The following is a 115343-nucleotide window of genomic DNA, read 5'->3' on the forward strand; positions in this document are numbered from 1 at the left end:
GCCATACACGCTGTACAGCAAATAGCCTATACAGACAATCCGTACACAGAAGTATATCAGTTCTTCCATAAAGAATCCTTATAGAGAAAACATTCAAGTTCATTCTTCAGCAATTCTCCGTGGCGTTTCAAGTGTTCCTCCACGATATTGCTCACATAGACTGAAACACTCATGCCGGGAGCCATAAACGGAATAAGGCGGCTTGCCTTGTTGTACAAACCGCAACGGATACGAATCTGACGTCCTTTCCCGACTGGAGCATCGTTCAGATACACACGGCTATATTCGGGAAAACAGTTCGCTATTCCTATTTTCTCATTCAACTCTCTGACCTGTCTTTTCAGTGAACAAATCTTATTGAATAGTAAATAAACGCAACATAACAGCAGACCGCAAACCAATACGGCAACAGTCAATACAATCCACATCATTTTCAGAATGTTTTTGGGGTTTTTCGGCGAAACAGCTCGCCAAGCTCTTCACTGTAAGTCTCAAGATGGTGTGCCAGCACATTATCCAAAAAAGCGGGCACACTCATGTCATCACTCAGAAGGGGAAGGATACGGGCCAGCCTGCAATACATGTCATAGCTGATATAGGTCTGCTTTCTGTGTACGGACTTCTTTCTGTCCAGAAACAGTTCCTTATACATTTCCACCTTCTCTTCCAGTCCGGGGTCAGCGCGAATCGTCTTGCGGGACTTTTCCTGTCCCTGTGTCTTTACTTCCGGCACATTTTTTTCCTTTTCTGTGACAGGAAGAACATTCTCGCCGACATCTGCTCCAGATTTACCACAGGAAATGGATTCACTGGCCATCATGTCCTTCAAGGCATCCTCATCCACCTTGAATATCTCTCTTTTCTTTGCCATAGTTCTTATCCCGGAAATATGATACGTTCCATCTCCTGGGCAAAAGCCTCAAGACGGCTGTCTTTCAGTAGTGATTCGGAAGGAGGAAGAAGGGTGCAGCGGAAATGCTGTCTGGAAGAAGGTGTCATTTCCTTGTTGAAGCGTTCAAGATCCGGAAGTACGGTTTCAAAGACCTTCAACCCCATACGGAGCACTATTGCATTATACATTACATACAGTTCTTTTGAAGTACGGCTGTCCATACGGTTCCAGAATAAACGTATGTCCTTCAGGGGAGCTTCCGGATGCTGTCCGATAAAATCCTGAACGGTCGATACAAAGGAAAGGCTGCTCTGCATGACCATACGGTCCTTTACAATGGGAGTAAAGATAAAATCCATGTTCATGACGGACTCGAATACACCACGGGAGTTCACCGTTCCGGGAAGATCGAAGAATATCAGGTCATAGTCGCCTTCCAGTTTGCCGGGAATCTCTGCGGCTGCCTCCGGCGTGGAAGTGACGATCGGATAGGCCTTACGGGAACCGTCTTCAAACTGACGGCAGAAAAGTCGCTGGTGATACTCGCTTTTCTCAAGGTTCTTCAAATCCCTTCCCCTTAGTTTTTCCAGACTGAACTGGGGATAGTCACAGTCAACAACAGCAACTTTCAGACCTTTTACATAATTAAAATAACTGGCAAGAACCGCTGTTACCGTGGACTTGCCCACACCGCCTTTCTGATTGCTGAAGGCGACAAGAATTGGACGTTTGTTCATACCTTTTGTTTTTGGGGTTAATATTCACTTTTTCTTTCACTAATCTTACAATGGCATCACGCTATTGTGATACTATTGTTGCCATGTTATTATGTCCTTATGTTATTGCAATACTATGTTGTTACGTTATTATGTCCTTACGTTATTGCAATACTATGTTGTTATGTTATTATGTCCTTATGTTATTGCAATACTATGTTGCCATGTTATTATGTCCTTATGTTATTGCAATACTATGTTGTTATGTTATTATGTCCTTATGTTATTGCAATACTATGTTGCCATGTTATTATGTCCTTATGTTATTGCAATACTATGTTGTTATGTTATTATGTCCTTATGTTATTGCAATATTGCACGCTTAAATCGCGTCAAAAATAAGGTCTTTCAAGCATACAGGTAATATGTAGCCTGCACCATGACATCAGATGTCATCAGACGTCTTTATATGTCATACAATCCACTATTTCACAACTGTTTACACGGTCATAATTTTGCAAAGTCAGAACCGATAGACGATTTGGAACATCTTCCGACGGACAGCAGCACGCCGCTCACGTCGCGCAGCAATCCGCCGGAGGTGGATTCTCTGTTCAAACGAACAGAGCAAGTTGTGTTTTTGTACGACAGAAATTATTCTGCCATACAAAAACCAACTTGCCCTCCCTAACGGTCGGGGGATTTTCCTCCAAAGTCGGAAAATCTGACGGAGAAAGCAAAACAACCCAAAAGCAGAAAAACATGGAGAAAAAACAGGCAAGAAGGACAGGCAGAAAACCGAAGACTGATCCGGCGGACTACAAGTACAATTTCCGTCTGAACGCACAGGAGAAAAGCAGATTTGAGAAACTGTTTCTGGAATCCGGAGCAAGGGACAGGACAATCTTTATCAAGAAATCAATCTTTTCAGAACAACTGAAGGTAATCAAGGTGGATAAGGTTTCCATGGACTATTACATCCGGCTCGGGGAATTTTACAGACAGTTCCAGGCAATAGGCAACAATTACAATCAGGTCGTAAGGGCCGTACAGAAAAATTTCGGGGACAAAAGGGCGATGTCCTTGCTTTACAAACTTGAAAAGGCTACCCTGGAACTGATATTGCTCAACAAGCAGATTATGGCATTAACCAAAGAATATGAAAAGGAATGGTTGCAAAGATAAGTCATGGAGCAAGCCTTTACGGAGCGCTGGTCTATAATCATGAAAAGGTATTTCAAGGGACAGCGGAAATCCTGTCCGGACACCGGATGATTTCCGACCGCCCGGGACTGCCGAGCGAGGACATGCGTCTGGCTCTCCTTTCATTTGAAAACCATCTGACGGTAAACAGGAGAACAGACAAGCCGGTCCTGCATATCGCCCTCAGTCCGGCACCGGAAGACAGGCTGGACAATGACAGGCTGGCGGAACTAGCAGAAAAATACATGCAGAAAATGGGATACGGTGACCAGCCGTTCATCGTGTACAGACATGGAGATACCTGCAACACGCACGTACATATCGTGAGTGTATGCATTGACGATGAAGGAAGGAAAATCAATGACTCCTATGAACACCGCCGTTCAATGACAGCCTGCCGGGAACTGGAACAGGAATTCGGACTGCGTAACAGTGCGGATAGGGAAAGACGGAATCCGAAAGCGGAACTGAAAAAGGTGAATGCCTCACAGGGGGATATACGCCATCAGATAGGAAACACACTGAAGGCCGTACTGGAAAGCTACCGTTTCCAGACTTTCGGAGAGTATTCCGCACTGCTTTCCACACTGAACATTGAAGCTCGACAGGTTCGGGGCGATTACATGGGAACACCCTATACGGGCATCATCTATTCGGCTACAGATGATAGTGGGAAAGTTGTCAGCCCTCCGATAAAAAGTGCAAGGTTCGGCAAGCGTTTCGGAAATACGGGACTGTCCGAACGTATGTTACGGCATACACAGGACTTCAAGGAAGGCAGATGGGCTCCTGCCATATCCGGCAAGGTCGTATGGGCCATGCGTAACGCAAAATCGGAACAGGAATTCAGGGAACTGCTGAAACAGGAGCACATTGATGTGGTATTCCGAAGGAACGATACCGGACGTATCTACGGTGTCACATTCATAGACCATGAACGGCGCGAGGTGTTCAACGGTTCACGTATGGGAAAGGAGTTTTCCGCCAACGTATTCAACGGCCTTGTCAACTGGTGGGAAGGAATACTCTGGCAGGACAGACAACAGTCAGGTCCGGAGGAACTTTGGAAACGGTACGGTCACCGTATGGAAGAAAACAGTGCGCTTGAACAGGCGGCAGGCATCTTCTCCTTTGAGGCAAATCCGGCAGTCGATTACGAGGAAGAAGCGTTCCGTCGCCGCATGAAACGGAAAAAGAAACCGCAGAAGCGCAAATCACGCGGTATCTGATCAATCAAAATGAGTCAACAACAGGGGGAACAACGGATTCCTCCACAATCATCTACATCATTATGCAACAGGAAGACGATTTGAGAGCCCTTGCCAAGATTATGGAATTCGGCAGGGCTGTCAGTATTTTTATTCTGGTAGTCCACGTTTATGTGTACTGCTATCCCAGCATGAGCGCCTGGCATCTGAATCTGGATGTCATAGACCGGATACTGATGAATTTTGACAGGACAACCGGTATATTCGGCTGTATCCTTTGGACAAAACTGATGGCAGTGCTTCTGCTGGCCATATCCTGCATGGGTACCATCGGAGTCAAAGGCGAGAAGATTACATGGCAACGTATATGGGCGGTACTTACTGCCGGGGCGGTTCTGTTTTTCATGAACTGGTGGCTGCTTGACATGCCTTTTCCGCACGAAGCTATTACTGCCTTGTATGTGGTGACTCTCGCTACCGGTTATCTATGCCTGCTCATGGCGGGACTGTGGATCAGCAGGCTTTACAGACATAACCTGATGGAGGACGTGTTCAATATGGAAAACGAATCCTTCATGCAGGAGACAAGGCTGATGGAGAATGAATACTCGGTCAATCTGCCCACCAGATTCCAGTATGGTGGCAAGCTCAACGACGGCTGGATCAACGTGGTCAATCCTTTCCGCGCGACCATCGTATTGGGGACACCGGGTTCCGGTAAATCATACGCAGTGGTGAACAACTACATCAAGCAGATGATTTCCAAGGGATTCAGTGTCTATATCTATGATTATAAATTTGATGACCTTTCCACCATTGCCTACAATACCTTATTGCACAATATGGACAAATACAAGGTTAAGCCACATTTTTACGTCATCAACTTCGATGATCCGCACCGTTCACACCGCTGCAATCCCATCAATCCGGAGTTCATGACAGACATCTCTGACGCATACGAAGCAAGCTATACTATCATGTTAAATTTGAACAAAACCTGGATTGAAAAACAGGGTGACTTCTTTGTAGAGTCTCCGATTATCCTGCTGGCAGCTATAATCTGGTATTTGAAAATATACAAAAACGGTATCTATTGCAGCTTCCCTCATGCCGTGGAACTGCTGAACAAACCTTACTCTGATTTGTTTACCATATTGACTTCCTATCCGGAACTGGAGAACTACCTTTCTCCTTTCATGGATGCATGGAAAGGTGGGGCTCAGGATCAGCTCCAGGGCCAGATAGCTTCAGCGAAAATTCCGCTTACCAGAATGATTTCTCCACAGCTGTACTGGGTCATGACAGGCAATGATTTTTCTCTGGATATCAATAATCCGAAAGAGCCTAAAATCCTTTGTGTGGGCAATAATCCGGACCGACAGAACATCTATTCCGCTGCGCTCGGACTATATAATTCCAGAATCGTCAAACTGATAAACAAGAAAGGGCAACTTAAAAGCACGGTCATTATAGATGAGCTTCCAACCATCTATTTCCGAGGACTGGACAACCTGATTGCAACGGCACGTTCCAACAAGGTGGCAGTCTGTTTGGGATTTCAGGACTTCAGCCAGCTTAATCGTGACTACGGTGAAAAGGAGAGCAAGGTGATTCAAAATACAGTCGGCAACATATTCAGTGGTCAGGTAGTCGGTGAAACGGCCAAGACACTTTCCGAACGCTTCGGTAAGATTTTACAGAAACGGCAGTCCATATCTATCAACCGTCAGGATGTCTCTACATCGATTAACACCCAACTTGATTCACTGATTCCAGCATCAAAGATTTCCAACCTATCACAGGGTACGTTTGTTGGTTCCGTGTCGGATAATTTCGGTGAGAAAATAGACCAGAAGATTTTCCATGCGGAAATTATCGTGGACCATGCCAAAGTAAGTGCGGAAGAAAAGGCTTATAAAAAAATCCCGGTTATCAACACGTTCAAGGACAGTGAAGGAAATGACATCATGCTTCAGCAGATACAGCGTAATTATGACCAGATAAAGGCGGATGCCCAGGCGATCATCAACGATGAAATGGAACGTATCAAGAGTGATCCGGAACTATGTGAACGGCTGGGAATAGAAAGTGCAGAAGATGAGAAAAGAAAAGCTGAATAGATACAGAATGACAAATAAATCCTGAATCAGTTTGATTTTCAGGGAACATTCCTTATCTTTGAACTTGAAATAGAACATAACGGCGGATTACGGGATGTTTTCCGTCAATTATATACATAAGTCGCAAGTGTCTTAAACTGAAATCTGGCAAAATTTCAAAAACGAAGACTATTGCGTGAGGCTTATGCTATACCCTATAGCGTGAGCCCATGCATGTTTTTCGTTTTGGGCTTGCCAGAGCCTCAGTTTAAAAACAGCATGGGTTTCATGCTTTTATTTTTAATAGCAGAGGTATGGCAAAAGTTCAAATTATTATGCCCGTCACATTGGACGGTTTCCTGCCGGACAAAAATGAGGAACTGATGGAATGGCTCAGGACAGACCGGAACGGATTCCCTTATTGGGAAGAGCGGGCTACATTCAACATGTATCCGCATTACGGCATGCTTGACTTGATGGATGCAAAAGAGAGACGAGACAATAATTGTACCTTTTTTATGAAAGTACAAGACGAAAAAAGTGCCGAATATGCAGGTGGAGTATTTCTCTTCCAACTCGCAGATGAACTGGTCATTTACCTGCTTCCAATATCATACAAAAATGGGAAAAACATAACCGGAAAGATTCAATTCGGACAATGGACTTTGCGTGAGTCCAAAACATTCCGAAACAATATATGTAGATTGGTATACTGCCTTAAAGAATAAAAATTACTTAAGATTAAGTTTCTTCATTTTCTTGTACAGGGCTGTACGACTGCAACCAAGTTCCGCTGCTGTCTTGCTGACATTACCATGATTTTTATCAAGCAGATTTCGTATCCTTTCCTTTTCCTGAATGATACGAATATCCGGATTGTCACTACAATCTACATTGTCCAGTCCCAAGTCACAGACATCCAATAATGCATTATCCGCAACAATTACCGCACGTTTGATCTTTGCGTTCAATTCCCGCACATTACCCGGCCAGTCATATCCCAACATACATGCTTTCGCTTCTTCGGTAAAGCCCTCATTCTTGACACGGATTCTACCGGAATGTTCTTTTCTGAAGAATTCGGCAAGCAGAAGAATATCGTCTTTGCAATCTTTTAATGGCGGTTGAACAATTTCGAGTTCTGCAAGGCGATAATACAAATCCTCACGAAAGCGACCTTCCTCCACCGCTTTTTTCATATCCTCATTGGTAGCTGAAATAATACGTACATCCGTATGTTTCACTTTATCACTTCCTACCGGATTAAACTCCTTTTCCTGAAGGACACGCAGAAGAAGAATCTGCATGGAATACGGCATATTGCCGACTTCATCCAGAAATAAAGTTCCTCCATTGGCTGTTTCAAAATGTCCTTTTCTGTCTGAAACGGCTCCTGTAAAAGCACCTTTGACCGCACCAAAAAATTCAGAAGCCTGTAAATCGTTAGGTATGCTTCCACAATTGACAGCAACGAAAGGCTTGTCACGTCTGCCACTATAACGGTGGATCATCTGGGCTATCACTTCCTTACCGCTTCCGCTCGGACCGAGTATCAGGACTGAAAGTTCCGAAGGTGCCACACGACGAGCCAGTGAAGCGGCTTTCCTTGCGCCTTCGCTGGTACGTTCTACAAAAGAACGCTCCTTACGCACTACAACCGGACTTTTCATCATACTGTGCATTAATTCAAGCAGTTGTTCCTGGTGGACAGGCTTTTCCAAATAATCCTTTGCTCCGAGCTTGATGGCACGGACAGCATCCGAAATACAGGCATAATCCGTCATGACAATAAAAGGAATTTCCATACCGGAACGCATCATCCATTCCAGAAGGCTGATACCGTCACCTTCCGGCAGGCGCACGTCTCCCAATACCAGACTGATTTCGTTTTTCTTCAGGATACTACGTGCACCGGGTTCATCTATAGCTGTCAAAACTTCGTAACCGGCTTTATGCAGCCATTTTTCAATCATGCCGCTAAGTATCATATTGTCCTCAACAATCAGTATTCTCATATTTCCTTAATTCTTTTTCTGTTTCTTCTATCAATTTCTTTACCCACTCTATAATCAGAATTGCATGTTCACAAATAAATTCATCACTACTGTCCATATCATGTAACCGCTCTTGAAAATCACGCAACAAGTATTCCTTTCCTAGCATTTCCCATACAGGTATCATTCGATGTATTGTTTTTCTCATAACTTCACGGTTATCATCTTTCAAGGCTGATTCCAGGTCCTCAAGTTCCTTTCTGGATTCATCGACAACCAAAGATAACATATGCATATTATCATCCGTACCTTCCAATAAACGGGAAAAATCAAATTCACCGGCATCTGATACTTTTGCTTGAGACATAACAGATGATAAAAAAGTCAGCAATGCATGTATATTGAACGGCTTATGAATACAACCTACGAACCCTTCTTTTTCATAAATATCAGTATTGCTGTCACCACGGGCTGTCATGACTGCTATCGGAATCGTTTTTGAATTTCCAATATCTGAATTTCGGAGCAACCTTAACAGAGCGAACCCGTCGGTGTCCGGCATTTGTACATCTGTCAGCACCATATCATAATCCGATTGCCCAAGAGCAGCCACGACTTCCTGGATATTCATACAGGTTGTGCAGGAAACTCCCTTACGCCCAAGCATGTCTTCCGCTATTTTCAACAATATAGGATCATCATCCACAACAAGCACATTCTTCGGTAGAATGGTTATCGAATCATTATCAGGCTTGTCCTCTTCCACAAGTTCATCCGTTACGGGTAAAGGGAATTCAAGCTTGAAAATGCTCCCTTTTCCCGGTGCGCTTTCCACAGCTATAATACCATTCAGGACTTTGACCAGTCCCTTGGTCAGGAAAAGCCCTAAACCGAAGCCCTCGGAATTGATATTCTGTGCGGCACGCTCAAATGGAGAAAATATTCTTTTCAACGTTTCCTCATCCATACCGATACCGGTATCCCTGATTTCAATGTGCAGTTTCCCTTCCAAATATTTTGAATAAAAGCTTATGGTTCCTGTTGGGGTAAACTTGATGGCATTGGTCAGTAAATTGGCCAGTACCTGCTCCAACTTATCTGCATCGCCCTTTACAACAAAAGATGAATTTTGATGTTCAGATTGAAGATATAAGGCCTTTGCAACAGCCTTGCGGGAGAACTCGTCTGAGATGCGTTGCAGGAAACGGTCAAGATAAAATGGTGTGTCGTTACGCAAATCACCGGCTTCATTGATCCGATAGGCATCCATCAGATCATTAACCAAATGCAGGATATGATGGCAGGAATGGCGTATATCATCCAAATATGGTTCGCGTTTCTTTTTCTCCCGTGTTTGGGAAGCCAAATCAGCACAGTTATGAATATTACCGAGCGGGCCACGTATATCATGAGAAACGGTCAGAATTATTCTTTTGCGCATTTCAAGCAAATCCTCGTTTTCCAGAACGGTTTGCTGTAGTTTGAGTTTTATCTTTTCTTCCTTACGTAAATCGGATAGAATAATGAAAAAAGAAATAATAAACAGAACGACAACAATACTTATCACAATAGCAAACAGTCGGAAAGATTTCCATCTTGTCTCCGTTATTTCCAGATACTGTTCTGTAAATGACTGCTGTATTTGGTTATCAAGAGAAGAAACAAAATCATATAACTTGTGATTTAACAGCCTGTTCTGTAAACGCATACTGTCTGCATACGCTTCCATCTGATTGTTCCTCCAATCTCTGGCAGAAGTCAATCTTTCATTGAAGTCCTGTATTTCATTTGTGATGTATGGAACTTGTACCGTCTCTTTCTTTCCAAATAACCCGGCAATTCCTTTCTTTTTCCGCGTTATTGTCTTCATCCGAACCGACTGTGTAGCTATTACAGGTAGTTCATTAGCAAGAATACTGTCGGACTTCTCCCAAGATTGAATAGCTTGCATTATTCGGAATAGGTGCATCTCTTTCGTTTCAAGCAATGCTCGTAAAGAGTCTATTTGAACCGGAAGTAAAGAATTTACGCCACTAGATTTTATTTCAATTAGAACACTATCTGTTTTAAGACGTTGATGATGGTATTTATTATAATCTGATTCATTCCATGCTATAACAGATTCACCTAAAGTTACTAACTTAGTAATATATAAATGAGCTTTATAAATATTTTTACGGGCATATTCTGTTTCATTTATGACGCCCTCAAACCTTCGAAAGCGGAAACGCTCGTTGACCATAACAACAGTCAGAAATAGAACTATAGCTGTTATGATAATATAACCCAGAAATATTTTTTTACGTAACAAACTGCTCATTCGAATGATATAATTTATCCTTTACAACATAAAAGCTTATTTCATACAACAACCAAATTAGCAATGCAACCAGCATAAGTGCGCCTATATCTGATATAGGCATTATAATGGTTGCAATAATAAGAATAGCTACTATTGTAAGTTTTATGGAACAACGTATAATATAAGATCCAATAATCCAAAGCATCTCAAGGACCAATACAGAACCAGTAATTCAAATGCTATTCCTATCATGAAATTTATCAATATGAAAGTTCCCATGCACAATTATATAGAGATATTTCATCCTCATTTGTTAATATGGTATGCTTTTAATTCTGTAATCATATTCTCATTGGTACTGGATTGATTGAAATACCTGACTTCAACGGATATGGAATCGGAAACTTTGTTTCCCCAATGCAGTTTACCAGAATATAAGACTCTACTTTTCCAATACAGTGTACCTTCGACAAAGAACTTATAGATTCCAGGTGGAAGACAATTGCCCTTATCATCCGTTCCATCCCATTGATAGGTCAGGTTTCCATTCTGTGGTGTCGCTCCCGTTATGGCATCCACCTGTGCAGAAGTCATCATTTGTGGCCTAGCCTTGCCAACCCACAGCGGAATGGCATCTTTCCGGTATTCATATCCGCCTTCCACGGTAAATGATGTGGCATAAAGGGTTCGTACCAACCTCCCAGATTCATCTTCTATCCAAATAGCATATTGGCTTGAAGCTATACCGCCACGATGAAATCTGAAAGAGATTTCCAATCGTTCTTCTCCACTGTTGACTGTCTGCGTTTCTGTCGCCTGCAAATGATGACATCCATAAAATCCGGTGCAGACCGACGCAAATGCGATTAATATCCATATTACTTGTCTCATACAACATATTCTTTAATGTTCATTATATTTTTCAAGATCATACACATTCAGCCCCAAGTCTGGATTGTACACGCGACTTACCTGTTCGCCATAATCCTCCACTACAAATTCACCTGCCCCACTCAGTGTAGCGGCAAGCAGGTGTCCTGCCAAGGCTGAACAGTCGCGGCGTCCCACAGTAATGTGCAAGTGTAGGTACACTTTTCCATCCAGCGTGGAAATATTTCCAGTAAGATTGGCTATCTCCATCTGTTCGTGAAAAGTCTTGTCCTCATACCTTTTGGTATCGGGATTAAAGAATCGGAGTGTCAGCTCATTGATTGCTCCAATGCCCGATATAACTCCCGACTCAATTTTCATTTCATGACAGAAAGATACTAAAGCTTTGACTATCTCATCGTGGTTGTTGATACTGACAACATATCTGTTGCCCATTTGTTTGTATATGTACATGGACGGCTGTTTTTGTGCGTTTGCCGAAATGAAGAATAATCCGGCAAACAGCAAGATGAATAAACTAAATCTTTTCATGGCTGCGGAAGCTTAAAACAATTGAGATGAAAGTTCCGGACGCTGGTCTTGATGCCAATAAGGGTAAGGCTTTTCCGTGCGGCTGGCGGTATCCAAACGGCTGACCTGTTCAGGTGTGAGTTTCCAGTCAACTGCACCGAGGTTCTGCCGCAGCTGTTCTTCGGAACTGGCTCCTATAACCAAGCTGCATACAGTAGGACGTTGCAGCAACCAGTTTAAGGCTATTTGCGCTACGGTTTTACCTGTCTCTGCGGAAAGTTCGTCCAGTACATCTACAATGTCATACAAGCGGTCATAAGAAACGACATTATCTCTTACGGGAGCTCCGCCACGCGCCACCCTGCCATCTTGCGGTATGGGATTGTTACGACGATAACGGCCGCCCAACCTTCCTGCTGCTAATGGGCTCCACACTATCGTACCTACTTGTTGGTCAAGAGCCAGCGGCATCAGTTCCCACTCGAAATCACGGTTTAGCAATGAATAATAAACCTGATGTGCTATATACCGAGTCCAGTTGCGGCGCTCAGATATAGAGAGTGATTTCATCAGTTGCCAACCTGAGAAGTTAGAGCAACCGATATAACGTATCTTGCCTTTCGTTACCAAATCGTCCAATGCACGCAAGGTTTCTTCCACTGGAGTATTCCGGTCAAATCCGTGAATATAATAAAGGTCAATATGGTCTGTACCGAGACGACGTAAACTCGCTTCGCAAGCCTCAATGAGATGAAAACGCGACGAACCTTCTTCGTTCCGGCTTTCCCCCATCGGAAAAGTCCCTTTGGTAGCGATGAGTAGCCTGTTCCTTTTGCCAGCAATAGCTTTGCCCAATATTTCTTCTGCAAGCCCACGGGAATATATATCGGCAGTATCGAACATATTCAATCCTGCGTCCAAGCACATATCAATCATACGCGTTGCTGTACTTACTCCGGTATGTCCCCAACCCTCGAAACCGTGAGAGCCACCGAATGTTCCCGTTCCCAATGTCAGTGTCGGAACAAATAATCCCGAACCGTTTAATTTACGATATTCCATACGATAAAAGTTTTTTGAAATTATATAAACAACATAAGTACAGACAGACTGGTAACAGCCGTTGTAAAGTTGCGAAAACCTCTTTCCGGCAATCGCTTTATCAAAATGATTCCGGCCACCCCCCCCAATAGAATAAAAGGAATGGTACAGGCATCCAATATAAGAGACTGTTTCGTGATATTGTCCCACGCCAATATCTGCACTGGAATTTTCAGATAGTTTATGACGAGAAAGAACCATGCATTTGTTCCGATGAAACTATACTTAGGCATCTTTACCGACAAAAGGTATATGGCCATTACCGGCCCTGCGGCATTTCCTATCATCGTGGTAAAACCACCCAAAAGTCCGAAAAGCGGACCATACCACCAACAAGAAGAAAGTCTGTTTTCTTTTCCGTTCCGTTCTGACCAAAACATGACAAGCATTACTATTACAAGACATCCTCCCATCAGATGCTTGAACCCGTCAGGAGGCACAATCTTATCCACCAACAAAGCCAATACAAAACCCATCAAAGCTGTTGGAAGAAGTTTGAATACATATTTCCATTCCGCAATGCGCCGATAGTAAAGTACAGCTACCAAATCAGCTGTACACAATATAGGCAAAATCAAACCTGTCGAAGGTTTTGCCCCGAATGTAAGTGCCATAAGGGGCACAGAGATTAGACTTAAACCCTGAATACCCGTTTTTGACATACCGATTATGAAAGCTGACATAAAAAGCATTCCCCAGTCCGTGGGGGTTTGAATCCATATTGATAAATCCATAAGCTACTTGTTTATAGTCCGAGAACCCGTTTTTATAGTCCGAGAACCCGTTTCAATTCTTGTCTCATCACTTCGGCATCCACATCTTCACCAGTCCAATATTTAAGGGCAATAACCGCCTGATTTACCAACATATTCATACCGGGAAGTACATGCCTACAACCTTTACTTGTCGCATCTTTTACAAAATGCGTATATGCCGGATTAGGAATGCAGTCGGCAACAATCATGTGAGATTTTAATGTGTCAACATTGATATTCAATCGTTGTTCCACGTTAGGATATAAACCAACTGATGTAGCGTTAATAACTATATCCGTATCAGCTGGGATATTGAATTTGTGATCCCATAGAATGAACGACGCTTTAGCCGGAGTCTCCCGGTTTAGCAAATCGGTCAGCACCTTTCCTGTTTCATCTATGTTCAATACCGTTATTTCGGAAGCTCCGGCCAATGCCATTTCCACACAAATAGCACGTGCCGCACCACCTGCACCGAACACCACCAGTTTCTTCCTCTCTATGGATGTTACTTCCGATATTGCCTTTACAAAACCTTTACCATCCGTATTTTCTCCTCGCGTCTTTCCGTCTTTTTCAATGATGACAGTATTGACGGCACCTATAATGCGAGCGGATTCACCTAATTCATCAAGGTATTTGATAACTTCTACCTTATTGGGAATGGAGCAGTTAAAACCTCTCCAACCCATCGCTTTAGCTCCTGCAACGGCTGCTTCCAATCTGTCTGGTCCCACCTCGCAGTTGATGTAACGATAGTGCATACTGTGATGGCGGAATGCAGCCTCCATGATTGCCACTGTCGGGTTTTCTGCAGCAGGTTTTGCAAAAGAGCCTACCAGCTCCGGAAGAAAGTCGGGAGCTGGATTGTAATTTTTCAAATCGTTGATACTCATAACAGGATAATTATAAAGTTTACTAAATTCAATTATTTCAGGCAACTTTGCCATTGTACCATCATCATTGGTAAGTTCACATAACACTGCGTAAGGCTGAAAACCAGCCAATTTCATAAGTTCTACGCTTCCTTCGGTATGCCCTCCTCGCTCTTTCACACCTCCTGGACGGGCAATTAACGGGAATACATGCCCCGGACTATGGAGTGATTGAGGCGTCGCTTTTTCTGCTATGGCGGCTTTTATAGTTTTGACACGGTCTGCGGCCGACACCCCGGTTGTTACTCCTTCAGCCGCTTCTATGGAAATAGTAAAAGCTGTTCCATAAGTGCTGGTATTATGTTCTACCATAAACGGCAGACTGAGTTCTGCAGCTTTTTCTTGTGTAAGACACAGACAGACTATACCACTGCAATGGCGTATCATACACGCCATATCTTTTTCAGAAATTGTCTGTGCGGGGAAAATGAGATCGCCTTCATTCTCTCTGTTCTCATCGTCAACCAACAACACGCCTCTACCTGCTCTAATAGCAAAAATGGCATTCTTTACTCTTGCAGCACTGTTTCCGAATGCTGCCAACAAGTTGCTATTTTCCATTGCTTTATTCCTCTTTTGATAGTTTTCTCTCACAGAATTCAATTTTTTCCTTGTTTGGACCGATTATTGTGAAAAACCGAACTCCATGCTCCCAAAATGGCAAAAATTGGACATGCTCATCCAAACATTGGTAACCGGAACTTTTCATTATTGAAAATATGGAATCGATATCTGTCACATCCAAGGCTATGTGATCTATTGCACCAGGTTTCATTACAGCCTGCTTGTTCTCATAAATCTCCATGGTTAGATTTCCCAACCGTAAAAAGCTCACGGACTCACCGTTTTGTTCATTGACAGTCTGCCATATTACTTCAAATCCAAGATCTTTATAAAAGTGTATGCTCTTTTGCATGTCATTGGTAGGAATACCGACATGTTGAATACCTGAGACTTTTGATTTTATATCCATACGTATATTTATTTAAGAATGATTTTTTTGATTATATGCAAAACACCGTCTTCATCATTTGAGGGAGCCACATAACGTGCGAAACTTTTTAATTCAATAGCAGAATTTGCCATACAGTAACTATAAGATACAGTTTGTAGCATTTCTGCATCGTTCATCTGATCGCCAAAAGCCATGCATTCTTCTGCCTTCACAGAGAGATAGTTCTGGATAAACTTCAGTGCATTGCCTTTATTTGCATCACGATGACTTATATCAAGCCAGTTCTGCCCTGATACCACTACTTTTAGAGACTCGTTGAAATGTTGCAAAACAGGATAACTGTTTGCCGAGGAGCCGTTAAAGTCATATATCGCTATTTTGAGAAACACATCATCAGTAATTTCCAATAAATCCGGTACGATTTCACACCGTTCATAATAAGTACGGGCTTGCCTTACAAATTCAATGTATTCATCTTCTATATATGCCTTATTCTTACCGCATAATACAGGATATGCCCCCTTTATATTTCTTATTTCCCGAACAACTTTACGTATCTCTTCTATGGGAATATCAACAACCAATAATTCTTTTGATTTTGAGACCACATAAGTTCCGTTTTCTGCAATAAAAATAATATCGTCCTTTACTTTACTGAAAAGTTTAAGTAAATTGTAGTATTGTCTGCCGCTTGCTGCTACAAACGTAATACCCTTATCTTTTAAATTCTCAAATACTGAAAAAAAATCAGGATGCAGCCTGCCCGTAGAATCCAAAAGAGTCCCGTCCATGTCAGATGCAATCAATTTTATAGTTTGTTTTTCCATAACTTTCTCTAATGTGTGAGTTTATATTTCAATTCTTATTGTATTACTATACAGCAAAATTACATAAGCCGAATTGGCAAGTACTTCACCTATCATTTGCCTGTTGGGATACATATCCCCTAAGACTTCTCCTATATTGACAGCTATATGGTTCATAAGCAAATTGTTATAGTTTTATATTGATGCAGCAAAATTATGGTGTTTTTTTGATATAGAATTATAGTATATTTGCGATATATTTTATTATATTTGCAAACCTAATTAAATCATACAATATGGCTATACTGGAACGAAAGATCATTCACGAAAGGACTACATTATGTAGTCGTATCGTATATCCTAATTTCGTATTACCACGACACAAACATGCCGAATATGAAATCATGCTGTTTACGCATGGAAATGGCAAGCAATTCGTGGGGGAAGGTGTTAGAAATTATAAGGAAGGAGACGTTGTTATGATAGGAAGCAATGTCCCCCATTTGCATTTATGTAATGCAAAATTAAATCCCGATGCAGGATTGGAAAAAAGTTCTGGAATCGCACTACAATTTCATCCTACAATATTTCCTTTATCTATAGATAAATTACCAGATTATCTACCTATATATGAATTATTGCAGAAAAGCCAGTATGGAATACACTTCCTTGACAAGAACTTATATGAAGAGTTGCTACAGCAGTTTGAAGAACTGGAAAAAGTCGAGCACACTGTACGATTAATCCATCTTTTTCAAATTCTGGAACGGTTATGCCAATGCAAGAAGACAAATATTCTTTCAGACATAGCATACAATAGCTCTAATCTTTTAAAGGAAACCAATGAACCTGTTAATCGTGTATATACTTATCTTTTTAACCATTTCAAAGATAAAATCTCGTTGAAAGAAATTGCAGACTACGTAAAACAAAACCCATCAGCTCTTTGTAGATATTTCAAACAACGAACGGATAAGAGCATTTTCCAATGCCTAGCCGAGATACGTATCGAACACGCCTGCAAATTATTGGCTTATTCCAATCTTACGGTTGCACAGATTGCTTATGAATCCGGATATAATTTTGTACCACATTTTATCACTCAATTTGAGAAAATAACAAAACGAACGCCCAGTGAATATCGCTTACAAATCAATGTATAAATTTAGTTGTAAAAAATAGCAGTATAATTCATTATTAAATAGTTCATTAAAACCACCTGACCTTAAGCAACATTAGTGACATTATTTAAACGAATTGTAATCTTTTCTGTGCTCCAGTTAAGTAGATATTCCACTCTTGTTTTACTCCGCAACTTGCTTTATTATCCTAATAGCTTTAACTGCCATGTGTATGTCCTGTCAAACTCTGAATCTATGAGTGAAATAATTTATAGCTTAGGTCTTCAACTTCCATGGTATATGGTAAAGTATTCAAACATTACACTTGTTATACCCTAAATGAATTCAGATTCAATTATTATAATTAACCAGTTATCCCTTCCATCAAAGATAAATCCAAATCCTGATTTGCCAGCCGCATTTATTCCTTTTTTCAGGAGAATTTTCTTTATGGCTATCGCCATGAAAATTCACCTGAAAAAGAATGCGGCGGCAAACGGATTAGAATTAAAGGAAAGATTACAGGGATTAACTGCGACCGACGTGACGCATAACCGTAAATCAAAGGCGGCTATCCTTATATTCCATATAGCCTCAAAAATACTGTGAAAATCCACCTTCCTCAATAACAAAACATAGACTACTTATCAAATCCCGAAATAAGACAGGGATTTCAGCTCCCTCTGATCTGCATAGTCCTGTGGCTTCGCTATGCTTCCTCATTACACCTCTTTTCCACTTCTTATCCCCTCTTTTCTTTTTATTTACCATTCCTCCGTATTACTATTACCGACATGACTTCTGATGACATTTGACGACATCTGACGCCATCTATTTGTAAATCAGTTATTTATTAAATTTATCGCTTTACATTTGGACTGTGAAACAAATCAAGTAGTCACTCAAAACAAAAGATTATGGCACAAGAAAACAGTCCTGACAAAGAAAAAAGGCAAGGCCGGACAAAGAAACCCGAAAAGCCTTATGTGGAACAAATTGACGAGCTTCTGCTGGTACATAACAAGAACGACCCCAAGGAGGGTTTGGGAGTGGTCAGCAAGGCGGACGAGAAAGGCAATTATCAGACGGTTGCACCGGAGGAGAAGAACGAAAACTCATTCCTGAAATTCGACAAGAATTCGAGTATTCTCGAAAACTTCATCAAGAATTTCTGGAGCCAGCTGAAGGAGCCTACGCATTTCAGGCTTATCCGCATGACCTTCAACGATTACAAGCAGAACAAACAGGCCCTCAAGGACCTGGCCGAAGGCAAGAAGACAGACGCAGTAAAGGAGTTTCTGAAACGCTATGAAATCGTACCGAAAGTAAACAATCAGAAAAACAGTCAAACAAAAGAGGAGGAAACAACAATGGCAAAGAAGCAGGAACAGACAACGCAGGCTCAGCCTGAACAGGTATCACAAGTGGAAGCTGCCGCACAGGGGCGCGAACAACAGGAACCGCAACGCCAGCAGACACCCACGTACCGCTACAACGAGAATATGATCAACTGGGAAGAACTAGGCAAGTTCGGCATATCCAAGGAAATGCTGGAGCAGTCCGGACAGCTTGACAGCATGCTGAAAGGATACAAGACCAACAGGACCATGCCGCTGACACTCAATATTCCGGGAGTATTGACAGCCAAGCTGGATGCACGCCTTTCGTTCATATCCAACGGCGGGCAGGTCATGCTGGGCATACACGGCATCAGAAAAGAACCGGAACTGGACCGTCCTTATTTCGGACATATCTTCACGGAAGAGGACAAGAAGAACCTGCGTGAAAGTGGAAACATGGGACGCGTGGCTGACCTTAACCTGCGTGGCAACACAACTGAGCCGTGTCTGATTTCCATCGACAAGAATACCAACGAACTGGTAGCCGTCCGACAGGAGCATGTCTATATCCCGAATGAAATCAAAGGGGTAACCCTGACTCCGGACGAAATTCAGAAACTGAAAAACGGAGAACAGATATTCGTAGAGGGAATGAAGTCCAATCAGGGTAAAGAGTTTAATGCCAATCTGCAATACAGTGCGGAAAGAAGAGGCATCGAATTTATCTTCCCGAAAGACCAGGCCTTCAATCAGCAGACGCTCGGTGGTGTACCGCTTTCCCCCATGCAGCTCAAAGCGCTGAACGAAGGCCACACCATCCTTGTAGAGGACATGAAACGAAAGAACGGTGAACTGTTTTCCTCCTTCGTTACCATGGATAAGGTAACAGGCGGTCTCCAATATACACGCCACAATCCGGAAACGGGAGAGATCTACATACCGAAGGAAATCTGTTCGGTACAACTCACACCGGAAGACAAGGAAGCGTTACGCAAAGGGCAGCCCATCTATCTTGAGAACATGATCAACCGTAAAGGTGAGGAATTCTCGTCATTCGTCAAGCTGGACCTGGCAAGCGGAAGACCACAGTATTCCAGAACTCCGGACGGTTTCAACGAACGACAGGCACCTACCATCCCGGCTGAGGTTTACGGACACCTGCTTTCGGCACAGGAAAGAGCAAACCTTCAGGACGGAAAGGCTATCCTCGTAACGGGTATGAAAGGTCCCAACGGCAAACCGTTCGATTCCTATCTGAAAGTAAACGCAAACACCGGACAGCTGCAATATTTCCAGGAAAATCCGGATGTGCGCCGTAATACCTCACAGCGTGCTTCACAGACTGACAATACCCAGCAACAGGAACAGAAGAAGGGAGCAAAACAGGCTGTCTGACCTGAACGGGATTCAAATCATTAAAATCATCAATTACTAAAAAAGGAAAGAACATGAACAAGACCAATCATCATATCTACAAGGCTGAACAAATCGACTGGGAAAAACTGGAATCGGTAGGTATCAGCAGATCGCAAATTGAAAAGGACGGAAACATGGACCTGCTCCTTCAGGGAGAGGAAACCAATGTCATGTCCATTAAAATCAAGACTCCTGTATTTTCACTGACCATGGATGCCACACTCAGTCTGATTGAAGACGAGAATGGAAATCCGGTCATCAGCATAAACGGTATCAACCCTTCAGGTGAATAAATAAAAATCCATAATGTATCATCTCTCTTTCCATACGGACTTACCGTATGGAAAGATATAAAAAACAGAATTTATCATGATTGCCATATTAACAGACAAACCAAGTGTAGGAAAAGAAATCGGAAGAATCATCGGTGCAACCAGAGTAAGAAACGGATATGTGGAAGGAAACGGCTACATGGTTACGTGGACTTTCGGGAACATGCTGTCACTGGCCATGCCGAAGGATTACGGAACCCAGAAGCTGGAACGGAATGATTTTCCTTTCATCCCATCCGAATTTGAGCTGATGGTACGTCATACACGCACTGAGAACGGATGGATACCGGAGATTGATGCCGTACTCCAGCTTAAAGTAATCGAGAGGGTGTTTCAGGCATGTGACACCATCATTGCGGCTACCGATGCCAGCCGTGACGGGGAAATGACATTCCGATATGTCTATCAATACCTGAACTGTACACAGCCCTGCTTCCGTCTGTGGATTTCTTCTCTTACCGACGAGTCTGTGCGTAAAGGCATGGAAAACCTGAAGCCGGACAGTTGCTACGACAGCCTGTTCCTTGCTGCCGACAGCCGCAACAAGGCGGACTGGATTCTCGGAATCAACGCCAGCTATGCCATGTGCAAGGCGACGGGCCTCGGCAACAATTCCCTCGGACGGGTACAGACACCGGTACTGGCAGCCATCAGCAGACGCTACCGTGAAAGGGAGAACCATATTTCATCGGACAGCTGGCCCATCTACATCAGCCTGCAAAAGGACGGCATCCTCTTCAAGATGCGCCGCACACAGGATCTTCCCGACAAAGAATCCGCAACAATGTTTTTTCAGGACTGCAAGCTGGCACATCAGGCACAGATTACAGGTATCAGTCACAGCGTTAAGGAAATACTTCCACCGGATCTGTTTGACCTGACACAGCTTCAGAAGGAAGCGAACATCCGCTATGGTTATACCGCATCAGAGGTGTATGACATCGCACAGTCCCTTTATGAAAAGAAACTGATTTCCTACCCAAGGACTTCCAGCCGCTATCTGACGGAGGATGTGTTTGACTCGCTTTCACCAATCATGACGCGTCTGCTATCATGGGAGCTGTTCCCTGCCGCTAAAGGAACTGGAGGTATTGACATATCCAGTTTGTCCCGCCACGTAATAAACGCAGAAAAAGCCAATGTACATCATGCCATCATCATTACAGGTATCCGTCCCGGAAATATGTCCGAAAAGGAAATGCAGGTTTACAAACTTGTAGCCGGAAGGATGCTCGAAGCATTCATGGCTCCATGCCGCATAGAAACAACAAATGTTGAAGCGGTTTGTGCGGCGCAACATTTCAAGGCCGAACAAACAAGAATCATTGAAGCCGGCTGGCATGATGTGTTTATGCGTTCCGACATGCTCCCGACATCGGGATATTCCGTCAAAGAACTCCCCGAAGTGGAGAAAGGTGATCCCCTGAATGTATGCGGATGCAACATGGTGCACAAGAAACAGCTGCCGGTAAATCCGTTCACGGATGCAGAACTGGTGGGATACATGGAACAGAACGGACTGGGCACGGTATCCTCACGTACCAATATCATCCGTACACTGGTTAACCGTAAGTATATCCGTTATTCAGGGAAATATATCGTTCCGACCCCGAAAGGCATGTTCACCTACGAAACCATCCGTGGAAAGAAAATTGCAGATACTTCACTCACCGCAGACTGGGAAAAACAGCTGGCCGGACTTGAAAGCGGAATGATAACCGGACAGGACTTTCTGAACAGGATCAGGACTCTCGCCAAGGAAATGACTGATGACATTTTCAACACCTATTCCACAAAAGAAGAATAACATCCTTATCAATATAACCATAAGAATGCAGGCCGGAAGGTCTGCATTTTTTTGTATCCGTACAGAAAAGAATCTGTTTTTCCGCTTTTAAGCGGCAAAGGTCTTGGATTGCCTGCCTTTTGCCGCAAGGCTGCCCTCAAGGGCTTGGCTGGACAGGAAAAAATCATCCTCGCTGCGCTCCGGTATTTTTTCCTGCCAGGCCTTGCGCAAAAAGGCAATCCAAGAGGCCGGAGGCCTATAAAATCGGGAAAACACATCCCGATGGGATTATTCATTCATAAAATTAAGGATTATGAAACTACAGATTATCAGAAAGATCGGCAGACATGCAACAGCGATATTCCTGATTACCGGAATATGTCTGCTGACAAGCAAAGGGATTGTCCCCACCGGGATGATTACGCTGCTGTTGCTTGCAGGAGGATTCTTCGGTTTCCTGTTCAGGATACTGGTCATTATTTTCAAGATTCTTATTCTTCTGTTCATTGTAGGATTATTTGTCGCATAACCCAAAATATAAATATACATATATGGAAACAGTTGCTATAACTTCACAAGCTCCTGTCATGCCGACTGCATGGCCACAAGGCGAACATATCAGACCGGTCAAAAGACGTCTGCCCAATACAGTTGATGAACCTAAAAACATCGGCTACTATCTGGAATCGCTACGTGATATTTCCAGCAATCCGGACAGAGAGAATATTCTGAAAGAATTCTTCAAGGAAACTTATGTATAACCATAAAATTTTTCAATTATGTTTTTTCAATCAATTTATCAGATGATTACAGCAGGTACGGATCTGAATATCAATATCCGTAAAGTGGATAACAGCCTGAGTGTGGCAGTCATGCCAAGGCGGAACAGCCTGAAAGAGGATACGCGGCAAAACATGGTGCCATTGGTCGTGAACGGAACACCGGCAGAACTGGATATGGGCTTCCTGCAGACCATACTCCAACCGATACAGAAGGTACAGGGACTGCTTGTCAATGCGGAAAATTTCGAGAAACAGGCAGAAAAGGCTACATCACAGGCCAAATCATCCAAAACTCCAACAGTACCGGCTGAATCAAAGGAAGCCAGGGAAAAACGTGAAAAGATGGAAAAGCTCCTCAAGAAGGCTGATGATGCAACTGCCGCAAAAAGGTTCTCCGAAGCAATGACATGGCTGAAACAGGCACGAGTGCTGACTCCTTCAGAAAAACAGAAGGAGATTGACGAAAAGATGCAGGAAGTACAGAAACAGGCCAGCGAAGGAAGTCTGTTCGGTATGGCAGAGGAACCGGAGCCGGTAATTCCCCAACCACAAGGCAATATGAACGGTCAGTCACAGCCCGGTATGCAAACAAGCATATTCCCAGAGCAGCAGACCCATACTATGAATCCTGAACCTGTCATGCAGTCTGCTCCACAACAGATTCCACAGGGAATGCCTCAACCGGTATATGGAATGAACGGAGCATATATCCAACCTGCTCCAAACCGCCCCGTAATGCAAGGAACAGGTATGCCACAAGGAGCTACAATGCAGCCCTATCCGCAGCAGCCGGCTTACCAGCCTGAGACGGCTCCTTATCCACAACAACAGGTACGGCAGCCGATAAACGACCATATACCGAACGGAACAGCACAGGTACAGAACGGAAACGGACGGGAATACCAAACTGCACCGGCAGCCCATGATACATTCTGCTTCGATCCGGAAGACGAGAATGACAGGGAACTTCTAAGAGAGGACCCGTATGCGGAATATCTGGATTTTCCGGCTGAGTACCGTATGAAGGACGAGGCACAGGTAGAAATGGTATACTGCTGATTATAAAAATAAATGATTTGTAAAACCAATAAACAATAAACAATATGGCACTGGAAATTAAAGGAATGAAAAGAGTATTCAAGATGAAGAAGAACAGTCAGGAAATCGTACTGGACGATCCGAACGTAAACATGTCTCCGGCTGAAGTAATGGATTTCTATTCAATGAACTATCCGGAACTGACCACCGCGACCGTACACGGACCGGAAATCGAAGACGACCGGGCAGTATATGAATTCAAGACAACCATCGGAGTGAAAGGGTAAGGACATGAAAAAAGGACAACATAAAAATAAAAAACCATGTACACAACTTACGGAACGGGCTTTGGAAAATTTAGCCAGACTTATCATATCGGAACTCGAAAATACGGACATAAGCCGGGGCATCAGGAGCAGAAAGAAAAGAAAACTCCCTCCAGCAGAAAGCCTCATGGTTTTCTGAACACGAGAATACCTTCCATCGCTCCCGACCTGTATGTGGAGAATGACAGGGATGTCACGGTAAATGTCACCACCAAAGAGAATCTTGATTTCCTGTACCGTTCAGCCATGAAGTATGCGCAGCTCCTGGATGTGGAGCTGCCATACCATCCTACAGGCAGGACTTCCATAAGAGAAAAAATATGCCTGCTATATAATGCACTGGATTCCATAGTATCTCATCATGTAAATCTGGAACTTGTCGGTGACAGGCTCCAGTTCTGTATCTATCATTTCCATGAATGGCCTGATTACACCCTGTTCCTGATACCGATAGATTTTACGGAAAGACTGAAAGGTGAAATCAAAAGGATCACACTGGAGTTCATCAGAAGGTTCATCAAGTATCACAGGATGATGGATATAACCGATACCCCTTATTTTGAGATGTCGGAAGTCTGTATCGATTATGTGGACTTTGAACAGCTCGATGAGGAAGAGAAAAAGGATTTGTACAGAAAGGAAAAGCTTTTCAGGTCATATGAGAAAGGGAAAATCCACAGGAAACTGTGCCGGATGCACTCCAGGGCTTTCTGTAGGAATCTGGAAGAGCATATCCGCAACTGTAATCCTTCCAGCGACAAAGAAAGAAGACTTATGGAACTGATTACCGAAGGGCTGTCCCTGATTGCAAAAGACAGTCCTCATATCTTGAATTATGATTATGACTATGCAAGTGAAAAGGAAAGGGATTTCGAACCGCCACCGCTCGAATATCAGATTCTGCTTACCTATTCCATTACGGATACGGTTACCAAAGACATGGAAAGCTGTTTCAGTACTGACTGTCAGGAAACATATAACCAGACTCCCGTATCATTTACCTTCATCACACCGGAAACTGAAAAACTGTTCAGACCAGAGAATTATCCGGAACGGTTCTCAAAATGGTTTGAGAAATTTGTAGAACATGTTACCTATAATTTATAAACATCATGAATGAACTGACCCAAAACATACAGAAAATGATGGTGCCGAAAGCTGCTATCATAGCCTACAAATATGAAGACAGAAGAAATTCTGACACCAGGTACTTCATAGAATTGCGTCCCATCGGGAAAAGCGGACAGATGGGGGCAGGTATCCCCGTCACATACGAATTCATGAATACCCTGCTGGAATCCTATACGGAGGAAATGAGCGGGATACCGGCAGGCAGAGTCCCCGAAAACATGCTGGCCTGCAATCCAAGAAAAGGACAGGAAGAATATATCTGGTACAATCCGCCCGGAAAAAGACAGATGTTCTTTCACAAGGATCTCAATATACAGGACGGCATGTTCAATCTGCCGGGAATTGTCTACCATGTAAAAAACGGAAGCATGGACGTATTCGCCTTCAAGGGAAAACGTCCGGTGGAGACGACTCCGCTGTTCCGTGCCCCGTTCTTCAACGTGACCGGATCAAGTGTCTGCCTTGGCAGCAGTTCTTTGGAAAAGCCACAGAACCCGACTTTCCTTTCCCTGCTGGAATACTGGGAAAAACGGTTCTGGCTAACTGAATTCTCCCATCTGGGAGGAAATGTGAATCCTACCGTTTCAAATCTTGTCATCGTTACCGAGAACATAAGAAACAATCCGTTCGACATGAACGAACTCAAGCCCATGAATAAAAAACTTAAAGACATACTTCCATGAAAAAGATACATTTTACCGACCGCTACCTGCTCAATCCGCGTCATCCGGTAACGGTATTCGTCATCGGAGCAGGAGGTACCGGCTCACAAGTGATAACCAATCTGGCACGCATGAGCATGGCACTTCAGGCATTGGGCCATCCCGGACTACATGTCACCGTATTCGATCCCGACACAGTAAGCCAGGCCAATATAGGACGCCAGCTTTTCAGTGAAACAGAACTGGGACTGAACAAAGCCGTATCACTAGTCACACGCATCAACCGTTTCTTCGGATACGCATGGACTGCCGAACCGCAATGTTTTCCTACCAGGAATTTTTCTGAAGACAGCACAGCAAATATCATCATTACCTGTACGGACAATATACGTTCACGTCTTACGCTTTGGAAGTTCCTGAAGAAAGTCCGCAAAGAAAACTTCAGTGACCATTCGGCTCCCATATACTGGATGGATTTCGGGAACAGCCAGACAAAAGGACAGGTCATCATCGGGACGGTACGTGAGAAAGTTCTCCAACCTTCTTCACAGGAATATATTCCCATGCCTAAAATGAATGTCATCACCGAGGAAGTGGACTATGCAAAAATCAAGGAAAAAGAATCAGGACCAAGCTGTTCACTGGCGGAAGCCCTGGAAAAACAGGATTTGTTCATTAACTCCACACTGGCACATATCGGATGTGACATATTATGGAGAATGTTCAAGGAAGGAAAGACACTGTATCGCGGTGCCTATGTCAATCTGGAGACATTGAAAGTGACCGCAATCCCAGTATAATGCATAAGTGACCGTATCATCTTTCCATCAGAATACGGTCACTTATTCTATTTGCTACTTATTATTTACTACGTTCTTACCTCGCTGGAGCAGGAAACTCTGTATCTCTGAGGCGAGATAGAATGATTTCCCGTTCTTTTCCACCGAGTAATATTTAATCTTGCCCTCTTGCCTGTAACGTGCCAGAGTTCTTTGTGACACACCAAGGAGTTCTGCCAGATCCACATTATCAAGCAGTCTGTCTCCATTCATACATTCTTTCAGACGGTTCATCTGGTCCAATTTCTTTTCAATGCGGGCAAATCCCTCTACCATTGTTCCTATAAGTCTTTCGAGTATCTCATTATCTATATATGACATAATTCCAATGTTATTAAGTGAATAAATCGATACTCCCGTTGTGCGCACTCTAAGAGTATGTACTTATAGTAGTGAAAATAGTATGCCTAAATCTAAGACAAAGATCAATAAGTTTGCTAATCACTGATAATCAGGTGTATAAAATTTTCTACTTAAAATTTAGTGTAAACCAAAAGTGTAAACTATGTAATAAAGAATTGGGAACCGGTTAACACAGCCACCAATAATGACATCTGATGCTACCTGACGACACCTAATGACAACATTTTGTATCATATACATATTCAAAATACATTTGTACAAACTCAACTTTTTTGGATATGGAAATCATTGGAATTGAAACAGCTACATATGAGAAGACATTAAAGGAAATAGAAAACTTCCTTGATACCATTGATAAATTGATAACAGCTTCTTCACAGAAAACAATAGGGGAATGGTTGGATAATCAAGAAGTTTGCCTGATTCTCAAAATTTCTCCCAGAACATTACAGAATCTTAGAGATACAGACCAAATCTCTTATTCTCAAATTGGGAAAAAGATTTATTATAAAAAAGAAGATATTCAGAAGTTCATTGAAAAACACAACAGAAAATTATGAGCAAAGTAATTACCCAAGATAATGAGCAAGTCATTCAGATATACAATAGGTTAAAAGATACACTAACAAGACTCGAAGATATTCTGAAGAACAACAACCCAACACTTAATGGGCATAGATATATGAATGATGCAGAATTGGCAAATTACCTTAAAGTATCAAGACGCACTTTACAAGAATATAGAAATAATGGAATCTTATCCTATTATCAGATTGGAGGTAAAATTTTATATCGGGAATCTGATATAGAAGAACTTCTTGAGAAAAACAGACAGGAAGCATTCCGTTAAACATTTCTTGGAATTTTCGTTGATTTTCAAAGCAAAAATCCGTATCTTTGCAGTACTGACAAAGAGTTGTATATCAGTGCAGAACAAAGAAGTTCAATCGAGGTGAAATAGGTGGACTAAATGATAAACAGCAAGATAAGTAACTGATTATTAGCGATAAAAAATATAAGGTTCCGCCCCCAAGCGGATCCGAACCTATTTCTATGACCTAAACAAATATCTGAAAACTACATATTTACTTTATTTTCTTCTCTTATTTCATTTAATCTAAAACTATTAATAATCAACAATTACATTCCATTCAAAACCATAATCTATGTCTTATCCGTGTCCTATGCATCCGTCTGTGATATGGACACAATTAATATTTATTTTTTATGAGACATAGTTTTTCCATCTACTTCTATCTGAAACGTAGAAAGCTTCAAAAAGACAGCAAGTCAACAATCATGCTCCGCATCATAGTCAACAACAAGGCCGCAGATGTAAGTCTGAAGACGTCCATCCTACAGGAGCATTGGGACAAACAGAACAGGCGTGTTTCCGACATGAATCCAGAAGCACACGACATCAATGCATACTTGGACAAAGTAAGTTCCACATTGCAGCATCATTACCGACAGGCCCAACTAGAAGGAAAACAGCTTACAGCAAGCATGCTGAAACAACGCTTCATGGCCACAGGATCCAACCCGCCTTCCCTTTTGGAGATATTTGACAAACAGGTGAAAGATGCGGACAGGCTGGCACATGCCGGACAAATCAGCATGTCCCATTCCAACAGACATAAACTGGTCTACAGGCGGCTTGAAGAGTTCTGCAAGAAAATGGGCAGACAAGATATGCCACTAGAACAGTTCAACCGGCAGATGATACACGAACTGGAACTTTTCTTCAGGACTGACTGCAGGCTGTCAATCAATACGACAGCCAAGATGATGAGTATGGTCAGAAAAGGAATCCTATGGGCATACCGGTGCGGAATTATTCTGACCAATCCGTTCTCGACCTACCGAATAAAGAAGGAGGAAAGCCAGAAACAATACCTGAACAGGCAGGAAATAATAAGGATAATGAACAAGCGGCTGGATATTCCCAGACTAGCTTCCATCCGTGACATATTCATCTTCAGCTGCTTCACAGGCATCGCCTACTCAGACATCTGTCGGTTAAGAAAGGATCAAATCATTTCAGATTCTGACAAAAGCATGTATATCCATCTGTACAGGACCAAGACCAACCACCCCGCATTCATCCCTCTCCTTCCCCAAGCCAAGAAAATAGCAAGTTTTTACATAAGAAAAGGCGAATCGGAATACCTATTCCCGACCATCTCGAACCAGAAAAGTAACGCTTACCTTAAAGAGCTTGCCGACATCTGCCATATCAGAAAAAGGGTGACATTTCATTGTGGAAGACATATCGATTCTTCTTATCCATTGAAAATAAGAAACTTACAAAGATTGTCGGCTTGACAGGTAACGATATGGCAACCAGCGAGCTTCTATATTCTGCAATGTTCTGCATTAATCAAAAGAACGCTTCTCTCATTTGCAAAAGTAGTGTTTTTATTCCTTATTACCAAAGTTATTCCTCTGAAAAATAGAGAAAATCGAACATCTTTTCATTATTGTACATTTGTTGCTCATCTTGCGGCTGAAAGCCCAAAACACTGCCCCTTTTAATCCCATGCCGTCCTCTATTTATATTTAAGTCTGCCTGTTGGCGGAGCGGTCTGTTGGCAGGTTTTGCCTGTATGCCTGCTTGCCGGCAGGCAGGAGTGCGGGCAGGCTTGCAGGCCAGCGTGTGTATGTTCACACGTATTTTCATTCATGCAAACTCACATTCAGTCAGGCTTGCAAGCATTCATGCGGATATAACCACTCTCTTACGCCCTCTCATCCTCTCATTCCCGTTCTTCTTTTGGGCAGTTTAGGCATCGGGAAACGATGCTTTGAAGGCCGGAATAACAGCACAAATTCCAATCCGATTGCTGGCGGATTGTTGCTTTCATGAGAAAGCAGCAAGGTGTCCTTCGAGTTACCCGAAGGCTTTTCGGTTACTGCCGAAAAGTGGCAGCAGCAAGGTATGTTTCGAGTAACTCGAAACTTTTCGGGTTACTCCCGAAAACCTTGCTGCCGGGTTGCCTCTCCGAAGTCGGGCAACCTATTCAAACCTACGGTGTGTTTGGTCTATTCCTTGTATTTTATACCGTACAATCTTATCTTGTTGTACAACGTGGTACGCCCGATGCCGAGCAATTTTGCCGCCAACGTGCAGTTGCCCTTTGCCTGTTCCAAGGCTCGGAGTATCCGCGTCTTTTCCATGTTGCTTAACGACAAAGTATCATCAGCCACCGATGGAATTTCATCAAACTCCAATGTGTCCACCATGACCGTATCACCATCAGTATGCAATACCGCCATACGCACGACCCTTTTCAGTTCCCTCACGTTGCCGCCCCATGTATAGGCGAGCAGCCGTTTCTTTGCTTCCGTGTCAAAGCCTTTCACATGCTTCTCAAATTCCTCGTTGGCGAGTTGCCGGAAGAAGTCAGCCAATGGCAGGATATCCTCACGACACTCACGTAGCGGCGGTATCTGTATGGTGTATTCTTTCAACCGTTGGTAGAGGTCCGCCCGGAAACGCTTTTCGGCGATGGCTGTCTGTAAGTCCTCGTTGGTGGCGGCAATGATGCGCACGTCCGCCGCTTTGTCCTTGGTGCTGCCCAACGGTCTGAAACGCTTGGACTCCAACGCGCGGAGCAGCATCTGCTGCACCTCCAATGACAGGTTGCCGATCTCGTCGAGGAACAACGTGCCGCCATTCGCATCTTCCCAAACGCCCTGTCTCTTGTTGTCGGCTCCGGTGAACGCCCCTTTCTCGTGTCCGAACAGTTCAGACGCGGCAAGCTCCTTTGACAGCAGGCCGCAGTCCACAGGTTTGAAAGGCTTTCCCGACCTTTTGCTCCTTGCGTGTATCTTTTCGGCGATGTGTTCCTTACCCGTGCCGCTCTCGCCCAATATCAGGACGCTCATGTTCGTGGGGGCTACCAGCCTTATCTTGTCGTATATCGTTTTGAAGGCTTCGCTTGTACGTTCTAGAATGGGCGCGTCTTGCCGTTTCATCCTTTTCTGTAAACTGCGGAGCAATGGCGGCAAGTTCATTTCCAAAAGGTCTTTGGGGATGTAGTCCTCCGCGCCCAGTTTCATAGACCTGACGGCGGTGGGCACTTCGTCATAGTCGGTTATGACGATGTAGGGATTGTGCCTGCCTTGCTTCCGCAGTTCTTCCAGCAGGGCGATGCCGTCACCGTCGGGCAGGCGCATGTCGGCAAGCACGATGTCATCCTCCTGCATCTTGGCAAACAGCTTCCGTGCGCCGTTGCAGTTGAAGGTGCTGATGCCTTGGAAGCCTTTGCTTGCCAACAGACGACACGCATAGTCGGCAAATATTGGGTTGTCCTCTATCACGATTATCCGTCCCATTGTTCCGCCTCCTTCCTTGCCAAATCAACAATCAGATTGCCTTGTGCCAATACAGCACCAACGGTTGCTTTTAATTCTTCATCCGATATATTTCCCTTATGGATGGCGTCATACAGCATTTTCAGCGGCTGTTCCGCCTTTATCAGCATCCACGAGCTTTTGAGGTGGTGTACCCAGTTATCCAACGCCTCCATGTCCTTTGCTTCCGCTGCCTTGCGTACCTCGTCCATATCGGATTGCGTCGTGGTTGCCAGCTTTTCCAATATGTTCCGCTTCTCGCTAAAGGCAAGCAGGGGCGACAGGTCTATGCGGCTTGTCTTGTTCCGCTTGACGCAACTTTCCGTAACAGCCAGCAGCTCGTCTATGGAGCAAGGTTTGGGCAGCATGGCGGCAAATCCTTTTGCTTTCAGTTCTTCTTCCTCCACATAGCCTGCTGCGGTGGCGGCGACTACGGGGATGGTTTGCGAATTGCCGATTTCCGATGTGCGCAGGAGTTCCAGCACTTCGTAGCCGTTCACTTCCAGCATTTTTAGGTCGGTCACCAGCAGGTCGTAGTCCTTCGTGCGCATCAGGTCTGTCAATTCGCCCACGCTTTGACAGGTGTCGCATTCCACGCCATTTTGTCTGTACATATCATGCAACATATTAAGCAAAACCAAGTCATTGTCTATTGCCAATATGTTGCAGCCGGAAAGCGATGCACAGTTACATTGTTTCTTTTCGCTTATTGCTGTTTCCTCCGCCTTGGGCAAGGGCAGGCTCATGGTGAAACGGCTTCCCTTACCCGGTTCACTTTCCACGTTGATGCTCCCTTTCAGCAGCTTCACCGTATCGGCTACGATGGCAAGCCCCAGCCCAAAGCCGTCTTCCGTCACGGCGTTGCCCAACCTTTCAAACGGGGTGAATACCCGTGCTTGTTGTTCTTTTGTCATGCCTGTTCCCGTGTCCGATACCGACAACGTGAATGTACCGTCCTTATAATCGGCACTCAATGCGACTGTTCCGCTTTTGGTGAACTTGATGGCATTGGATAGTAGGTTGCTGCCAATGCTAAGTATGCGGTTCTTGTCGCCGCTTACAATCTCGTCCACACGGTTCTCCACCGTGAAAGCAAGATGTTTCCCGTCCGCCAACGGCTCGAACTCCGTTTGCAGGGTTTTGGCGATGGCACATAGCTTAAACGGTTTGACGCTTGGCGTTTCCTTGCCGCTGTCCAAACGGAAATACACCAAGAGGCTGTTTATCATCCCTGCCATTCGTCCGGCGGCATCATGGATGGTCTGTGCGTGGCGCATCCGGCTGTCCGCCTCCGTGTCGTTCAGCAGCAGTTCGGCGTTGCCGCTGATGGCGGTCAATGGTGTGCGCAGTTCGTGGGTGACGTTCTGGATGAGGTTACGCCGCAGCTTGATTAGCTTCCTATTCGCTTCGTTGCTCTCCTGCAATTCGCCGATAAGTTTCTCGCGCCGCTTCCGCTCGTGGTCGTTGCGTTTCATTTCCCGGTGGATGGCGAGGTAGGACAGGAACAGCAGGATAATGGCAGCGGATATGGTGATGGTAAACAGCCGGACGGACAACGCCTGCGCTTCGGCTATCTTCTGCTCCCGATGCCCAAATGCGGTCTGTGCCTGCGTGTCAAGGTCGCTGACGAGGCGGTTCAGTTCCCGGTTCAATGCCCGGTTGCGGTTGCGCAGGCTGTCGGCGTAGGCATCCATTTCCGCCGTCTGCCGCTGTTGCAGGGCTATCAGGCTGTCGCTGAACTGGTGCAGTTCCTTGGCGGAGGGGAGCACCTGCACGGTTTTCTTGCCGCCCAACGCCCCTGCCAATCCGCTTTTCTTTTGCTTCACCGTGCGGATTCGTGTCGCCCTACGCGCCACTTCGGGCAGGTGGTTCACCAAGAGGCTGTCCGCCTCGTCCTGACGGGCAAGGATTTCCGTCAGGTGAAGCAGGTGGGCTTCCTTTTCCGCCAAGAGGGTGCGCAGGGTGTCTATCTGTGCCGGGCGCACATAGTCTCGGCATTGGGGCTTCAAAGCTTGCAGCAGACTGTCGGTGCGTAGACGAAGGGCATGATAGTAACGGTAATCCGTACCATCCCATCCGATAACACCCTCGCCCAATATGGCAAGCCGGATGATGTGGCGGTGGGCAGCATTGATGTTGCGATGCACATAACGGATATCTTCTGTTTCGGATTCTATATTTTGTATCCGTTTACGCTCGTGTACTAAAATGACGACCATGCTTATTCCAATAATAAGCATGACAATATATCCGAGAGCAACCCTGACCTGTAACTTCCTTTCAAATTTCATGATTTCCTGTTCCCTTTTGATTTGCTAACAATCAGAATACTGACTTCATACAATATCCAAATAGGCAATGCCGCCAATGAAAGGGTGAATATGTCCGATGTTGGGGTGATGATGGCGGAGATTATCAGAATAACGATGACTGAATGCTTGCGGAAACGCCTCATGAATCCGGCGGACAATATGCCAAGTTTGCCCAGCAGCCAGCACAATACGGGAAGTTCAAACACGATGCCCATTAGAATACAACACATCATCAATGTTCCCATATAGGACTGGAGCGTTATCATATTAGCGACATCGCTGCTGACCTGATAGGTCCCCAAGAAACGGAATGACAAAGGGAATATCAGGAAATAACTGAGCAATACCCCAAGAATGAACATCGCATACCCGCCGCCCACCACACGCAAGGAGTATTTCTTCTCATTTTCATACAGTGCAGGAGATATGAAATGAAACAGCAGATACAATGTATAGGGAGATGAAAGCAAAAATCCGATATAGACGGATGTTTTCATGTGGATGACAAACTGTTCCGCCAGTCCGGTATTGATTAACTGTACGGAAAAGGCCTGATTGCCTGTTCCAGTAGTCCACTCCGCAATATGGCTGAACAGGCGGTAGGTGATGAATGTGTCGCTTTTGGGGGCAAGGATGACCGAGAACATTTCCTCCTTGAACAGAAATGTCACGATGCCGCATAGCACGGTCGTAACGGCAATCTTTATCAGGGAAGCCCTCAATACATCCAAATGCTCCCAAAATGACATTTCACCGATTTGAGTGTTACCTACCGCCTGTCCCATATTTGTCATTTGACCGGACTTTCATCCCTTATGTCAAGGTCGTTTTCCACGCCTTTGACGCCTTCCTTGAAACTTCGCACTCCTTTGCCCAGCCCTTTCATCAGTTCGGGTATCTTCTTGCCCCCGAAAAACAGCAGGACTATCAGTACGATGAAGATTATTTCTTGTGTTCCTATTCCAAACATTATTTTTGATTTTAAGAGATTATTATTTTACAATATCATTAACCCAATTTTGAACGGCATTCCGGCTAACCCTGTTCAGCAGCTTGCCGTCCTGCCATTCCAAGTTGGGATATGCTTTCCTCAATTCTTTCACGCTATTGCTTATTCCACTTCCGCCAGATGTCGCAAACGGAACGAGCGTCTTGCCTTTCAGGTCGTGGCTCTCGATGAATGTGTTGATGATTCGTGGAGCCTGATCCCACCAGATGGGATAGCCGATGAAGATGACATCGTAGGTAGTGACATCCAGTTTCGTATCTTTTAATGCCGGACGTGCCTGCGGATTGTTCATTTCCACCGAACTGCGCGACTGCCTGTCGTTCCAATCCAAATCTTTGGAAGTGTAGGCCTGTTGCGGGACAATTTCGTACAAAGTTCCGCCTGTGACATCCGCAATCGTCCGGGCTGCTTTGGCGGTCGTGCCTGTAGCGGAAAAATACACGACCAATAGTTTGTTTTCGGCTTGCATACTTTTTTCTCCTTTGTTTTGGGCGTAGGCGGCAAAGCTCAGTGTCATTACCGCTGTCAATGTCAAAATAATCTTGTTCATAGACTTGTTACCTTATAATGTTACTTTGCATATTCCTCTTTGACGATGCGCAACGCCTTGATAGCGGCAGGGAAGCCGATGTAGGGCAGGCACTGGATGACGGCGGCGGTCAATGTTTCTGGCGAATTGCCTGCGTTGATGTTGCCGTGATAATGCGAATGAAGCTGGCTCTCGGCTTCCAAGGTGGTCAGTACGCAGTAGCCGAGCAACTCGCGAGTCTGCAAGTCAAGTGCGCCACGGCTGTATATCTCGCCGAAGAAATAGTCGGTCAGGAACTGCTCTACATTTTTGCCCATATCTCCGGGCATACCTGACATGACGGATGACACGCCGCCGGGATATTGCTTGTCCTGAATGGCTTTGCCCGTCTCGTGGCGTGTTTCCTCTGTCACCGTGCCTTGCTTTTCCAACGGCAGGCTGATACTCCGCTCCTTGAACACTTCGTTTACCGTGGCCACGGCGTTCAGCATCTTGGGGAAACCGATGAACGGAGCGGTGAGGTACATCACCTCGCGCAGTTCTTCGGGAGTAACACCCACATTGAGAGCAGCTCCGGCATGGGCTTTCAGTTGCGGCAGGGTCTGCATCGTGGCGAGGGTGATGCAGGTAATCATCTCACGCTGTTTCAGCGTCAGTTCGCCCGTCTGGAACACCTCTCCGAAGATGAACTTCTGGAGGATGTCCATCATTTCCGGGTCCGTGCCCTGCCCGGTAAGGGCTTCGCCACCGAACAGGGTGCGGTAATTCTGCTTGCATACTTCGATTCTATCCATATTGTCTGTTGTTTGTGCCATCGCGGACAGGCTTGCTGCAAGTGCGAAGGCTATTATACCTATTACTTTTTTCATCTGGTCCTCTGATAAAAGATTATAAACTCTTGCCTAACTGGTAGGCTTGCTGCGGATAATCCGTATTCCTGACGCTGCCTGCCGTCCACACGCCCGAAGCCACCACTTCGCCCACGCTTGTCCAACCGAGATAATCCATCAGCGTGTGGTAATGCACCAGCATCGGCTCCGCCTCTTTCCTGGCGGTGTCGGCGTAGGTCATCAGGAAGGCGGCTTTCTTCCGTGCGCCCTTTATCTGTCCGTTGATGGCATAGAAGCGGTCTATTACACGTTTCATCTGTGCCGAGATGCTGAAATAATACATCGGCGTGGCGAATACCACCATATCCGCATCTATCAGGTACGGACGGAGTTCCTGAAAGTCGTCGTTGAAAATACATGGCCCGTCCATGCCGCAACGGTTGCAGGCACGGCACGGCTCCACCTGCTTGAAAGCACAGTCGAAGCGGAACACCTCGTGCCCCTTTTCTTCTGCGCCTTTAATGAACTGTTCCGCCAGATATGCAGAATTGCCATTCTTGCGGGGACTTCCCGTCAATACTACTATCTTCATCTTGTCTGTCTTTGATTCGTTATCGTTTATGTGGTTGAAAGCCTGCACCAACCCCGTGCCGGCTACCGCCGTGCCCAACGCCGCCAGCGCAGACTTCTTCAAAAATTCGCGTCGTTCCATAGGTTTTCGGAATTACAGTCCTGTCATCTTTTCCTGGTCTTCAGGATAACGCCCTCCGACTATTTCGATGCTATCCAAACGGCGGCGGATATCCGCCAGCTCTTCGGGTGTGAACTGTATGTCAGCCCCTCCAATATTCTCTTTAATACGTTCGACACGCTTAGTTCCCGGAATTGGGACAATCCATGGCTTCTGCGCCAGCAGCCAGCCGAGGGCGATGCGGGCGGGAGTGGTCTCCTTCTGTTTTGCCAAAGCCTCCACATATTCCACTAATTCCATGTTATGCTTCAGATTGTCGCCCTGGAAGCGAGGGATGGCGGAGCGGAAGTCGGTCTGATCGAACCGGGTGTCCTTGTTGAAGCGGCCGGTCAGCATCGCCTTGCCCAACGGGCTGAATGGCACAAAACCGATGCCGAGTTCTTCCAGCGTGGGCAGCAGTTCCGCTTCGGGCTTGCGGTACCACAGGGAGTATTCGCTCTGCACGGCAGCCAGCGGACAGACGGCGTGGGCACGGCGCACCGTGGCGGGGGCGGCTTCCGACAAGCCCCAATGCAGCACCTTGCCTTCCTTTATCAGTTCGCCCACGGTCTCTGCCACCGTTTCGATGGATACGTTCGGGTCCACACGGTGCTGGTAGTAGAGGTCGATGTGGTCGGTGCGCAGGCGGCGCAACGAGCCTTCCACCGCCCGCCGGATGGTCTCCGGACGGCTGGAAAGCGATACGGGACGTGCCGAGGTGGTCAGGTCGGGCGTCTCGGACAGGTCGTAGCCGAACTTGGTGGCGATGACCACCCGGTCGCGCACGGGCTGCAACGCCTCGCCCACAAGGTCCTCGTTCTTTCCGTAGCTATATACTTCGGCAGTGTCGAAGAAAGTAACGCCCAGGTCCACCGCCCGGCGGATGGTGTCGATAGCATCCTTGCGGTCGGGATACGGGGGATAGCTCTGCGTGAAGCCCATGCAGCCGAGGCCGATGGCGGATACTTCCAGTTTGTCTTTTCCCAATGTCCTTGTCTTCATGCCTGTTCCTCCTTTCTGTATGCTTTCCCGAAGCTGGTACACTTGCCGATGGTCCCGCCAGTGCGGAGGTAGGTGTAGTTCGGCATCTCGAACAGCACGGGTTTCAGTTTCTCGTAGTCGGGTTTGCCCTTTTCGTTCAGGCAGTCCTCGTCCACATAGGTGTTCGTTATCTTGCAGATGAAGTTGTCGAAGGTGTCCGTCTCGTAGTTGTCCACCACCTCGCACTCCATCACGAGCGGACTTTCGTCGATGACGGGCGTTCCCGCCTCGCCCCGGTGCCAGGCGAATACGTCCGACTTGTCCGCCTTGGCTCCGCTGGCGCAGCCCACGTAGTCGGCACGGGAGAGCATCGCCTCGTTCACCATATTGACCGATACCCGGCCCGTCTGCCTGACGCCTTCGTTGGTGTAATGTTTCTTAAACATGCTGAGCATGATTCGGTCGTGCCCGATGATGCCCACGTGGGCCACGAGCAGCCAGTTCACTTTTCCGTTCACTTCCGTCCCTACGACCACAGCGGGCGTGGGATAGAGTGCCAATGTGTTTCCGATGTTCTTCTTCATTGTTATCTCGTTTTTAAGTTTATCATTTTCTCCTCTTCCACCCTGCCGGACAGGTCTTTCAGTATCTCAACCTCGTTGGGTTCCAATGGCAGGGACTCCTCTCCGGCAAGGAAATAACGCAAAAGTTGTCGCGGCGTGACGTTGTGGCGGTCAGCGATGAAACACACCGCCTCGTCCGCGCACAATTCTTCGGGCAATTCTGTTTTCTGTTCCATTGTTTTTCTTTTTTATCCGATGCAAAATTACGCCGAAATAAGGAAGAAGAGTGTAACCATAAGTGGGCAAACCGTACCAATTTTACGGAATCAAGGGCGGAAGTGTAAAAAACATTGTCGAGGTAATTATTAAAAGCAAAAGAATATCAGTATGATAACAGACAAAGGTAAGATATGGAAGACGAATTGAATTGGTTGATGTTGTTATACAGTTTTCGCATTTTCCCGATACTCTTTCGGAACACATCCGGTTATTTTCTTGAACAATCTGGTCATGTGTTGCGGGTACTTGAATCCTGTCTCGTAGGCTATCTCGCTGATTGTCTTGTCTGTTTCAAGAAGAAGGTCTTTTACTTTGTCAATGACTGCTTGATGGATGCATTCGATAGCGGATTTTCCCGTCTCTTTCTTTACCATGTCGCCGAAATAGTTGGCAGAGAAATGGAGTTGGTCAGCGCACCAGGCCACCGAAGGCAATCCCAACTCCTCTGGTTTGCCAGAACTGAAATAATTGTTCAGCAGTGTGTGGAAGCGGGTCAATACATCGCTGTTCAGGACGGAACGGGTGGCGAACTGGCGGTCATAGAAACGAAGGCAGTTGTTGAGCAGTACCTCAATGTTGGAAACGATGATGCTCCGGCTGTGCTTGTCAATGTCGTGCCTGAGTTCCTCTTCTATCTCTCCGAAACAGTTGAAGATGGTTTGCCGTTCGCGTTCGGACATGTGTAGGGCTTCATTCACCTCGTATGAGAAGAACGTATAGTCCTTCATCTTGTGGGCGAGCGATGTGCCCCGTATCAAATCAGGATGGAAAAACAAGCCATATCCCTGCGGATGTGGTGTATAGCCGCCGTCGTCAATTCCTATCACCTGACCGGGTGCTATAAAAACCAGCGTACCTGCCTCGTAGTCATACTTGTTGCGTCCGTAAGTCAGCGTCCCGTATATTTCCTCTTTCAGCAGAACGGCATAGAAACCTAAACGCATACGGCGGTGGGGGCACTTTCCCATTTGTGAGAAATCGGCAAAACTGACCAGCGGATGCTGCGTTTCCAACCCATGAAACCGGTTGTAATCGTCTATTGTCTTCAAGTCCAAAATATCGCTCATGATTCTTTCCTTTTAACGAGCGCAAATTTACTGAAAACTATGGATTATTATTGCAAAGCGATTGGGTATTATGTGGTAAAAGGAGTGTTTCTGTAAAACATATACTTCATTCAGTAATCCGTATAAGCATGAATCCCGGTGTTTGGCCTACTTTTGCAACCGTAATAGAACTAAAGGTAACAGGATAAATAAAATGATTATGGAAGAAAAAGTTGTAGACCTCAGAATTCCCGACCAGGAACGCGAAGCCGACGGTCAGCGCACCGCCCGCTTGGTATTCAAACTGAACCATACGATGCCCGGCACCGATGAGTACAATGCCGTGCTCCACGAACTGTTTCAGGACAACATTGGCGAAGGCAGCATGGTGATGGCGCCGCTTACACTCGTGCTTGCCAGCACCGTGAAGATTGGTAAAGGTGTGATGGTAATGAACAACAGCCTGATGATGTCAGCCGGAGGCATCACGATTGACGATGATGCCATGATAGCCGCCAATGCACAACTCATCACCAACAACCACGACCCTTACGACCGTCCCCTGCTGCTCTGCAAACCCATCCATATCTGCCGTGGCGCCTGGGTTGGAGCCGGAAGCACCATTTTGCCGGGCGTGACGGTGGGCGAATATGCCATCGTGGGAGCAGCCAGCGTCGTTACAAAGGATGTGCCGCCATACGCTGTGGTGGTAGGAAACCCTGCCAGGGTGGTCAAGTATCTGGATAAAGAGAAATTTGCAAAATAAACAAGGATAATTAATAAAGAAAGGATTTGTATGAGCTTCAAAGTATTTTTGCCTACCTTGTGGTATTTCGGACAAGGGGCGCTGAATGAATTGGGCAAACAGCAGTTGCCCGGAAAGAAAGCCTTGCTGGTTATCTCAAACGGAAAGTCCATGCGTGCCAACGGCTACTTGGAACGCACGGAAAACCAACTGAAATCGGCCGGCGCGGACTATGTGGTGTTCGACAAGATTGGCGCCAATCCGCTGAAATCGGTCATCATGGAAGGTGCAGCCACGGCACGGCAGGAACAGTGCGATTTTGTGGTTGCCTTGGGCGGAGGCAGCGTGATGGATGCGTCAAAGGCAATTGCGCTGATGGCAACCAATGAAGGTGACCTGTGGGACTATGTACAAGGCGGTACGGGCAAAGGGAAACCTATTGAAAACCATCCATTACCCATCGTAGCCATTACCACCACGGCCGGTACCGGTTCGGAAGTGGATTGCGGCGGTGTCGTCAACAATCCCGATACCAACGAAAAGATGGGCATCGTTTATCCGGTCCTCTTCCCGACACTGTCCATCGTCGACCCTGAACTGATGGCAACCGTCCCGCCTGCCTTCACGGCTTATCAGGGTTTTGACACCTTATTGCAGGCCACGGAATGCTACATCAGCCGTGGGATTAACCTGATGTGCGACATGGTGGCACGGGCTACCATTGAAAATGTAGGCAAGTACCTGGCCCGTGCCGTGAAAAACGGACGCGATATGGAAGCCCGTGAACACGTGGCCTTTGCCAACACCATGTCCGGGTATGCTATGATGATTGGCTCTTGCACCAGCGAACATGCCATGGAACATGCGATGAGCGCCTATCATCCTGCCTTGCCGCATGGTGCCGGACTGATTATGATTTCGCGCGAATATTATACCTATTTCATCAACCGCCAAGTCCGTGGCGAACGCTTCATCGAAATGGCAAAGATGCTTGGAAAAGAGGATGCCAGCGAGCCGATGGACTTCGTGAAGACGCTCGTTGACTTGCAGCGTGCCTGCGGGGTGGACGAACTGAAGATGTCCGACTATGGCATCCGTCCCGATGAGTTTGAACAGTTTGCCACGAATGCCCGCGAAACAACCGCCGGTCTTTTCACGGCAGACCCCGTGGAAATGTCACACGAGGACTGCGTGGAAATTTACCGCAAGTCTTATAGATAAGCTGTCTGCCGCATCTTGTCTGATCTTGGGACTCATGGCAATGTCACTTTTATTTTCATCTTAATTCTTGCGCAACGAATCAAAGTCCGCCCGGCTTCTCGTCCTCTTTCTTCGCCCGCGTGGAGCGTGCCTTCGAGATGGCTTTCTGCCGCTCAGCCATTGCGTTCACGTGGTCGATGAAGGTGGCGTATGCCGTGTCGCCGTTTATCATCGCAAGGGCATTGACCGTATCAATGAGCGAGCGGTAGGCGGCTTCGGCGGCGGTGCGGGTTTCCTTCACGATGCCCACCTGACGGGCAGCGTCTGCCTCGGTGCGCTCGGCGGCAGCGGCAAGGAAGGCTTCCTCCTTCGCCTTCAAGTCGGCAATCCATACATCGAGGGCAAGGGCGGTTCGCTTGCTTGCGTCCAATGCTTCGAGGTCTTGCAGGAGGTTGTGCAGCACGCCGCTTTCCTCCGTCTGCGCCAGCTTCGTGGGGTCGCCGTACTTGTCGAAGAGCGATTTCGCCTCGGTGGCGTATGTGGCGATTTCCGCATCGGGATGGGCGCACATCGCCGCCGTGTAGTTGTTCGCCCCGCGCCAAGAAGCGTCGCGCGCATCGTCGGTCGCGGTCGCCGTGGCGGTGGCAGGATTGACGGCGGAGGCTTTCAGCGCATCGTCGAAGGCATCTACAGCGGTGGTGAACTCGCTGACCTTTGTTTCCAATACGGAATCCGTAGCGGACATCGTGCTCAGTCCGCCCGGACGTTCTTCTTCGCTACCGATAGGCAGGTTCGCCGTTTCGGTCTCGACTTGTTTCAGATAGCCGAAGCATTCCTCCGTGCGGAGACGGGCAATATTCAATGTTGATAGTTGTTTCATACGCTTCAATTTTAAGGGTGATACAAAAATTTTCGTTGACAAATATAGTCTTTTTTATTCGTCGGGACAAATTATATACGGAAAACCAGTCGGCAGTGCCAATCCTGCCGGATTCGTGCCATCGACTGAGTCGACGATGCTTCTCCTGCAGGATTTGTGCTGTCGACTGAGTCGACAGTGCTTCTCCTGTAGGATTTGTGCCGTCGACTGAATCGACAGGGCTTCTCCTGCAGGATTTGTGCCGTCGACTGAATCGGCGGCGGTTATCCGGCAGGATTCAAGTATTTGACCATGACGTAATCGCTTTCATTCTCTTGGGCAATGGAGAAACCTAATGTCTGATACCATCGGAAAGTTCTATTTTGTTTGCTGACAGAAAGTGAAACGCCACAACAACCCGTTTCTTTCAACATTTTCTGAATGTATAGCATCAGTTGTGTGCCGATGCCTTGACCTCTGTATTCGGGATAAAGCGAAATCGATAACTCGGGAAGTTCCTCACTGACGAAGCCATAGGAGCGGACAAACCGAACCCACACGGCTCCAATTATCAAGTTATCAATGATTGCGACCGCACACAAATCACCTTTCCGACTCCCGAAATTGTCGATATATTTCCAAAGTGGAGGTTGCTGGAGAATAGTTCTCGGAATCGGTTGGGAAGTATCAGATTGATAAATAGCTTCGTATAAGAAATCCAATAAAAGAATTGTTTCTTCCGGACGGATAGGACGAATAATCAAGTTGTTCATATAGCTTGAGTTGTTTTTTGCGAAGATATAGAAATTTAGGGAGTGGGGCAAGCGTTTCCTTCCCGTTTTTCTCGCCCGTCTCCCCCAAAAACGTTATATTTGTATCGGTCAAATAGAAAGAACGATGAGCAAGATATTGAAGGTAAGGAACGTGAATGATTACAGCCGCTACGTCGGATGCGCGGAGCAGCACCCGCTGGTCAGCGTCATCGACTATGCCGAGGTGTCGCCCATACGCCACAGCCTGAACAATTACAGCGTGTACGGGCTGTTCCTCAGGGACGATGCCGGCGTGGACCTCGATTATGGCTGCGGCAAGTACGACTACAACAAGGGGACGCTGCTCTGCGTGGCTCCCGGGCAGGTGGGCGGCAAGGAGGACAACGGCGAGCGGGTGGCGATTGCGGGCTGGGCGCTCCTGTTCCATCCCGACCTGCTGCACGGCTTCCCGCTCGAAAGGCGCATCCGGGAGTATTCCTTCTTCGACTACCGCATCAACGAGGCCCTGCACATGACCGACGAGGAGCACGACCTCCTTGTCTCGCTGATGCGCCAGATACGGGAGGAACTTGCGGGGAAGCCCGACGGGCTGCAACAGGCCATCCTCGTGAGCTACATCGAGCTGGCGCTCAACTTCTGCCAGCGGTTCTACAACCGCCAGTTCGTCACCCGAAAGATTGAGAACTCCGACATCCTCGTCCGCTTCAACAGCCTGCTGCACGACTATTTCGAGGACAAGCTCCAACTGACGCTCGGCCTGCCCACCGTGCAGTATTGCGCCGACCGGCTCTGCATGTCTGCCAACTACTTCGGCGACGTCATCAAGAAGACGACCGGCGACACGGCGAGCAACCATATCCGTCGCTTCGTCATCCGGCTTGCCAAGAACGGGCTGGCGGCAGGCGAGACCGTCTCGCAGGTGTCCGACCGCCTCGGCTTCGAATACACCCAGCATTTCAGCCGGATGTTCAAGAAGCAGGAGGGCATCACGCCGTCGGAATACTGTCAGGGGCTGCGGAATTAATGAAAATCCCGCAACGCGGGGGATATCGCTGCGGGATTATTCTCTATTTTTTGTTTTCGTTGTCCACATCTATCGCTTTTTGTAATTATCATTTATTTCTTGCCTTGTCGTCGCCGCCGACAGCGCTTGCTAAAAAATATAAGCCCTGTCGGAGGGCGACGACGGGGCTTGCGGAAAAATATAAGCGTTGTCGTCAGCGACGAAAGGGCTCGCGAAAAAATATAAGTGCCGTCGTCGGGTGCGGACGGTGCTTGCAGAAGATTTTTAGCCTCGGCGACCGTGGCTATCTCAGTGCCGGACTTAGGGTATCTCAGTGCCGGACAGAGGTTCTCGCAAGCACCGCCGACAGGAATTTCAGTCTGCCGGGATGAACTGACTCAGATGCGCCTCCTGCTCTTCCAGATTCAGCGTGAAATAGCGTTGGTTCTTGTCCAGCTTTCCAATCTCCGCCATTTCTTCACTTGTCAAGGCAAAGTCGAAGATGTCGATGTTCTCCGCCAGATGCTTCGGGTTCATGGTCTTCGGAAATACGATGTTCCCTTCCTGAATGTGCCAGCGCAGGATAATCTGGGCATTGGTCTTGCCGTATTTCTGCGCCAGACGGCCGAAAAGCGGCTCGTTCAACAGCCCTGCATCGCCGTGCCCCAGCGGATACCAGCTTTCGATGACCGTCCCGTAAGGGGCGATGTGTTGCTTCAATGCCTTCTGCTGGTAGTAGGGATGGCATTCCACTTGTAGGACGGCGGGCTTCGTCTGAGCCGCTTCCAGCACCTCTTCCAATCGGGATGACTCGAAGTTGCTCAATCCGATGCTGCGCACCTTTCCGGCTGCAACGGCTCTCTCCATGTCGCGCCATGCGCCGAGGTAGTCGCCGAACTGCTGGTGGAGCAGGAGCAGGTCGATGTAATCAGTATCCAAACGGGAAAGCATCTTGTCGATGCCTGCCATGGTCTTGCCCTCGCCATACTCGCTGGGCCAGAGCTTGCTGGTTATCCACAGTTCTTCGCGGGGAAGGCCGCTCTTGCTGACTGCTTGTCCCACGCCCCGCTCGTTCCCGTAAGCGTGAGCCGTGTCAATGTGGCGATAGCCTAAGCGGATGGCATCGAGGCAGACCTTTCGCGTAGCCTCATCGCCCGTTATCAGAAATACGCCAAGCCCGAATTGGGGCATCCGGCAACCGTTGTTCAATGTAATGGATGTCTGTTTCATAATCTTTCTCATTTATTATTCCTTCTTTTCGGTTTATCCTTGTTTCTGCTACCCGTTTGGGGGTACGGTGCAAAGTTACGTTGCCTTTGCGTCCCTTGTGTTTCACAAAAGGTGTCTAATCTTTCACTAAAAGCACAAATCGTTTTGTATCCTCCGGGTAATGCCGTAATTTTGCGACATGGCAAAGGATAAAGAACTGAAAATAGTATATTCCACGCAGTTCCAGCAGATAGGTTCGGTGAGGCAGAAGGACTGGTGCATCCATCTGGTGTGCCTGCAAGGGGAAGGCTTCTTTACTTACGGCGGCCGTCCGTTTCACGTGAAGAAGTATGACGCTGTTGTCATCAATGCGCCCCGGCAGGTGAATGTAGTCGGTCAGAGTGAAGATTTGCAAGTGGAAGTTTTGGCAGCTCCGCTTGATTTCCTCTCCAACCAGCTTCCTGCAAATAATTACGGCATAGGAGGGGGCATCAGCCTGTACGACAACCCCATCATCTCATTGTCGGAAGAAGATGCGGGGAAATTGGTGCGCGACATACACAATATCCGCGACCGCATTGCCGATACCGGCCATTTGTTTTACCGCGAACTGATAGGCGGGCTTGCGCTTTCTCTGATTTATGACCTGTTTTATTTTCATGCCAAGAGCCGTGCGCCGGTATTCGCCACGGACAGGAGCATGTATGTCGTAAAGGAACTGATGGCGTTGCTGGAAAGCGGACGCAGCAAGAAATATCGGGAAGTCGCTTATTATGCGGAACAACTGAATGTAACCGTCAAATACCTGTCCAATACCGTCAAACGACAGACGGGCAAAAGCGTTACTTGCTACATCGACCGTTACACCGTCCCGATGATAAAGGAATACCTTGAAAATTCAACACTTTCCATTGTGCAGATAGCGGAGGAGATGAACTTCACGACGCTTTCTTATTTCAGCCGTTATGTGACCAAACATCTGGGCATGTCGCCAAAGGCTTACAGGGAATCATTGATGCCCAATAAATAATTGACTAACGGGAGGATACTTTTCTGCCAAACAATTTTTGTTTGGTAGAAAGTTAAAAAATCTAATAAGTGAGGAAAAATATGGAATTTTTTATCAAATGTAAAATGGAATATGCTGGGGAAACACTACTTTTGCACATATATTTTACATATTATCAAAAAATAAGAAAGCCGTATGAACTGGATTATTCTGATTGTTGCCGGATTCTTTGAATCCGGCTTTGCTTTTTGTTTGGGGAAGATGAAAGAAGTGTCAGGCACCGAATGGTATCTTTGGGGTGCCGGGTTCCTTGCCAGCCTTACACTTAGCATGACGCTGCTTGCCAAGGCAGTACAGACATTACCTATCGGTACCGCCTATCCCGTATGGACGGGCATCGGGGCGGTAGGAACGGTAGTATTAGGCATTGTGTTTTTCCACGAGCCTGCATCGTTCCTCCGATTGTTCTTCATCAGCACGCTGATAGCTTCGATTGTGGGATTGAAAATGGTGTCACATTAAACCTTGCGCGTATGGATTGGATAACATTGATTGTTGCCGGATTGTTTGAAACGGCTTTTGCGTTCAGCCTCGGCAAAATGAAAGGAAAGAAAGGCAAAGCATATCACCTATGGATTACGGGCTTTATAGGATGCCTTATAATCAGCATGTGGCTGCTTGCCCTTGCCGTACAGACGTTGCCTATCGGTACCGCCTATCCGGTTTGGACAGGTATAGGAGCGGTGGGGACGGTATTGCTTGGAATCGTATGCTTCCACGAACGGGCTTCTTTTGCCCGCATCTTCTTTATGGCTACACTGATTGGGTCTATTATTGGTTTGAAAATGGTTTAATAACAAAAGAATATGTTTAGAGAAATGCGCCGTAAGCGGCAATTGTTGCCAACAGAAGAAAGCGTTGCCATTCTTGAACGGATGACAAACGGGACGTTGGCTCTTCATGGGGATGACGGCTATCCGTATGCCGTCCCTGTCAGTTATGTATATGCCGATGGCAAAATTTACTTCCACAGTGCCATGCAAGGGCACAAAGTGGATGCCATCCTGCGGAATGACAAGGTCTCGTTCTGCGTAGTGGAGCAGGATGAGGTCAAGCCGGCCGAGTTTACCACCTATTTCCGGAGCGTGATAGTCTTTGGCAAGGCCCGCATACTGACCGACGAGAACGAAAAACGAAATGCCTTAAACCTGCTGGCCGACAAGTATTCGCATGGCGAAGCGGGCATGGAGGCTGAAATGGCCAAAGGGTTCAATCATTTGCTGATGATAGAAATCACAGTAGAGCAGATGACCGGAAAAGAAGCCATCGAACTGACAAGGGGAAGAAACGGATGTTCTTGACAAAGAATGGTTGACTGACGGAGAAAAAGCTGTCTCGGCGGACGCGAAACAGCTTTTCTACTTTGTTTATGGTTATTCATATTTGTCTTGTATGAAGTGGGTGCGTACCCTTGCTTCATATTCAGGTTTCTTTATTCCGTTCTGCTTGCCACTTTCAATGCACTTCAACAGCCAAGCCATATTTTGTCCCAATGTACGCATGGTTTGCAGTCCTTCTTTATCCTTGCGTACATCATCCGGAGTAAATCCGTGAACCGAGTTCCAGTACTGTGAAGCAACAATCGGCATATTGCAGATGGTGAAATATTGGTTCAGTTGCTCGAATGTAGCGGAAGCTCCTCCACGGCGGCATGAAACCACAGCCGCACCGACTTTTCCTGCCATCCGGGATTCGGCGGCATAGAACAACCGGTTTAGAAAAGACACAAGCTGACCTGCCGGTGCACTGTAATAGACGGGTGAACCGATAACGATGCCATCAAACTCGTCCAACCGTTCTTGTATGTCTTTCACCAAGTCCTCCCGGAAGCAATGTCCCGTCTTCATGCAGCTTCCGCAGGCAATGCAGCCTGCTATCGGTTTCTTGCCCAGATAGAGTAGTTCCGTTTGGATGCCGTTTGCCTGCAAGGTCATCTCCAATTCATGCAAAGCGGTATAAGTGCAGCCCTCTTTATTGGGGCTGCCGTTGATAAGCAATACTTTCATAGGACTTAAAATTTATGCGCCAGTTCCGCCGCCTGCCTGCAACCGTTTGTCTTGTCAATGTCGCCCGTTTCCAACACGCCGGGGACAAGCACTTCTCCTACGATGTCCCATTTCAGCAGGGCCGCCGACCGTTCGACAGGGATGCGTACTCCGTCCATAACGGTGGGGTCTTGTTCTTCGCAACAGGTTATCAGGCCACATTTCTTGCCGGATATGTCTTTGCCGGCCACACAGAATGAATAAATGCGGTCTATCACTCCTTTTATCTGTGCCGGGATGGAATACCAATAGACAGGCATAGTGAACACCACGGCATCGGCTTCCAGAATTACGGGTGCAATCAGGTTGAAGTCATCGTCAAAAGAACATGCTTTACCGGTCTTGAAGCAAGTTTGGCAAGCATGGCAACCGCCTATCTTCATGAATGCGGCATCAAACCGTTTGACCGTATGCCCGCACCGTTCGGCTTCCCGGATAAACGCATCCGTCATGGCAAAACTGTTGCCATGCTTGCGCGGGCTTCCGGTAACAACCACTATCTTCATTTCCTTTCCTCCTTATTTTTGTATCGTGTCCGAGTTCTGGTTATAGGCTTTTGCCACACATTTCCATTCGCCGTTCATCTTCATCAGCAGGAGGTAATCGGTGAAATCGATGCGGCCGCCCCATTTCTCTTCCAGCACACGGACTACGGCAAGAGTTTCCTCCACATCCACCACGTCTATCCGTGCCTTGAAGTCATTGCCCGCACCTACCGTATCCACATTCCTGTAAAACTGCTCGATGCTGCCATGTTCCAGTTGCCCGTCCAGGTAGCCGAACAGCACAGCCTCGTCGATGAACAGTTCCTTTGCATACCGGCTGTTGCCTTCCGCTACGCTTTTCACAAACTTCATGGCAGCTTCTTCCACCGCCTTGTATTCTTCAATGCTTGCTCTCATAATAATTTGTTGTTTAATGTGTTATTAATCGATGCAAAGGTACCGGATAGTTACCATACGCACAAGTACCGAAAAATTATTCATATACTGAAAAATTATTCGGTATATCCCGGTTTAGAGCAATTATCCCTATCTTTGTGCCAGTAAGAATCTGACAACGAAAAGCCTATGTACGAAAGAAAGATACCCGTCGATTTGGATTGCCCCTTGCGGCTTACCATGAGTCTGATGGGCTCGAAATGGAAGTCTTGCATCTTGGATGAGTTACGCCACAAACCGTTACGTCCGAGCGAACTCCATAAGATATTTCCCGAAGCCACACCGCGTGTGCTTGACCTCCAACTGAAAGAACTGGTGGAAGACGGGTTGGTGTCCAAGACCATTTATCCCGAGCTGCCGCCCCGTTCCGAATATGCCATCACCCCTTTGGGAATGACGTTAATCCCCATTATCGATGCCATGATAGAGTGGGGCAACAGGAATGTGGAGCTGTTTGAGAAGAAATACGGGAAACGGGAATGACAGTCGGTTGCTTTTCTTCTGTCTTATTAGGATGACGACCGGCCTTTTCAAGAAGCAGGAAGACATCAACGCCGTTGGAATCCGTCGGGAAGATGCGGGGATGATGTCCGCCTGTTAGGCACAATCCAATCCCCAAAAATATCTCGGACGGGACTTCCGGAAGATTTTTAGCACCGTCCGAGGGCTTCCACAGGGCTAAAACTACAGAATAAGTGCTGTCCGAGCCTCCGACAGTGCTTCTTTTCTTCAAGAACCATTGTCCGACCCCTCGGATAATGCTTATCCGCCAGAATAAGTGCTATCCGAGCCTCGGACGGTGCTTATTCCAGCGGATTGGCGTTGTCGGCGATATTGGCTGCAAATGTTAATAAAGATGAGTCCGGAACTGATGTATGATGAAGTCCGGGGTGATGGTACATCACATCCGGGTTGATGTAGGCTCACTTCCGGGGTCATCTTTCATCGGTAGCGTTTCCATCAAACAGCCGCTCCGCATTCTCCCATAAAAACATTTCCTCATATCCGGCAAGTTCCTCGTCCGCATCCAGCGTCTGTTTCAGCCTTTGCAGGTTGGCTTTCAGCACGGCATCAGGCAGGTAGGGATAGTCCGAACCGTAAAGGATGTGGCCGGGCGTGGTGATGGTGAGCAGCGACCGCAAGACTTCGAGGGTGGGACTGCCCGCCAAGTCGAAGTAGAGGCGCGAAAGGTTGCCTTCCCAATCTATCGGCTGCATGTAGCCTTGCTTCACCATGGCAGGGAGGATAGACTTCATGCGCGGCAACGCCAACGGCAGGAACGAACCGCAATGGGGCACGACCACTTTCAGGTTCGGGTAGCGCACAAGCACGTTCCTTGCCAGCATATTCACCACGGCGCGGGTGGTCTCCGCCGGATATTCGTACATCGCCAGCGGTGTGGTGGCGATGATTTCTTCAGGATAAGGCGTGGGGCGGTGTGGATGGATGATGATGACGGCGTGACGCTCGTTCAGCACTTTCATCAAAGGGTCGAGTTCTTCGTCGCCCAGGTATTGCCCCCGGCTGTTGGTCGCCAGCTTCACACCGTCCGCGCCCAAGGTGTCGAGCGCATAGATGGCTTCACGAATGGCGGCATCCACATCGGGCAATGGCAGGGCGGCGCAGAACCTGAACCGATCAGGATATTGCCGCTTCACCTCCGCTGAAACCTCATTCACCCGGCGGATGCACCGGGCACTTTCCTCTGCATCACCGTAATACGGCTGCGGGGCAGGCATGGTCAGCACGGCGGTACGGATGCCTGCACTGTCCATAAAGGCAATGTGCCGCTCCGCACTCCATGCGGGCAACGGGAATGTCTCTTCCAACTCCGCCCCGTGCGCTTTCAGCACTTCCATGTATTCGGGGATGATGATGTGGGTATGGACATCGAGCGTCTGTCCGCTAAGGGAAACGGAGCTGAGAGACATTCCTGCGAGCAACAAAGTGAGCAATCTCATTTCTCCAACCGATTATATTCTTCATCAGTCACAGGTTCCAGCCATTCGTTGGAAGAGTTTTCTCCCGGCACTTCAAAGGCAAGATGCGCGAACCAGCTGTCCGCTGCTGCCCCATGCCAGTGCTTCACATTGGCAGGTATGTGGATGACATCGCCCGGAAGCATCTGTACCGCAGGCTTGCCTTCCTCCTGATACCAGCCCTTGCCGGCCACGCAGACAAGCATCTGCCCGCCGCCTTTCGTGGCGTGGTGGATATGCCAGTTGTTGCGGCAGCCCGGCTCGAACGTCACATTGCTGAACGGTATCTGCTCTTTGGATATCGGAGCCAGATAGCTGTTGCCGATGAAATACTGTGCATATGCAGAGTTAGGTTCTCCGATCGGGAATATCATTTCCTTCAGAAATGCCTCCCTGCCGTCCGCTACGGCGTTTCCTGTAACTTTTTCTTGTGCCATAATTCCTTGAATATTAATCATTGTTGTTATCAATAATAAAAACGTTATCTTTTTCATAAATCAAAAGTGTTAAATGTGTCTATTATTCCAGTGACAGGGTCACGGAGATTTTCCCGGTACCGCCGAGCAAGTCCAGCATTTCCTTGCGGGTCGAAACCCCGTCAACCTTGCCGACGCGCGTGAAGTTCCATGAATTGGTGTCGTAATAAATGACGAGGTTATTCCCCAAATAGAGGATGATGTCGCCCGGTCCGGTCGTGGTCTGACGGTCATTGCGCGGCAGGTTGATGCCGAGTGAACCTACCTTTTCCATATCGCCGTAGTCGTTCATTTCCACGATGATGTTTCCTTTGGCAAGACGCTCTTTCAGTGCCTGTGCGGAAGAATTGTCCTCCAATGTGGCGGTAAATGTCCGTCCGCCTTCCACGGTCAGTTTGATAGTGTTGCTTTCCATATTCGTCTTATTTTGATTGTCTGTCGTTTTTGACTGCGCCTGAGCTGCCGGAGTAAGGACCGACAGCATCAGGCATATCATCATAATCAGCTTTCTCATAAACAAGTCCTCTTTTATAACGTCAGTCCAGCCTTACCAGTTCGTACTGCTGGCTGCCAAGCCCTACCTACTCTTTCTTGTCAGACAGCAGGGTTCCACCCACGCCGATATTGTCCGGCTCGTTCTCTTTGATGAACACATAGAACGCTTGCGGCGGAAGATTCATCACCCGCGAGGCTGTTTCTGTCATCTCTTTCGTCATTACCGCTTTCTGCTCCTTGGTCAGTTTGGCGGCTTCTATGGTAATTACTGGCATAAGTTTTTTGTTTTTACAGGTTCATACTCAAATCATCGGCATTTCCCAGGAGCCGCGCGTATCCACTCCTGTCTTTTCCGCCGCTTCCTCCATTCGGCCGATTTCGTCTGCCGTGAGGGAAATCTGCGAAGCCTTGACCGCATCCTGCACCTGCGACACTTTCGTCACTCCGATTATCGGTGTAGTTCCTTTGGCGATTGCCCACGCCAAGGCTACCTGTGCGGGAGATACGCCGTACTTCTCGCCGATGACGCGCATCACGCTTACCAACTGCTCTATCTGCGGAAGCATCGGATTGTAAGTCTCACCACGCTGGCTCCCTGCGGGAAGCGGATGCTGCGTGTCGTATTTTCCGCTCAACGCGCCCTGCTCCAGCACCATGTATGCCCAGAAGTCGATGCCGTTCTCCTTGCAGTAGTCCAGGATGCCGGCTTTCTCCGACGAGCGGTAGAGCAGGCTATAATGGTTCTGGACGGCGGACACATGCACACCTTCCGCCGAAAGGATTTCTTCCGCACGCTTTATCTGCGCCAGGTTGTGGTTGGAAACTCCCACACGGCGCACCTTGCCACTCTTTACCAGCGGGATAAGATAAGGCGTCCAGCGTTCCACGTCTGCCGGATTGTGAATCCAATACATATCGATATAGTCCGTGCCGAAACGGGAGAGGCTGCTCTCGCACATGGCGGCGACGGGGTCGGCTGCCGTCTCGTCGGCAATCTGTGGAGTGAATTTGGTGGAGATGAGCACGTCTTCGCGCTTGCATTCCTTGGTGAACGATGACAGGACGGTTTCCGATGCGCCCATGCCATATACCACAGCCGAATCCCACAGGTTCAGCCCGTTCTTTATTGCCTCGTCAAATACGGGGCGAAGTTCTTCCACCCCCACGTTGTTCCCGAATACCTGGTCGCCTCCGGCCATTCCTTTGCCCCACGACCATGTTCCCAGTGCGATTGTTGGATAATCCTTGTTCATAATTTATTCTCCTTTTAATTAGTGAATTTATACGGTGTTCAATTATATTATTCCATAAAGTTGTTGATCCGGTTAGCAGGGTTGAGTGGCGTCTGGTCTGACAATTCCAATGATTTGACCATGTGCAGCGTCCCTTGCTTATATTTCTGGAAATGCGCGGAGGCGATGTGCTTGTCGTAAGCCTCCTTGCTTGCGTATGTTTCGAGAATGGTGATTTTGCACGGATTCTCTTTTTCGCCTACGGCGTACATGGTCAGCACGCCCGGTTCGGTGCGCAGGGAAATTTCGCCCACCTCGGTCACAAATTGTATATATTCATCGAGGTACTGCGGATAGACTTCGATTTTCGACAGGCGCACGATGCCATCGGCAGCCATCGGTTCCTTGGCGCACATGCCCGGCTGCCGGGACGGATGCGTTTCCCTCTCCGTCGCGCTGCACGATAGCAATCCGAATAGAAGCAATGCGGTTAATAGATATCGTGTAGTATTCATTGCCTTTCAAATCTTACGTTTACACTCTCCGTTCCTTGCAACATGTTGATGCCGTCGCCGTCGATATGCCCGATTTTGATGAGCGAACTGCTCTCCGACCAGTCACGGCAGAAGATGGCGACATTGCCCCACGGCTCGTAAATAGTGATGTCCCCGGCTATGGGCGCACAACCGCGTGGTGTATCGTTAAGGCTGAGTTCCGGGTCGGGATAGAATATCTTTTCCGTGCCGTTGTTGTAGTCCTCCAATGTAACCTCCAATGGCAGGCGAGAGAGGAAGTCGCGGGCTGCGCCGTTATCTTCCATCGTGGCGGTAATGGTCTGTTCGCCCACAATGATATTGATGTTTAAGGAGGTGGCATCGGGCGCGTCCGGTTCTTCACTGCTTGCGCCAAGACTTTCCAGCCATTCCGGGATGCGTGTAGCCATACTGCCCAACGTACTTGATGTGAGCAACAGCGATTCTTCAAACACGGCATCGGGTACAAGTGTTGCCGCATCCCTCTCGGAAGTGCCTATGCCGCTGCTTCCGCTGCTGGCAAAGAGAGCGATGCGTTTTCCTGCCAACAAACTGGCGTGATTGTGCAAGAAAGTCTGCATCGGGGTGGCAATATGGCTGTACCAAATGGGATAGCCGATGAACACGATGCCATACTCGTCGAAACTTTCTACGGAAGTGGTGATAGCAGGATAGTTGCCTTGTTCGATAGCATCCAGTTCCGCTTGTGCGCGGTCGAGCATCGCGTTGTAGTCATCCTCGTAAGGCGTTTCCGGCTCTACCACTATCATATCGCAATCTAATGTGGACAGGATGGTCTGCGCCATCCGCTCGGTATTGCCTGTACGGGAGCAGTAGAGGACAAGGTATCTGCCATTGCCTCCCTCCATGTTTCCGCCTTCTTCGTTGTTTCCTTCATTCCCTTCTTCCCCGTCATCTTCTCCGGGAGTAACCTGTTCCTGCCCGTCCGTCAGCGGTTCATCTTCGCTACACGCCGCTGTCAGCATAAGCGTTGCCAGCAGCAATGGAATTAAAAATAACTTTTTCATATATTCTTCCTTTTATTATTCTACTTTGCAAAGATACGGCGGCACAAGCCGAAACGGGATAGACATATCCTCTGCGTTTGTACCAATTTCACTGAAAATGCAAATGGTTTCAGAATACCGTTCAGCAAAGGTCAGACCTTAGAGTATCTCAAGTCCGACCTGAGGTAGCCTCATGTCCGGGATGAGATAGCCTCCCCTCGGACAGGAGCAATCCTGTGGGATAAGCATTGTCCGAGACCTCCGACAGCACTAATCCTGCAGGATAAGCCCTGTCCGAGCCGTCGCCAGTGCCAATCCTGCCGGAGAAGCACTTTCTACGCTGACGACAGTGCTCGCGAAGCCGGAGAAGTGCCGTCGTCGCTGTCGCCAACCTCAATCCTGACGGATAAGCGGAAAACAGGGCGGGGACAGCCCTTATCCGCGCCCTTATCCGCGCCGATAAGCACTGTCCCCGCAGTTTTCAGATGCGACTCCTATTATTTATAGGATTCCTTATAGACGTTCACGATGTCTTCGTCCGTCATCTGCACGCGGTCGCTGGTGAACATCACGCCCATCACCTCGCGGGTGTTGCGTATCAGCGTCTCGAATTCGTCGGGGGTGATGCCGTAGTCGGACATCTTCAGGTCGGCAACGCCGCAGGCCTCCTGCAAGCGGTCGAGGGCGGTGAGGAAGTCTTCGGGCTTCGTGGCTTCGGGCATGCCCATCGCCTGCGCCATGCGGACGAAACGGTCGTCGCAGGCGTGGTGCTCGATGAAGTATTTGTAGTAGGCACGGCTGACCATAATCAACCCTGCACCGTGGGGCAATGCCGGATGGTAGGCGGAGAGGGCGTGTTCCAAAGCGTGTTCGCTCGTGATGAGGGTGAGGCACATTACCACGCCGGACAGCGTGTTGCCCAGTGCCACATGGGTGCGGGCTTCCATGTCCTTGCCGTCTTTCACGGCACGGGGCAGGTATTTGGCGAGGTTCTCAATGGCGGTGAGGGCATACATATCGCTCATCAGGTTAGCGCCGCGGGCGATGTAGCCTTCCGTGCTGTGGAACAGGGCATCGAAGCCTTGGTAGGCGGTGAATGTCGGCGGCACGCTTGCCATCAGTTCCGGGTCCACGATGGAGAGGACGGGGAACAGAGAGGCATCGCCCACAAACGCTTTCTCGAAGGTATCCTCTTTGGTGATGACTCCCGAATTGTCCGTCTCCGAACCCGTGCCCGCCGTGGTGGTAATGGCGATGATGGGCAGCGGTTTGACGGCGATGGGTTGTCCTTTACCGGAACCGATGGGCACGTAATCCCACAGCTCGCCGTCGTTGGTAGCCATTACTGCGATGGCTTTCGTGCAGTCCATCACGCTGCCGCCGCCCAACGCCACGAGGAAGTCGCAGCCGTTCTCACGGGCAACTTTTGCTCCGGCATTGACATCGGAAACTGTCGGATTCGGCGTCGCTCCGTCAAATACCACAGTTTCCACGCCTGCCTTGTGCAGTTGCTCTTCCGTGCGGGCCAGATAGCCGTTGGCACGGGTCGATTTGCCGTTGGAGATAACGATGAGGGCGCGACGTCCCGGCATCGGTTGTTCACTCAGTTTGTTCAGCATCCCTGCCCCGAACATCACGCGGGTAGGAACGTACATGTCGTAAGAAAGATTTGTTTGCATATTTATATTTGTTATGAGTTAAATGTTATTGTATTTTTATTTGTCTATCTGGCTTTCCGTGAAGGGGTCGGCACGGTGTCCCATCAAGTCTATCTTGGCGTAGGCGGCATCGAACTCCTCCATTTCGTAGGGAGTCAGCCGCACAGAAGCCGCGCCGAGGAAGTCATCCAGATGGTCGGGGTTGGTCGTGCCGGGAATGGGGGCTATCCACGGCTTGCGCGAGAGCATCCATATCAGGGCGAATTGTGCCGGGGTCACGCCTTTGCGTTTCGCCCATTCCTCGACGAGATAGACCAGTGGCATATTGTGCTTCAATGCTTCGGGCTGGAACTGTGGCAGGTTATATCTTCTGTCGCCTTTCTGGAAACGGCTGTTCTCGTTGATGACTCCTGTAAGGAACGCACGACCCAGCGGACAGTAAGGCACAAAGCCGATACCCAATTCTTGGAGCGTGGCGAATATTTTCGTTTCAGGCTCGCGCCACCAGATGGCGTATTCGCTCTGTATGGCGGAAAGCGGGCATACGGCGTGTGCCTTGCGGATGGAGCGGGCACTTGCCTCCGATAATCCCCAATGTAATACCTTTCCCTCCTGCATCAGGTCCTTCACCACGCCTGCCACCTCTTCCATCGGCACGTTCGGGTCCACCCGGTGTTGGTAGAGCAAGTCTATATGATCGGTACGCAGACGGCGCAACGAGCCTTCCACTGCCCGACGGATATGGTCGGGACGGCTGTTCAAGGCGGTCGGCTGTCCTTCCTCCACACCGAAGCCGAACTTCGTTTCTATCTTCACCTTGTCACGGAACGGCGCGACGGCTTCGCCCACCCATTCCTCGCTGGTGTAAGGTCCGTACACCTCCGCCGTGTCGAACAGCGTCACGCCTTGGTCGTATGCCCGGCGAATGAGGGCTATCATATCTTTCTTTTCGTATTTTCCGCCGTAATAGCCGACCATCGGCAGACAGCCCAATCCGATGGCAGACACTTCCATTCCGCCGAGATTGCGGTGTTCCATATCCTTGTCATGTTTCTGCTCGTCGTAAGACCCGTTTGTCTTGTTCTCCCTTGCAGGCATCGTCCCGGCAAAGACTTGCCCGATGCCTGTCATTGTTCCGGCTGCCGCCAAAGCGTAGCCGGACGCTTGCTTTATAAAATTCCTTCGGTCCATAATTTCTTGTTTTTAATCTCTATGCAAAGGTAGCAGTGAACATACAAAATGCCTGTAACGATAACTCGGAGGTATGTACCCGTTTCACGGAAAAGACGATGGTTTTACAGGCTGGTCAGCACCGGATTCTCCAAATAGTTGAAAAGACGGTGTACCTCGCTCGGCTTGCGCGGGTCGAGCATCTGCGGACGAGCAAGGTCGAGCGTGGCTATCCGGCGCATATCCTCTGCCGACAGCTCAAAATCCCAAATGGCGAGGTTCTCTTCCATACGGTTGCGATGCACAGACTTCGGAATAATGCTCACGCCACGCTGCACGTTCCAACGGAGGATGACTTGCGCCACTGTTTTGCCGTGTTCTTCCGCAATGCTTTTCAACACGGGATGGGTAAACATTCCGTTCATCCCTTCGGCAAAAGGTGCCCACGCTTGCGGCACGATGCCGTACTTGCGCAAAATGGCAAGTTCCTCTTCACGCTGATAGAAAGGATGCAGTTCCAGCTGGTTCACCATCGGCTTGATGTCAGCCGTATAGCAGAGGTCGATGATGCGGTCGCTCTGGAAGTTGCTTACGCCGATGGCACGGATGCGCCCTTCCTTGTACAGTTCCTCCATCGCCCGCCAAGCTCCGTAGTAATCGCCGAAAGGCATGTGGACGAGATACAGGTCGAGGTAGTCGAAGCCTAGGTTGTCAAGGGTCCGCCCAAAGGCTGCTTTCGTCTGTTCGTACCCCATTTCGTTGATGAAGGCTTTGGAGGTGACGAAGAAATCCTCTCGCGGGACTCCCGATTTGCGGATTGCCGCACCCACTGCCGTTTCATTCTTATAGGAAGATGCCGTGTCTATCAACCGGTAACCGGTGGCGATGGCATCGGATACAGCCTGTTCACACATTTTGAGGTCAGACACCTGAAATACGCCGAATCCTTCCATCGGCGTTTCTACTCCGTTGCTCAGTTTGATGCTTCTCTTATCCATAATAATATCCTTTCATTTTATTGGTTTCAAATATTCTGTTGAGTCTACTTTTTCATGCCATTGGATATGCCCTTTTCCCGACCTGTCCGTTATTGACAGATGAACCAGATGGCTGTCGGGAGTCGCTCCATGCCAATGCTTTACGTTGGGAGCTGTCTTGATGACATCCCCTTTCACCAGCAAGCGTTTCGGTTTACCCTCTTCCTGATAATAACCTTTGCCATCCAATATCAACAATACCTGAGAGGCGTCAGGGTGAATGTGCCAATCATTGTGACAGCCCGGCTCAAAGGCCAGTTGGTTTATATCGTATTCCGCAGTTTGCAGTAAGCCGGATATATAGACGTTCCCTGAATAATGTTCTGATACTGTTTTCTTTCCGAGATTGAAAATCATATCATCCTTATTTATCGCGCCCTTTTGGGAAGCAGTGAGTACAAATTCCTCTCCGGGTGCCAATATATGGATGCGTTCCGGGGTCACGATACGCCCTACCAAATCCTTCGGGTCAGCGTTGAACGACTTCATGTCCGGCGCATCCACCGTCCCCCAGTGCGAAAGCAGGAGTTGTGCATCCGGATAAGCATTGGCTATCTTAACTGCATTATCCAAGCCAATATGCCAGCCGTCGTCCGAGAAGTCGAAGAAGATGACATCAGGGGCGGGCAGGCGGAGGAACTCCGGAAGGAAGCGCGAGTCTCCCGGTGCCCAAATCAAACCATCAGCGGTTTTGATAAGGAAGCCGCAGTAATCTTCCCGTTGAAATACGCGGTCAAAACCTCCGAACTCATTTTGCCAAGTATGCCATGCAGGTGTCAGGCTGACCGTGATATCCTTTATTCGGAAAGTATCCTCCAGTCCATGTCCGAAAGAGGGCAGCCGCATATTTTTCATCAACGAATCCACATAGACCGTAGAATAAAACGCTCCGCATACATCCGCCAGCCGCTTGCAGGTAGGTTTGCTGAAATGGTCGTTATCGCTGTGTGTTATCAATACCGCGTCCAACGCCGGCACCTCTTCCGGTAAAATGGGCGGCTCTATCAGGAGTGGCATATCGAAGCCTGCCAGCATTGGATCGACCATGATACATGTGCCCCTGCTATTGATAAAGAACCCGGCGTTTCCCAACCAACGGATGACAGTCTGGTTACTTGGGGCGAAAGCCTCCTTGCCAAAGTGCTGCGTGGCAAGAGGATAAGCCTGTCCTTTCTCTGTATATCTTACCTGTGCGATTGAGTGGAATGCACATAACAGACAAAATAAAAATATTATCGTAGCTTGCATGTATTGATATTGTGTAAATTACAGACTTACTTCCCCATTGTCTCCTTCACCCTCGCCAGCAGGTTCGGGATATCCAGATGCTGAGGGCATTTTGCCAAGCACTCTCCGCAACCTACACAAGATGATGCCGGGTCGCCGCGCTGAACGGGGGACATCGAGACGGTGTAGTCCGACCACGCCCGCTGCTTGTTTTGGTGCAGAACGTAGTTGTTGTAGACGTAGGCGAAGATGTAGCCAATGGCCACGTTGTGCGGGCAGGGGATGCACTGGTAGCAGCCCGTGCAGTCAATGTGACCCGGAGCGTGGCGGTAGGCGTAGATGGCTGCTCCCAATGCCTCGCGCTCGGCCGGGGTGAGCATGTTCGGGCGGGCTTTGGCGGCATATTTCAGGTTCTCCTCCACATCCTCCATGCTGCCCATGCCGCTCATCGCCACGCTGACTTCGGGGATGTCCCACAGGTAGTCCAACGCCCACTCCGCATCGGGCTTGTGGATGCCTGTGGAGGCAAGAGCGTCGCGCATCACCTGCGGTACATTTGCAAGGAATCCCGTGCGGACGGGCTTCATCACCGCCAGCCCCATACCGTTGGCGGCGGCGTATTTCGGTCCGAGTACACCCGCCTCGTATTCATAATCCAGGTAGTTGTGCTGGATAAGGCAGAAGTCCCATGCCGGCGTGTATCCCACCACCCGCTTGAACAGTTGCAGGCTGTCGTGGAATGAGAAACCCATGAAGCGTATCTTGCCCTGCGCTTTCAGCCGCTCCATCTTCTCGATGAGCTTATACGGCAGCACATAGTCCTTCCACGCGCGGTGCATAATCATGTGGATGTGGTAGAAGTCGATGACATCGGTGCCAATCGTGCGGCGCGACTGGTCGAAGAACTTCTCGAAGTCGTCCGCGCTTTGCATCTCCCACCACGGCATCTTGGACGTTACATATACCCGGTCGCGCCAGCCTCCGGCAAGTGCTTTGCCAACCGCCTGCTCACTCTCGCCGCCGAGATAGACGCGCCCCGTGTCGATGTAGTTCACGCCTCCTTCGATGGCCCGGTGCACCATCGGGGTAGTCTGGTCGAAGTCCACATGCCCGTTTTTCATCGGGAGGCGCAACATGCCGAAGCCCAAGGCTGACACATTCACTCCCGTGCGCCCCATCGGGCGGTATTGCATCTGCGGGTTATAATTCAAAATATTCTTGGTAAGCTGTTCCCGCGCCACTTGCTTCTCGGCTTCCTGCGCTATGGCTTTCGGACCGCTCATGGCTCCTACTGCTGCGGCAAGAAGCCCGCTCTTGATGAAATCTCGTCTGTCCATATTCTTACTTTTTAGTTGTCCACACCTATCAACCATGCCGGATTACGACGTACCAGCAAGTCGATATCACTTTGAGATACTCCGACTGATTGCAGTTTCACGATGCAATCCCTCATACCATCTATGGGATGCGGCATTACCGCTTGTCCCAAATCTGTGGAGATGAAGCTACGTGCCGGGTCGATGCGGACAAAGGCGGCAAACTCCTCGATGCTTTGCCGCTGGTATTGGGGCATCTTCGTACCCTCTCCCCATAGGCAGGGCAGGTAGCAATACTCTATATAAGCACCGAGGTCGATGCACCGCCTGATTTGGTCGGGCGTCATTGTCCAGATGGACGAATTGGCATGGGTAACGACGATGCGCTTCACGCCGACTTCGTGCGCCTTGCGGACAAGCATAATGCTCTCTTCCGGCGAAGCGTGTCCGGTGGCAAGGATAATGTCCGCCTCGGCACAAATCTCCATCACTTTGACCACTTCCGGCAGGACTTGTCCGTGCTCATCCAGTACGGGAATACCCATTTCCTTCCGTCCTTCACTCTGATACTGATAGGCGGCATCCAAGGTCGGCATCCAGATGCAGCGGCACAAGCCCCCGCTCGTCTCTACCGCCTTTTGTGCGGCAAACACATTCACCTTGTCGCCGTGCACCCGATTCATGCAGAAACTGCCGAAGCACTCCGCACCCGGCAATGCCTGACGGATGAGATACGCCCGGTCGTGGCAACTGAAGTCATTGGACTTGAACATCACGGCACGGTAGCCAGCTGCCATCGCGTCCTTCATAAAACCGTATTCATCCACTGACCGCTCCCGCGAATCGGGCATGGCGTGGAGGTGGATGTCGCACACGCCTTGCAACAAGCCGTCATTGGCAAACTTGTTGTCGTTCTTTTGCTCCTGCAACAGGTTCATCGCTTGGCTCGGTACAACGGTGGAGGCTAGCAAGGCTCCTCCTGCCACTACGGAAGTCTTGATAAAGTCTCTTCTGTTCATTGTATTATTTGCATTCATATACATCTTCTTTGGGTACAAAAGTAGCGGTATATGATGCAAAAGGGCGTAACAATTCCACGGAGGATTGTGATGGTTTTACTGATTATGATTTAAATAGGAATGCCATAGGCTTCCTCATCAACGCCAAATGCTTCCACGAAAGCACAAAGTGATTGACTTTCGCCAACCATGCCTTTACTTTGCATCGCCAAGCAAAGTGATAACCCGAAATGTGGAGGTTGAGGACAACAAAATGCCACAAGCTGCCACATTTCTACATATCTATCGCATTACGGAGAATACCCTCTTACTTTGCAGGCAAAACCGAGTATCAACATTAAAACAGTATCGACAATGGAAATTTTGATTTTTCAGAAAGAGGTGTTTGAGGAAATGGCGGCGAAGTTCAGCCGTTTCACGGAACGGGTGGATGCCATCCTTGCCAAGCAGGGCGGTAAGTCTATGAACGGGTGGATGGACAACCAAGAGGTGTGCCGACAACTCAACATCAGTCCGCGAACCTTGCAGACGCTGCGCGACAACGGCACGTTGGCCTATTCGCAAATCAACCACAAGGTATTCTACAAGCCGGAAGACGTGATGCGCATCATCAAACCCATTGAACGCAAACGGGCGGACAGAGCCGTTTGATTATGATTGTACCACTAAATCCAACGTGACAATGAGCGAAATGATAACCAAGAACCATGCGCTGGTCGCCCAATTCGGCGACACGCTTGACCGTCTGCTGGACGGCATCGAGAATTTTGTGGCAAACAGCCGTCCGACTTTGGGCGGTGAACGCTTCCTGACGGACAGGGAGGTGTCGGCACGACTGAAAGTGAGCCGACGCACTTTGCAGGACTACCGCAACAACGGCATAATTGCCTATTACCAGTTGGGAGGCAAGATTCTGTACAAGGAATCGGACATCGAAAGGATGCTTGCCGCCAATTACCGGGAGGCGTTCAGATAGCATCCATAGTTGTGCACAAAAGGAATACGACCTGATTCCCTCTGGTCGTATTCCTTATCGTGTCTGGTCGTATATCCTTTGCATTAACAGTTATACTCCTTTCGGGGATATGCCGCTGGCGAAAAGAACAAATATAGAGGTTCTTTCCGACTGGCGGCATACAGTTTTCCCATGACAAACCGTCTGAAAGCCATACATTCCTTTGTCCGCAACCGGAAAGCAACGGCTATCACCATTTCAAGGCTGTACACATCGTAACTTATCCCGTTATCCTGTCTGATATAGCGCATGGTGTCGCTTTCCAACAGTTCCTTGTTTTTGTAGATGGCACGGATAGCCCTGCGGATGTCACAGACGAACACATTGAACGCATCTGACATTTCCTGCTGCGTCATCCAGACGGGAGCGGTCGGCATCGTGACCGCCCCGTTTTCAGTAATTGCGATTATACCCCGTTCCATTGTCATGCCTCCTTGTCCGTCAGTGTGTCTTTTGCTTTCCTTTCCCTTGACGCGCCTGTTCCGTAAGCGCGTCTGAAAGCCATCAGATTGTCCATGTCCTTTGAAATCTTCTTGTCAGTAACTTCCGCGTACCGCTGGGTTGTTTTTATACCGGAGTGACCCATCATCTTGGCGATGCTTTCGATGGGTATTCCCTCCGAAATCAAAAAAGTTCCGAAGGAGTGCCTGCTTTGATGGTAGGACAAATTTTCCTCCCTGCCGATGGCAACGCCCAGCTCGTGTATCTCAAACCACATCTCGTCACGGCTCGGAAGCGGGAACACGGGCTTCGTGTCGTCCGTCGTGTTGTAGAGGTCGAGTATCTGTTCCGCTATCGGATGCAGGGGGATGAATGCCTCCACGTTGGTCTTCTTCCGGTTGATGCGGATGTAACGCCTGCCGTCCGCTGTCCTGCCGATATGATGCGGATGGAGCAGCATGATGTCCACATACGCCAATCCCGTAAAGCTTGAAAACAAAAATGCCCTGCGCCCCAGTTCCTGCAACGGGTCGAGCATGGGAGTTTCAAGGATGGTTTTCAGTTCCGCACGACTGATGTGCCTGTGCTTCGGTGCAGGCTTCTTTTCGTATTCCATGTCCTCCAACGGGTTGGCACGGAGTATCTCATAATCCACTGCGAGGTACACCAGCTTGCTCAGCCAGCACAGGCACTTGTTGATTTGCTGCGCGCTGAAATTCTTGTTGCGCTTCATGAACGCCTTGTAGGAACTGCCGAAGTCCTCCGTGATATCGGAGAACTCGATGTCCTCCTTGCCCAACGAGGCAAGGTATTCTTTCAGGTATTTCTGGTAATACCTCGAATGGCGGTAGGTGGACGTGGAGTTTATCTCCTTTGAACGGGCGAGCAGACGTTCGCGTTCCCTTTCGCCCATCTGCAACAGCTTGGTGGGGATTACCACCCTTTTCGCCAATGTGTTTTTCAGCAGTTCGGCGCTTACCACGTTCTGTTTCTTCAATATTTCATCGTAGGCAAGCTCTACGGATTTGCGGAACTCCTGCAAGCGGTTGTTCTCGCGGACGGTACGGATGGTTCCCGTTTTGCTGTTCCAATCTTCCGGCCTGCAATAGATGCCCGTCGCCATCGTGGAACTCTTGCCGTCTATGGTGATGCGGCACAGGACGGCAGTCGTGCCGTCTGCCTTTACCTTGTTTCGGTTGATATACGGTAATATGGAAAATGTACTGCGCATAATGGTAAATGTTTTTGGGGTTACTGATTTTAATTGTTTACAAAACAAGTTTCAAGTCCTTGGTCGCCTCAATGTATTTGTCCATGTCCTCAAAGAGCTTCTTCGGTGTGACACGGGCATAGACCTGCGTGGTAGTTATATCAGAGTGCCCCAGCATCCGGCTGATGGTTTCAATCGGCACTCCGGCTTCCAGCGTAATCAGCGAGGCGAACGAGTGACGTGCCTGATGATAGCACAAGCGCCCGCTCACTCCTGCAAGGACGGCAAGTGATTTCATGTGCCGTTGGAGGTTCGGGTGGTGTATCATCGGGAACAACGTCGGACGGCTGTCGTCACGGTATTTCTCAATCAGGGCGAGTGCTTCGGGCAACAGCTTCACGCTCGCCCGAAGCTCGTTCTTCTTGCGGCGGTATTTCAACCAAAGGTCCCCCTCGTCATCCGTGTAAAGGTTCTCACGGGTGACACTCACCGCATCCGCATAGGCGGTACCTGTATAGCAGGCGAACAGGAAGAGGTCACGGGCGAGGATGTGCGTGGTGCGCCATGCGGGTATCTGCACATCGCGTATCTTCTCGAAGTCCTCGCGACTCAATGCCCTCGGTGTCCGTTCCGTCTTTTGCGGCAGAGTGAAATTGACAAAATGGCATCTTTCCGCATATCCCTCCTTGTAGGCGATGCGGCATACCTTTTTCAGGATGGCGAGATAGTGGCGCACCGTATCCACGGCATATCCTTTCACGTCCATTACGAAGTTCTGGTAATCGTGTATGAACTGTTCGGTAAGCTGCCCGAAAGCGATGTCCTTCGTCTTGAACTGCCACTCGACGAACTCGCCCAATGTCCTTCTCATGTAGTAATAGCCGGGATAAGTTCCTTTGGCACGGTCGATGCCAATACGCGCCTTCAAGTCCTCACAGATGCGGTCGGTCATCCTCAGCAGGGTCATCTGCGTGTCCATGCTGCCTTGGAACAAGTCCTTGACCGCCGTAGCGTCAAAGTCCTGCCCGCGCTCTACCAGCGTGTCAAACGCCGCATTGACCGCAAGCAGCAGCTTGTCTATTTTGGCATTGGTTTCCACTGCCTCGCGGCTTTTGCCGTCCAGACGGCTTTCCCTCGCGTTCCACAACTCCGGTTTGCACGACAGCTTGCATCCGAACTGCGCCATCGTGCGGTTCACCGTGATGCGACCCATTATCGGGGCTTTGCCCGACTTGTCCGTTCCGCTCTTTTTCAGGTAGAGCAGCACCTTGAATTTTTCAACTTTCATACGCTTACTGTTTTTGTTGCAAAATTAACTTATGAGTAAGCGTCCATCGATTTGCAGAACGGTGCGTATCGGCGCAATCGGCACGGGCGCACAACAATTTCATTTTCCGTGCGTTACCTGTCCCTGCTTCGGTAACAGACGGCTAACGACTTGGTAACTGAAATGCCTCACCATTCCGCACTCCGTTGCGTTTCCGGCATCTGGAAGAATAATGCGAAACCGCTCATTTCAAACGGGTTGCGTTTTATCGTCACTTGTTTGCTGACGGCTGCTTTGTGGGTTCTGTTCCATTGTGGCAGGCACACGTTTGCCGTGACTGTCTGTCTGGAAAACGGGCTTCCGATAGAAACGCTTTCCAAAATGCTCGGACATACCAATCTGAAGGTCACACAAGCCTATGCCAGAATCACGTACAGGAAAGTCACGGAGGACATGAAGGTATTAAAGAACAAGCTGAAGGACTGGAAGTCGGAATCCGGTCCGATGAAATCTGATGACATTTAATGAAATCTGATGACAACAAGCTCCGGCGGTTTGCAGCGGCATGAGAATGCGGATATCTTTGTTTCAAACCAAAAAGAACATTTTATGGGAACAATCATTACCAAATCAGACAAGGAAGTGCTTCATTTCTTCGATGAAATGAAAAGGATATCGGACCTCATAGACCATTTGCAGGCGGACAATCGGCACTTATTGGACGGGGAAAACTACCTGACAGATACGGAACTGGCCGGAAAACTCATGCTGAGCAAGCGTACGCTGCTGGACTACAGACGCTACGGCATATTGCCTTATTACCAGATAGGAGGAAAAATCCTATACCGGGAAAGCGATATCGTACGACTGCTGGAAAAGAACCGGAAAGAAGCGTTCTGACATCCAGTTCTATTTATGGGAAAGAGGGTGCACTTCAAAATGTACATTTTGATGCACCCTCATGTTGTTATAATATGTACTCAAGATGTACTTCAGTTAATTCTTACTTTATATAGTCTAGTTGTAATTTTGCGATTGGATATTGCTCCCCAAAGTGTGTCTGCTAAGTAGTAAAAAACACACTTGCATAACGACTCCCAGACACCTTTATATTGCTAACGCACCACTCCTCAACAAAGCCCATTTTTTCGTCCGGCATCATCACAAAATCAACGATTTTGATACAAGATAAAAAATTAAATTTGTACATCACTCCTAGGGTAAATTTACCTCGGACACACTTTATGAAACACTTCCCTGCAGCTTCAAGAAGATGGTGTAATAGTACCTGAATAACCGGAGGGGATAGATAATGTTAAAATATAAGCTACCTACAAATATCAATAAATCATGAACAATAGCACAGAACCAAAATCTGAAATAGAGGCCCAATCTGAAACAGTTCATGCTTCACAATAGGGTACACAACCTGAATCTATTGCACAATCCATAAATTATGAATTGTTTAGCATGCTATATAACAGGTTTCTCGTAGAATGGAGAATGCGACTTTGCTTATATAATATGGGGATTGCGACCACCCTAATGGCCATTTTCATTTTCTCCATAAGTCTCTGTATTCTTGGTATGATGCCTAGCCCTCTTGTCTTCAATCATATATTTTCCCTACTGCAATACAAATTCCTTGCAAAATTATCGGCCATACAAAAAAATTCTGTAATTTTAAATTCTGAGAACATAACAGTAATCGTTTAAATGTTATAATTGAGTACTATAGATTTAACACTTTTTGTTGTTTTATTTCTAATTTTCAATGAAATATTTATTCGTTTATATCGAACTTACGTTAAATATAGAAATTATCAAATAAAGAGTTATGTGTGATTAACTAAAAAAGTCCACGCTGAAAGAATGTCTCAATTTAAAGAAAAAAAATGATAAATATCTAGATAATTTTAAAATCAAAAAGTTTCTATGATTTCTTCTGAAACAATAAAAAAACTGCACGAACTGAATTGTGAGGATGTGGCTAGAAGACTAGGATTGGAAGTCAATATGCATCAGGCTCATTGCTTTATGCATCAGGACAAAAGGCCCAGCCTTGCCTTTAAGAACAATTTATGGAAATGTTTTGCTTGCGATAAAGGTGGGGATGCTATCTCTCTGGTGGAAGAAAAATGTAATCTTTCGTTTGTAGAAGCGTGTACGTGGCTTTGCGAACAATACCATATTTACATGCCTTCAACTAACCTGAAAAACACAAAAAAGAGACCTAAACTCAGACACAGAAGAACTCTTGTTATCGACAGGGAAGAAAGTAGGCCTGATTTTGATGGTGACGTGGCTTCGGCCATCATAAACCTAGCTGATTTGGAAGCCAAAGGAAAGGAGTTTCTTTTTACGGAAAGGAAACTGTCGGCCCAAGTGGTGGAAAAGATGAAAATCAAATCGGTAGAAGATTCGACAGAAATGAAAGAGATTCTAATGAATACCTTTGGTGAAGAGCGTTTAATTAAATGTAAAATGTTAAGAAGAGACAACAACAAGATACAATTAACCATCAATATTCCTTCGTTACTGATACCGTATTTTGACAGAACAGGCAAACTGGTGGCTTTACAATCTCGCTACTTGGGCACAAACGAAAATATACCTCGGTTCAAAATGCTGTGCAATTCACGTAAACAGCTTTACAATATGGTTTTACTAGCTAAGTTGCAAGAAGGAAGCAAATTATATATAATGGAGGGAATTACTGACTGTCTGGCTATGCTATCGGCAGGATATCCTGCTGTTGCCATTCAAAGTGCAACGACTATTCCGGAAACGGAACTAGATAAATTATCTGGATTTGATTTGGTGATGGTCCATGATAATGATAAAGCAGGAGTAAGTGCTTTCTATCATTTGCACCGTAGCCTGCTTAGATACGGATGCCGTCTGAAATGTGCAACGATTCCTGCGCTGTTCAAGGATTATTCTGCATATTATCTATACTTAAAAAAATAAAAGGCGATGGAAAAAGATAATTTAGAAAGAAACGTCATTCAGCCTTCACTCAAAGAGTTTTCCAGAGAGATGCTGAGCCGGCTCATTGAAATCAGCTTTATCGAGCTAGAACAGGCTCCAGCTGAGGATGAGCCCCAAGCCAATGGAAATCCACAAGACGAAAAGGGATATACCAAATATGAATCCCGGTATCTAGCTCAGAAAGAATTGTTTTCACTGATGCTTTTTGATCCAATGCTGGAAGAACAGATTTCGATGAGGAAAAATGCGAACTTCGACTACATGACAGGACTGCACTTTTTCATTACGGCCAATAAGAATTTCCATTATAACTTTGGATTTTTTGAGCAGCAGATAGATTTTTTTGATCAGATTCTGAATGGTTGGTGTAGCTTTCTGGATCAGGTAGTGAGAGACGTAACCGCTCTACAGGGCTTTATAACGGAACAATGTGTAGAACTAGAATTTGATGGTATTTTACGCTTATTCTTATGTAAAGATACCATCATCAGTGCCTCTATCAATCTAGACAGTTTCAATACCATTTTTAAAAAACGAACAGGAAACTATCACTATCATTTTGGTCTGTACTTGTGTGAAAGAAATAACCAAAAAACTCAGCTTATGGTATCTGGTCAAGGTGACGGGAAAGGCAAAGAAAGTGGTTTATACCAAGCTGTTAATAGGTTTAACAACCTCGTTGAATCATTAGAAAAGAAATATAATGCAACATTAAAACAGAATTGACATGAGTCTATTTGATACTATCACGCACCGAAGGAACATTTACAAGGCTATTTATGCACTGGATTCCTACATCTGTGAACGAAATCTTCTATCGGTAGAGGATCTGAAGTGCTATTATCAGCTGAAGGATAAATTTGACTTTGACGGCACAATCAAGGATGTTATAGAGAAATGCCAGAAGAAACTTGAGAAGATACTGAACGAAGAAAATGATGATTTCTTTACCGTTTCAGTATACTATAAGATAAAGAAACTGAAAGATGAAAACGGCAAACAGTTAGTTACTTACAGACCATTACATACTGCAAGTCTGATTGATCAAATCTGCATGGCCGCCTTGCTGATCCCACTGATGTTTGATGACAGTAAAGGCGTGCGGAACAAGTCGGAGCTTTCAAGGATGATTCCACATAATTTTTTTGGTAATATGCCGAGTGAAAGTGTAGATAGTCTTTTTATGAATTGGACAGAAAAGTATCGGCAATATTCTAAAATTATCCAAGACAAGAGCCGGGAATATTTGAAGACGCGGGAATATGATACGGTAATCAACTTTGATTTGGCAGATTTCTTTCCTTCCATAGACCCGGCCAGGATGTATAATTTCATCCTGAATCTGTTAGTTCCTAAATATCCCGATAAGGATGACTTGAAAACCTTGAAGAAGGCCATTGTGAAACTGCTCTATTTCAAGATTCAGGAAGATTCTCTGAGGGGGTGGATGGATGTTTATTATCCGAATACGGACACGACGTCTTTTAAGGAGGTTTTCATGAACAGAGGAATTGCTCAGGGATTGCCTCAATCTTATTTCTTCGGGAATCTATGTATGATTGACATTGCGGATAAAATGGCATCAACCGAAGAGTTGAAACAAGCGGATGCTTATTTTTATGTAGACGATTCGGTTATCTTTGCCAAAGAGATTGACCAAAGGAATTTTGAAACTCTTATAACCAAGCTGAACAATATTATCAAGGAATCACCGGCCAAATGTGACAACCAGCCGGAGTTGAGTCAAGTTTACTTGGATTTTCAGAAAAAAATTGACTACCAAATAAAATTTCATGAAGACAAGAAAAGTACGATCTGTACCATTGAAGAGGCATTCAACGGAATGGAAGGACTTTTCCTGGTACAACGACCTGTCTCGATGGGAGGTTGGATATATGGAAATATTGATGAAGTAGATGAACATGTATCCCTGAAGAAACTTAATGCACTCCAAACGGTAGTAGAAAACCAACTTTTAAAGGTAAAAGAAGAACAGGAAAAGGACCCTAATAAAAAGCAATGGGGGGAAACCCGAATAAAATGGCTATCCAGATACTTGAAATATTTCATTTATCGGCAACGGAGATTGAAGCTTATCATCAATGGCCAGTTTGATGAGTCCATGAAAGCAGAGTTCTATGATCATTTCCATATCACAACATTGGGAATGGAAACAAATGAAAATCGGGATAAAGCAGTCAAAGAAATTTTTAATAAATTTGAGGAAGAAATCTTCCAGGCTGAAATAGGAATGTTTGCCAAGGCAATGACTTTCGATGATTTAAAGGAGTTCTGTCATAATATCCAATCATTTGATAAGATATTGGCAAGCTATAACTGTCCGAATGAGCGCAATTTTAAAGCGCTGTATTACTATAAGACTACGGAATTATTGGAACAAACCCATTTTCTGCAACAAACAGATAGCTATGCTTCCTTAAAGCAATTACTTTTACTCACTTTCCCTTTTCAAAATATAGAGGTGTTCTTGGATGCAATCTATCAGAACCGTACTGTAAACGAAAAAGGTTTTTGGGGGAAACAAACATTCCTTTCAGGAGATAAGGAGGAAAGGAAGAAAGAAGAAAAGAATGAATATTGGATTGAATTACCTGATTGGGTGGATTTTATCTTTAACAATTCCTCGGAGTTCAAACGGAAAATACTTAACTGCTGTTTTTCGCTGGCTTGCAGGATCAGGGTTGAAGATAGCCTGACTATCTTACATACGGATTTGAAACCGGTAAAATATTATGAATTACGTATTTTATCCATTCTAAGGAATCGAAAATGCAACTGTGAGGATTTCTTTCACTTCCTACAGCACTTAGATTATAAGGACGTGAATGAAAAGATGGAAATTGACGTGGGTATCTTAGAAGCTTTGACTATTTTCAGGCAACGAGTACAAGATCCGATGAAAATAGACCGGCTCATCCAGACGCATCGGCTTGTGAAAAGTTTGTGGCATAATGGTTCTAAGTTTCTGAACGCTTACACGCTTCACAACCATGAGCATGCCATTAATCTGATTAAGAATGTGGTGAGAATGGTCAACAACATTGATTTTTTAAACATAAAATCAACGGATTATTTCTTGTTATTCCAGGCTTGTTATCTGCATGACATCAGTATGGTGATTCATCCGAATATAGCGTCTTTCAATGAATCAAATCCGGATTCAGAAGTGTTAATCAGTCAATGGATGGATGAAATGTTAAAGATAGAGAATGATGTCACTAGGACTTTTAAAGAAGGCCATTTTTCTCTAGCAGAAATATTTCAATTACGGAAAAAAATCGGTAGATTGCAAGTAGAAGCTTTTCAGAAGGTTTTCAATTTTTTTGAGAACAAGGTCAGAAGTACCCATCCGCAAGACAGCGCTAAATACATCCGAAGTTGGCAGAAAGGAATCTTGTCTCATCTTTCAGAAGTTGAAGCTGATACGATTGCAAAAGTTTCAGAAAGTCATGGTTGGGATAGCATACACGTGTATAGCCTGAAGTCTGAGGCAAAGGAAGAGTTGGTCAGTATTAAATATATGATGATTCTTATACGTATGGCTGACTTGTTGGATCTGGCAAATGATAGAATAGACTACTATCTTCTGAAGCAGAACCGGTCTCAAATGAGCCTTCTTTCCCGGTTTCACTGGATTTCGCATCTCATATCGGACGGATATAAATTGGATGTCGAGTTTAATCCGATAAAAGGTGTTCCATTGGACGAACACCCGATTGAGGAAAATATTTATGTGGACATCTTCTTGAATACTGAAATTATGGCTGCGATGGCTGTAAATGAAGAACCTTGCTTGAATATCCGTGCCACTAAAGGACTATGTAACAGCAGCAGCAATCCTCTAAAAAAAGAAGGCACACAGCAGGAGTGTATCCAATATGAATTATTTAAAGACAACAGAAGGTGTAATTCGGACTTGGTCCGAATTGACGGAACAGGTAAGAAATGCCCTTTCTTATGTATCTGGATACAAAAAAAACATGAATGGTTGTTTGCAGAACTGGCTGAACTGAAGTATTATCTTAACTCTGTAAATTCGAACCTCATCAAATCGGATATTAAAGTCAGATTCTTTTATTCTAACCTTCAACCTTTTGATTCGGAATTCTATGATGATATCAGGTCTTATCTACAAAAGTCATGAAGCTAGATGAATGTGTAGAGCTGTTCGGATTTTCGCTACCAAATGGCTTCATATAAACGGGTATACTGCTATTTGGGTTTATATCGACTGCTAGATGATGTGTGAGCATCAGCAAATCACTCACTGGCTGGTTAGAAGCCTGATTTGAGTACCCAGACTATATCTAATATTCACATTAGACAGGCATATTGAACCGAATGTTCTGACGGTGATGCTACTGGTTAGTTTTTGCTTCTATAGGTTCAGGGCTTGCCAAAAGGATCATTATTTCAGTACAAACCGCGTCTTAGTGGTACTCATTCTTGTCAATTATGTCTGCTTGAGCTGAATCGAAAAGAAGCGTTCTCACATCCAGTTCCGTTTATGGGAAAGGCTATACCACCACATCCATTGGAGTATAGCCTTTCACTTTTTATCAGGGTATTGCGTATGTCCGCTTCATGTTTTTCAGGAATTTCTCTCCTGAGCCTGCATATAATGGCGCAACATATAGTCGGAAGAATAGCCGAGCATTTCCCTGACGTGTTCTTTGGGAATCCGGTTGGTCAGGGTGACTGTCGCAGCGAACGTATTGCGGGCCATCTGGGTGGTCAGACGCTTGGAAATCCGACATAGTACCGAAACCTCTTTCAGGTATTCATTCATTTTCTGGACTGACGGGACAGGAAAACACAGACCTTCCGGATTCATCGGATTCCAGCCTCTGTATTTCTCCAGCAGGACCATTGCCGGTTTAAGAAGAGGAACACGGCTTATACAGTTGTCTCCAGCCTCCCCTCCTTCAGCACGTGTCCTGCAAATCCACAGTGTTCCTTCGTCATCCCTGAACAGGTGCGACGGACAAAGGGTGCTTATCCCCTGATAGGAAAGTCCGGTGAGAGCGCAGAAGACGAACACATCCTTCACCCGTTCCAAACGTCCGGCTGGCATATCCGTTTCCATCACTGTTCTCAGTTCATCCCAGTCCAGAAAAGAAGGGTAAGTCTCCTCCTTTACACACAACTCTCCCAGTTCTTCCAAAAACTTGCCATGTTCCATCCAGCCCTTCTGCTGAGCCACCTTGAGAACCTTACGGAAACACTCCAGATATTTAGCCGCCGTATTCCGGGCCAGCCCACAGGCTTCCTTCAGATACCTTTCAAATGCCGTGATGAACTTCCTGTCCAGTTCGGAGAATGCGACGTCCTCCTTATTGTAAACATCCCGTATGACTGTCTCCACCAATCCGTGGCACCTGTTGTAACGTGCCAGGGTGGCAGGATGTAAATCCCCGGGAGAAGCCGCCCATCCGTCTATACATTCCTTCATGGCCTTCAGAACCAGATGCCGTCCTTCCCTGGCATACAAAATATCTAGGATTTTCTTCGGAGTCAGTCTTTCCCCATCATACACGGAATTCTTATGGATGACATATATTCTGTCCCTCAGTGTCTCAAGATACATGTTCAGCTCTGCCGAACTCCGCCCCCTTCCCTTGCTACGCATCTTCGCATTGTCCCATAACTCCACCGGTATAGAGCGCTGGATACGGATTTCATCCCGCTGTCCATTGATTGTCACCCGAAGAACGACCGGTGCTTCACCGTTCTTCAACAACTTGTTCTTCAAGATAAAGAACATTACATTCAGTGTGTTGCCTTTCATACGTTCTGTTTTGGTACAAACTTAGTAAATACACTGAAATACAGCACTATGCAAAATTACGCAATATAACGAAGTATGATACATGCCTTTCCTGAATATGGCTGTACTCCCTAGATTCAACAATCGGATATTTCTGAAAGACCGGTTCCTGTAACAGAAAACATGAGACATCTGATGACTTGTGCTGCCATCTGATGACATGGTATTGGCCAGCCAGGCCATACCGTCTATATTTGCCTCAAACCAAACAACTACACTTTATGGAAATCGTAAACATTGAAGCCGGTACTTTCAAAGAAATGATAACATCCATCCGACTGCTGAAAGAAAAACTGGAAAACCTCAAAGGCAGGAAAACCTCAAAAAGTCTGGATGACTGGATGGACAATCAGGAAGTATGCATGGCACTGAACATATCGCAGAGAACATTGCAGGCCCTGAGAAGCAACGGTACCTTGCCCTTCTCCCAGATTGACCGGAAAACCTATTATCGGAGACAGGATGTTATCAGACTGATTGAAAAAGGGAAGAAGAGATAATCCCGACAAAAGCGAGGCCAATCCATACAAGCAAACAATTCTTCATTATGTAAAAGGCTATACCTCACTGTGCGTTGTGAAGTATAGCCTTTTCTGATTATCCGAAGACCCGGGCGACATCCTGCATGTCCTTCATGATACTGTTGTCCAGCACACGGGCATAATGCTGTGTCATGCGGGTTGAAGAATGGCCGAGCATTTTTGACACATTCTGTAGGGCGACATCGTTGGCAAGGGTAACAGTCGTCGCGAACGTGTGTCTGGCCACATGAACGGTCAGCCGCTTGTTTACCCGGCATATGGTGGCTATCTCTTTCAGGAACTCGTTCATCTTCTGATTCGACGGAATCGGGAAACAGGGACCTTCAGGATTTTCCGGATTCCAGTCCTTGTATTTCTCCAGAATGACAAGTGCGGGTTCCAGAAGCGGGACATTGCAGGTACAGCTTTCCTTATGAGTAGTAATCTTTACGCGAGCCTTGTGTATCCACAATTTCCCCTCATTGTCCTTGTAAAGATGTGCCGGACACAAGGTCTTTACATCAATATACGACAGGCCGGTCAGACAACAGAACAGGAAAAAATCCTTCACGGTGTTCAGACGTGTCGTGGAAAAGTCCTTCTCCATAATCCGTTTCAGTTCCTCCAAGGTCAGGAACGTAGGACACGTCTCCTCTTTCCGGAACAGACGCTTGCGTTTTCCGACCAACGGATCCTGCTCCAGCCATCCGTTTTCCCGGGCCAGTCCGAGAAATTTGCGGAAACAGCTCATATACTTGGTCAGGGTATTCTGGGAAAGCTTGCGTACCGTCCTCAGATGCATCTCAAACCGGTCGATGAATTCCCCATTCAGTTCATGGAATGTAATATCCTCTTTCCTGTAGAAATTCTTAATGACCGTCTGCAACGATTCATAACAGTTGTTATAACGTGAAATGGTGGAGGGCTGGTACTCCGTACCGATCAGGGAAATCCAGTCATCGATACATTTCCGCATAGTCTGCAAAACCAGATGCCGTTCCTCTTTAGAGAATAACTTTATCAGAAGATTCTTTGGGGTAATCAGGGCTTCCCGACAGAGAAGTTCCTTGTGAATCTGATACAGCCTTACTTTTAATGCCTCGATATAGCTGTTCAGTTCCGTTGAACTCCGGTCTTTTCCTTTGCTGCGTTCCTTCACATTGTCCCATAACTTCAACGGAACAGAACGTTGAATCCGAACTTCATCCAATTGTCCGTTAATTGTCACCCGCAGAAAAATCGGTGCCTCGCCGTTTTTCTTTAGTCTGCTCTTACGGATAAAGAACAGAACTTTCATTGATTCCTGTTTCATACCACTTTATTTACGTTGTAAAATTAGAAAATGAGGAACAGGAAAATCCTACGTAAAAACATGATAATCAATGAAGTATTATACATTTCAGGTGCTTTTTTATTGTCCCTAAAAAAGGACCCTGAATTTGCACCTGACAAACTTCGTAGAAACGCTATATTCTGCTTCCGCCCGGAATCGAGTAGGAGGTAAACACTAATCATAGGTGTTTATCTCCTATTTTCATGTTTACCGACCTCTCACACCACCGTACGTGCCGTTCGGCATACGGCGGTTCCTATTTTGGGTACCATTCGAGATACGAGCCCATTAAGGTAGGATATCCTGCCTTTCGTAGGCTCTCCTTATTTATCGCCACCTTCAATATAGGACTGTCAGCAATACGCCAATAACCTTTGCGGGTGTTACCCCATTCCCATGCCTTGTATTTTCCAATGCCACATTTAATGAGGTTTGCTACCTTGGTCTTGGGTTTCTTCCAAGCTTTCCATATACACATACGTATTCTCCGTCTTAACCACTCATCTATATCAAGAAGAAAACGTTTCATATCGGCAAGATGATAGTATCCAATCCATCCACGTATGTATTCTTTCAGCTTCTGCTTCCTCTTAGCGTATCCCCATCCGTTGTTACGATTCGTCAGTTCTTTGAGTCTTGATTTCATCTTGGATTTGGACTTCGGATGTACTGTGAGGCGGCATTTGCCTTTCATTACATAAAAGGAGTAACCGAGATACTTAACTCCTTGGACATACGACACTACAGTCTTTTCCTTGTTGACTTTGAGATATAAAGTTCCCTCTATATATCGGGTTATGGACTCCTTGACTCTTCTTGCCGCCCTTTTGGACTTGCAGAATATCATCGAGTCATCGGCATAGCGGACAAAAGGAAGCCCTCTGCGTTCGAGTTCCTTGTCCAACTCATTAAGCATAATATTACTCAACAAAGGACTTAGTGGTCCTCCTTGGGGAGTTCCTTCCTCGCTCGCTTCGAACAGACCTTTGTTCATTACACCGCTTCGGAGATATTTGTGTATTAGACTGACAACTCTGCCGTCTTTAATAGTACGGCTGAGGATTTCTATGAGTTTGCTATGATTCACGGTATCGAAGAAGCGCTCGAGGTCAAGGTCTACTACATATATGTAGCCTGCATTGATTATTTCTTGCGCCCCTCGCAGTGCGTCATGACAACCTCTTCTTGGACGGAAGCCGTAGCTTCTCCTCGAGAATTGGCACTCATAGATAGGGGTCAGAACCTGGTTAATGGCTTGTTGCACCATACGGTCTACCACGGTGGGGATTCCTAAAAGGCGCATATTGCCATTGTCCTTCGGGATTTCTACCCTTTTGACGGGGTTCGGACGGTAAGAACCGTCCATCAAGGAACGGATGAGCGAATCTTTATTGGCTGATAGCCACGAGAACAATTGTTCACATGACATCTTGTCGATACCGCCACAGCCCTTGTTACCAATCACTGCCTTATAGGCTCGATTAAGATTGGCAGGACTCAGGATTTGCTCGAAAAGGTGTTCATTGTCGAATGGTACTTCCACGATGTTGTCTTCACACATCCACATGAAAGTCTGCACTCCCCCATACCATTCGGTTTCCGACCTGTCTCTTTGAGGGCAGCCATTAACTTTAGATAATGTTTTCTGCATTCGTTCTCTCATTAGGTATGTTTCAATTACTATCGTTTAATTATTAGGTTCAGTCCTTCACAAACTCTTCGACACGTTTGCTACTATGACATCTGCTGACTTCTCACGACAAGCTTTACTCCGCTGATTTCGATTTCTTTTTCACTATTATCATGCGTCCGTGAGACCTCCTCGGATAAGGGTATTAACTTTCCATCTTATGTCTGCTTCATTTACATTGACTGTTCCGAATAGCTATAGGGCTTTGATTTGTGATGCAACCTTACCCACAGTCTTATGCCTTATATGAAGTTTCTGTCCGTCAGACCAGATGTTTGCCGCAAGCTTCTTTCAGATTCCAACTCGCGATGGACACCCTTGCTTTGGGCTGTATGATTCCCGCTATTAGGGCTCATTAGGGACTTGCACCCGTTAGCTAATACTCATGCCGAGCATACAACGAAAAAAGCCCTGATTCTGTTGTGAATCAGAGCTTTTCCTAATTTTGCTTTGTAAGTTTGCGGTGCGTACGGGACTTTAACTTACACAATCAAGAAATCTCATAAAACTGCAATATACTGATAATAATCAAGTTATTATAAATCGGCTATATTACTAAATATCATTAAATACCTTTTGCTATTTCAATTATTGGGTGTATATTTGGGTGTTGAATTTCAAACGCACCCAATTATGAATATCAAACGAAACATCATCTTTTCATTGGAAAGCCGGAAGAAGAACGGAGTGCCAATCGTGGAGAATGTCCCTATCCGTATGCGTGTGGTTTTCGCCAGCCACCGCATTGAGTTCACAACGGGCTACCGCATTGATGTCGCCAAATGGGATGCCGACAAGCAGCGGGTAAAGAACGGATGCACCAACAAGCTGAAGCAAAGCGCATCGGAAATCAATGCGGACTTGCTGAAATACTACACCGAAATACAGAATATCTTCAAGGAGTTCGAGGTGCAGGGATTCATGCCCACTACCGAACAGGTAAAGGATGCGTTCAACAGATTGCACGATGGGAAAAAGGAAGAGGAGGAAGCCCCGGTGGTGTTTCTTCCGTTGGAGGTATTTGATGAGTTCATTAAGGAGTGCGGCACGCAAAACGGTTGGTCTGATGCCACCTATGAGAAATTTGCCGCAGTAAGGAAACATCTTGAAAAGTTTGACAAGGGACTGACTTTTGAATCGTTGGACGAACCCAAGCTAACAAAGTATGTGAATTTCCTGAAAGACACCGAAGATATGCGGAACACGTCCATCATGAAACAGGTTGCTTATCTGAAATGGTTCCTGCGCTGGTGTACCAAGAAAGGGTATTGCATGAACAATGCCTATGAAGATTTCAACCCCAAATTACGAAGCACACCGAAAAAGGTGATATTCCTCACTTGGGAAGAACTGAACAAACTCAAAAATTATCAGATACCCGACACAAAGCAATACCTTGAACGGGTGAGGGATGTCTTTCTGTTCTGTTGCTTTACCGGACTCCGGTATTCGGATGTGCATAATCTGAAGAAAAGCGACATCAGGGACGGATATATAGAAATTACTACCGTAAAGACCGCCGAAAGGCTCATCATCGAACTTAACAACCACAGCAAGGCAATACTCGACAAATACAAGGGTGTGGAATTTGAGGGGCACAAGGCTCTCCCTGTCATAAGCAACCAAAAGATGAATGACTATTTGAAGGAACTGGGCGAACTTGCCGAAATCAACGAACCTGTAAGTGAAACCTACTACAAAGGAAGCAGCCGTATAGACACCATTACACCCAAATACGCATTGCTGGGTACCCATGCCGGGAGAAGGACTTTCATCTGTAACGCTCTGGCTCTCGGTATTCCGGCACAGGTAGTGATGAAATGGACGGGACATAGCGACTACAAGGCTATGAAACCCTACATCGACATTGCCGATGATGTGAAAGCCAGTGCGATGAACAAATTCAACCAACTATAAAAACAATCAGCAAGTTTCACGGGATGCCTGTTATTGGGCTTATCTTTGTAACTTTCAATACATATAACAATGAGCAACAACGATAACAATATAGAGAAAAGGAGTTTCGAGGCTTTTGTCAATGCCATTGGGTCAGAAATAGAGCAGGCGCAAGTCCGGCTCATTAGTGCCGCCAATGCGCAGATGCTGTTCCATTACTGGAAGATGGGCAACTACATATTGTACCACCAGAACCGACAAGGCTGGGGCGGCAAGGTCATCAAGAAACTGGCGCAGGCGATACGGTTCAATTATCCCGAAAAGAAAGGATATTCGGTCAGGAACTTGGCTTATATGTGCCAGTTCGCACGTTCATATCCATTGACCGTATTACGGAGTTTCATCGAAACCGATGCGAAATTGATTACTCCAAGTGTGCGGAAAATCACGGATGAAATCCAAAGCCTGAACAATGTGCCATTTACGCAAGAACCTCTTGCGCAAATACAATCCTCAGACAACAAGGAAGTTGCAATTGTGCAAGAACCTCTTGCGCAAATTCAGGATGTAACCCAGACAGTAGCCGTCGTTTACCGGATGCCGATTGAGGACATGGAAAAACTGTTCCTAGCATCACCTGTTGCAAGAATCAATTGGGCAAGCCATGTGATTCTGCTGAACAGTTCCCTTCCGTTAGGTGTCGATTACTGGTATATGAAGCAATCCGTGGAAATGGGCTGGAGCAGCAATGTTCTTAAAATGCAGATTGAAAGCAAATTGTTTGAACGGCAAATCAACAGCCGCAAAATCAATAATTTTACCGCCACGCTTCCCGCACCGCAAAGCGACCTTGCCAATTACCTGTTGAAAGACCCGTATATCTTTGACTTGGCGGGAGCCAAAGAACGTGCGGACGAAAGGGACATAGAAGAACAGTTGGTGAAGCATGTCACCCGTTATCTTTTGGAAATGGGCAACGGATTCGCCTTTGTCGCAAGGCAGAAACATTTCCAGATTGGCGACAGCGATTTCTATGCCGACCTAATCCTGTATAACATAAAACTCCATGCCTATGTGGTCGTGGAACTGAAAGCGACCCCGTTCAAGCCGGAATATGCAGGACAGTTGAACTTCTACATCAATGTAGTGGATGACAAGCTGAGGGGAGAGAACGACAACAAGACCATCGGGCTGCTGTTGTGCAAGGGTAAGGATGAGATTGTCGCACAATATGCGCTGACCGGCTATGACCAACCTATCGGCATCAGCGATTATCAGCTTAGCAAGGCTGTGCCGGAAAACCTGAAATCGGCACTGCCGAGTATAGAACAGGTGGAAGAAGAACTGACGATGCTTCTTGACAATGAAAGGAACAGACAAAAGTAGGACACCTATGGCAGACAATATACAGACGATGATTCCCCGATACGGGGAACTCAACAGAATATATAGGGACTATATAGACAATAGAGTTTTCTCTTTTGACAGGCAAAAATTCATTTCCGATTTCTGTCAGGAATACAATGACATGAAGTCTTTTGAAGCCGCCATCCTTGAACTGGTGCTTGACAGGCAAAAAGAACAATACACCTTGATACTCAACAGCCTGAAAACCGAAATAGAAAAGAGCATACAGGCTTATGAAACACACCCCATAAGTGATAGTGCCGTAGAGCGTGCTTGCTATCAACACATGGAAAGGTATTCCCTTGAAATTGAAGCCCAACAGGATGTAACAAGGAGCCTAAGCAAGCCGCTGAATGAAGCCAACAACAGGTATGATTCCATTGGCTACAGGGAACATACTGCCGAAGAGGAAAAACAGGCTGAAAAAGAATATGAACGCTGCAAGGCTGAATATGACAAGGAAAGAGCCAAACTGAATGAACTCTATGACCAGCAAAAGGCAGCAAGGAAAGAGGCATTCCAATATATGAAGAACCGTTGTGAGGACATGTACCGTCAAAGTTGCCTTTTTCTGGATATATTGAAGAAATACATTCCTGACGGGAAACGACAGGACGAGCCGAGCAAGCCAATCAGTCAGCAGGAAACGGCGGATGAACAACAAGAGTATTTCAGCATGAAATTGCTTTCGCTCATTCATGAGGTATGTGTTGGAGAACAGTTCGATGAAATTTCCGCACCGGATTTTTATGCCAATATGAACTTGCACCCCTGCAACTGCAAGTTGAGAATTAAACCGAGAGAGAAGATACGTGTATGTTATCTGATATTCCTCATGAGCGAAAAACTCTCCAAACAGGACAAGGACAAATGGAAAGCCGGGATACTGAAACTGCTGGATATTGATGACAGCTACTACAAGTCCAAGTACAAGGAGCCAGTTTCTGATTTCCCCAGTGACAGCAACCAGAAATTCGCCAAAGAAATGGAGCATATATTCAGATAATCGGTGACATATCCTGATATTTTACGAAAGTTCCACTTTTACCACTCAAATTAATTTTTGAGTGGTATTTTTATTTTCTGATATTCAATAAGATACAGCGATGCTCGGATTATACCGTCCCCATCCTTACCACCCATAACCCTACCTAATTTTGCACCGTTCGAGAACAGAAATAACAGCCAGTGCGCAGGGCTGATTGTTGAATCAAAAAAGTAGAACTATGCAAAATCTACAAGAATTATTATCCAAACCCGTCTGGCAGATGACGGGTGAAGAGTTCATAATGTTAAGCAGACACGCTTCCGTTCAGACGGAAGCGCAGCCACAGCCCGTAACGGACACAAACAGAAAGTATGTGTACGGAATACCCGGCATAGCCAGACTGTTCGGATGCAGCCTGCCCACCGCCAACCGCATAAAGAAAAGCGGAAAAATAGACAAGGCTATCACCCAGATAGGGCGCAAGATTATCGTGGATGCGGAACTTGCCCTTGAACTGGCAGGGAAGAAAACAGGCGGACGCAAGTAACGGGAGGAATTGCTATGGACTATATGAAAGACATCCGGGAAATATCGGACGAACAGGCGGTAATCCTCTGGCAAGCCTCACGGTTGAGCCTGTCGGGAAAATACGAGAAAGCGCCAGAAATCCTCAGCGTGAAAGGTTCTGTAATCGGCACGTTGGGAAATTTCAGTGCATCCATCGGCAAAGCCAAAAGCAAGAAGACATTCAATGTGTCGGCTATCGTGGCTGCGGCTTTGAAGAACGGCACGGTGCTCAGGTATGCGGCTGAACTTCCCGAAGCCAAGCGGAAAGTGCTGTATGTCGATACGGAGCAAAGCCCCCACCACTGCCTGAATGTGATGGAACGCATCATGCGCATGGCAGGGCTGCCCGATGACAGGGACAACGAGAACCTTGAGTTCCTTGCCCTGCGGAAATATACGCCGGAGCAACGCATAAGGATTGTCGAACAGGCAATCTACCATACACCGAACCTCGGTATGGTGGTGATAGACGGTATCCGTGACATGGTGTATGACATCAACAGCCCCAGCGAATCGACACGCATCATATCGAAACTGATGCAGTGGACGGACGACAGGCAGATACATATCCACACGATACTCCACCAGAACAAGGGGGATGAGAACGCAAGGGGACATATCGGCACGGAACTGAACAACAAGGCTGAAACCGTACTGCTCGTTGAAAAGGACAAAAGTAACGGGGACATCAGCAAGGTTTCCGCCATGCACATCCGTGCGATGGACTTCGAGCCGTTTGCCTTCCGCATCAATGAAAGGGCATTGCCTGAACTGATGGAGGATTACCAGACAGAAGCCAAAGCGCCCGGCAGACCCCAAGGCGAAAGGTTTGATGCCTGCAAGGACATTTCCGAGCAACAACACCGGATAGCACTGGAAGCAGCATTTTCGTTGCAGGACGAATACGGATATAAGGAACTGAGCAAAGCATTGAAAGAGTCGTATGCCTTGGTGGGTGTTCCGTTAAGCGACAACAAGCTGGTTAAACTCATCACAGTGTTGAAGAACAAGCGGATGATAGTGCAGGAAAATGGCAGGAAGTACAGATACGAACCGGATTTCCACTATTGACACGCTTCCTGCAATCACTTCACTTTATTCTCCGGGTCTATATATTAGGATAAAGCGAAGTGGTTGCAGGAGCGCATCAAACCGCTTCACTTTAAGCCGTATCCTATATATACGACAATAAAGTGAAGTGGTTATACAGCCAGTAACCTATAAACAGATACTGGCGAAAAGAAAAACAAACAATAACCGATAAAGACAATCATTTATGGACATACAGACAGCAAAACAAATCAGGCTGGAAGAATACCTTCACAGCTTGGGATATAGCCCGGTGAAGCGGCAGGGCATCAATCTTTGGTACAAATCACCGTTCAGGGAAGAAACCGAAGCCTCGTTCAAGGTGAACACCGAGCGGAACCAATGGTATGATTTTGCGCTCGGCAAGGGCGGCAACATCATTGCGCTGGCTTCGCACCTCTATGCAACGGACAGCGTGCCGTACCTTTTGAAACGCATAGAGGAACAAGCACCGCACGTGCACCCCGTTTCTTTCTCTTTTCGCAAGCAGTCATTTACAGAGCCGAGTTTCCAACAGTTGGAAATCGTGCCGCTTTCTTCTCCTGCCTTGCTCGCTTACTTGCAGGAAAGGGGGATAAATCCGGCACTGGCGAAAAAAGAATGTAAGGAAGCGCGGTTTACGCACAACGGCAAACGGTACTTCGCCATTGCGTTTCCCAACATGTCGGGCGGCTATGAAATCCGAAACCGATATTTCAAGGGCTGCATTGCACCGAAAGAAATATCCCATATCAGGCAATCGGGAGAGCCAAGAAACGCGTGTTTCGTTTTCGAGGGATTTATGGACTACCTCTCATTTCTGACCCTGCGGCTCGAAAGCTGTCCGCAATACCCTGATTTCGACAGGCAGGACTACATGGTTCTGAACTCTGTTGCCAATGTTTCCAAAGCACTTTATCCGTTGGGAAGCTATGAGCGAATCCACTGTTTTTTTGACAATGACCGTGCAGGAATGGAAGTCCTTCAGCAAATCCGCAAGGAATATGAAAGCACACGGCATATACGGGACGCTTCACAAATCTACTGCGGATGCAAAGACCTGAACGAGTATTTGCAGAAGCGCATGGCGGATAGAAAGGAACAAATACAGTCCGTCAGAAAGAAGAATGATACGCTATCCAAGAAACCGAAAGGCTTCCGGTTATAGCCCACTATAACTACACGCTCCGCTTGCGTAGTTGTGGGCTCTCCCGAGGGGCTTAGGACGCTGCCCTAAGAACCCGGCAAGGGCTTTCAGCCCTATGCAACCCGACCAAAGAGTGACCCTCTCTTTGGAAACTCCGCTCATGGGTTGCACCCCTAAGAACCTCTTGCGGATATGAGTGGAAAGCAACAAACAGATTTAGTAAACAACCCAATCAGAATTAAAAAATGGCAACAAAATCAAGCATACATATCAAGCCTTGCAACGTGGCATCAAGCGAGGCTCATAACCGGAGAACTGCCGAGTATATGCGCAACATCGGAAAATCCAAAGTATATGTGGTATCCGAACTCTCTGCAAATAACGAGCAGTGGATAAACCCGGACTTCGGTAGTCCCGAATTGCAGGCGCACTATGAGGACATCAAACGGATGGTCAAGGAAAAGACAGGTCGTGCCATGCAGGAAAAAGAACGTGAGCGCAAAGGCAAGAACGGCAAGATTATCAAAGTGGCAGGATGTTCACCCATACGTGAGGGAGTGTTGCTCATCAGACCTGACACCACACTGGCAGATGTGCATAAGTTTGGCGAGGAGTGCCAAAGACGCTGGGGCATCACACCGCTCCAAATCTTCCTGCACAAGGACGAAGGGCATTGGCTGAACGGACAGCCTGACCCGGAGGACAGGGAGAGTTTCAAGGTAGGCGAAAGGTGGTTCAAGCCGAATTACCATGCGCATATCGTATTCGACTGGATGAACCACGATACAGGCAAGAGCCGCAAGCTCAATGACGATGACATGATGCAGATGCAGACCTTGGCATCCGACATCCTTCTGATGGAGCGTGGTAAGTCAAAAGCCGTAACAGGCAAAGAACATCTGGAACGGAACGATTTCATCATTGAGAAGCAGAAAGCCGAACTGCAACGCATAGAAGCCGTAAAGCGGCATAAGGAGCAACAGGTGAATCTTGCCGAACAGGAACTCAGACAGGTGAAATCGGAGATACGCACGGACAAGCTCAAAAGTGCAGCCACCGATGCCGCTACGGTTATAGCAAGCGGAGTGGGTTCTCTCTTCGGCAGCGGGAAAATGAAGAAACTGGAACAATCCAATGAAGAATTGCGTCAGGAAATTGCCAAACGGGACAAGGGCATTGATGACTTGAAAGCCCAAATGCAACTCATGCAAGAGCAGCATGGCAAGCAGATACGCAATCTTCAAGGAATACATAATCGGGAACTTGAAGCCAGAGACAAGGAAATATCACGGCTGAATATCCTGCTTGAAAAGGCTTTCAAGTGGTTTCCGATGCTCAGGGAGATGCTGAGAATGGAAAAGTTGTGCGCTGCCATCGGCTTCACCAAAGAAATGATAGAGAGCCTTCTGACAAAGAAAGAAGCTATCAGATGCAACGGCAGGATTTATTCCGAAGAACACAGGCGGAAGTTTGACATCAGGAATGATATTTTCAAAGTAGAAAAGAATCCGACAGATGACAGCAAACTGGTACTGACCATAAACAGACAACCGATTGGCGAATGGTTCAAAGAACAGTTTGATAAATTACGGCATAGTTTACGTAAATCAGCAGAAGAGCCAAGAAAAAGTAGAGGATTTAGGATGTAATTCGATGGTACTTGATTGGATTTCAATAAAATTCTGTATTTTTGCAAACGGATTGAGGCAACTCTTTCCAAGACATAAGAGAAAAAGAAGAAGCGTTATGCTTATCTTGTACTTGAAAACGTAGGAAATTTTCAAATTAGATGCAAGGATAGCATAGTGGTTCTCACGCTATAGCGTGGGCTGCTATTGTTACATCTGCATCTATGGTTTCCTACGACCTTCAAGTTAAGACGTAGCATAGTTGGCTCACGTTTTCTGCTATTATTAACTTAACATCTTGACAGGGTCAATCAAGAACATAACAGTCAGAATATGAATAAACTTATCACTTCATTTCTGTTCATCACAGTTTTTCTGTTATCAGCTTGCAGTGATGATGAGCCCCAAGATTCAGTCAAAGAGATTAGAATGCTGGTTTCAGCAGAAACAGGCGTAATGTATGCATGGGGCGACGACAAAAAGGAGAATCCCATAGAGTGCATGCTCGTCAAGACGGAAGGTGATTCCGAAGAATGGCAACCTCTCGGATTCAACAGCATTGAGGGCTTTACTTACATAAAAGGACACGAATACTATCTATCGGTAAAGCGGACAATTCTCGCCAATCCACCTGCGGATGGTTCCGACCGTACGTATTCGCTTATCCGTATTCTCCAAGACAGACTTGTGACAGAACCGGAAATTCCGGTCGATGAGGAGATAACATCCGAAGAAGATATTGAATATCAAGATTTGTGTCCTTTTGAGAAATATGCCATCAGCAAAGGGTATATTGTTGATGAGAATGGTAAAATAGTCTATGACGATGGGTATGATTCAATGCTGCCATCCTACAGTTCAGCGCGTATATGGCTGGAAGATGTCCTTGACAAAGAAGACCCGAATTGGGTGAAATTTGAGTCCGTGCCTTACATGGCTATTTATTCGTTTGTTCTGTCTCCGTTTACAGATGAAATTCGTTTGGTACGCAACGAATCACACGGTCCGATGTTCAAAGATGTTGTACCCGAAGATGAGTTTACCCACATTACACAATCCATGCAGTCCGGCGAAGAAGTTCGTTACGCACTCATCCTTGCCAATGTTTATAAAAAGGGACTTCAAAAGGTGGAATTTACCATAAAAAAACAATAACACATAGTCATGATGAATAAACTTATCGCTCCCTTTTTTATTATCATCAGTCTATTTATCTCTGCATGTAACGATGACAATAATGAAAATGAACCAATGTCCCCGTTCAGCCTTGAAAAGACCTATTATGAAGTAAGATTGTGGCGCGGCATCACTGAGATTCCCATTACCAATGGAAGCGGCGACATCAGCCTGTCCGTAGCGGACGAAACGATAGTAGAAGCCAACAAGGTTCAGAATGAAGGAGGAAGTACCTATGTTGCCTTGCAAGGCAAACAGAAAGGAACTACTACGCTTACTCTGACGGACAATGTGACAGGCGACAAGGAAACAGTCGAAGTGAAAGTCACAGACTGCTACATTGCATACGGCATTGCTGAAAGCAATCATCCCACGCTGACTTCAAACCTTATGCTCTATCTGGTTAACAATAAAGCGCGGGATTGCTATTTTTTTACAATGGACAATATGCAGCACCAATTGAATAATACACCACTTGCCGAAGGCACTTATGAGTTCTTTGTCAAGCAGAATGGAGAGGAAACAGTTTCTTATTTGCGTCTGAGTTATTCAGCCGATTCATCCGGAAACTTTGCACAAAATGCTCCAATGGAAATCCACGACTTCGCCCTATCGTTTAGTGATTCTCAAGCAGTACTGGAAATTATCAAAAGCTATTTGGATGTGGATTGGGTGGAACTTATCAGCAATGCCACGACAAAAAGCGTTCCCCCAAGAGACTACACCATGATACTGACCGTTCCCGAAACAGACTATGAAATAATAGGAGCATTTGCAACAGCATCCATTCCTGAATACATCCTGAATTGATAATGATATATTAAGCAGATAAGCCTGCATATCATATAAAGCAAATGAAGAAAACTTGGTTGTTCTTTTCGTTTGCTTTATTTTTATCCTCTACCACAAAGATGATAAATTAAATAATACAAAAAAACACCCGACTTTACATTCTTGGGTGTAAAGTCGGGTGTTTGTTCTGTAAAACATTGATTTTCAATGTTTATTGCGGTGCGTACGGTAATCGCACCTACCTCTTTTAATATCTTTTTAATCAGTAACTTATGTGTAACCTAAATTTTGATGGTTACGACTTGGTTACGATTTCATCTTGTCAAGTTTCGTAGCTTATGACACCACCGTGTCACCTCTCGATTGCGGGTGCAAAAGTACTACACATTTTTGAAACATGCAAGACCTTGACAATATTTTTTTCAGCCATTTTTTCAAGTGCAAGGTGCGAGCCTATATATATAAATAGGCTTGCACCTTGCACTGAACTAATTTTGAACCTATTAACCTTAGTCCTGACCAAAACGGTCCGACCTTACATTTTCCCGAAAAAAATGCAGGAACAAAAAAAATTATGGTGTAGTACACGTATAGTATACCATGCGGATTTTGGCTTATCGGGAACTTTGCGGCAAACATTTCAATAATTAGGATTATGACAGAAGTTATCGTAATGGAAAGTGCCGCCTATCAAAAGATGATGGGGCAGATAGCGAAAATCGCTGAGTTCATCACCAAGAACGAGCACAAGTTGCAGGATTGCGACTTTGACGACGATGTATGGCTGGACAGTCAGGAAGTGGCCGATATGCTCCATATCAGCACGCGCACCCTGCAACGGTTAAGGAGCGACGGACTGGTGGAATATTCGGTGTTCCGCCGCAAGTGCCTGTACAAGCTCTCGGAAATAGAGAAAAAGGTACGGGAAAAGGTTATCACGTGCGAACCGCACCTGATAGACGTTTACAAGAAGAACCGGTTGTTGGACGTGACAAAGGATACAGGCAATGAATAAGGAGGATATTTTACAGGCAACGGACAGGGGGCTTTCGGTGTTCAGACATTACCTGCCGGTGCAGTTCCGCATCGGGAAGAAGTTCCTGAATCCTTTGTATAAGGATACGAAGGCATCGTGCAACGTATATTATGACCGGCGACATTCGGTGTATAAGATGAAGGATTTCGGCAACGAGGAATATTCCGGGGACTGCTTCGAGTTGGTAGGGACAATGACGGGGCTGAGTTGCAGGAACGCGAAGGACTTCGTTGAAATCATGCGAATCATCGACCATGACCTGCATTTGGGGCTGGATGACGGGCATGAAGCCGGCACCGGTGTCGCTGCCATTCCCACCGTGCGTCCCGCCACCGCCGGGCAGAAGGAAAAGAACATACGCCCGTACAGCCTTGTGGCAAGAGCGTTCAACGAAGCAGACCTTTCCTTTTGGGGGAAGTCGGGCATTACGGAAGGCATATTACATAAATATAATGTACAACCGCTACACTCGTTTACCTCCGCCACCCAAGAGGGGCGGCCTTATACCCTTGCGGCGACAGCACAAGAACCGATGTATGGTTACGCAGGCGACAAATACATCAAGATATACCGCCCGCGCTCGGAGATGCGTTTTTTCTATGCCGGCGATTTGGGCGACAATTACTGTTTCGGGCTTGACCAACTGCCCTCCAAAGGCGACCTGCTGTTCATTACCGGCGGGGAAAAAGACGTGATGAGTCTTGCGGCGAACGGGTTCCACGCCATCTGCTTCAATTCGGAAACGACGCTCATCCCCGCATCTGTGCTGATGCTGCTCTCTTACCGGTTCAAGCACATTGTCCTGCTGTACGATGTGGACAAGACCGGGCTGGAGGTTTCAGCCAAACGGGTGGAAGAACTGAAAGCGTTTTCGCTGAAACGCCTGTTGCTGCCGCTGGCAGGGACAAAAGAAGAAAAGGATGTAACGGACTATTTTGCGTTGGGACATACGCATGATGATTTATTGAAACTGTTCTTAAACCATTTGGATTCATTATACAAGGAAGATATGTCAGCATTAAAATCATGCGAGTTGGATTTCAACAACCCGCCACCTGTGGCACAGATGATAGTATCGGTGAACGGCGTGCCGCTCGGAACACAAGGGAACCTGCTCTGCATCACCGGCGGGGAAGGTACGGGGAAAAGCAACTATGTGGCAGCCCTGATTGCCGGGGCTGTGAAACCGGAAAACGCGGAAGGCATCGACACGCTGGGCATTTCCATCGAAGGGAATCCGAAAGGAAAGGCGGTGCTGTTCTACGATACCGAACAGAGCGAGGTGCAGCTATACAAGAACGTAAGCACCCTGCTGCGCCGCTGCGGGCGCGACACGATGCCGGAGTGGTTCAAGGCATATTGCCTGACGGGGATGAGCCGCAAGGAGCGGCTGAAGTCCATCGTGCTCAGCATGGACAGGTTTCATTACCAGTACGGAGGTATCCATCTGGTGGTGATTGACGGCATCGCCGACCTGATACGCTGCGCCAATGACGAGGCGGAGAGCATTGCCGTCGTGGAGGAACTCTACCGGCTGGCGGGCATCTACAACACGTGCATCGTCACGGTGCTGCACTTCATCCCCAACGGGCTGAAGCTGCGGGGGCATCTTGGCAGTGAGCTGCAACGCAAGGCTGCCGCCATCCTCTCCATCGAAAAGGACAGCAATCCTGCCGTGTCGGTGGTGAAAGCCCTGAAAGTGCGTGACGGCAGCCCGCTGGATGTGCCGCTCATGCAGTTCGCATGGGACAAAGGCAAGGCGATGCACGCCTATCTGGGCGAGAAGCCGAAAGAGGAAAAGGACAGGCGCAAGGAGGAGGAACTCGTGGCGGTGGCGCGCGAACTGTTCAGCCGGAAACGCTTCATCGGTTACATGGAGCTGTCGGAAGAACTTCAGGCGGCGTTCGACGTGAAGGAACGCACGGCCAAGAGCTACATCCGCTTTATGCGGGAGAAGGAAATCATTGTGAAATCACCCGACACACCGAACAGCTACATGCTGGGCGAGGTGTAAAAACATAGGAGGAACGGCCATGTTAGTAGACAAGACAGAATTTGAAGCGTGGATGGAGCGCATCATGGGCGAATTGTACCGCATATCGCGCAAGCTGGACAAGGCGGAGAACCGGCAGAAGCACCTGAACTACCTGAACGGGGAACGGCTGTACGACAATCAGGAGGTGTGCCAACTGCTGCGCATCAGCAAGCGCACGCTCCAGCGATACAGGAACAACGGGGCGTTGAAGTTCCATTCGATATACCACAAGACCTATTACAAGGAATCAGACCTGCACGAGTTCATCCGCAACAATTTCGATGAGAACGAAATCAAGCGTCAGGCACGGAAGGACAAATTGTCGGAAACCTATCCGATGCCCAAAGAACCGGATGAAAACGGCAGGGAGGAAAAAACAGAAGATAAAGAACTCTCAGATGATTGTGGATAATGCATCTTGGATTTGCATCGTTCAGGGATATTTCCTACCGCTGTGAAGCAGGAAGTTCCCTTTGGGTTAAACAACCGGCTTCATTCTGTCGGGAGGACAGGGTGAAGCCTTTTTCTATCGAAAGTTCCAGTTTTGTGCCGTAAAAACCGGAATTCTTATTTATTCTATGAAACTAAATAGTTGGATGAAAACCTCATTATCAAAGAAACATATCATACAATTTGATTTTCAGCAATATTATCCGTACCTTTGTGGTGAATTAAAACTAAAGATTATGGCTCGACCTATTAAAGAAACACCGGTAGTTACCGGTAAGGACGCTAAACGCTTTGCAGAGAAAATGGCTCATCTGAAGCCGGAAAGCAAGGAAGAGAAAGAGGCTGCGAAGAAAGTTTATGAGAAGTTCAAGGCCATAGCCGCATTTACATTCTGATACGAACATGGCTCTTGAAGATTATTATTTCATACCGCTGAAAGCGGACTACGAGATAAAGCCGTTTAAGTGCAAGGATGATGACTTAAACGGCTTTTTATTTGAGGATGCCCGAAAATATCTGACCGACTTGATGGCTGTCACTTATCTATGGGAGGATTTGTCCAATGCCAAAACTGTAGCCTATTTCAGCCTTCTAAATGACAAAATTACTTTTGACCCGGAACAACGCAGTATTTGGAACCGGCTGAGCCGCCGTGTGGCTAATCCTAAGCGGCGCAAAGATTATCCGGCCGTAAAGATTGGCAGACTGGCCGTATCGGAAGAATATGCCGGACAAGGCATTGGCAGAGATATTATCCGTCTTATCAAATATACTTTTACTCATGGTAACAGAACCGGTTGCCGTTTCATTACAGTGGATGCTTATCAGGATGCCGTCGGTTTTTATCAACAATGCGGCTTTGATTTCTTGTCCGCCAAAGACGAGAAAGACAAGACACGTTCTATGTACTATGACTTGAAACGCTTCTTAGATAATGAAGAATAGATAGAATTTTCTGTACAAAATTAAAAGGCTTGGCAACTATCCGGCATGTACCGGTTGTTGCCAAGCCTTTTTGTTGAATCCCGCTCAGAGCTTCATCTTCCATTTTGGTTTGTCCTGCGGTTTCTCCGTGCCGGCCTCCGGTTGGGGGATGCCGCCGATTACCACCTTGTCCTTGCCCGCGCTCATGAGTTCCTTGATGCTGATGGTCTTGGGCATGGCTGGCAGCACCGGCGGTTTGCGCTCCGCCGCATGTGCCATGTATTCGGGCATACGGTGGACGTATGGCTCAGGCGATGATGCCGGGACGGCAGGGCTGTCGGGCATTGAGGGGGCGGATTGCGCCACCGGTGCGGACTGTTGTTCCGGCCGGATTTCCGTTACCCCTTCAGTGTTGGCCTCCTGCGCATCGACGGATTTCAAGGAGAGCAATATCTTGCGGTCAAGCGTGGCAAGCTCGGCCTTGAGTTGCTTCAACTCATCCTCTTTTTTCCATGTTTCATCCACGACCTGCTTCAGGACGGGAATTTCCTTTTCAATGTCAGCATTGTCCCGCGTGTATTTCTCTATCAGGCGGGGGATGCTGTCAAAGGCGTTGATGAAATTCCGGCAGGCGGTCTGCGGGTCGGCTGCCAAGCGTCCGTTGTTGTAGTTGTACAGGAGCTTGCCCGTGCCGCGCACGAAGAAGCGGTTCTCGCAGAAGTCCAATCCCTCCTTGACGGTGGTGTCGGTCTTGACCACGATTTCAAAGCCGTAGAGGGAGCCGATGGGAACCGGCTGGCCGTGCGTGCGCTCCTTGTCCTCTATCTCGTGCAGTCGGGCGGCAATGACTTTGGGGTCGCTGCCCGTTACCCCGTCAATCTTCAGCGGGTTGAGCTTCTTGCCGTCCTTGTCGTACTGCACGCGGCTCTCGAAGTCGGCCATGTCCTGCCGCGCCCTCGCGATGATGTCGCTGTTGGAGGCTTGGTTGGCCAACAGGGTCTCCAACCGGATGCGCGAATCGCCCTTGCTGCGCTGGAACGCCTTGTGCTCGCCCTCCAGTCCGGCAATCTTCTTCTCCAGACGCGCCTTGTCCAAAAGGTCTGTGTTGCCGGAGAGGATGGCCACATACTCGGAGTAGTTCATGCCCCCCTTCTCGTCCATGCTGCCCTCGTCGATGGTGCGGCTGCCCATGCGGTTCTGCTTGAGCTGGGTGATGAAAAGCTGCTTGTTGTGGAGCAGGTTGAACTTGTAGCTGTCCAATGATTTCTCCACCGCATAGATGATGACATCGACCTTGTTATCGGCATAGAGCTTCGCCACCTCGTTGCCCTTGCGGATGCCGCGCCCGTCGCGCTGCTGGAGGTCGCTTGGGCGCCACGGTGCGTCCAAGTGATGGATGGCCACGCATCTTTTCTGCGCATTGACACCCGTGCCCAACATTTCGGTGGATCCGAACAGCACACGGATGCGCCCCTCGTTCATCGCCTCAATCATCGCCTTGCGCTTCTTCTCGGTCTTGGCTTCCTGAATGAAGCGTATCTGGTCTTCGGGGATGCCGTGGTCTTCCACCAGCTTGCGCTTGATTTCGCTGTACGGGTTCCACTGGTCGGGCTTGTAAGTGCCCAAGTCGCTGAACACGAACTGTGTCCCCTTGTGTTCGGCATAGCGGTTGTAATACTGCGCAATCATGTCGGCGCAATGGGTCGCCTTGTTGTCACGGTCGTCGTCATATTTCAGCGGGTCGATGAGCCGCATGTCAAGCGACATCTTGCGGGCATAGTCGGTGGCGATGAGCATCTTGGCCTTTTCCTCCTTTTCCGTCAGCGGCAGACGGCCCAATACGGTAGCGTTGCCGGTCTTGGCGAACTCCATGAGCTTGGCGATAAACTCCTGCTGGTCGGGCGTGGGCGCGATGTTGTGCAGTATCTCGTTCTTCTTCGGGCGGTCGATGCCGATGTCCTCCGCCGTGCGGAAGTCAGTGATTTCGGAATAGAACGAGGCGAGTTCGGGCACCTTGATGAAATAGCGGAAGCGTTCCTTCTGCACAATCTCGTTGGTCACGGAAAACTCATAGTCAATGGACTTGCGTGCGAACACCGCCGCCCATGCGTCGAAGGAGCGGATGCCCTGCCGCTCCAGTTCGTTGGGGCGCAGGTATTTGAACAGGAGGTACAGCTCGGTCAGCGAGTTGCTGATGGTCGTACCGGAAAGGAAGGTGGCTCCCAAGTCCTTGCCGGTACGCTGCTGGATGGTACGGATGGCGAAGAGCATGTTGAGCGCACGCTGGCTGCCCTCCGAGTTGCCCAGCCCCGCCACACGGTCGTGGCGCGTGGTGAACATGAGGTTCTTGAAGCGGTGCGATTCATCGACAAAGATGTGGTCGATGCCCATGCGCTTGAAGTCCGCCACATCGTCCTTGCGGTTCTCTATCTCGTGCGTCAGTTCCTTGAGCTTGACTTCCAAGTTCATCTTGCGCTTTTCCGCGCCCTTGAGTTGGGCATTGGTCACCTCGCTGCCCAACTGGTGCAACACCTCCAGGTTTTCCTCCACGCTGTCCAGCTCCTGTTGCAGGATGTCGCGCTGGATTTCGGGCGACTGCGGTATCATGCCGAATTGCTCGTGCGAGAGGATGATGGCATCCCAGTCGTTGTTCTTCATCTGGTTGAAGATTTCCACGCGGCGGTCGGGCGTGAAGTCCTCCTTGCCCGGATAGAGTATCTTGGCGTGGGGATAGGCGGTGCGGAAGGTCTGTGCAATCTCGTGGATGTTCGCCTTCAGGCCGGTAATGAGCGGCTTGTGCGCCAGTCCGAGCCGCTTCATCTCGTAGGCGGCGACGCACATTATCAGCGTCTTGCCGCCACCCACCTCATGGTCAGCGATGCCGCCGCCGTTCATCTTCAGCATCCAGATACAGTCTTTCTGAGATGGATACAAATCCTTGATGCCCAATCCTTTCAAATCAAGGTCAGGAAAGGTCTGGTGGCTGCCGTCGAACTTGGGGCGCACGAAGCAGTTGAACTTGCGGTTGTACATGTCCTCCAGTTTCTTCTTGAACTCCGGCGACTGTTCCATGAGCCAGTCGGAGAAGCCTCCCCGTATCTCGTCAATCTTGCTGTTGGCAAGCTGCGTGGCTTCGGGGTCGCGCACCTTGATGTCCTTGCCGTCCTTGTCCGTGACGGTCTTGGTGATGTTGGGCGTGGTGTTGTGGATGGCGTGGCGCATGAGGGCGACCCCGTTGAACAGGCGCGTTTCGGAACGGACTGCGTACTGGTTATAGATACGCGGGCTGAGTTCGGAGGCGCGGATGCTGTACTCGTCCGCACTGGCGTTGTAGCGGACAGACACGTCGGTGTCGAACAGCCATGAGGCATAGCGGCTGTACACGCCAGCCGGTATCCAGCGTTCGCCGAAATTGAAATCCAGTTCCTCAAAAGGAATGGGTACCGGTGCCGCCTTACGCAATGCTTCAAGCGAAACGCGCGATTCGGCATCGTCGGGATGTGTCTGCAAGTATTCCCCGATATACTCCGCCTTTGCCACGACATTGCCCGCGATGAAGCGGTCGGCAATCTCGAAACGCTTCGCCAGCGGGTTGTAGAACACCCTGCCGCGCAGTTCATCCAGCAATTGTGCCTGCGGCTTGTCGGTGAGCGATTCCATATATTCCATGTTTGCCTCGCCATATTTGTTGAGCGAGGCCGCCAATGCCTCGTGCACATCGTCGGTGTGGGTAATCTCGTTCACGTTGTACGACACGGGATGGTCAAAGATGTCGGCCTTGACCGCCTTGCCGTCGGCGTAACGTTCCAAGGCGAGGATTTCCCGGTTATCGGCATCCATGCGGAACAGGTCGATGTTCTTCTTGTCGTTCAGGTTGCCGAACTGACGGACAAAGCCGTCGTACAGCCCGTTCAGGCCCGCACGCAGTTCCCCGTTCTCCTGCCGGTGTTCCGCTTCGTCGTTGTACAGGCGGTGGTATGTGTCGCGAAGTTCAATGTAGGATGCGGCACGCTGCTGCTGGCGGGCAGGCAGTTCCAGCGGATGGAACACGGGGATTCCCTTATCCATGCCAGAGAGGTAGCCGATTTGCCCGTCCATATCCACCAGTGAGCCGTTCCGGTAATGTTCCAGCCTTTCACCGGTGAAGGGGCGTGGCTTCATGCGCTCCTGCCGTGCGGCCTCTTCCTCCGCCCGGCGGCGCTCCCGTTCCCGGAGTTCTTCTTCCGACGGGGCTTGGGGTGCGGCTGCCGGTTCGGGCTGTGCAGTCCGGGCAGGCTTTTCTGCGGGCGATGCGGCAATGGCATCCCCTTTTCCGGGTACGGACTGGCCGCTGAGCGGTTCCACAATGTCGAACAGGGAGAGCTGCGGGGTGTCCTGCTTCTTCTTCCGCTTGGGCTTCCGTCCGGTGCTGAACGCCTGCCGTTCCTCCTGTGTGAAACCGAAAAGGTCATACAGGGACATCAGTGGCTCCTGCGTGACGGGTTTCTCCGGTTCAGAGCGGACAATGGGCGGTTCTTCCACAACCGCCTCCGGCGTTTCCGTCGCGACACGCTGCTGTTCCGGCTTGGATAACGCCCGCACCTGTGCAATGCGTTCCTGAAGACTTTCCGCCCGTACTTCCGCCAGTTCGCGCAACTCGCGCACCGGCGAGAAGCGGAGATAAAGGTCAAGGTCGAGGTTTTCCGACAGGTTCTTGTCCAGCATCCATTTCAGGTCTGCGGCGATGGCATCCATGCCCCCGTCATGCAGGAAGACGCGTGCCGGTTTGCCGTAAGGGTCAGTCCCCACATGGCCGCGCGTATGGACAATGGCGGCGGTGCGTTCGAAATACTCGTTCTGGGTCGTGCCGTCGGTCTGCGTGCTGACTTCCACGAAGGCTTTTTCAAGGCCGGTGTATTCCCTTTCGGATGCCGTTTCCTTTTGCAGCACAATGAGGTCGCTGCCCACCTCCGTACCGGCATAGTCGGTAAAGAGGTTGTTGGGCAGGCGGATGGCGGACAGGAGCCGCGCCCTTTCCATCAGATATTGGCGCACGGGAGTGCCCATCGCGGAGTTCATTACCCCTTGTGAGGTGATGAAAGCCACGATGCCGCCCTCGCGCACGGCATCCAGTCCCTTGACGAAGAAATAGTTGTGCAGGGAACCGAGCGCGAAACGCCGTGCCGAACCATCGTCCATCGACGGGTCAAATACCCGGATGTCGCCGAAAGGGATGTTGCTTGCCGTCACATCGAACCGTCCGTTGTCCTGCGGGGGAAGTTCCTCGAACCCTTGCACGCGGACATCCGTACCGGGCTGAAGCTGCCGGAGGATGCGCCCCGTGAGCAAGTCCTTTTCATACGCGGTGGCTTCGGGCACGGCGGTGGCGTTGTAGAAATGCGGCTGGAAAGCAGAGAGGAAATTGCCCGTGCCCGATGACGGGTCGAGGAAGCGGTGCGGCGACACACCGTGCTCCTCCAACGAGAAAGCAACGGCACTAATGATTTCCGGGGGTGTATAGAAGGCGGTGAAGGTGGATGCCTTCACACTGTCCACCAGCCGTTTGTATTCCCGTTCATCCGTCGCCCCCTCGCGGAGCACGCCATGCAGTTCCGACACAAGGGGAAAGAGTTCGCGGTCGCTCTGCGTCCAGCGGAGGATGTCGGTGAGCTTGCCGAAGGGGGACAGCACCGCCTTGATGCCCCCGAAGCCGGTGTAGGCGGCCAATACCGTCTGCTCCTCCGGTGTGGCGGCACGCCTCTCCCGTTCCAGACGGAACATCAGGCGGATGGCCTCGATGTTGTCCCTAAGATGTGCCTTCTTGTTATATGCCATTTTCTTCGAGCCAGATTGAGATTACACCGGCCAGTTCCCCGCACAGCCGGTCGAAGTCGGGGGTAAACTCAAAACCGTCGCTCAGGTCGTAACCGCTGAACACCCTGCCGCATTCGGGCAGGAGCTGGAGAGCTACCTCGCGGGCGCGGCCTGCGGGTACCTCATCGGCAAACTCGTTCCACAACACGGTGATGAGCGTGTCGAGCCGGGAAAAGTGCAGACCCTGAAACAGCACCTCGTCCGCCTGTTGGACGGCTTCGTCATAATTCATGCCCGACCTGACGGCATTGCTGAACGCTTCGGCGGCAAGTTCGGCACGCGCGCGGATAAAAGCATCGTCGGCAGCCCGTTCGGGATGCGATTCGCGGAGGTAGGACAACAGGGTAAGGCGGTAATAGGACAGTTCGTCCGGCTCTACCGACGGAGCCGGCATGTTCGGTTTGTTCGGATTCATGATTCTTCTTTTTATTCGTGTTACAAAATACATTTTATGCCTGTATAGGATGAAGCCGTACCTGATGTAGCATCAAGCCGGACTTCATGGCACATCAAGTCCGACCTCATCCCGCTTCAAGTCCGAGTTGATGTCGGGAGGGTCATTTCTTGGAAGATTTGCCTTTGGATGGTTTCTTGTCGGCAAACTCGTAGCCCACGGAGAAGTCGGGGCGCAATACCAATGAAGCGTCGAAAGCCTTGCCCTCCCTGCTTCTGAAACCTTTGATAACACCGGTTCTGCCTTTGGTCAGGAGTTCGGCAAGCTGTTTGTCCGACAGTTCCTTGCCGCCCTTGTTACGGAAGAGGGTAAAGCCACAGTCCACATCGGCGCATTTGACGACCTTGGGGAAGAACAGCACCCGGCTGTTCCGGCATTTGGGACACGGGTATTCGCTTTCCGAAGGCGCTACGGACACTTTGGTTTCCAACAGTTCGGTTACAATCTGTGCGGTATATGCCTCGATGTCGCGCCGGAAGGCGGCAGCATCGGCCTCGCCCGATTCGATGCGTGCCAGCGTGTCCTCCCATGCGGCGGTCATTTCCACGTTGGCAATCTTCTTGTCCTTCACCGTTTCATAGACCGCCATGCCTTTGTCGGTGGGCACGAGGCTTTTCTTCTCCCTCCGGATATAACCGCGTGCGAACAGCGTTTCGATGACGGCAGCACGGGTGGCAGGGGTTCCGATGCCCGTCTCGCGGATGCTCGCCCGTAGCTGCTCGTCGTCAATCTCCCGGCCGCAATGCTCCATCGCCGAGAGCAGCGAGCTTTCGGTGTGCAGCGGCTTGGGTTTGGTCTGCCGCTCTACCGCTTCGAGTGCCTTTATCGGGAGCGTCTCGTCCTGTTCCAGATTTGGGAGTGCCATACCCCCGCCGTCGTCCTCTTCCTTTTCGCCGCGCACGGCACGCCATCCGGCGGACTTGACCACCGTGCCTTTGGCCTGCGCTTCGCTGCTGCCCACCGCCGCATGGATTTCCGTCACCTCCTTGATGCAGGGGGCGGAAAAGGCTTCGAGCAGACGGGCGGCGACCATGTCGTAGATGGCCTGTTCGTCTTTGGAAAGGCCGGAGGGCAGGTTTTCGGTTACAATCAGCGCATGGTGGTCGGTCACTTTCCCTCCGTCCACGCTGCGGCGGTTGAGCGGTGCTCCGGAAAGCGACGCGGCATACTGCCCGAAACGCGGATGTTGCCGCAAGAGGGCGATGCGCGAGGGGATTTCGTCGAACACGTCTTCGGAAATGTACCGGCTGCCGGTACGCGGATAGCTCAGCACCTTTTTCTCGTACAGGCTTTGCGCAAGGGAGAGCGTGCGGTCGGCGGAGAAGTCCAGCCGGGTGTTGGCATCCCGCTGAAGGGCGGTCAGGTCATAGAGCAGCGGAGGTTCTTCTTTGACCTCCCGCCGGGCAAGTGCTGTTATGCGGAGCGTGCCGCACGCTTTCATTTCGCCCAACGCACTGTCTGCGGCGGTCTTGTCCTCGTAACGCTGTTCCGCTGTGGCATGGAACGCAATGCCATCCTTCTCCACCGTGATGCGTATCTGCATGTACTTCTTCGGGGCAAACGACTTGTTCTCCAGATAACGGGAGCAAATCATGGCCAATGTGGGTGTCTGTACCCGTCCGAGCGAGAACACGCCCCGCCCGGCGGCAAGGCTGAGCGCCTGCGAGCCGTTGATGCCGATGAGCCAGTCCGCTTCGCTGCGTGCCTTGGCGGAAAGGTAGAGGTTATCGTAATTGCCGCCCGGCTGCAACCGTTCCATCCCTTCGCGGATGGCCTTGTCGGTCAGGCTGCTTATCCACAGGCGGACAAACGGCTTGGTGCAGCCCAAGTAATGGTAGATATATCTGAATATCAGCTCCCCTTCACGCCCGGCATCGGTCGCCACGATGATGCGGTCGCCACCCTCGAACAGTCCCTTGATGATGTTCAACTGGCGCACCACGCCGGGGTCGTCCTTGTATTCCTTCCCCTCACGCTTCTGTCGGGGGATGAGCGTGAAACCGGCAGGCAGTATGGGCAGGTTCTCCCGCCGGAAACCGGTAAACCCGTAGGCTTCGGGCATGGCCAACTGCACCAGATGCCCGAAAGCCCATGTTACGGCATAACCGTTGCCCTCGATATACCCGTCCCTCCTTTGTCCTGCTCCCACGATTGCCGCGATGCTTTGCGCCACCGACGGCTTTTCTGCAATGATGACATTCTTCATATACATTCTATATTATAGGTAAGTAATCAGAGTGATGCGCCGATGCCCTTCTTCTCCGACTTGCGGACACGGCGGTTCTGGGAAGTTGTCTGCGCGGATTGTTTCGGCTGCTCGTTGGTCTGTCCCTGCGACTGCTTCCTGCTCTTGTCGGGATTCCAGCGGAAGAAGTCGAACTTCATCTTTTCATAGTTGGGACGCACGTAGGCATTGAACGTGCCCCCGTTTCCGTCGGACATGCCTTCGACATACGCGGCCTTGCCTGCTTTCAATGCATTTACCTGTTCATCAGTCAAGTCCACCCCTTTCAGCTTTTTCGGGATGATGATTTCGCGCTGTTCGCTCTGGCTCTGCCCCTGCTCCACCTTGCGGTTCAGTCCCCGGAAGTCGTAGTCGAAACCGCCTTTGCAGACATTGTACTGGAGGCGTGCATCGTAATGCTTCTGATGTCGCTCAGACCACATATTTTCTACCAGTACAGACCTGCCAAAGCTCAAATCGAGCCGTTGGTTTTCAGTCAAAGTAACCCCGTTAATTTCTGAGGGTATTTTTATTTCACTGACAGGAATGTGGTGCAAGCGGTTCGTCTTGGGATTAAGGGAAAGCAGGCAAGTTTCTTCCTTTCCTCCGGCAATAGTCAAGTCTATGGTACTGCCCGCATTATGTGTTTTCAGCAAATTCTCTTTCATCAATCTATCCGGAATCTCATTGCCAAAATAATAGTCAAGTTCGGGGCGTTGCTTGCAGCACTCAATGTTGAGCACGGGCTTTCCGTCGGGCGATTCCACCAGCCGGATGCAGGCAGGCGTTTCAATTTTAATGCCCTCGAAATTGGTTTTAAGATTCAGCACGGCGGATTCATGCCCGTTGAGCAAACGTGCCGTACCGATTTCGCCCAACGATTCGGGAGTGATGCCCATACGTGCGAGCTGCTGCCAGTCCACCTGTTCCATGCCCCACTTCGTGGATTGCTGCGGGGCGGATTCATCGGTGGCGGAAGCCTGCTTCAGTTCCTCCGCCTGCTTGGTGGCATACTGTTCCGGCTCCAGCCTGTATTCGCCAAGCATTTCCTTGTTTTCTTCGGGATTGCGGAACAAGGCCGCCAACTCCTTGGCATTGGCCAGCAGTTCCGCCGGAAGGTGGTAGAAACGGAAGTCGGACGGGTTGTCAAACTGCCGCTTGAAGTTGGAGAAGAAGGATTCGAGGATGGATTCGCTGCGGTCGATTTTGAGGAAATCACCGTCGGGCTTGGCCTTTGCCAACGGGCGGGTCTTCAGCGAGCCGTCCTGTCCGATGCGCTCCACCACGTGGGGCGTGTTGCCGTCGGAAGCGTTGGTCATTACCAGCACTTCGTCTTTCATGTCCTTGAGGTTGTCCATAAGCAAATGAATTAAATCGTGAAACAATAAGTTGATTGCGGCACGAAAGTAAGCGGGCAGCCTTGCCGGACAATGGGAAATCAGCGGACGGGAGGCAAGTGGCTATGGGGTGGCGTGAAGTGTCCGCCCGCCTCTTCCGCAAATTCCTCCCACCACACGGTTTTCCCCTCCGATTCTTTTCGTATCTTTGAGGCATCAACAACGAATGAGTTGAAATAGCTAAAAATTCTACTCCCCATGATAGATAAAAACATGATGCGCATTATTTTGATTTTGGCAATCTGTTTTCTCGTCGGATGTGCCTCTAACGAGAATGTTGTCTCAGTAAGACAGGTTAAAAGCGATGAACCCATTGTACTGAGAATGAGAAAGGACAGGACTTTCATTCATAGTCTGCTATATCCGGTAGCTTTTGAATTTAAGAAAAATGATAGTAGGGACATTTATTATGCGGAAAATTCTTATTGGGCCAAAAATAAAGACATGTCCCCTGGTACAGCCGGATGTTTTTTATGGGAAGAAAACGATGATGAGCATCTGTCTTATGCGTATAAGAGGTTTAACGGGACGATAAAATATATTATTGATAAAAACGATACGATAAAAGAACGATTGTCTGTCTATTACAAGAAAATGATGGATGAGGAAAAGGATACCATTCATGTTCCTTTAAAAGAATTCAACAGCAACTTTGGATATATTATTGACAATTTCTTTGAAGGCGATTCCATCTATTTGCATTTCCATGACCACAAAAGATGGCATGACATTCCTTTAAGAGTTTCTTTCGATTAGCTGTCAGAATATAAAAATATGTAAAAGCAAATTTCATCGGTAACATACTTGCCGGAACCCCCGATTTTCTCTATCTTCGCTGAGCAAAGAAACATAAACCTACGCATCAGCATGATAACCAACCGGGAAGAAATCATTGACAGGGCATTCGGGGTATTTATCAGGATGAACTATGAGAAGGCAAGCATCATCACGCTTGCCAGAGCCTGCGGACTGACCAAGACGGGCATCGTCTATTATTTTCCGCACAAGCTGGACTTGTTCATGGCTGTGGTGGACAAGTATGTGCTGCAAATACACAAGCCGGACAACAAGTTTGCCGCTCCCGCCGATACGTTGGCGGAATTTATCGGGCAATACGTGGCGGGAGTAGCCGCTTCCATGAAAAGGATTCTCGAACTGATTGGCGATAACCACAGCCCGAATGATTGCAGCCTTAATTCCTATTATTTCCATTTTCTCTCGCAAGTGCGCATGTACTATCCGGACATCAAGCAAAAAATCGAGCGGATTTTCCAACTGGACTATGAACTTTGGGAGAAAGTCATACAGAAAGCGAAGGAAAGCGGAGAAATCGGGAGCGACACGGACGTGAAGAAAGCGGCAGCCCTGTTCCGGCAGATGTTTCTCGGACTGTCCTACGAACAGGCGTTCCTGAACGGTCTGGACGTGGACGAACTGGAGAAAAACTTCCGCTATGTTTATTCCCTGCTTAAAGCCTGACGCCGTTTAGTCTTTTTAACTTCCATTATTTTGAACGATTGTTCAAAATATGCCGTTTTTTCACTACCTTTGAAGCCATGAAGCAAAATTCGACGACATGGACAAGGCTCAGAGGCAAAGAGGAAGCATCGTTCTTCACAAGGAAGAAAAGGATGGTGTGGATTATGTCCGGATAGAGTATGCAGGAAACGGGGCAATCCCCCTGCTGCTTGCCCAGGATACAGGCGTGGAAATGACCGGCAAGGATTCCGCTTGCATGGCGGCTGCCGTTTTCAAGCTGTCGGATTTCTACGACCGCTACTCTCCCCATGCCTACATTGATTACAGCCGGGTATATGTGCGGCATCCCAGACCCAAGAGGGAATACACGCTGCCGGAAGGCTATCTGGAACTGCTGGAACAGAAACGCTACAGCCCATCCACCATAAAGACCTACCGGGCTTATTTCAGCGACTTCGTGGAGTACCACAAAGGGCGCAACATCGACCGCCTGAAGGTGGCGGACATCAACAGGTACATTCTTTATCTTGTAAACGAAAAGAAAATTTCCGTTTCGCAACAAAACATGCGCATCAACGCCATCAAGTTCTACTATGAGCAGGTGAAAGGCGGGAAACGGCAGTATTACGGCGGCATCACACGGGCCAAGGAGTACAAGACCGTCCCGGAAGTATTGAGCAAGAACGAGATAAAACGCATCCTTGACCAACTGTCCAACATCAAGCACCGCTGCATGATTTCCTTGGTTTATTCAGCCGGATTGCGGCGTAGTGAATTGCTGAACCTCACACCAAAAGACATCAACAGCGAAATGATGTCCGTGCGTATCATGGGTAAGGGCAAGAAATGCCGCTACTCGCTGCTTTCGCCCAAGCTGCTGGAAGAGCTGCGGCGGTACTTCCGTGAATACCGACCGAAGAAATGGCTGTTTGAGGGCGAAACGCCCGGACAGCCGTACTCGGCAAGCGCATTGGTGAAAGTGCTGAAAGAAGCCGCCAGACGTGCAGGTATCAAGCACCGGGTGCATGTTCACATGCTCCGCCACTCGTTTGCCACCCACCTTTTGGAACAAGGGACAGACCTACATACGATACAGGAACTGTTAGGGCACAACGATATAAAGACCACTGCCATATATCTTCATGTATCGAGTGCGCACAAAGCCAAGATACCCAATCCGCTTGATTCGCTGGATGATTCGTAGGGTGCGGCTATTAGAGATTAGGAAACACACCTGCCAGGTGTCGGTTATCGAAATATCCTATACCTACAGGTGTATTTATAAACAAATTCAAGGCAAATTAAAACAACTAATATACAGCAACTTACAAACAAATAAACAAATGTAAAAAAATAACGGTAGTGAATGATTGATTTGATAGATTACATAGGAAGGTGTAGTTCCCGGAAAAGCACATATCGCTTGGCGGACTTTTTCAACCGCTGGTGGGACGAGTACGCACAGCACCCTGCGGAGTACATCACCCCCGAACAGTACAAGGCGGTGAACGCTATCCGTGTGTGCCGTACAGCCGCTTTGGGAATAGACACATACGTCTGCCCCGATTGCGGGGAGGTGCGGGAAATCAGTCATAGCTGCAAGAACCGTTTTTGCCCGTCATGTGGCTGGCGTGATACGCTGAAATGGGCGGCACGCATGAAGGAAAAGTTGCTGCGAGTGCCGCACCGCCATGTTGTGATGACCTTGCCGCATATCCTGCTGGACTTGGTGAAGCGCAATAAGAAAGAAATACTGAACATTCTGATGCGGACTTCGGCAGACACGCTGAAAGACTGGATGATGCACAAGTTCGGCTTGAAAACCGGGGTGATTGCCGTGCTGCACACCTATGGGGAAACAAAGCAGCTTCATGTACACACCCACATGATTATGTCGTGGGGCGGCATCGACAGCGAAGGTAAAATAGCCGTTCCCGAACATGATTACGTGCATATCCCCTCTATCCGCAGGGTGTTCCGCTACAAGTTTGAGAATGCGCTGATAGGACTGTTCGATGCGGGCAGGCTGGAACATGACTTTCACGACCGCATGGAGTTTATGGGCTTCATCAAAAGGGTGGCGAACAGAAAGGACTGGATTGTGCATCTGGAACCGCCCATACAGATGCCGGAGCAGGTGATACAGTATGTAGGCAGGTATTCCAAGCGGGCATGTTTGAGCGAGTACAAGATTACGGCAATGGACGGTGAGAACATTTCATTCCGATACCGTGATTATAAGAACTCACCCGACAGGAGAAACCCGGTGGAAAAGGAACTGACGCTGCATTACCGTGAGTTCTTTCCCCGGCTGCTGCAACACGTTCCCCTGCGCTATTTCCGCATCGTGAGGTATTACGGCTTCTACTCTAACAAAGGCAACCTGCCGGAAGAATACTTCGGACGGGATGAAAGCGAGATAGAGGAAGCCGGAGTGCAACAGGCAGAAAGTGAATACGAGAATCCTTATTTCTGCGAGCATTGCGGACGGATGAGAGTTTACAGCCACACTACGGTAACGAGTGGCGGCATCACATATACGGTTGTATTGGAACATTGCGACATACACCGGGAAAAATCGGCATGACAGCAATATGGGATAGCTATGCCCTGCCGTGAACAGAAACAGTAAAATCCCATAAAATAGAAGAAAGGAGAACAAAAAAATGAATGAAATACGGATAAGAGCTGTAATAAAACGAACCAGGTGCAGGAATGAACTTCACACCCCTTTCTGCCGGAAACAGCAGTCAAAAATTGAAGTTCTATATAAATATGTAATAGTGCATGGTGGGTAAAACTGCCTTGAACAAAGAAATGAAGCACCTAAACGGTGCTTATTTCCGAACCATTAGCAACAATTAAAAATAAGAAATATGAACTATAAAACAATGCTCGCAAAAGTTCTTGGAGAAAAAGAACTTATGGAAATGAATGTACAGACTATTAAAGACGATGAAAGCCTGTTCTATAAATTAGTGGATAAAAATTTCCTCTTAATAGTGGATTGGAGTGGAGAAGATAGACAAGGAATGTTGTATAACTTCTTCAACAACAGACTTCAATCAATGTTGGGGGTACAATTGGTTGTATCCGAAGATGAAGTTTATCAAAAATATAATCAAGAAATAGAAGAACCCAAACGAGGTGATTTCATTCCCTTTGCGTTATCCTATTTTGATAAGCAATTGGAAAAGCTTGGGGCAAGAGTTGTATTGCTTGACTTAGAAAATGACACTTATAACATATTGGTGGCTTATAAAAAAGATGCCAAAAAACTAAAGTCTATAAAATCTGATTTTTGGAAGTTATCAACTTTAGAGCAAAAGCAAGGTCGAGTGGTTATTTCCATAACCTGCCCTAATTGTAAAGATTTTGCATGTTATGACATGTTGATTGAAGAGGAAAGCAATATGGCAAATGAAAAGTGCGAAGTATGTGGAACACTCTTTTGGGATGAAAATGCAAATGAAGTTGTAGAAATGGAAAAGACTTATTATTAATGTAGTTGCTAACAAGCACCTGTGCCACTTAACAGTGGCAAGCTGCAAACCATTATCAATCAAAATAAATTATAATACTATGTACGAAAATTTAAGTGAGAAACGGAAACAAGAGTTGGATACATTGAGAGAATGGGCAGTTTGCGCTGGAGATGATTACTATTTTTCAATGGCTCAATCCGACTTTGAAAAGAGTATGAAAGGTTGCGAAAATGAAGAATTTTTTAAGGCATACTCACGTCAGCGAAAAATTGGAATGGAAGAATTTGCCAATGAAATATCAAGGCAAATAACATCAATTCACAATTCAGAAGAATTACATTATTTACTGGAGAGCTATAACTACGATGATGGCAATTGGACTATTATGCAGTGTATAAGCCATTCATGCTGTGATATACATACTGCACGAATGGTATATTGGCTTTTAAGTCCAGATTACTACTATGATAGTTATACAGACCTTGAACACGTTCCCGATTCTGACATAAATAAAGGAACTCCCAAAGTGCTGAAATTCATTGAAGAAAAAGCCCTATCAAAAGGGTTCGTACATAGTTTAACATCTGAATATGAAGACGAAGAAGTGCCAAGCTCGAATGAATATACGGGTAGGATACCAGATTCCTTATTCGCAGGCAAAGATTGATAACACGCACCTCAATCGCCTTAAACGGCGATTAGCTGCAAACCATTACCGATAATCATAAAAACAAATAAAATATGAACGAACGATATGCCAAATGTATTCCATTCGATAAGAATGTAAAAGGCAGGATTGGTGGTAATCCTCCTAAATGTATAGAAGAACAAATCCCCTGCGATTATAAGTTCTATGCAACATTAGTACATCCTGAAAAGGAGAATACTATGCTTTCTATCTTGATTCATCAAGACTATAATACTCTTATAGACAATAATATATATCCTTCAATAGCAGTAAAAATAGTAGAGCATGAATTTTCTGAAATTGGTAATTGTGTAGAAAGACGAAACGCTAATTTAAGAATGTGTTCTATTAGTGAATATTCAGAAAATAAGGATAGTGAGAATATGCTTGTAAAAATAGGTGGTACCCCTTCTCTGATTCAAGATGAAGAATACTATTATAAAGAATTAGAAGAACGGGGCTTTTCTTTTTTCTTGTCAATAGACGAGGATGGTTATAATGATGATGTTCTCATTGGCAGTTATCCTTTCGGATATGGAGCATTATACCTGTATAAGCATCATATAACCAATGAAATAATCGCAGGATTTTGGCAATGTTCGTAAAAAATCGGTAACAAGCACCTGTACCGCCTAACGGCGGCAAGCTGCAGCCCATTATAAACAATAAAACAAATTTTTATGGAAGATTTTGATATTCTAAAGAGATTTGACAATGATAAGCTAATAGATGTTGTGAAAAATTATAAGCGTTACGGCTATGATGATGAAATTCGTGATTATGCTATTAATTTATTGGAAGAAAGAGGCTGGAGCATTGAGGATTTGAAAACATTCGGTTATTGGGAAAATTCCGATTACGAAGAAGCATTGATACAATACAAAGCTTATTGTAGAAATTCACTGATAGCTGTCTGTGTCTTGGTATTAAGTCTTTGTATGCTGGTACCTATCTATCTTGTATTTGTTTTTATGGCATATCGGAATGTATGTAAGTTCTATCAGGCATTAGGGAGAAAGGAAGAAGCCGTATTCTCCTTTGACTTGTGTTGGCATGTTTTGTTGTTCTTCTACCTAAAAGAGAAAATGAAAGAGGAGTTAAAAGGAATAAGATAAGTTTATAACAAGGTCGAGAAAACAACTTAACGTTGTCTCTCACCGAACCATTAGCGAAAATATGTCAAAAATGAAACGGATAGAACTGTTTATGAATATACTATACTATTGTAATTATATGATTTTTTATAAGGTACAAAAAGGTATGGATTGGCTTATCTTCTCTATACTGGACAATACATGTACACGAGCGTTCTGCAAAAGCAATGGTTACTGGAAATATGTAAACAGCGTTAAACAGATGTATAATAAATCGATGTGGTTTTCAGAAAATAAAAAGAAACCGCCTGTTAATATTCTTAGTATGGCAGACACAGGAATTATTTTCTTTATTGGCATTAACTTATTTACAATGCTGAATGTCATGGATATAATAACAGATATAGGAGAGTATGACTTTTTCAATAATGAAATAGTGTTAGGATTAGGATGTATTATTTATTGCTTAATAATAGGTTTTACTCATAAAGTATTTATTGATAGAAACGATAAATATGTTTCCTATTTCAAAAAATTTAAAAAGCAGAAATTTTGGAAACTGTTTATATGGTATATACTATCTTATAGTATGTCTATAGCTTGTTTTTTTATAACTTTAAGGTTTACTCTGACAGAATAAATAACAGAAAGAGTATTTCGCTAACAACGCAGGATAACGGCAAGCCGTTCCCTGCTGAAGCATTAGATATAAAGACATGAGAATATTTGTATTGTATTGTTTACTCCTTTTCCCACTTGGCTGTGTTATAGCGAAAAACGGCTATGTGGCACAAAATTCAGTAAAGTATCATTCTTTGACTGAACAAGATACTCTTTATATAGAAACAGAAAAAACAGGATTTGAAACTCTATATAGACTGTGTTTTAATCAGCACGATGAAAAGAAGGTTGTTTTTGAGTTGAAAGCGGTAGATGATAGCAATATTGACTTCGTGCAAAGCTATACAATCAATGGAGTGAGAAAGTTTGATTGCTTTGCCGTGTATGATAATGTAGCGGACGGAAATCGTTTCCTATTCTTTGACTATGAGAGTCAAATTACTTATATAACGCCTACTTGTTTTTCCGGTTTCTATCCGATATGCAGTTCTGTGGACTTCTCAAAAACGGAAGTTCTGTTAAGAAACGAACATTACCCTTTAGGAGAGCCAAGCGACACGTTAAGTATCGACTGCAAGGTGACTTATGTGCCATTCGACTATAATAATCGAATTATAAAGGCATTTGTTGTTCCATACGCTCAAGTAAGAAAAGATAATAAATATCTAACAACGAAAGATAGCATCTGACGATGCTCCTTTCTAACCATTAGCAACAACTGATAAATAAAAGATAGTAATATGGAAACAGATATACCTTTTGAACTGACAAACGAACAGCGTAAATATTTAGGATTATCCCCAGTCGGTGATACTTGGAAATTAGTCTATTTTGAAAAGCAGTATTTGTATTATGATGGCAATATAATTCGTAAAAAGATAACAGTAGATGATGACGGTTCTTATTATGAAGCTGAGCTTTATGAGGTTACAGAAGAAAACCGCACTATCCTTTTACCCAAAACCAAGCGCGGAAAGCCTAAAAAGATGAATTATACAGCAACGTTGTCTTTCAGTCCGTTTGGTGTATATTTTATGTTTTCAGCAAAAGAAATAATCATAGCCAATTATACAACTCAAACAACATTCTACCATGAAAATCCGCAAAGCAATATATCCTTGAATGATTGGTTGAAGCAATGGATTTCTGAAACAACAGAAGAAGACCTGAAAGAAATTGAACTTTATAAAAAAGCCAAGCGGAAACACGTCAAATATAAAGAGGGGGATTTCTTCAGCTTTAAGATTGGAAGAAGAAAATGGGGATTTGGACGCATTGTATTGAATATTGCGCAACTACGAAAGTCTGCTACATTCATGGCTCAAAAGAATTATGGGTTAACTCATCTTATGGGGCAGGCTTTATATATAATGATTTATCAGAAAATAGCAGATACAACAGAGATTGACATAAACGAATTGAAACAGTGTAAAACCTTTCCCGTTCAGGCTATTATGGATAATACTATTTATTATGGCGAATACAAGATTATAGGAAACCTGCCTATAACAACTGATGAATGGGAGCCTATAATATCGTATGGCAGGAGTATTAGCGGACAGGATAAAGATACCGTATATTTACAATATGGAAGGATATTCAAAGAAACGACTATTGATAAATTTGATAAATATCTGAGGATTGAAAACATCATAAATCCTTATTGTAAAGAAGAAATAGGTTTTGGTATCAATAGTTATCACATTTTAGCCAATGAAATGAAATCATTAGTTACTGTTCAACGTAAACGTAAGAGTACAGATTTACGTGACCCTGAAAACATTGAAATAAAACGTGAGATATTTAGTTTCTTTGGATTAGACGCAGATAAGAGTTATGCTGAAAATCTAAAATTGGTGGGGATAAACGATTAAGTTGCTAACAGGGTCAAGTTAACAGCTAAACACTGTTCCTCACCAAAACATTATCAATCAAAATAAATTATAATACTATGTACGAAAATTTAAGTGAGAAACGGAAACAAGAGTTGGATACATTGAGAGAATGGGCAGTTTGCGCTGGAGATGATTACTATTTTTCAATGGCTCAATCCGACTTTGAAAAGAGTATGAAAGGTTGCGAAAATGAAGAATTTTTTAAGGCATACTCACGTCAGCGAAAAATTGGAATGGAAGAATTTGCCAATGAAATATCAAGGCAAATAACATCAATTCACAATTCAGAAGAATTACATTATTTACTGGAGAGCTATAACTACGATGATGGCAATTGGACTATTATGCAGTGTATAAGCCATTCATGCTGTGATATACATACTGCACGAATGGTATATTGGCTTTTAAGTCCAGATTACTACTATGATAGTTATACAGACCTTGAACACGTTCCCGATTCTGACATAAATAAAGGAACTCCCAAAGTGCTGAAATTCATTGAAGAAAAAGCCCTATCAAAAGGGTTCGTACATAGTTTAACATCTGAATATGAAGACGAAGAAGTGCCAAGCTCGAATGAATATACGGGTAGGATACCAGATTCCTTATTCGCAGGCAAAGATTGATAACACGCACCTCAATCGCCTTAAACGGCGATTAGCTGCAAACCATTAGTTGCAATATGAAAAGAGTAATTATACTTTATATTTTATTCTTGCTTTCACCTTTTACTTTTGCACAAAACTATAAGGAAACTATTCAAACAGAGATTGATGCAATAAACAAAATGACTTTGAGAATTGCATACCTTGTTCCTTTAGATAGTTTAGGAAAAGTAATAGAGAATGAATATATGGAATTTGATCAAATCCATTCATACAAAATCTTAGATGATGGTCAGATAAAGAATGCAAATATATTGTTTACTATGTATTTCGATAGCGATAACAAAATCAGGAAAGTGTTTAAGCGATGGGCTGACGGGGGTACATTGCATAGTATGGCATATTATGATTCTAATGGGCGATTGATATATGGAGTATATAATAAAGGCTATGAAACCCACGGAAAGTTGTATGCTGACGCTCCGGGTTTTCATATAGAGCATTTTCCTGAAGAGAATGAATGTAATGACTGTTTTGAAGCATACCTATTCTTATCTACGAAATGTATGGAAGCTCAGTATAATATAATATTACAGAGCCCCCCGAATGCTAAAAGGACGAATTTTACGCCACAAGTTGGAGATAGTGCCATACTATGCAGTCCCTACATTTATTCTTTACCTGATGGAGAAAAAATTACCGAAGGGGAAGATGGCATAGCAGTTAGTTTTGGAATGCCTGTTGTTATAAGTAAAATAGTAAATACCTGGTGTAGAATAAATTCCATTTTTAATGCCCATATAGGTTATGTACCTATTCAAGACATTGAAATCATTAAGTAAATATAGTAAGCAACTAACAAGGTCGAGCCAACAGCTTAACGCTGTTCCTCACCAAACCATTATCAACAAAAACGGAATTTTAATCATGAAAGCGAAACTGAAAATAATAAAAGATTGGGAGTTTGGCGGAATTGAATTGTCTGGC

115 protein-coding genes and 3 pseudogenes (2 of these 118 cut by a window edge) are annotated in these 115343 nt (G+C 47.1%); 63 read left to right on the forward strand and 55 right to left on the reverse strand.

Going from position 1 to position 115343, the window contains the following annotated elements; genetic code table 11:
- The 4 genes in view from B5G04_RS12720 to B5G04_RS12735 are tightly spaced (at most 5 nt apart) and all read right to left on the reverse strand, a layout consistent with a single transcriptional unit that may run on beyond the window.
- Positions 1–69 carry the start of a DUF4122 family protein gene (locus B5G04_RS12720; RefSeq protein WP_087397515.1) on the reverse strand. 591 nt of this gene lie to the left of the window's left edge, so the window shows 69 of its 660 coding nt (coding positions 1–69); its start codon is at positions 67–69; its stop codon lies off the left edge, out of view.
- A complete protein-coding gene (locus B5G04_RS12725) occupies positions 57–431 on the reverse strand; it encodes a DUF3408 domain-containing protein (RefSeq protein WP_087397517.1) in 375 nt (124 codons plus the stop codon). The genes B5G04_RS12720 and B5G04_RS12725 overlap by 13 nt, the downstream gene beginning before the upstream one ends.
- A 2-nt stretch (positions 432–433) precedes the next feature.
- Positions 434–871 carry a DUF3408 domain-containing protein gene (locus B5G04_RS12730; protein ID WP_004326325.1) on the reverse strand — a complete coding sequence of 146 codons (438 nt, stop codon included), beginning with the start codon at positions 869–871 and terminating at the stop codon, positions 434–436.
- Positions 872–876: 5 nt separating this feature from the next.
- Positions 877–1629 (reverse strand): ParA family protein, encoded by a 753-nt coding sequence (locus B5G04_RS12735; protein WP_005776850.1) that lies wholly within the window; start codon positions 1627–1629, stop codon positions 877–879.
- A 741-nt stretch (positions 1630–2370) separates the two neighbouring features.
- Between B5G04_RS12735 and mobA the strand changes: the two genes are divergently transcribed.
- From mobA to B5G04_RS12760, 4 genes are all read left to right on the forward strand, one after another.
- Positions 2371–2793 (forward strand): conjugal transfer protein MobA, encoded by a 423-nt coding sequence (gene mobA / locus B5G04_RS12745; protein WP_204247020.1) that lies wholly within the window; start codon positions 2371–2373, stop codon positions 2791–2793.
- Positions 2778–4040 carry a conjugal transfer protein MobB gene (gene mobB, locus B5G04_RS12750; protein WP_087397521.1) on the forward strand — a complete coding sequence of 421 codons (1263 nt, stop codon included), beginning with the start codon at positions 2778–2780 and terminating at the stop codon, positions 4038–4040. The genes mobA and mobB overlap by 16 nt, the downstream gene beginning before the upstream one ends.
- 62 nt (positions 4041–4102) lie before the next feature.
- Entirely contained in the window at positions 4103–6139 is a 2037-nt protein-coding gene (gene mobC, locus B5G04_RS12755) for a conjugal transfer protein MobC (RefSeq protein WP_087397524.1), read from the forward strand.
- 293 nt (positions 6140–6432) lie between these two features.
- Positions 6433–6846, forward strand: a complete 414-nt coding sequence (locus B5G04_RS12760; RefSeq protein WP_087397527.1) for a hypothetical protein — start codon at positions 6433–6435, stop codon at positions 6844–6846.
- Between the two features lie 3 nt (positions 6847–6849).
- On the opposite strand, the gene B5G04_RS12765 is transcribed toward B5G04_RS12760, so the two are convergent.
- The 9 genes from B5G04_RS12765 to B5G04_RS12805 form a co-directional block, all read right to left on the reverse strand.
- Entirely contained in the window at positions 6850–8133 is a 1284-nt protein-coding gene (locus tag B5G04_RS12765) for a sigma-54 dependent transcriptional regulator (protein ID WP_087397529.1), read from the reverse strand.
- Positions 8114–10432 (reverse strand): hybrid sensor histidine kinase/response regulator, encoded by a 2319-nt coding sequence (locus tag B5G04_RS12770; protein WP_087397531.1) that lies wholly within the window; start codon positions 10430–10432, stop codon positions 8114–8116. The genes B5G04_RS12765 and B5G04_RS12770 overlap by 20 nt, the downstream gene beginning before the upstream one ends.
- A gap of 288 nt (positions 10433–10720) precedes the next feature.
- Positions 10721–11305, reverse strand: coding sequence for a DUF2271 domain-containing protein (locus tag B5G04_RS12775; protein ID WP_087397533.1), 585 nt, complete (start codon positions 11303–11305; stop codon positions 10721–10723).
- Positions 11306–11317: 12 nt separating this feature from the next.
- Positions 11318–11836 (reverse strand): PPC domain-containing DNA-binding protein, encoded by a 519-nt coding sequence (locus B5G04_RS12780; RefSeq protein ID WP_087397534.1) that lies wholly within the window; start codon positions 11834–11836, stop codon positions 11318–11320.
- Between the two features lie 12 nt (positions 11837–11848).
- Entirely contained in the window at positions 11849–12877 is a 1029-nt protein-coding gene (locus tag B5G04_RS12785) for an aldo/keto reductase (protein WP_087397536.1), read from the reverse strand.
- Between the two features lie 20 nt (positions 12878–12897).
- On the reverse strand, positions 12898–13650 hold the full coding sequence (locus tag B5G04_RS12790; protein WP_087397538.1) for a sulfite exporter TauE/SafE family protein: 753 nt from the start codon (positions 13648–13650) through the stop codon (positions 12898–12900).
- Positions 13651–13682: 32 nt separating this feature from the next.
- Entirely contained in the window at positions 13683–15200 is a 1518-nt protein-coding gene (gene ribB / locus B5G04_RS20735; RefSeq protein WP_343211173.1) for a 3,4-dihydroxy-2-butanone-4-phosphate synthase, read from the reverse strand.
- Complete coding sequence (locus B5G04_RS12800) at positions 15172–15579, reverse strand: VOC family protein (RefSeq protein WP_087397542.1); 408 nt, start codon at positions 15577–15579, stop codon at positions 15172–15174. The genes ribB and B5G04_RS12800 overlap by 29 nt, the downstream gene beginning before the upstream one ends.
- Positions 15580–15587: 8 nt before the next feature.
- Positions 15588–16388 (reverse strand): Cof-type HAD-IIB family hydrolase, encoded by an 801-nt coding sequence (locus tag B5G04_RS12805; protein WP_087397544.1) that lies wholly within the window; start codon positions 16386–16388, stop codon positions 15588–15590.
- Between the two features lie 275 nt (positions 16389–16663).
- Between B5G04_RS12805 and B5G04_RS12810 the strand changes: the two genes are divergently transcribed.
- The 12 genes from B5G04_RS12810 (at position 16664) to B5G04_RS12860 (ending at position 27101) form a co-directional block, all read left to right on the forward strand.
- Complete coding sequence (locus B5G04_RS12810) at positions 16664–17530, forward strand: AraC family transcriptional regulator (RefSeq protein WP_087397545.1); 867 nt, start codon at positions 16664–16666, stop codon at positions 17528–17530.
- A 297-nt stretch (positions 17531–17827) separates the two neighbouring features.
- Positions 17828–18097, forward strand: coding sequence for a hypothetical protein (locus tag B5G04_RS12815; protein WP_087397547.1), 270 nt, complete (start codon positions 17828–17830; stop codon positions 18095–18097).
- A gap of 308 nt (positions 18098–18405) precedes the next feature.
- A complete protein-coding gene (locus B5G04_RS12820; RefSeq protein ID WP_087397549.1) occupies positions 18406–20223 on the forward strand; it encodes a DUF3945 domain-containing protein in 1818 nt (605 codons plus the stop codon).
- 53 nt (positions 20224–20276) lie between these two features.
- Positions 20277–20537 (forward strand): DUF4099 domain-containing protein, encoded by a 261-nt coding sequence (locus tag B5G04_RS12825; protein WP_004326355.1) that lies wholly within the window; start codon positions 20277–20279, stop codon positions 20535–20537.
- Positions 20538–20613: 76 nt separating this feature from the next.
- A complete protein-coding gene (locus B5G04_RS12830) occupies positions 20614–22383 on the forward strand; it encodes a DNA topoisomerase (protein WP_087397551.1) in 1770 nt (589 codons plus the stop codon).
- A 292-nt stretch (positions 22384–22675) separates the two neighbouring features.
- Positions 22676–22891: a hypothetical protein gene (locus B5G04_RS12835; protein WP_004326363.1), complete on the forward strand. Its 216-nt coding sequence runs from the start codon at positions 22676–22678 to the stop codon at positions 22889–22891.
- 22 nt (positions 22892–22913) lie between these two features.
- Positions 22914–23123 carry a hypothetical protein gene (locus tag B5G04_RS19385; protein WP_004326364.1) on the forward strand — a complete coding sequence of 70 codons (210 nt, stop codon included), beginning with the start codon at positions 22914–22916 and terminating at the stop codon, positions 23121–23123.
- Positions 23124–23141: 18 nt separating this feature from the next.
- Complete coding sequence (locus tag B5G04_RS12840) at positions 23142–24203, forward strand: PRTRC system protein E (RefSeq protein ID WP_087397553.1); 1062 nt, start codon at positions 23142–23144, stop codon at positions 24201–24203.
- Between the two features lie 44 nt (positions 24204–24247).
- On the forward strand, positions 24248–24469 hold the full coding sequence (locus B5G04_RS12845; protein WP_004326366.1) for a PRTRC system protein C: 222 nt from the start codon (positions 24248–24250) through the stop codon (positions 24467–24469).
- Positions 24470–24505: 36 nt separating this feature from the next.
- On the forward strand, positions 24506–25615 hold the full coding sequence (locus B5G04_RS12850; protein WP_087397555.1) for a peptidase: 1110 nt from the start codon (positions 24506–24508) through the stop codon (positions 25613–25615).
- A gap of 5 nt (positions 25616–25620) precedes the next feature.
- Positions 25621–26322: a prokaryotic E2 ligase family D protein gene (locus tag B5G04_RS12855; RefSeq protein WP_004326368.1), complete on the forward strand. Its 702-nt coding sequence runs from the start codon at positions 25621–25623 to the stop codon at positions 26320–26322.
- Positions 26319–27101: a PRTRC system ThiF family protein gene (locus tag B5G04_RS12860; protein ID WP_004326369.1), complete on the forward strand. Its 783-nt coding sequence runs from the start codon at positions 26319–26321 to the stop codon at positions 27099–27101. Before B5G04_RS12855 ends, B5G04_RS12860 begins: the two co-directional genes overlap by 4 nt.
- A 54-nt stretch (positions 27102–27155) precedes the next feature.
- Here the strand turns inward: B5G04_RS12860 and B5G04_RS12865 are convergent, their stop codons facing one another.
- The gene (locus B5G04_RS12865) at positions 27156–27461 is read right to left on the reverse strand and encodes a helix-turn-helix domain-containing protein (RefSeq protein ID WP_004294141.1); all 306 of its coding nucleotides are present in this window, start codon (positions 27459–27461) and stop codon (positions 27156–27158) included.
- Positions 27462–27781: 320 nt separating this feature from the next.
- On the opposite strand from B5G04_RS12865, the gene B5G04_RS12870 reads away from it, so the two are divergent.
- From B5G04_RS12870 to B5G04_RS12880, 3 genes are all read left to right on the forward strand, one after another.
- Entirely contained in the window at positions 27782–28063 is a 282-nt protein-coding gene (locus B5G04_RS12870) for a helix-turn-helix domain-containing protein (RefSeq protein WP_004326371.1), read from the forward strand.
- The gene (locus B5G04_RS12875; protein WP_005776824.1) at positions 28060–28353 is read left to right on the forward strand and encodes a helix-turn-helix domain-containing protein; all 294 of its coding nucleotides are present in this window, start codon (positions 28060–28062) and stop codon (positions 28351–28353) included. The genes B5G04_RS12870 and B5G04_RS12875 overlap by 4 nt, the downstream gene beginning before the upstream one ends.
- Positions 28354–28730: 377 nt before the next feature.
- Positions 28731–29828: a site-specific integrase gene (locus tag B5G04_RS12880; RefSeq protein ID WP_239414103.1), complete on the forward strand. Its 1098-nt coding sequence runs from the start codon at positions 28731–28733 to the stop codon at positions 29826–29828.
- 112 nt (positions 29829–29940) lie between these two features.
- Here B5G04_RS12880 and B5G04_RS19890 read toward each other — a convergent pair whose 3' ends face one another.
- From B5G04_RS19890 to B5G04_RS12940, 12 genes and pseudogenes are all read right to left on the reverse strand, one after another.
- A complete protein-coding gene (locus B5G04_RS19890) occupies positions 29941–30171 on the reverse strand; it encodes a hypothetical protein (RefSeq protein WP_158100104.1) in 231 nt (76 codons plus the stop codon).
- A gap of 374 nt (positions 30172–30545) precedes the next feature.
- Positions 30546–31841: a sigma-54 dependent transcriptional regulator gene (locus B5G04_RS12890; RefSeq protein ID WP_087397559.1), complete on the reverse strand. Its 1296-nt coding sequence runs from the start codon at positions 31839–31841 to the stop codon at positions 30546–30548.
- A complete protein-coding gene (locus B5G04_RS12895; protein WP_239414104.1) occupies positions 31829–34078 on the reverse strand; it encodes a hybrid sensor histidine kinase/response regulator in 2250 nt (749 codons plus the stop codon). The genes B5G04_RS12890 and B5G04_RS12895 overlap by 13 nt, the downstream gene beginning before the upstream one ends.
- Before the next feature lie 68 nt (positions 34079–34146).
- Positions 34147–34965 (reverse strand): twin-arginine translocase subunit TatC, encoded by an 819-nt coding sequence (tatC, locus tag B5G04_RS12900; protein WP_239414105.1) that lies wholly within the window; start codon positions 34963–34965, stop codon positions 34147–34149.
- On the reverse strand, positions 34962–35141 hold the full coding sequence (locus B5G04_RS12905; RefSeq protein WP_087397563.1) for a twin-arginine translocase TatA/TatE family subunit: 180 nt from the start codon (positions 35139–35141) through the stop codon (positions 34962–34964). Before B5G04_RS12905 ends, tatC begins: the two co-directional genes overlap by 4 nt.
- 22 nt (positions 35142–35163) lie before the next feature.
- The gene (locus tag B5G04_RS12910) at positions 35164–35730 is read right to left on the reverse strand and encodes a flavodoxin (RefSeq protein ID WP_087397565.1); all 567 of its coding nucleotides are present in this window, start codon (positions 35728–35730) and stop codon (positions 35164–35166) included.
- A 20-nt stretch (positions 35731–35750) separates the two neighbouring features.
- Positions 35751–36578 carry a carboxymuconolactone decarboxylase family protein gene (locus tag B5G04_RS12915; RefSeq protein WP_087397568.1) on the reverse strand — a complete coding sequence of 276 codons (828 nt, stop codon included), beginning with the start codon at positions 36576–36578 and terminating at the stop codon, positions 35751–35753.
- Positions 36579–36597: 19 nt separating this feature from the next.
- Entirely contained in the window at positions 36598–37251 is a 654-nt protein-coding gene (locus B5G04_RS12920) for a flavodoxin family protein (protein WP_143270468.1), read from the reverse strand.
- Positions 37252–37263: 12 nt separating this feature from the next.
- Positions 37264–38271, reverse strand: a complete 1008-nt coding sequence (locus tag B5G04_RS12925) for an aldo/keto reductase (protein ID WP_087397570.1) — start codon at positions 38269–38271, stop codon at positions 37264–37266.
- Between the two features lie 32 nt (positions 38272–38303).
- Positions 38304–38834, reverse strand: a pseudogene (locus tag B5G04_RS12930) (flavin reductase family protein); the annotation flags it as partial.
- Positions 38835–38836: 2 nt separating this feature from the next.
- Positions 38837–39049: a hypothetical protein gene (locus B5G04_RS12935; RefSeq protein WP_087397574.1), complete on the reverse strand. Its 213-nt coding sequence runs from the start codon at positions 39047–39049 to the stop codon at positions 38837–38839.
- Between the two features lie 204 nt (positions 39050–39253).
- Entirely contained in the window at positions 39254–40159 is a 906-nt protein-coding gene (locus B5G04_RS12940; RefSeq protein ID WP_087397576.1) for a helix-turn-helix domain-containing protein, read from the reverse strand.
- Between the two features lie 199 nt (positions 40160–40358).
- Between B5G04_RS12940 and B5G04_RS12945 the strand changes: the two genes are divergently transcribed.
- A complete protein-coding gene (locus tag B5G04_RS12945; protein WP_087397749.1) occupies positions 40359–40904 on the forward strand; it encodes a galactoside O-acetyltransferase in 546 nt (181 codons plus the stop codon).
- A 30-nt stretch (positions 40905–40934) separates the two neighbouring features.
- Positions 40935–42104 (forward strand): iron-containing alcohol dehydrogenase, encoded by a 1170-nt coding sequence (locus B5G04_RS12950; protein ID WP_087397578.1) that lies wholly within the window; start codon positions 40935–40937, stop codon positions 42102–42104.
- 79 nt (positions 42105–42183) lie between these two features.
- Here B5G04_RS12950 and B5G04_RS12955 read toward each other — a convergent pair whose 3' ends face one another.
- Together B5G04_RS12955 and B5G04_RS12960 are read right to left on the reverse strand one after the other, a co-directional pair.
- Positions 42184–42963, reverse strand: a complete 780-nt coding sequence (locus B5G04_RS12955) for a DUF6261 family protein (protein WP_087397581.1) — start codon at positions 42961–42963, stop codon at positions 42184–42186.
- 263 nt (positions 42964–43226) lie between these two features.
- Complete coding sequence (locus B5G04_RS12960) at positions 43227–43715, reverse strand: GNAT family N-acetyltransferase (protein ID WP_087397583.1); 489 nt, start codon at positions 43713–43715, stop codon at positions 43227–43229.
- A gap of 124 nt (positions 43716–43839) precedes the next feature.
- Here B5G04_RS12960 and B5G04_RS12965 point away from each other — a divergent pair, with 124 nt between their 5' ends.
- Positions 43840–44739 (forward strand): helix-turn-helix domain-containing protein, encoded by a 900-nt coding sequence (locus B5G04_RS12965; RefSeq protein ID WP_087397585.1) that lies wholly within the window; start codon positions 43840–43842, stop codon positions 44737–44739.
- A 354-nt stretch (positions 44740–45093) separates the two neighbouring features.
- Here the strand turns inward: B5G04_RS12965 and B5G04_RS12970 are convergent, their stop codons facing one another.
- Positions 45094–45948 (reverse strand): aldo/keto reductase, encoded by an 855-nt coding sequence (locus B5G04_RS12970; RefSeq protein ID WP_087397751.1) that lies wholly within the window; start codon positions 45946–45948, stop codon positions 45094–45096.
- A gap of 178 nt (positions 45949–46126) precedes the next feature.
- On the opposite strand from B5G04_RS12970, the gene B5G04_RS12975 reads away from it, so the two are divergent.
- The 4 genes from B5G04_RS12975 to nim all read left to right on the forward strand — a co-directional run bounded on the left by B5G04_RS12975 (position 46127) and on the right by nim (position 48297).
- Positions 46127–46957, forward strand: a complete 831-nt coding sequence (locus B5G04_RS12975) for a helix-turn-helix domain-containing protein (RefSeq protein ID WP_087397587.1) — start codon at positions 46127–46129, stop codon at positions 46955–46957.
- Positions 46958–47131: 174 nt separating this feature from the next.
- On the forward strand, positions 47132–47458 hold the full coding sequence (locus tag B5G04_RS12980) for a multidrug efflux SMR transporter (protein WP_087397589.1): 327 nt from the start codon (positions 47132–47134) through the stop codon (positions 47456–47458).
- Positions 47459–47469: 11 nt separating this feature from the next.
- The gene (locus B5G04_RS12985; RefSeq protein ID WP_087397591.1) at positions 47470–47790 is read left to right on the forward strand and encodes an SMR family transporter; all 321 of its coding nucleotides are present in this window, start codon (positions 47470–47472) and stop codon (positions 47788–47790) included.
- A gap of 12 nt (positions 47791–47802) precedes the next feature.
- Positions 47803–48297 (forward strand): NimABCDEF family 5-nitroimidazole reductase, encoded by a 495-nt coding sequence (gene nim / locus B5G04_RS12990; RefSeq protein WP_044302102.1) that lies wholly within the window; start codon positions 47803–47805, stop codon positions 48295–48297.
- Between the two features lie 72 nt (positions 48298–48369).
- On the opposite strand, the gene B5G04_RS12995 is transcribed toward nim, so the two are convergent.
- Genes B5G04_RS12995 through B5G04_RS13005 form a run of 3 tightly spaced genes read right to left on the reverse strand, consistent with a single transcriptional unit; the run spans position 48370 to position 49943 of the window.
- Positions 48370–49002, reverse strand: a complete 633-nt coding sequence (locus B5G04_RS12995) for a flavodoxin family protein (protein WP_087397594.1) — start codon at positions 49000–49002, stop codon at positions 48370–48372.
- A 5-nt stretch (positions 49003–49007) separates the two neighbouring features.
- Entirely contained in the window at positions 49008–49547 is a 540-nt protein-coding gene (locus tag B5G04_RS13000; protein ID WP_087397597.1) for a flavodoxin family protein, read from the reverse strand.
- Between the two features lie 12 nt (positions 49548–49559).
- Entirely contained in the window at positions 49560–49943 is a 384-nt protein-coding gene (locus tag B5G04_RS13005) for a nuclear transport factor 2 family protein (RefSeq protein WP_087397599.1), read from the reverse strand.
- Positions 49944–50111: 168 nt separating this feature from the next.
- Between B5G04_RS13005 and B5G04_RS13010 the strand changes: the two genes are divergently transcribed.
- The gene (locus tag B5G04_RS13010) at positions 50112–50465 is read left to right on the forward strand and encodes a helix-turn-helix domain-containing protein (protein WP_087397602.1); all 354 of its coding nucleotides are present in this window, start codon (positions 50112–50114) and stop codon (positions 50463–50465) included.
- A 452-nt stretch (positions 50466–50917) separates the two neighbouring features.
- On the opposite strand, the gene B5G04_RS13015 is transcribed toward B5G04_RS13010, so the two are convergent.
- From B5G04_RS13015 to B5G04_RS13075, 13 genes and pseudogenes are all read right to left on the reverse strand, one after another.
- Positions 50918–51943: an amidohydrolase family protein gene (locus tag B5G04_RS13015; protein ID WP_087397604.1), complete on the reverse strand. Its 1026-nt coding sequence runs from the start codon at positions 51941–51943 to the stop codon at positions 50918–50920.
- Positions 51940–52350, reverse strand: a pseudogene (locus tag B5G04_RS13020) (cupin domain-containing protein); the annotation flags it as partial. The pseudogene B5G04_RS13020 and the gene B5G04_RS13015, both read right to left, overlap by 4 nt.
- Before the next feature lie 130 nt (positions 52351–52480).
- A complete protein-coding gene (locus tag B5G04_RS13025) occupies positions 52481–52951 on the reverse strand; it encodes a cyclophilin-like fold protein (protein ID WP_087397606.1) in 471 nt (156 codons plus the stop codon).
- A 67-nt stretch (positions 52952–53018) separates the two neighbouring features.
- The gene (dmpI, locus tag B5G04_RS13030; RefSeq protein WP_087397608.1) at positions 53019–53207 is read right to left on the reverse strand and encodes a 4-oxalocrotonate tautomerase DmpI; all 189 of its coding nucleotides are present in this window, start codon (positions 53205–53207) and stop codon (positions 53019–53021) included.
- 27 nt (positions 53208–53234) lie between these two features.
- A complete protein-coding gene (locus tag B5G04_RS13035; protein ID WP_087397610.1) occupies positions 53235–54185 on the reverse strand; it encodes an aldo/keto reductase in 951 nt (316 codons plus the stop codon).
- Positions 54186–54232: 47 nt separating this feature from the next.
- A pseudogene (locus tag B5G04_RS13040) lies at positions 54233–54592 on the reverse strand (antibiotic biosynthesis monooxygenase family protein); the annotation flags it as partial.
- An 83-nt stretch (positions 54593–54675) separates the two neighbouring features.
- Positions 54676–55725: a cyclophilin-like fold protein gene (locus tag B5G04_RS13045; RefSeq protein WP_087397614.1), complete on the reverse strand. Its 1050-nt coding sequence runs from the start codon at positions 55723–55725 to the stop codon at positions 54676–54678.
- Positions 55726–56201: 476 nt separating this feature from the next.
- Complete coding sequence (locus B5G04_RS13050; RefSeq protein ID WP_087397616.1) at positions 56202–57383, reverse strand: iron-containing alcohol dehydrogenase; 1182 nt, start codon at positions 57381–57383, stop codon at positions 56202–56204.
- Between the two features lie 36 nt (positions 57384–57419).
- The gene (locus B5G04_RS13055; protein ID WP_087397617.1) at positions 57420–58553 is read right to left on the reverse strand and encodes an aldo/keto reductase; all 1134 of its coding nucleotides are present in this window, start codon (positions 58551–58553) and stop codon (positions 57420–57422) included.
- 104 nt (positions 58554–58657) lie between these two features.
- Positions 58658–59530, reverse strand: a complete 873-nt coding sequence (locus B5G04_RS13060) for an aldo/keto reductase (protein WP_087397619.1) — start codon at positions 59528–59530, stop codon at positions 58658–58660.
- 12 nt (positions 59531–59542) lie between these two features.
- Positions 59543–60817, reverse strand: coding sequence for an MBL fold metallo-hydrolase (locus B5G04_RS13065; protein ID WP_087397621.1), 1275 nt, complete (start codon positions 60815–60817; stop codon positions 59543–59545).
- A 26-nt stretch (positions 60818–60843) separates the two neighbouring features.
- The gene (locus B5G04_RS13070; protein WP_087397624.1) at positions 60844–62133 is read right to left on the reverse strand and encodes an aldo/keto reductase; all 1290 of its coding nucleotides are present in this window, start codon (positions 62131–62133) and stop codon (positions 60844–60846) included.
- Positions 62134–62144: 11 nt separating this feature from the next.
- Positions 62145–63131, reverse strand: a complete 987-nt coding sequence (locus B5G04_RS13075; RefSeq protein WP_239414106.1) for a DUF6282 family protein — start codon at positions 63129–63131, stop codon at positions 62145–62147.
- A gap of 354 nt (positions 63132–63485) precedes the next feature.
- On the opposite strand from B5G04_RS13075, the gene B5G04_RS13080 reads away from it, so the two are divergent.
- Both B5G04_RS13080 and B5G04_RS13085 read left to right on the forward strand, forming a co-directional pair.
- Positions 63486–63782, forward strand: coding sequence for a helix-turn-helix domain-containing protein (locus B5G04_RS13080; protein WP_087397627.1), 297 nt, complete (start codon positions 63486–63488; stop codon positions 63780–63782).
- A gap of 31 nt (positions 63783–63813) precedes the next feature.
- Entirely contained in the window at positions 63814–64107 is a 294-nt protein-coding gene (locus B5G04_RS13085) for a helix-turn-helix domain-containing protein (RefSeq protein ID WP_087397629.1), read from the forward strand.
- 83 nt (positions 64108–64190) lie between these two features.
- Here the strand turns inward: B5G04_RS13085 and B5G04_RS13090 are convergent, their stop codons facing one another.
- Genes B5G04_RS13090 through B5G04_RS13100 form a run of 3 tightly spaced genes read right to left on the reverse strand, consistent with a single transcriptional unit; the run spans position 64191 to position 67085 of the window.
- Positions 64191–64568 (reverse strand): transporter, encoded by a 378-nt coding sequence (locus B5G04_RS13090; protein WP_087397631.1) that lies wholly within the window; start codon positions 64566–64568, stop codon positions 64191–64193.
- A 2-nt stretch (positions 64569–64570) separates the two neighbouring features.
- Entirely contained in the window at positions 64571–65818 is a 1248-nt protein-coding gene (locus tag B5G04_RS13095) for a site-specific integrase (protein WP_087397634.1), read from the reverse strand.
- Positions 65819–65855: 37 nt separating this feature from the next.
- Positions 65856–67085, reverse strand: a complete 1230-nt coding sequence (locus B5G04_RS13100; RefSeq protein WP_087397636.1) for a site-specific integrase — start codon at positions 67083–67085, stop codon at positions 65856–65858.
- Positions 67086–67247: 162 nt separating this feature from the next.
- Between B5G04_RS13100 and B5G04_RS13105 the strand changes: the two genes are divergently transcribed.
- From B5G04_RS13105 to B5G04_RS13125, 5 genes are all read left to right on the forward strand, one after another.
- Positions 67248–67589 carry a tyrosine-type recombinase/integrase gene (locus B5G04_RS13105; protein ID WP_087397639.1) on the forward strand — a complete coding sequence of 114 codons (342 nt, stop codon included), beginning with the start codon at positions 67248–67250 and terminating at the stop codon, positions 67587–67589.
- Positions 67590–67673: 84 nt separating this feature from the next.
- Entirely contained in the window at positions 67674–67964 is a 291-nt protein-coding gene (locus tag B5G04_RS13110) for a helix-turn-helix domain-containing protein (protein ID WP_087397755.1), read from the forward strand.
- A 1035-nt stretch (positions 67965–68999) separates the two neighbouring features.
- Complete coding sequence (locus B5G04_RS13115) at positions 69000–70034, forward strand: CHC2 zinc finger domain-containing protein (protein ID WP_087397641.1); 1035 nt, start codon at positions 69000–69002, stop codon at positions 70032–70034.
- A gap of 6 nt (positions 70035–70040) precedes the next feature.
- Positions 70041–70781: a hypothetical protein gene (locus B5G04_RS13120; RefSeq protein ID WP_087397644.1), complete on the forward strand. Its 741-nt coding sequence runs from the start codon at positions 70041–70043 to the stop codon at positions 70779–70781.
- 328 nt (positions 70782–71109) lie between these two features.
- Positions 71110–74220, forward strand: a complete 3111-nt coding sequence (locus tag B5G04_RS13125) for a reverse transcriptase domain-containing protein (protein ID WP_143270469.1) — start codon at positions 71110–71112, stop codon at positions 74218–74220.
- A 447-nt stretch (positions 74221–74667) separates the two neighbouring features.
- On the opposite strand, the gene B5G04_RS13130 is transcribed toward B5G04_RS13125, so the two are convergent.
- Positions 74668–75864 (reverse strand): site-specific integrase, encoded by a 1197-nt coding sequence (locus B5G04_RS13130; protein WP_087397649.1) that lies wholly within the window; start codon positions 75862–75864, stop codon positions 74668–74670.
- 260 nt (positions 75865–76124) lie between these two features.
- Between B5G04_RS13130 and B5G04_RS13135 the strand changes: the two genes are divergently transcribed.
- Positions 76125–76403: a helix-turn-helix domain-containing protein gene (locus tag B5G04_RS13135; RefSeq protein WP_087397651.1), complete on the forward strand. Its 279-nt coding sequence runs from the start codon at positions 76125–76127 to the stop codon at positions 76401–76403.
- Positions 76404–76500: 97 nt separating this feature from the next.
- On the opposite strand, the gene B5G04_RS13140 is transcribed toward B5G04_RS13135, so the two are convergent.
- The gene (locus tag B5G04_RS13140; RefSeq protein ID WP_087397654.1) at positions 76501–77736 is read right to left on the reverse strand and encodes a site-specific integrase; all 1236 of its coding nucleotides are present in this window, start codon (positions 77734–77736) and stop codon (positions 76501–76503) included.
- 277 nt (positions 77737–78013) lie between these two features.
- A complete protein-coding gene (gene ltrA, locus B5G04_RS13145; protein ID WP_087397657.1) occupies positions 78014–79420 on the reverse strand; it encodes a group II intron reverse transcriptase/maturase in 1407 nt (468 codons plus the stop codon).
- 660 nt (positions 79421–80080) lie between these two features.
- On the opposite strand from ltrA, the gene B5G04_RS13150 reads away from it, so the two are divergent.
- The 14 genes from B5G04_RS13150 (at position 80081) to B5G04_RS13220 (ending at position 94582) form a co-directional block, all read left to right on the forward strand.
- Entirely contained in the window at positions 80081–81364 is a 1284-nt protein-coding gene (locus tag B5G04_RS13150) for a site-specific integrase (RefSeq protein ID WP_071150061.1), read from the forward strand.
- A gap of 69 nt (positions 81365–81433) precedes the next feature.
- A complete protein-coding gene (locus B5G04_RS13155; RefSeq protein ID WP_071150060.1) occupies positions 81434–82729 on the forward strand; it encodes a PDDEXK nuclease domain-containing protein in 1296 nt (431 codons plus the stop codon).
- 7 nt (positions 82730–82736) lie between these two features.
- On the forward strand, positions 82737–83756 hold the full coding sequence (locus B5G04_RS13160; RefSeq protein ID WP_071150775.1) for a hypothetical protein: 1020 nt from the start codon (positions 82737–82739) through the stop codon (positions 83754–83756).
- A gap of 220 nt (positions 83757–83976) precedes the next feature.
- Complete coding sequence (locus B5G04_RS13165; protein ID WP_025066904.1) at positions 83977–84285, forward strand: DUF3853 family protein; 309 nt, start codon at positions 83977–83979, stop codon at positions 84283–84285.
- A gap of 14 nt (positions 84286–84299) precedes the next feature.
- Positions 84300–85376, forward strand: a complete 1077-nt coding sequence (locus tag B5G04_RS13170; RefSeq protein ID WP_071150059.1) for an AAA family ATPase — start codon at positions 84300–84302, stop codon at positions 85374–85376.
- 205 nt (positions 85377–85581) lie between these two features.
- Positions 85582–86541, forward strand: coding sequence for a toprim domain-containing protein (locus tag B5G04_RS13175; protein ID WP_087397659.1), 960 nt, complete (start codon positions 85582–85584; stop codon positions 86539–86541).
- 224 nt (positions 86542–86765) lie between these two features.
- A complete protein-coding gene (locus B5G04_RS13180; protein ID WP_071150057.1) occupies positions 86766–88169 on the forward strand; it encodes a mobilization protein in 1404 nt (467 codons plus the stop codon).
- Between the two features lie 312 nt (positions 88170–88481).
- Entirely contained in the window at positions 88482–89303 is an 822-nt protein-coding gene (locus B5G04_RS13190) for a DUF4377 domain-containing protein (protein WP_071150056.1), read from the forward strand.
- Between the two features lie 9 nt (positions 89304–89312).
- The gene (locus tag B5G04_RS13195; RefSeq protein WP_071150055.1) at positions 89313–90134 is read left to right on the forward strand and encodes a hypothetical protein; all 822 of its coding nucleotides are present in this window, start codon (positions 89313–89315) and stop codon (positions 90132–90134) included.
- Positions 90135–90771: 637 nt separating this feature from the next.
- Complete coding sequence (locus tag B5G04_RS13200; protein ID WP_087251228.1) at positions 90772–91131, forward strand: helix-turn-helix domain-containing protein; 360 nt, start codon at positions 90772–90774, stop codon at positions 91129–91131.
- On the forward strand, positions 91124–93166 hold the full coding sequence (locus B5G04_RS13205) for a bifunctional DNA primase/helicase (protein WP_087251231.1): 2043 nt from the start codon (positions 91124–91126) through the stop codon (positions 93164–93166). Before B5G04_RS13200 ends, B5G04_RS13205 begins: the two co-directional genes overlap by 8 nt.
- A gap of 19 nt (positions 93167–93185) precedes the next feature.
- Positions 93186–93599 (forward strand): helix-turn-helix domain-containing protein, encoded by a 414-nt coding sequence (locus tag B5G04_RS13210; protein ID WP_087251233.1) that lies wholly within the window; start codon positions 93186–93188, stop codon positions 93597–93599.
- A 274-nt stretch (positions 93600–93873) separates the two neighbouring features.
- Positions 93874–94032 carry a hypothetical protein gene (locus tag B5G04_RS20245; protein ID WP_018711973.1) on the forward strand — a complete coding sequence of 53 codons (159 nt, stop codon included), beginning with the start codon at positions 93874–93876 and terminating at the stop codon, positions 94030–94032.
- Between the two features lie 7 nt (positions 94033–94039).
- The gene (locus B5G04_RS13220) at positions 94040–94582 is read left to right on the forward strand and encodes a GNAT family N-acetyltransferase (protein WP_018711974.1); all 543 of its coding nucleotides are present in this window, start codon (positions 94040–94042) and stop codon (positions 94580–94582) included.
- Between the two features lie 84 nt (positions 94583–94666).
- Here the strand turns inward: B5G04_RS13220 and B5G04_RS13225 are convergent, their stop codons facing one another.
- The 4 genes from B5G04_RS13225 to B5G04_RS13240 all read right to left on the reverse strand — a co-directional run bounded on the left by B5G04_RS13225 (position 94667) and on the right by B5G04_RS13240 (position 104450).
- The gene (locus tag B5G04_RS13225; RefSeq protein ID WP_087397661.1) at positions 94667–100375 is read right to left on the reverse strand and encodes an N-6 DNA methylase; all 5709 of its coding nucleotides are present in this window, start codon (positions 100373–100375) and stop codon (positions 94667–94669) included.
- On the reverse strand, positions 100365–100829 hold the full coding sequence (locus B5G04_RS13230; protein WP_071150644.1) for a DUF1896 domain-containing protein: 465 nt from the start codon (positions 100827–100829) through the stop codon (positions 100365–100367). Before B5G04_RS13230 ends, B5G04_RS13225 begins: the two co-directional genes overlap by 11 nt.
- Before the next feature lie 142 nt (positions 100830–100971).
- Positions 100972–103074 (reverse strand): type IA DNA topoisomerase, encoded by a 2103-nt coding sequence (gene topB / locus B5G04_RS13235; protein ID WP_164496652.1) that lies wholly within the window; start codon positions 103072–103074, stop codon positions 100972–100974.
- 26 nt (positions 103075–103100) lie between these two features.
- Complete coding sequence (locus B5G04_RS13240; RefSeq protein WP_087397663.1) at positions 103101–104450, reverse strand: DUF3945 domain-containing protein; 1350 nt, start codon at positions 104448–104450, stop codon at positions 103101–103103.
- A gap of 237 nt (positions 104451–104687) precedes the next feature.
- Between B5G04_RS13240 and B5G04_RS13245 the strand changes: the two genes are divergently transcribed.
- The 14 genes from B5G04_RS13245 to B5G04_RS13310 form a co-directional block, all read left to right on the forward strand.
- On the forward strand, positions 104688–105245 hold the full coding sequence (locus B5G04_RS13245; RefSeq protein WP_087251244.1) for a hypothetical protein: 558 nt from the start codon (positions 104688–104690) through the stop codon (positions 105243–105245).
- A 111-nt stretch (positions 105246–105356) separates the two neighbouring features.
- A complete protein-coding gene (locus B5G04_RS13250; RefSeq protein ID WP_087251246.1) occupies positions 105357–105968 on the forward strand; it encodes a TetR/AcrR family transcriptional regulator in 612 nt (203 codons plus the stop codon).
- Positions 105969–106065: 97 nt separating this feature from the next.
- Positions 106066–107172: a site-specific integrase gene (locus B5G04_RS13255; protein ID WP_087251248.1), complete on the forward strand. Its 1107-nt coding sequence runs from the start codon at positions 106066–106068 to the stop codon at positions 107170–107172.
- Positions 107173–107334: 162 nt separating this feature from the next.
- Positions 107335–108555 (forward strand): transposase, encoded by a 1221-nt coding sequence (locus B5G04_RS13260; protein ID WP_087397665.1) that lies wholly within the window; start codon positions 107335–107337, stop codon positions 108553–108555.
- Between the two features lie 289 nt (positions 108556–108844).
- Positions 108845–109471: a hypothetical protein gene (locus tag B5G04_RS13265; protein WP_013616527.1), complete on the forward strand. Its 627-nt coding sequence runs from the start codon at positions 108845–108847 to the stop codon at positions 109469–109471.
- Between the two features lie 79 nt (positions 109472–109550).
- Positions 109551–110120: a DUF4274 domain-containing protein gene (locus tag B5G04_RS13270; RefSeq protein ID WP_087397667.1), complete on the forward strand. Its 570-nt coding sequence runs from the start codon at positions 109551–109553 to the stop codon at positions 110118–110120.
- A 74-nt stretch (positions 110121–110194) separates the two neighbouring features.
- On the forward strand, positions 110195–110746 hold the full coding sequence (locus B5G04_RS13275; protein WP_087251718.1) for a hypothetical protein: 552 nt from the start codon (positions 110195–110197) through the stop codon (positions 110744–110746).
- A 75-nt stretch (positions 110747–110821) separates the two neighbouring features.
- Positions 110822–111256 carry a hypothetical protein gene (locus tag B5G04_RS13280; RefSeq protein WP_087251719.1) on the forward strand — a complete coding sequence of 145 codons (435 nt, stop codon included), beginning with the start codon at positions 110822–110824 and terminating at the stop codon, positions 111254–111256.
- A gap of 145 nt (positions 111257–111401) precedes the next feature.
- Complete coding sequence (locus tag B5G04_RS13285) at positions 111402–111875, forward strand: hypothetical protein (protein ID WP_239414107.1); 474 nt, start codon at positions 111402–111404, stop codon at positions 111873–111875.
- Between the two features lie 76 nt (positions 111876–111951).
- The gene (locus B5G04_RS13290) at positions 111952–112545 is read left to right on the forward strand and encodes a hypothetical protein (protein WP_087251720.1); all 594 of its coding nucleotides are present in this window, start codon (positions 111952–111954) and stop codon (positions 112543–112545) included.
- A 51-nt stretch (positions 112546–112596) separates the two neighbouring features.
- Positions 112597–113730, forward strand: coding sequence for an immunity 26/phosphotriesterase HocA family protein (locus B5G04_RS13295; protein WP_087251721.1), 1134 nt, complete (start codon positions 112597–112599; stop codon positions 113728–113730).
- 77 nt (positions 113731–113807) lie between these two features.
- Positions 113808–114377: a DUF4274 domain-containing protein gene (locus B5G04_RS13300; RefSeq protein WP_087397667.1), complete on the forward strand. Its 570-nt coding sequence runs from the start codon at positions 113808–113810 to the stop codon at positions 114375–114377.
- Positions 114378–114433: 56 nt separating this feature from the next.
- Complete coding sequence (locus B5G04_RS13305; RefSeq protein WP_018709299.1) at positions 114434–115198, forward strand: hypothetical protein; 765 nt, start codon at positions 114434–114436, stop codon at positions 115196–115198.
- Between the two features lie 85 nt (positions 115199–115283).
- Positions 115284–115343, forward strand: the 5' portion of a protein-coding gene (locus B5G04_RS13310) for a hypothetical protein (protein WP_087250235.1). Its footprint extends 966 nt past the window's final position; the window shows 60 of its 1026 coding nt (coding positions 1–60); it begins with the start codon at positions 115284–115286; its stop codon lies beyond the right edge, outside the window.

The organism is Bacteroides sp. An51A, assembly GCF_002161565.1.
GTDB lineage: Bacteria > Bacteroidota > Bacteroidia > Bacteroidales > Bacteroidaceae > Phocaeicola > Phocaeicola intestinalis.

Coding starts and splice junctions, on each gene's coding strand:
- B5G04_RS12725 (WP_087397517.1), bottom strand. CDS start 431: ATGATGTGGATTGTATTGACTGTTGCCGTATTGGTTTGCGGTCTGCTG.
- B5G04_RS12730 (WP_004326325.1), bottom strand. CDS start 871: ATGGCAAAGAAAAGAGAGATATTCAAGGTGGATGAGGATGCCTTGAAG.
- B5G04_RS12735 (WP_005776850.1), bottom strand. CDS start 1,629: ATGAACAAACGTCCAATTCTTGTCGCCTTCAGCAATCAGAAAGGCGGT.
- mobA (WP_204247020.1), top strand. CDS start 2,371: ATGGAGAAAAAACAGGCAAGAAGGACAGGCAGAAAACCGAAGACTGAT.
- mobB (WP_087397521.1), top strand. CDS start 2,778: ATGGTTGCAAAGATAAGTCATGGAGCAAGCCTTTACGGAGCGCTGGTC.
- mobC (WP_087397524.1), top strand. CDS start 4,103: ATGCAACAGGAAGACGATTTGAGAGCCCTTGCCAAGATTATGGAATTC.
- B5G04_RS12760 (WP_087397527.1), top strand. CDS start 6,433: ATGGCAAAAGTTCAAATTATTATGCCCGTCACATTGGACGGTTTCCTG.
- B5G04_RS12765 (WP_087397529.1), bottom strand. CDS start 8,133: ATGAGAATACTGATTGTTGAGGACAATATGATACTTAGCGGCATGATT.
- B5G04_RS12770 (WP_087397531.1), bottom strand. CDS start 10,432: ATGAGCAGTTTGTTACGTAAAAAAATATTTCTGGGTTATATTATCATA.
- B5G04_RS12775 (WP_087397533.1), bottom strand. CDS start 11,305: ATGAGACAAGTAATATGGATATTAATCGCATTTGCGTCGGTCTGCACC.
- B5G04_RS12780 (WP_087397534.1), bottom strand. CDS start 11,836: ATGAAAAGATTTAGTTTATTCATCTTGCTGTTTGCCGGATTATTCTTC.
- B5G04_RS12785 (WP_087397536.1), bottom strand. CDS start 12,877: ATGGAATATCGTAAATTAAACGGTTCGGGATTATTTGTTCCGACACTG.
- B5G04_RS12790 (WP_087397538.1), bottom strand. CDS start 13,650: ATGGATTTATCAATATGGATTCAAACCCCCACGGACTGGGGAATGCTT.
- B5G04_RS12800 (WP_087397542.1), bottom strand. CDS start 15,579: ATGGATATAAAATCAAAAGTCTCAGGTATTCAACATGTCGGTATTCCT.
- B5G04_RS12805 (WP_087397544.1), bottom strand. CDS start 16,388: ATGGAAAAACAAACTATAAAATTGATTGCATCTGACATGGACGGGACT.
- B5G04_RS12810 (WP_087397545.1), top strand. CDS start 16,664: ATGGCTATACTGGAACGAAAGATCATTCACGAAAGGACTACATTATGT.
- B5G04_RS12815 (WP_087397547.1), top strand. CDS start 17,828: ATGAATTCAGATTCAATTATTATAATTAACCAGTTATCCCTTCCATCA.
- B5G04_RS12820 (WP_087397549.1), top strand. CDS start 18,406: ATGGCACAAGAAAACAGTCCTGACAAAGAAAAAAGGCAAGGCCGGACA.
- B5G04_RS12825 (WP_004326355.1), top strand. CDS start 20,277: ATGAACAAGACCAATCATCATATCTACAAGGCTGAACAAATCGACTGG.
- B5G04_RS12830 (WP_087397551.1), top strand. CDS start 20,614: ATGATTGCCATATTAACAGACAAACCAAGTGTAGGAAAAGAAATCGGA.
- B5G04_RS12835 (WP_004326363.1), top strand. CDS start 22,676: ATGAAACTACAGATTATCAGAAAGATCGGCAGACATGCAACAGCGATA.
- B5G04_RS19385 (WP_004326364.1), top strand. CDS start 22,914: ATGGAAACAGTTGCTATAACTTCACAAGCTCCTGTCATGCCGACTGCA.
- B5G04_RS12840 (WP_087397553.1), top strand. CDS start 23,142: ATGTTTTTTCAATCAATTTATCAGATGATTACAGCAGGTACGGATCTG.
- B5G04_RS12845 (WP_004326366.1), top strand. CDS start 24,248: ATGGCACTGGAAATTAAAGGAATGAAAAGAGTATTCAAGATGAAGAAG.
- B5G04_RS12850 (WP_087397555.1), top strand. CDS start 24,506: ATGTACACAACTTACGGAACGGGCTTTGGAAAATTTAGCCAGACTTAT.
- B5G04_RS12855 (WP_004326368.1), top strand. CDS start 25,621: ATGAATGAACTGACCCAAAACATACAGAAAATGATGGTGCCGAAAGCT.
- B5G04_RS12860 (WP_004326369.1), top strand. CDS start 26,319: ATGAAAAAGATACATTTTACCGACCGCTACCTGCTCAATCCGCGTCAT.
- B5G04_RS12865 (WP_004294141.1), bottom strand. CDS start 27,461: ATGTCATATATAGATAATGAGATACTCGAAAGACTTATAGGAACAATG.
- B5G04_RS12870 (WP_004326371.1), top strand. CDS start 27,782: ATGGAAATCATTGGAATTGAAACAGCTACATATGAGAAGACATTAAAG.
- B5G04_RS12875 (WP_005776824.1), top strand. CDS start 28,060: ATGAGCAAAGTAATTACCCAAGATAATGAGCAAGTCATTCAGATATAC.
- B5G04_RS12880 (WP_239414103.1), top strand. CDS start 28,731: ATGAGACATAGTTTTTCCATCTACTTCTATCTGAAACGTAGAAAGCTT.
- B5G04_RS12890 (WP_087397559.1), bottom strand. CDS start 31,841: ATGGGACGGATAATCGTGATAGAGGACAACCCAATATTTGCCGACTAT.
- B5G04_RS12895 (WP_239414104.1), bottom strand. CDS start 34,078: ATGGTCGTCATTTTAGTACACGAGCGTAAACGGATACAAAATATAGAA.
- tatC (WP_239414105.1), bottom strand. CDS start 34,965: ATGACAAATATGGGACAGGCGGTAGGTAACACTCAAATCGGTGAAATG.
- B5G04_RS12905 (WP_087397563.1), bottom strand. CDS start 35,141: ATGTTTGGAATAGGAACACAAGAAATAATCTTCATCGTACTGATAGTC.
- B5G04_RS12910 (WP_087397565.1), bottom strand. CDS start 35,730: ATGAACAAGATTATTTTGACATTGACAGCGGTAATGACACTGAGCTTT.
- B5G04_RS12915 (WP_087397568.1), bottom strand. CDS start 36,578: ATGAAAAAAGTAATAGGTATAATAGCCTTCGCACTTGCAGCAAGCCTG.
- B5G04_RS12920 (WP_143270468.1), bottom strand. CDS start 37,251: ATGGAACGACGCGAATTTTTGAAGAAGTCTGCGCTGGCGGCGTTGGGC.
- B5G04_RS12925 (WP_087397570.1), bottom strand. CDS start 38,271: ATGAAGACAAGGACATTGGGAAAAGACAAACTGGAAGTATCCGCCATC.
- B5G04_RS12935 (WP_087397574.1), bottom strand. CDS start 39,049: ATGGAACAGAAAACAGAATTGCCCGAAGAATTGTGCGCGGACGAGGCG.
- B5G04_RS12940 (WP_087397576.1), bottom strand. CDS start 40,159: ATGAGCGATATTTTGGACTTGAAGACAATAGACGATTACAACCGGTTT.
- B5G04_RS12945 (WP_087397749.1), top strand. CDS start 40,359: ATGGAAGAAAAAGTTGTAGACCTCAGAATTCCCGACCAGGAACGCGAA.
- B5G04_RS12950 (WP_087397578.1), top strand. CDS start 40,935: ATGAGCTTCAAAGTATTTTTGCCTACCTTGTGGTATTTCGGACAAGGG.
- B5G04_RS12955 (WP_087397581.1), bottom strand. CDS start 42,963: ATGAAACAACTATCAACATTGAATATTGCCCGTCTCCGCACGGAGGAA.
- B5G04_RS12960 (WP_087397583.1), bottom strand. CDS start 43,715: ATGAACAACTTGATTATTCGTCCTATCCGTCCGGAAGAAACAATTCTT.
- B5G04_RS12965 (WP_087397585.1), top strand. CDS start 43,840: ATGAGCAAGATATTGAAGGTAAGGAACGTGAATGATTACAGCCGCTAC.
- B5G04_RS12970 (WP_087397751.1), bottom strand. CDS start 45,948: ATGAAACAGACATCCATTACATTGAACAACGGTTGCCGGATGCCCCAA.
- B5G04_RS12975 (WP_087397587.1), top strand. CDS start 46,127: ATGGCAAAGGATAAAGAACTGAAAATAGTATATTCCACGCAGTTCCAG.
- B5G04_RS12980 (WP_087397589.1), top strand. CDS start 47,132: ATGAACTGGATTATTCTGATTGTTGCCGGATTCTTTGAATCCGGCTTT.
- B5G04_RS12985 (WP_087397591.1), top strand. CDS start 47,470: ATGGATTGGATAACATTGATTGTTGCCGGATTGTTTGAAACGGCTTTT.
- nim (WP_044302102.1), top strand. CDS start 47,803: ATGTTTAGAGAAATGCGCCGTAAGCGGCAATTGTTGCCAACAGAAGAA.
- B5G04_RS12995 (WP_087397594.1), bottom strand. CDS start 49,002: ATGAAAGTATTGCTTATCAACGGCAGCCCCAATAAAGAGGGCTGCACT.
- B5G04_RS13000 (WP_087397597.1), bottom strand. CDS start 49,547: ATGAAGATAGTGGTTGTTACCGGAAGCCCGCGCAAGCATGGCAACAGT.
- B5G04_RS13005 (WP_087397599.1), bottom strand. CDS start 49,943: ATGAGAGCAAGCATTGAAGAATACAAGGCGGTGGAAGAAGCTGCCATG.
- B5G04_RS13010 (WP_087397602.1), top strand. CDS start 50,112: ATGTACGAAAGAAAGATACCCGTCGATTTGGATTGCCCCTTGCGGCTT.
- B5G04_RS13015 (WP_087397604.1), bottom strand. CDS start 51,943: ATGAGATTGCTCACTTTGTTGCTCGCAGGAATGTCTCTCAGCTCCGTT.
- B5G04_RS13025 (WP_087397606.1), bottom strand. CDS start 52,951: ATGAGAAAGCTGATTATGATGATATGCCTGATGCTGTCGGTCCTTACT.
- dmpI (WP_087397608.1), bottom strand. CDS start 53,207: ATGCCAGTAATTACCATAGAAGCCGCCAAACTGACCAAGGAGCAGAAA.
- B5G04_RS13035 (WP_087397610.1), bottom strand. CDS start 54,185: ATGAACAAGGATTATCCAACAATCGCACTGGGAACATGGTCGTGGGGC.
- B5G04_RS13045 (WP_087397614.1), bottom strand. CDS start 55,725: ATGAAAAAGTTATTTTTAATTCCATTGCTGCTGGCAACGCTTATGCTG.
- B5G04_RS13050 (WP_087397616.1), bottom strand. CDS start 57,383: ATGCAAACAAATCTTTCTTACGACATGTACGTTCCTACCCGCGTGATG.
- B5G04_RS13055 (WP_087397617.1), bottom strand. CDS start 58,553: ATGGACCGAAGGAATTTTATAAAGCAAGCGTCCGGCTACGCTTTGGCG.
- B5G04_RS13060 (WP_087397619.1), bottom strand. CDS start 59,530: ATGGATAAGAGAAGCATCAAACTGAGCAACGGAGTAGAAACGCCGATG.
- B5G04_RS13065 (WP_087397621.1), bottom strand. CDS start 60,817: ATGCAAGCTACGATAATATTTTTATTTTGTCTGTTATGTGCATTCCAC.
- B5G04_RS13070 (WP_087397624.1), bottom strand. CDS start 62,133: ATGGACAGACGAGATTTCATCAAGAGCGGGCTTCTTGCCGCAGCAGTA.
- B5G04_RS13075 (WP_239414106.1), bottom strand. CDS start 63,131: ATGAACAGAAGAGACTTTATCAAGACTTCCGTAGTGGCAGGAGGAGCC.
- B5G04_RS13080 (WP_087397627.1), top strand. CDS start 63,486: ATGGAAATTTTGATTTTTCAGAAAGAGGTGTTTGAGGAAATGGCGGCG.
- B5G04_RS13085 (WP_087397629.1), top strand. CDS start 63,814: ATGAGCGAAATGATAACCAAGAACCATGCGCTGGTCGCCCAATTCGGC.
- B5G04_RS13090 (WP_087397631.1), bottom strand. CDS start 64,568: ATGGAACGGGGTATAATCGCAATTACTGAAAACGGGGCGGTCACGATG.
- B5G04_RS13095 (WP_087397634.1), bottom strand. CDS start 65,818: ATGCGCAGTACATTTTCCATATTACCGTATATCAACCGAAACAAGGTA.
- B5G04_RS13100 (WP_087397636.1), bottom strand. CDS start 67,085: ATGAAAGTTGAAAAATTCAAGGTGCTGCTCTACCTGAAAAAGAGCGGA.
- B5G04_RS13105 (WP_087397639.1), top strand. CDS start 67,248: ATGCCTCACCATTCCGCACTCCGTTGCGTTTCCGGCATCTGGAAGAAT.
- B5G04_RS13110 (WP_087397755.1), top strand. CDS start 67,674: ATGGGAACAATCATTACCAAATCAGACAAGGAAGTGCTTCATTTCTTC.
- B5G04_RS13115 (WP_087397641.1), top strand. CDS start 69,000: ATGATTTCTTCTGAAACAATAAAAAAACTGCACGAACTGAATTGTGAG.
- B5G04_RS13120 (WP_087397644.1), top strand. CDS start 70,041: ATGGAAAAAGATAATTTAGAAAGAAACGTCATTCAGCCTTCACTCAAA.
- B5G04_RS13125 (WP_143270469.1), top strand. CDS start 71,110: ATGGCCGCCTTGCTGATCCCACTGATGTTTGATGACAGTAAAGGCGTG.
- B5G04_RS13130 (WP_087397649.1), bottom strand. CDS start 75,864: ATGAAAGGCAACACACTGAATGTAATGTTCTTTATCTTGAAGAACAAG.
- B5G04_RS13135 (WP_087397651.1), top strand. CDS start 76,125: ATGGAAATCGTAAACATTGAAGCCGGTACTTTCAAAGAAATGATAACA.
- B5G04_RS13140 (WP_087397654.1), bottom strand. CDS start 77,736: ATGAAACAGGAATCAATGAAAGTTCTGTTCTTTATCCGTAAGAGCAGA.
- ltrA (WP_087397657.1), bottom strand. CDS start 79,420: ATGAGAGAACGAATGCAGAAAACATTATCTAAAGTTAATGGCTGCCCT.
- B5G04_RS13150 (WP_071150061.1), top strand. CDS start 80,081: ATGAATATCAAACGAAACATCATCTTTTCATTGGAAAGCCGGAAGAAG.
- B5G04_RS13155 (WP_071150060.1), top strand. CDS start 81,434: ATGAGCAACAACGATAACAATATAGAGAAAAGGAGTTTCGAGGCTTTT.
- B5G04_RS13160 (WP_071150775.1), top strand. CDS start 82,737: ATGGCAGACAATATACAGACGATGATTCCCCGATACGGGGAACTCAAC.
- B5G04_RS13165 (WP_025066904.1), top strand. CDS start 83,977: ATGCAAAATCTACAAGAATTATTATCCAAACCCGTCTGGCAGATGACG.
- B5G04_RS13170 (WP_071150059.1), top strand. CDS start 84,300: ATGGACTATATGAAAGACATCCGGGAAATATCGGACGAACAGGCGGTA.
- B5G04_RS13175 (WP_087397659.1), top strand. CDS start 85,582: ATGGACATACAGACAGCAAAACAAATCAGGCTGGAAGAATACCTTCAC.
- B5G04_RS13180 (WP_071150057.1), top strand. CDS start 86,766: ATGGCAACAAAATCAAGCATACATATCAAGCCTTGCAACGTGGCATCA.
- B5G04_RS13190 (WP_071150056.1), top strand. CDS start 88,482: ATGAATAAACTTATCACTTCATTTCTGTTCATCACAGTTTTTCTGTTA.
- B5G04_RS13195 (WP_071150055.1), top strand. CDS start 89,313: ATGATGAATAAACTTATCGCTCCCTTTTTTATTATCATCAGTCTATTT.
- B5G04_RS13200 (WP_087251228.1), top strand. CDS start 90,772: ATGACAGAAGTTATCGTAATGGAAAGTGCCGCCTATCAAAAGATGATG.
- B5G04_RS13205 (WP_087251231.1), top strand. CDS start 91,124: ATGAATAAGGAGGATATTTTACAGGCAACGGACAGGGGGCTTTCGGTG.
- B5G04_RS13210 (WP_087251233.1), top strand. CDS start 93,186: ATGTTAGTAGACAAGACAGAATTTGAAGCGTGGATGGAGCGCATCATG.
- B5G04_RS20245 (WP_018711973.1), top strand. CDS start 93,874: ATGGCTCGACCTATTAAAGAAACACCGGTAGTTACCGGTAAGGACGCT.
- B5G04_RS13220 (WP_018711974.1), top strand. CDS start 94,040: ATGGCTCTTGAAGATTATTATTTCATACCGCTGAAAGCGGACTACGAG.
- B5G04_RS13225 (WP_087397661.1), bottom strand. CDS start 100,375: ATGGCATATAACAAGAAGGCACATCTTAGGGACAACATCGAGGCCATC.
- B5G04_RS13230 (WP_071150644.1), bottom strand. CDS start 100,829: ATGAATCCGAACAAACCGAACATGCCGGCTCCGTCGGTAGAGCCGGAC.
- topB (WP_164496652.1), bottom strand. CDS start 103,074: ATGAAGAATGTCATCATTGCAGAAAAGCCGTCGGTGGCGCAAAGCATC.
- B5G04_RS13240 (WP_087397663.1), bottom strand. CDS start 104,450: ATGGACAACCTCAAGGACATGAAAGACGAAGTGCTGGTAATGACCAAC.
- B5G04_RS13245 (WP_087251244.1), top strand. CDS start 104,688: ATGATAGATAAAAACATGATGCGCATTATTTTGATTTTGGCAATCTGT.
- B5G04_RS13250 (WP_087251246.1), top strand. CDS start 105,357: ATGATAACCAACCGGGAAGAAATCATTGACAGGGCATTCGGGGTATTT.
- B5G04_RS13255 (WP_087251248.1), top strand. CDS start 106,066: ATGGACAAGGCTCAGAGGCAAAGAGGAAGCATCGTTCTTCACAAGGAA.
- B5G04_RS13260 (WP_087397665.1), top strand. CDS start 107,335: ATGATTGATTTGATAGATTACATAGGAAGGTGTAGTTCCCGGAAAAGC.
- B5G04_RS13265 (WP_013616527.1), top strand. CDS start 108,845: ATGAACTATAAAACAATGCTCGCAAAAGTTCTTGGAGAAAAAGAACTT.
- B5G04_RS13270 (WP_087397667.1), top strand. CDS start 109,551: ATGTACGAAAATTTAAGTGAGAAACGGAAACAAGAGTTGGATACATTG.
- B5G04_RS13275 (WP_087251718.1), top strand. CDS start 110,195: ATGAACGAACGATATGCCAAATGTATTCCATTCGATAAGAATGTAAAA.
- B5G04_RS13280 (WP_087251719.1), top strand. CDS start 110,822: ATGGAAGATTTTGATATTCTAAAGAGATTTGACAATGATAAGCTAATA.
- B5G04_RS13285 (WP_239414107.1), top strand. CDS start 111,402: ATGGATTGGCTTATCTTCTCTATACTGGACAATACATGTACACGAGCG.
- B5G04_RS13290 (WP_087251720.1), top strand. CDS start 111,952: ATGAGAATATTTGTATTGTATTGTTTACTCCTTTTCCCACTTGGCTGT.
- B5G04_RS13295 (WP_087251721.1), top strand. CDS start 112,597: ATGGAAACAGATATACCTTTTGAACTGACAAACGAACAGCGTAAATAT.
- B5G04_RS13300 (WP_087397667.1), top strand. CDS start 113,808: ATGTACGAAAATTTAAGTGAGAAACGGAAACAAGAGTTGGATACATTG.
- B5G04_RS13305 (WP_018709299.1), top strand. CDS start 114,434: ATGAAAAGAGTAATTATACTTTATATTTTATTCTTGCTTTCACCTTTT.